At 66.1% G+C, this 85,572-nt stretch carries 40 protein-coding genes, 2 pseudogenes and 1 riboswitch; of the genes and pseudogenes, 17 read left to right on the forward strand and 25 right to left on the reverse strand.

Annotation, left to right across the window (positions count from 1 at the left end; translation table 11 throughout):
* Positions 1-268: 268 nt before the first annotated feature.
* Positions 269-982 (forward strand): DUF899 family protein, encoded by a 714-nt coding sequence (locus AB0M22_RS22265; protein ID WP_364729926.1) that lies wholly within the window; start codon positions 269-271, stop codon positions 980-982.
* Between the two features lie 4 nt (positions 983-986).
* On the opposite strand, the gene AB0M22_RS22270 is transcribed toward AB0M22_RS22265, so the two are convergent.
* Positions 987-1,874 carry a helix-turn-helix transcriptional regulator gene (locus AB0M22_RS22270; protein ID WP_364729928.1) on the reverse strand — a complete coding sequence of 296 codons (888 nt, stop codon included), beginning with the start codon at positions 1,872-1,874 and terminating at the stop codon, positions 987-989.
* A gap of 228 nt (positions 1,875-2,102) precedes the next feature.
* A riboswitch (cobalamin riboswitch) is annotated at positions 2,103-2,338 on the forward strand.
* Between the two features lie 134 nt (positions 2,339-2,472).
* On the opposite strand from AB0M22_RS22270, the gene AB0M22_RS22275 reads away from it, so the two are divergent.
* Positions 2,473-3,474, forward strand: coding sequence for a methylenetetrahydrofolate reductase (locus AB0M22_RS22275; protein ID WP_364729931.1), 1,002 nt, complete (start codon positions 2,473-2,475; stop codon positions 3,472-3,474).
* Positions 3,475-3,607: 133 nt separating this feature from the next.
* Here AB0M22_RS22275 and AB0M22_RS22280 read toward each other — a convergent pair whose 3' ends face one another.
* Together AB0M22_RS22280 and AB0M22_RS22285 are read right to left on the reverse strand one after the other, a co-directional pair.
* On the reverse strand, positions 3,608-4,609 hold the full coding sequence (locus AB0M22_RS22280; protein WP_364729934.1) for an NADP-dependent oxidoreductase: 1,002 nt from the start codon (positions 4,607-4,609) through the stop codon (positions 3,608-3,610).
* 91 nt (positions 4,610-4,700) lie between these two features.
* Positions 4,701-6,128 (reverse strand): MFS transporter, encoded by a 1,428-nt coding sequence (locus AB0M22_RS22285; protein WP_364729936.1) that lies wholly within the window; start codon positions 6,126-6,128, stop codon positions 4,701-4,703.
* Positions 6,129-6,254: 126 nt separating this feature from the next.
* Here AB0M22_RS22285 and AB0M22_RS22290 point away from each other — a divergent pair, with 126 nt between their 5' ends.
* Complete coding sequence (locus AB0M22_RS22290) at positions 6,255-6,677, forward strand: MarR family transcriptional regulator (protein ID WP_364729939.1); 423 nt, start codon at positions 6,255-6,257, stop codon at positions 6,675-6,677.
* Between the two features lie 6 nt (positions 6,678-6,683).
* On the opposite strand, the gene AB0M22_RS22295 is transcribed toward AB0M22_RS22290, so the two are convergent.
* Genes AB0M22_RS22295 through AB0M22_RS22320 form a run of 6 tightly spaced genes read right to left on the reverse strand, consistent with a single transcriptional unit; the run spans position 6,684 to position 16,369 of the window.
* Positions 6,684-6,992, reverse strand: a complete 309-nt coding sequence (locus AB0M22_RS22295; protein ID WP_364729942.1) for a hypothetical protein — start codon at positions 6,990-6,992, stop codon at positions 6,684-6,686.
* 29 nt (positions 6,993-7,021) lie between these two features.
* Positions 7,022-7,834, reverse strand: coding sequence for an ESX secretion-associated protein EspG (locus AB0M22_RS22300; RefSeq protein ID WP_364729944.1), 813 nt, complete (start codon positions 7,832-7,834; stop codon positions 7,022-7,024).
* A complete protein-coding gene (locus tag AB0M22_RS22305; protein WP_364729946.1) occupies positions 7,831-10,380 on the reverse strand; it encodes a hypothetical protein in 2,550 nt (849 codons plus the stop codon). The genes AB0M22_RS22300 and AB0M22_RS22305 overlap by 4 nt, the downstream gene beginning before the upstream one ends.
* Positions 10,373-15,532, reverse strand: a complete 5,160-nt coding sequence (locus AB0M22_RS22310; RefSeq protein ID WP_364729949.1) for a hypothetical protein — start codon at positions 15,530-15,532, stop codon at positions 10,373-10,375. Before AB0M22_RS22310 ends, AB0M22_RS22305 begins: the two co-directional genes overlap by 8 nt.
* 12 nt (positions 15,533-15,544) lie before the next feature.
* Positions 15,545-16,033 (reverse strand): YbaB/EbfC family nucleoid-associated protein, encoded by a 489-nt coding sequence (locus AB0M22_RS22315; RefSeq protein ID WP_364729952.1) that lies wholly within the window; start codon positions 16,031-16,033, stop codon positions 15,545-15,547.
* Positions 16,034-16,063: 30 nt separating this feature from the next.
* Entirely contained in the window at positions 16,064-16,369 is a 306-nt protein-coding gene (locus tag AB0M22_RS22320) for a type VII secretion target (protein ID WP_364729954.1), read from the reverse strand.
* 336 nt (positions 16,370-16,705) lie between these two features.
* Between AB0M22_RS22320 and AB0M22_RS22325 the strand changes: the two genes are divergently transcribed.
* Positions 16,706-17,353 carry a helix-turn-helix domain-containing protein gene (locus tag AB0M22_RS22325; RefSeq protein ID WP_364729956.1) on the forward strand — a complete coding sequence of 216 codons (648 nt, stop codon included), beginning with the start codon at positions 16,706-16,708 and terminating at the stop codon, positions 17,351-17,353.
* 10 nt (positions 17,354-17,363) lie between these two features.
* Here AB0M22_RS22325 and AB0M22_RS22330 read toward each other — a convergent pair whose 3' ends face one another.
* From AB0M22_RS22330 to AB0M22_RS22340, 3 genes are all read right to left on the reverse strand, one after another.
* A complete protein-coding gene (locus AB0M22_RS22330; RefSeq protein ID WP_364729958.1) occupies positions 17,364-18,131 on the reverse strand; it encodes an SDR family NAD(P)-dependent oxidoreductase in 768 nt (255 codons plus the stop codon).
* Positions 18,132-18,482: 351 nt separating this feature from the next.
* Positions 18,483-51,368 carry a C2 family cysteine protease gene (locus AB0M22_RS22335; RefSeq protein WP_364729961.1) on the reverse strand — a complete coding sequence of 10,962 codons (32,886 nt, stop codon included), beginning with the start codon at positions 51,366-51,368 and terminating at the stop codon, positions 18,483-18,485.
* A gap of 18 nt (positions 51,369-51,386) precedes the next feature.
* Positions 51,387-51,872: a YbaB/EbfC family nucleoid-associated protein gene (locus AB0M22_RS22340; RefSeq protein WP_364729964.1), complete on the reverse strand. Its 486-nt coding sequence runs from the start codon at positions 51,870-51,872 to the stop codon at positions 51,387-51,389.
* A 264-nt stretch (positions 51,873-52,136) separates the two neighbouring features.
* Between AB0M22_RS22340 and AB0M22_RS22345 the strand changes: the two genes are divergently transcribed.
* On the forward strand, positions 52,137-53,771 hold the full coding sequence (locus AB0M22_RS22345; protein ID WP_364729967.1) for a hypothetical protein: 1,635 nt from the start codon (positions 52,137-52,139) through the stop codon (positions 53,769-53,771).
* Positions 53,772-53,883: 112 nt separating this feature from the next.
* On the opposite strand, the gene AB0M22_RS22350 is transcribed toward AB0M22_RS22345, so the two are convergent.
* From AB0M22_RS22350 to AB0M22_RS22360, 3 genes are all read right to left on the reverse strand, one after another.
* Positions 53,884-55,314 carry an MFS transporter gene (locus AB0M22_RS22350; RefSeq protein WP_364729970.1) on the reverse strand — a complete coding sequence of 477 codons (1,431 nt, stop codon included), beginning with the start codon at positions 55,312-55,314 and terminating at the stop codon, positions 53,884-53,886.
* Positions 55,315-55,454: 140 nt separating this feature from the next.
* Positions 55,455-56,270, reverse strand: a complete 816-nt coding sequence (locus AB0M22_RS22355) for an AraC family transcriptional regulator (RefSeq protein WP_364729973.1) — start codon at positions 56,268-56,270, stop codon at positions 55,455-55,457.
* Entirely contained in the window at positions 56,237-56,845 is a 609-nt protein-coding gene (locus AB0M22_RS22360; protein WP_364729975.1) for a nuclear transport factor 2 family protein, read from the reverse strand. Before AB0M22_RS22360 ends, AB0M22_RS22355 begins: the two co-directional genes overlap by 34 nt.
* 82 nt (positions 56,846-56,927) lie before the next feature.
* Here AB0M22_RS22360 and AB0M22_RS22365 point away from each other — a divergent pair, with 82 nt between their 5' ends.
* Positions 56,928-57,686: a helix-turn-helix transcriptional regulator gene (locus AB0M22_RS22365; RefSeq protein WP_364729978.1), complete on the forward strand. Its 759-nt coding sequence runs from the start codon at positions 56,928-56,930 to the stop codon at positions 57,684-57,686.
* Between the two features lie 43 nt (positions 57,687-57,729).
* Here AB0M22_RS22365 and AB0M22_RS22370 read toward each other — a convergent pair whose 3' ends face one another.
* Both AB0M22_RS22370 and AB0M22_RS22375 read right to left on the reverse strand, forming a co-directional pair.
* A complete protein-coding gene (locus AB0M22_RS22370) occupies positions 57,730-59,592 on the reverse strand; it encodes a BTAD domain-containing putative transcriptional regulator (RefSeq protein WP_364729981.1) in 1,863 nt (620 codons plus the stop codon).
* Between the two features lie 207 nt (positions 59,593-59,799).
* Entirely contained in the window at positions 59,800-60,573 is a 774-nt protein-coding gene (locus AB0M22_RS22375; RefSeq protein WP_364729984.1) for an SDR family oxidoreductase, read from the reverse strand.
* A gap of 272 nt (positions 60,574-60,845) precedes the next feature.
* Here AB0M22_RS22375 and AB0M22_RS22380 point away from each other — a divergent pair, with 272 nt between their 5' ends.
* From AB0M22_RS22380 to AB0M22_RS22400, 5 genes are all read left to right on the forward strand, one after another.
* The gene (locus tag AB0M22_RS22380) at positions 60,846-61,532 is read left to right on the forward strand and encodes a GntR family transcriptional regulator (protein WP_364729986.1); all 687 of its coding nucleotides are present in this window, start codon (positions 60,846-60,848) and stop codon (positions 61,530-61,532) included.
* Positions 61,533-61,888: 356 nt separating this feature from the next.
* Positions 61,889-63,106, forward strand: a complete 1,218-nt coding sequence (locus tag AB0M22_RS22385; protein ID WP_364729989.1) for an FAD-dependent monooxygenase — start codon at positions 61,889-61,891, stop codon at positions 63,104-63,106.
* Complete coding sequence (locus tag AB0M22_RS22390; RefSeq protein ID WP_364729991.1) at positions 63,106-64,902, forward strand: sulfatase; 1,797 nt, start codon at positions 63,106-63,108, stop codon at positions 64,900-64,902. Before AB0M22_RS22385 ends, AB0M22_RS22390 begins: the two co-directional genes overlap by 1 nt.
* A 9-nt stretch (positions 64,903-64,911) precedes the next feature.
* Entirely contained in the window at positions 64,912-66,243 is a 1,332-nt protein-coding gene (locus AB0M22_RS22395) for an MFS transporter (protein ID WP_364729993.1), read from the forward strand.
* Positions 66,240-67,187 carry a formylglycine-generating enzyme family protein gene (locus tag AB0M22_RS22400; protein ID WP_364729996.1) on the forward strand — a complete coding sequence of 316 codons (948 nt, stop codon included), beginning with the start codon at positions 66,240-66,242 and terminating at the stop codon, positions 67,185-67,187. Before AB0M22_RS22395 ends, AB0M22_RS22400 begins: the two co-directional genes overlap by 4 nt.
* Positions 67,188-67,250: 63 nt before the next feature.
* Here the strand turns inward: AB0M22_RS22400 and AB0M22_RS22405 are convergent, their stop codons facing one another.
* Positions 67,251-67,688, reverse strand: a complete 438-nt coding sequence (locus AB0M22_RS22405) for a MarR family transcriptional regulator (protein ID WP_364729999.1) — start codon at positions 67,686-67,688, stop codon at positions 67,251-67,253.
* 204 nt (positions 67,689-67,892) lie between these two features.
* Between AB0M22_RS22405 and AB0M22_RS22410 the strand changes: the two genes are divergently transcribed.
* Positions 67,893-69,002, forward strand: a complete 1,110-nt coding sequence (locus AB0M22_RS22410; RefSeq protein ID WP_364730002.1) for an NADH:flavin oxidoreductase — start codon at positions 67,893-67,895, stop codon at positions 69,000-69,002.
* Between the two features lie 18 nt (positions 69,003-69,020).
* On the opposite strand, the gene AB0M22_RS22415 is transcribed toward AB0M22_RS22410, so the two are convergent.
* The 4 genes from AB0M22_RS22415 to AB0M22_RS22430 form a co-directional block, all read right to left on the reverse strand.
* Positions 69,021-70,043: a WGR domain-containing protein gene (locus tag AB0M22_RS22415; protein WP_364730004.1), complete on the reverse strand. Its 1,023-nt coding sequence runs from the start codon at positions 70,041-70,043 to the stop codon at positions 69,021-69,023.
* A gap of 61 nt (positions 70,044-70,104) precedes the next feature.
* Positions 70,105-71,781, reverse strand: coding sequence for a hypothetical protein (locus AB0M22_RS22420; protein ID WP_364730007.1), 1,677 nt, complete (start codon positions 71,779-71,781; stop codon positions 70,105-70,107).
* Positions 71,782-71,984: 203 nt separating this feature from the next.
* Positions 71,985-73,109 carry a tetratricopeptide repeat protein gene (locus AB0M22_RS22425; protein ID WP_364730010.1) on the reverse strand — a complete coding sequence of 375 codons (1,125 nt, stop codon included), beginning with the start codon at positions 73,107-73,109 and terminating at the stop codon, positions 71,985-71,987.
* 142 nt (positions 73,110-73,251) lie between these two features.
* Entirely contained in the window at positions 73,252-73,374 is a 123-nt protein-coding gene (locus AB0M22_RS22430; RefSeq protein WP_364730013.1) for a hypothetical protein, read from the reverse strand.
* Between the two features lie 620 nt (positions 73,375-73,994).
* On the opposite strand from AB0M22_RS22430, the gene AB0M22_RS22435 reads away from it, so the two are divergent.
* The gene (locus AB0M22_RS22435) at positions 73,995-74,588 is read left to right on the forward strand and encodes an RICIN domain-containing protein (RefSeq protein ID WP_364730015.1); all 594 of its coding nucleotides are present in this window, start codon (positions 73,995-73,997) and stop codon (positions 74,586-74,588) included.
* 1,620 nt (positions 74,589-76,208) lie between these two features.
* Positions 76,209-77,096: a hypothetical protein gene (locus tag AB0M22_RS22440; protein ID WP_364730018.1), complete on the forward strand. Its 888-nt coding sequence runs from the start codon at positions 76,209-76,211 to the stop codon at positions 77,094-77,096.
* A 28-nt stretch (positions 77,097-77,124) separates the two neighbouring features.
* On the opposite strand, the gene AB0M22_RS22445 is transcribed toward AB0M22_RS22440, so the two are convergent.
* On the reverse strand, positions 77,125-77,874 hold the full coding sequence (locus AB0M22_RS22445) for a hypothetical protein (protein WP_364730021.1): 750 nt from the start codon (positions 77,872-77,874) through the stop codon (positions 77,125-77,127).
* 561 nt (positions 77,875-78,435) lie between these two features.
* Here AB0M22_RS22445 and AB0M22_RS22450 point away from each other — a divergent pair.
* From AB0M22_RS22450 to AB0M22_RS22460, 3 genes and pseudogenes are all read left to right on the forward strand, one after another.
* A pseudogene (locus AB0M22_RS22450) lies at positions 78,436-80,165 on the forward strand (peroxidase family protein).
* Positions 80,162-81,286 carry a catalase family protein gene (locus tag AB0M22_RS22455; protein WP_364730024.1) on the forward strand — a complete coding sequence of 375 codons (1,125 nt, stop codon included), beginning with the start codon at positions 80,162-80,164 and terminating at the stop codon, positions 81,284-81,286. Before AB0M22_RS22450 ends, AB0M22_RS22455 begins: the two are co-directional and overlap by 4 nt.
* Positions 81,287-81,327: 41 nt before the next feature.
* Positions 81,328-83,927, forward strand: a pseudogene (locus AB0M22_RS22460) (LuxR C-terminal-related transcriptional regulator).
* A gap of 25 nt (positions 83,928-83,952) precedes the next feature.
* On the opposite strand, the gene AB0M22_RS22465 reads toward AB0M22_RS22460, so the two are convergent.
* Positions 83,953-84,312 (reverse strand): hypothetical protein, encoded by a 360-nt coding sequence (locus AB0M22_RS22465; protein WP_364730026.1) that lies wholly within the window; start codon positions 84,310-84,312, stop codon positions 83,953-83,955.
* Positions 84,313-84,322: 10 nt separating this feature from the next.
* Entirely contained in the window at positions 84,323-85,126 is an 804-nt protein-coding gene (locus AB0M22_RS22470; RefSeq protein WP_364730028.1) for an FHA domain-containing protein, read from the reverse strand.
* Positions 85,127-85,572 lie beyond the last annotated feature (446 nt).

Here is an 85,572-nt window from a genome sequence, read left to right on the forward strand (position 1 = left end):
TCGGTACCGATGTAGTTGTGGTTGAGCATCCGGGCCTCTTCTTGGGCCAGGACAACGACACGCCTCGCGCGGTCGGTGAACCTCTCGAACATCGCGCGCTCCTTCACCACCCGGTGCAGATAGATATATAAATATACAGTAACCCTGCGCACCGCAGAAGCAACCCCGACGGCGCAGTTGCTCCGTGTCTCTCTTGAGCTCTCGGCGCCCGTTGCTCTACCTTGAGCAGGGGCACGTTCGCTATCCGAAACCAAGGAGACAACCCGTAATGGGCGAAGTGGATGCTGCGGCGATGGAACCGATGTGGCCCAAGGGCGCCAGCGACGAGTACGTCGCGGCCCGGATCGAACTGGCGAAAGCCGAACGCACGTTGCGCGACCAGATCGAGGAGGTCGCCGCCGCACGCCGGCAGGTGCCCCCCGGACTGATCCTCGACGACTACTCCTTCACCGAGGGCCCGATCGACCTCGGCCGGCCGGAACCGATCCGGACCACGCGACTGCGAGAGTTGTTCGGGCAGCACGACACTCTGGTCGTCTACCACCTGATGTTCCATCCGGACGACGACGAAGCCTGCCCGATGTGCTCGCTGTGGGTCGACGGTTTCCAGGGCGTCGCCCACCACCTGGCCCAGCGCACCGGCTTCGCCGTCATCGCCAAGGCTCCGCTGCCGAAGCTGCGCGGATGGGCACTGCGCCGCGGCTGGGACGGCCTGCGCATCCTCTCCAGCCACGACACCACCTTCAACGCCGACCTGAACGCCGAACGCCCCAACGGCGACCAGCGCCCGATGATCAGCGTTTTCACCCCCGAAGGCGACCAGGTCCGCCACCACTACACCCTGCCCGCGAACTTCCTCGACGACGCCCAACGCGGCATCGATCAACTCTCCCCCGTCTGGAACATCCTCGACCTACTCCCCGCAGGCCGAGGCGACTGGTACGCCGAAAACCACTACGCCGGCCGCGACCGCCGAGGCTGACCGCTCAGAGCTGCTCGGCGGCCGCGATCAGCAGGGCGCGTGACTGGTCCGGTCGTTCGGCTTGCACGGCGACCTGGTCCATCACCTCGCGGTAGACCTCCAGGTCGTCGCTGCGGTCCAGATAGAACGCGCTGGTCAGTTGTTCCAGGTAGACGATGTCGGGGAGTTCGCGCTCGGCGAAGCGGAGCAGGGTGAACGAGCTGCCCGCCGCGGCATGGACGCCGGCCGAGAAGGGCAGGACCTGGATCGTCACACTTGGCTTGTACGACACCTCCACCAGATGCTCGAGCTGCTTGCGCAGCACGTGTTTGCCGCCGATCGGCCGGTGCAGCACGGCCTCGTCCAGCACCGCCCACAACGTCGGTCCGCCGGGCAGCTCGAGGATCTCCTGACGCTTCGCGCGCAGCTCCACCCGTCGCGCCGCCTCCGCGCTCTGATGGCTGACGTCGATGACCGCGTGGGTGTAGTCCTCGGTCTGCAACAACCCCGGAACCAGTTGTCCCTCAAAGGTTCTGATCGACTGCGCGGCGCCCTCCAGGCCGAGGTAGGTCTCGAACCAAGGGGGCAGCAGGTCGTTGTAGTGATGCCACCAACCGGGCTCGTTGGCCTTGCGCGCCAAGTCCAGGAACATTTCGCGCTGATCCGGCTCGGTGACGCCGTACAGGGTCAGCAGGTCCAGGATGTCGCGATCCTTGTACCCGGTCCGCCCGAGTTCGAGCCGACTGATCTTGGCGTGCGAACCACGGATGTGATCCCCGGCCGCCGCCGGCGTGATGCCCTTCGCTTCGCGCAGCTTGCGCAGTTGCCCGCCGACCGCGATGCGCAACGCGGTCGGGCCGCGCTCCGCGACCCGCGAGTCGATCCCGTCGATCCGAACCGGTTCTGCGACCATGACCTCTACCCCGCTTCCCGAAAATCATCAGCGGTATCGCGCCCGTCTCGGTCCCGGACCACACCGCGCCCACCAGATGATATCGTGCCCGCCGCAACGCGTCCCGTGGCGCAATCAGGACACGTCACCGCGCCACGGCCGTCGCCGCTGCTTGGTGATCCCCCAGGACTTCGCTATATTCGCGGGTACAACTGGTTCGCCGGAGGCGGAGTCGAGGAGCCCCTGACCGCACGATGGCGTCGAACTGGTCGCGCGCGTCAGCGTGTGACCGGTGAGAGGGAACCCGGTGCAACTCCGGGACTGTCCCGCAGCGGTGAATGGGAACGACCGTCGTCCTGAGCACTGGGCGTACCGCCTGGGAAGCGACGACCGGTAGGACCAGCCTCGGCCGAAACGCCGGAGCCGACCCGAAACCGGGTCGATGCCCATGAGTCCGAAGACCTGCCGATTGTGCCGGGTACACCGTATCCGGCGGTCGTCGCCTCGTGGATCGGGCGTACGCCGAGTAGACCCGGGCACGGGATTGATGCTTCGTGGGCTCCTCAGCGTCCGGCTCGTTATTGGCGGCGGCCACTGGCCGCTGACCTGGAGTACATCCATGCATTCCATCCCTGGGCGTGACCGTCCGAATCACGGGCTCCCTGCTCGAATCACACCGGCAGTCCCCGGCGTCCCTTCGGTCGTCGAGAGCCTGCGCATCCACTCGGGGCCGCGGGTGCCGTTCTCGGTGGAGTTCAATCCGCCGCGCGACACCGCAGGCGAGGCGCGGCTGTGGCGCACGGTGCGGCAGTTCGAGCGCATGCATCCGGCGTTCGTCTCGATGACCTACGGCGCGGGTGGTTCGACCAAGGACCGCACCGCCCGGATCACCGGACAGCTGGCGCAGCAGACCACGTTGCTGCCGGTCGCGCATCTGACGGCGGTCGGGCACAGCATCGCCGAGTTGCGCGCGTTGGTCGGTTCCTACGCCGACTGCGGCATCCGCAATATTCTCGTGCTGCGGGGTGATCCGCCCGGCGATCCGCTCGGCGAGTGGCACAAACATCCCGACGGTGTCGAGTACGCCGAGGAACTGGTGCGGATCGTGCGGGATCTCGGCGACTTCAACGTCGGGGTCGCGTCCTTCCCGCAGGGGCACCACCACTCCCCCGACCTGGACACCGACGCCGCGTTCCTGGCCGCGAAACTCCGTGCCGGAGCGGACTATTCGATCACCCAGATGTTCTTCGAGGTGGATCACTATCTGCGCCTGCGCGATCGCCTCGCGGCCACCGACGCCGAGCAGGGCGCGAAACCGATCATCCCGGAGCTGATGCCCATCACCTCGATGCGCACCATCGCGCGCGCCGAGGAACTCAGCGGCCGCGCGCTGCCCGCGTCGATCATGCGGCGACTGCGCACCGCGGCAGGCACCGGCCCCGAGGAAAACCGCGCCGCCGTCCGCGCGGCCGGCATCGAGATCGCCACCGAGATGGCCCAGCACCTCATCGACGAAGGCGCCCCCTGCCTGCACTTCATCACCCTCAACTTCGCCAAGGCGACCAACGAGGTCCTCACCAACCTCGGCTACGCGGTCACCGCCGCGCCGCTCAGCGCCTGACGCCGCACCCCGTCGACGGGCCTGCCCGGTCGAGTCGCTGATGCTCGATCACCCGCGCGTTACTGCGTTCGCGCGGGTGATCGAGGGTGGCGGTGTTGTCCAGCCGCTCAATCGAATTCGCGGGCAGGTGTGCTCAGATGGCTAACAACAGCTTGCCGGTGTTCGCACCGGTGAACAGCATCTCGAGCGTTGTGCCGAACTGGGCGACGCCGCCTTCGACGATATGTTCGCGGGGCTTGATCTTGCCCTCGGCCAGCCAGTTCGAGATCTGGGCGATGGCCTCGCCGTAGCGGTCGGCGTAGTCGAATACGACGAACCCGGTCATGGACGCCCGGAAGACCAGCAGCGACATATAGCGGGACGGGCCGGGCGGCGGCTTGGCCGCGTTGTAGGACGCGATCGCCCCGCTGATCACGACCCGCGCGCCCTTGCGCAGGTTGGCCAGCGCGGCATCGAGTATCTCCCCGCCGACATTGTCGAAGAACACGTCGACGCCACCGGGCGCGAGTTCGCGCAGCCGCCGCAGCACGTTCTCGCTGCGGTAATCGATCGCCAGGTCGAAGCCGAACTCCTCGGTGAGCATCCGGCACTTCTCCGGACCGCCCGCGATCCCGATCACCGTGGCGCCCACCGCCTTTGCGATCTGCCCGGCGACACTGCCCACCGCGCCGGCCGCCGCGGAAATCAGCACGGTCTCCCCCGCCTGCACCTTTCCGACATCGATCAACCCGAAATAGGCTGTCATACCGGTGATTCCGAGCGCGCCAAGCCAGGTCGCCGCCGACGCGACCGAAAGATCGACCCGCTGCACGCCGCTGCCATCACTGATCGCGTACTCGGTGACACCGAATGTGCCGCTGACCGTCTCGCCCACCGAATAATCAGGATGGCTGGACTCGACGACGGTCCCGATATCCAACGCCCGCATCACCTCACCGATCCCGACCGGCGGAAGATACGACCGCACATCGTTGAGCCAGCCACGCATCGCCGGATCGATCGAGATCAGCTCCACCTTCACCAGAATCTCGCCCGCCCCCACCCCCGGCAGCTCCTCGCTGACCACGCTCCACGTCTCCGCATCGGGCAGCCCCTGCGGACGCTTCGCGAGCCGCACCTGCTGAGTCGTCGTCACACACGCTCCTTCGCTGAAAGTGAAATGCTGCTCACTCTAGTGGCGAACGACACCGGCGATTCAGCTTCGCGAGAGCAAGGATTCAGACCGCCTACGACGGCTTCTGCGCACCGACGAACTCCACTGCCTCCTCCTCGGACTGCGCGGCGGGCGCCGAACCCCACATGTGCCTGCCGTTGGGTTCCTGTAGGAAGTAGACCGATACCGCGCCCACTACGCCGGCGATGATCAAATAGTAAGCGGGCCAGTTCAAGTCGCCGGTTACGCCGACGAGTGCGCCGACCACTACCGAGGTGGTGCCCGCGAAGAGCGAGACCGCGACGTTGAACGCCACCGACAGACCCGCGCCGCGCACCTTCGTCGGGAACAGCGACGGCAGGGTGGACGGCATCGTCGCGCTGAAGCAGATCAGCGTCAGTCCCATCATCAGCAGGCCCACGAAGACGGCGAACGCATTGTCCGTACGGACCAGCAGCACCATCGGGAACGCGAGCACGATCAGTCCCGCGATGCCGGTCCAGATGATCGGCTTGCGGCCGATCCGATCGGAGATCAGCCCGATCACCGGAATGGTCAGCAGCGCAACGACCATCACCCCGATCTGCAACCACTGCGAGGTCGACGAGGACACCCCGCCGCCGGTCGCGTCGGGCACCGTCGAGGTGATATAGGTCGGCATGTAGGAGGTCAGCATGTAGTTGGGCACGTTCCAGACCACGACCAGACCCATGCAGACCAGGACGTAGGGCCACAGCTTCGCCAGGATCTTGGCCTCGTCGCCGGTCTTGTTCGACTTCTCCCGCTCCTCGGATTCCTTCTCCAGCGCGGCGAAGGCCGGGGTGTCGGCCAGGCGCATGCGCAGGTAGACGCCGACGAGACCGAGCGGCAGCGCGACGAAGAACGGCAACCGCCAGCCCCACGCCAGCAACTGGTCGTGGCTCAGGGTGGCGTCGGCGAGCGTGACGATCAGCGCGCCCAGCAGATAACCGGTGAACGTGCCGAATTCCAGCCAGCTGCCGAGGAATCCGCGCCGCCGGTCCGGCGCGTACTCGGCGATGAAGGTCATGGCGTTGCCGTATTCGCCGCCGGTGGAGAAGCCCTGCAACAACCGCGCGCACAGCAGCAGCATCGGCGCCCAGATGCCGATCGCGTTCTGGTCCGGGATGCAGCCGATGGCGAAGGTGCCGAGCGCCATCAGGATCATCGTGGTCGCCAGCACCCGGTTGCGGCCGATCCGGTCGGCCAGCGGGCCGAAGAACATCCCGCCGAACGGGCGGACCAGGAACGCCACCGCGAACAGCCCGAAGGTGGCGATCGTGCCCGCGGTGTCGCCCAGATGGGAGAAGAACACTTCCTTGATCGTGGGCTCGAAATAGGCGTAGACGCCGAAGTCGTACCACTCGGTGATGTTACCGATGCTCGCCGCGCCGATCGCCCGGCGGATGATCGGCGGATCGGTGACGACGATGTCGTCGAGCGACCAACGCCTCGGACGTTCGCGCGGAGTCAGCACGGCCATCGCCTCAGGCTAGGGCGATGGCGGACCGATCCACGGGCGACGCTCCGCAGACCAGCACAAGCCCAACGATCAGCGCAGATCGTTGCGTGGTTAATATTAACCAGACAAGACTGGTACGATCGCACCATGGATGACGGGCTCGGCGACTTGTTGCATCGCGTGGTGTTCCTGCTCGGCGAGGCCACACGGCGGCGGGTGACCAGCTCGGGCGGGTTGAGTTACCGCCAGATGCGGCTGCTCGGCACGGTGGAAGAGAGCGGGCCGATGACCCAGCACCAGCTGGCACAGGCGCTGTCGGTGTCCGATCCGGCGATCAGCCGGGCCCTGCGCCCATTGGAAGCAGCCGGACTCATCCAGGTCGACCCCGACCCCGAGCACGGGCGACGGCGACTGGTCAGCACCACCGAAGCCGGCCGCGACGCCTTCCACACCAGTGGTAAGCCGCTCCAAGACGAACTACGTGATGCCTTGCTCGCGGCCGGCTTTCCTTACGAGCGCTACCTGCGCGACACCGACACGCTGGCCGAACTCCTAGAGCCGAAACGCTAGGTGGGACTACCGTGCGCGGTCGTCCATTTTGTCCATCGTGTCCGCGGCGTCGCGCATCCCCGTGGCGAACTTGCCCGCCGAATCCGCCATGTTGTCGCCGCCGGCCAGCAGGTTCGTCTCGGAAGTGCTATAGCCCTTTCCGCCTTTGGCGAACTTGTCGCCGTAGTCGTCTCGACCCCACGGAAACCCCTGCGCCTGAATGGTATTCCGCAAGTTCGTGATGATTTCCTTTGTCTCCGTACCGACCTCGTCCATCTGCTCCGCCGCCTGCCGCAACCGCGCGGTGTCCACTTGGATACGACGTTCTGCCGCCATGACAATCTCCTGACTCTCCCGATCCGAACTCAGAACCGATCCTCGGGACGCCCGTCCTCCCAGTGCGATTCGATGCGCTGCAGCAGGTGCTCGATATCCCGGTGGATCCGATAGACCAACTGCTGCCTGCTGGTGGCGACGGCGACGGGCGAATCGTCCAGCGTCATCACGTATCGCCCGTCGTCGGCCACGTCCCGCCACAGCAACGTCGTCTCGTGCATTCCGCGCGGGCCGAACTTCGATCGGCCCTGCGCGACCGTGATCACTCCGGTCAGATCGGCACGCTGCTCGAAGAACCGCTGAGTCCGATACACCGGCCGGGACTCGACGTCGTCCCACACCGAGTTGGTACCCCAGCTCGGCGCGATGTGCTCGGCCGGGTCGGTCACGATCGGAATATCCGGCAGCCGACCGGCTTCCACCTCCGGCATCGCCTGCACCACCGCGACGGCCAGTGCCCGCGGATCGCATTCGGTCACGACGACCATCGGTGAATCGAAGGTGAGTTCCCCTGGTACCTGTTCGAAGACGAACGCCAGCGCACCTGCCCGGGCGACATGCACACGGAGCACCTTGTCCCGGTTGGTTCTTCTTTCCCGCTCGTCCCAACTCTGCAGCAGCACATACAGTTCGGGGGCGCGCAAGACATGGACCATGCCCGCGAACGAGCTGTCCAGCCTGGGCTGCAGCTCCTCCCATACCAAGCGCTTTCGTCGCTCCAAGTCGTCGGACATCACCTCCTCGTCGCTCTGGAACAGCAACGGCCGCGGCAACGAGCCGGCGCGATAGTGCTCGCACAGCACGAGAAATTCGAGCGAGGTGAACTTCCACTGCAGCGTCACGGCTCGATCACCGGCCGCACCCGCTTGATGTCCGGCCCGAGGCCCTCATCCAGGTGTGTCTCCGAGTCGAGATACTTGGGCCGCTTGTATTCTGCGCCCGCGCCCTGCGCGCCGCCGGGCCCCGGACCGGGCCCCATCGGCATGCCGGACTGCGAGCCTGGCTGAACCATCTGATGCTGGGACTGCTGGGCCGCGACTTCGTTCTGCATCGCCGCCCGCGGGAACAACTTCGATGCCTCGAACGGTGCGGTCTGGGCGGTGAGCTGCGAGTGCGGCGCACCACCGCCCGGGCCCGGAATGCCCGCACCGCCACCGGCGCTGCGCACGGCAGCCGCGAGATCCTTCGCGAACGGGCTGTCGATCGGCAATGCCGTGTGCTGCAATTCGCCGAGGCCCGGAATGCCGAGCGCCCCGGTATTCGCCAGACCGGCCAGCATTTCGGTGCCGCTCTTGACGACGTCGCCGATCGTCTTGGTGAACCCGTTTATTCCGTCGGTCAACAGCTTGATCAGATCGGCGCCGCCCGGCGTCTGCGCCATGGTCTGGCCCAATGCGCGCATTGTTTCCGGGCTCAGGTTCCGCAGGATTTCCGGGTCGACATTCTTCAGCACGTCCGGGCCGAGGTTCTTCAGCCCTTCCGGGGTGAGGCCGCCGAGGATGTCCGAGCCGAGCTTCTTCAGCTGGTCCGGGCTCAGCCCCTGCAACAGGTCGGAGGTGAGCTTCTGCAAACCCTCCGGGGTCATGTTCTTCAGCAGTTCCGGACTCAGTCCGCCGAGCAGGTCTCCGCCGATCTTGCGCAGGGCCTCCGGGCTCAGGTTCTTCAGCGGATTCTCGCCGCGCAGCAGCTTGTTGAGCAGTTCCTGCGGTGATCCCAGCGGGCCCTGCTGACCCGGCGGGTTCGGATTGCCGCCGCCCGGCGAACCGCCGCCACCCTCTTTTCCGCCACCACTCTGCGAACCGCCGCCACCCTGCGAACCACCACCACTCTGCGAACCACTGCCACCCTTGCCTTCCGAACCTGACCCGTTGCCCGACCCATTGCCGGGCCCGGAGCCACCGCCGTATTCGGGTTCGGGAACTCGGGCCTTGGAGCCGGTGTAACCCGACCCGTTGCCGTCACCTCCACCATTCGAGCCGGAGCCGCCGCTCGAACCGTTGCCGCTGTTACCGGCCTTGTTTTGACCGAGGCCCTGGTTGTTGGGGTCTTGATAGCCGGCTTTGTAGTTCGGGCCGTTCTTTTCTATGCCACCGCCGTTGCCACTGCCACCGCTGTTGCCGCCACCACCGCTGTTGCCACTACCACCACTGTTACCACTACCTTGATTGTTTCCACCGCCATTGCTCGAGTTATTCGCGTTGCCGTTGGCCTCATTCCGGCGCTCGTCGGAACCATGCTGGTGCTCCGACTTATAATCAGGATTGTTCTGATCGGTCAACACGCGCATGTTCGCAGGACGGTAGAAATCGTGATCCACCGCCTTCGCGTCACCATCGCCTTTCCCGTCGCCATTACCGTTCTTGTTTTCCGCGGGGGGCGGCTGAGGAACGGTGCCGGTCATGACAATCTGCGGCATCACGTTCACCGCGCCGGCGATACCCGGTTCATAAACGGCCTTGTATGTCTCGCGATAGCCTTTGAGCCAGTCCGACTCTTTGCAGTCATTCGAATAGGCCGCCGTCTGCCCAGGCGTGTCATTATACATGGCGTAAATCCATTTAGAGCAGTAAATCAAGTCCGCGCTCAGATAGTCCAGAGCCTTGGCGAAATTGAGCGACCCTTCGGTAAATCGATTGATCGCCTCCATCGCACGATCTGCGCCTTGACCGCTCCACATCTCCTTTTTTACCTTGCCGAGTTTGCTGTTCAGATCCAGGAGATCGGTTCTGAGTTTTTCAGCCAGCCAACCGTATTTTTCTCCGGCATTATTCGCCACATGATCGCTGCCTTCCAGAGCCAGCCGGAATTGGTGGAATCGGTCGAAACTCCATCCGTCGGCGCTCGTTACCTTGATCGGGCTCCCATTGTCCGGGCCGGGCGGCGCCTCCGGGACGGGCGGGTGCTCGCCATGGCCGGGCGGGTCGCCGTTCACCGGTTTGGGCACGTTCGGACCTATGGGTGCGACAGTCTGCAGGTCGCCGATCTTGTCGAACCCGGCCTTGCTGACCTCGTCGGCTGACAAGTATTGTTTGCATGCCCTGATGAACGTGTCCCCCATGTCCTCCATGGTCCAGCGCAAGAGGTCCAATCGTTCCCTGACATCAGTGGCCTTCTCATTGAACCGACGAGTCAGCTCCTGACCACCTATTTCATCGGAAAACTGCTTCAAATTGTCCATGGATTCGGATTGGATGAATTCCCGATACCATTGAGCCTTCCCGACCATATCGTGGCAGGCCTGCGCACACAGCGCGAATACCAGCGGATCGGTTTTGAGCGTGTTGGCCTTCAATTGTTCATTGTCGGCATTGCCGCGCAAATCGTGCCAATCGTCGCGACTGGCCTGGGACGTGTCGTCGATCTTCGAGCCCTTGCCGTCGTCAGCCATCCGTCGTGCTCCTCGTGGTCTCTGTGATAGTTCGCTTCTCGATGACCGGCTCGACCGTGGCGATCGAGGCCCCTAACGTGAACGGGACATCGGTCGAATCGCCGGTTCCGGCGCGCGGCTCGCGCGCCTCGTCCGGCGGTGGCAGCAACACCGATGTCGGCAGTTTCCGAGGCGCGTCGTCCTTCTTGCGCTCTCGCCGTGACTGTTTTTTCTTCTTGGCACCGGCAACAGCGCCGGACGATGTTCCGGTTCGCGAGGCCGCGGGCGCGGGGGGCGCCATGGCGGGTGCTGTTGGTGCGGCGGAGTTGTGCCCGTCCGGTGGCGCGGAGACAGGCATTCGCCCTGGCATGGACGACGGCGTGCCCGACGGTTGCCCGTCCTCGGCATGGTTTCCGGTCAACGGCGCCGAGTGCCCATCGCCGGAACCAGACGCGCCCGAATCGCCGCTGGCGCCGTTGACACCCGAACGATCTGCGGTCGAGGTGCCATCCGTCGCGTTCGACCCGGCGCCCGGATCAGCAACACGGTCGTCTGCGCTCACCTGGTCGCCAGGTTCGGTTGATCCCGAGTTACCTTCTCCATCAGCGTATTTCGTTCCGCCAGGATGGTCAGGCTGCTGAGTATCCGCATGCTGCGAAGCACCCGGACGGCCCGGGGCATCAGGCTGTCCGGATGTTCTCGGATCGACTTGCGTCCCCGGACCGGTCTGCGCGTCGGGATGCTTCGTGCGTTCGAGTCGGTTCTCGAAACCGCTTCCGCCGCCAGGGGATTGCCGAGATCGCGCGGAAGCGCCGGTCGATTCCTCCGAGCGTGAGTCACCGGCCGACCCACCCCGTGACGTCGGCAGTCCATTACCCGGACCCAGACGCCAGAAGTCCGGTGACGTCCCGCCCGGACCTTGCGCACCTGTGCTCGGGTCGCCTTCCCCCGATGCAGGGAACGATTCCCCGGATCCCGGCGGCGGCACCATCCCGGCCGTCTGCTGCAGGTTCTCGAGCATCTTCGCCAGCAGGTTCGGGTCCGGTTGCGGCGGTGCGGGCGGCTCGGGTCGAGGCGACGGCCGCCGGTCGTCATCCGACGCACCGTGCTCGCCGGAGCCGCTTCGGTCGCCGAAGCTCCTCCGATCACCGGAGCTGCCGCGGTCGCCGGCCCCAGCACGGTCACCCGACCCCGCACGGTCGTCGGACCCCCCACGGTCGCCGGACCCACGGTCACCGGAGCCACTGCGATCACCGGTCCTACCACGGTCACCTGAGTCGCCGTCCTCGGAATCGCCTGGCCCACCGGTATCGCCGTCACCACCGACGTGGCCCGAACCACCTGTGCGGTTGCTTCGGTCGGCATCCTCCGGCCAAGGAATGTCCTGGTCGCCGTCGTCCGGACCAGGACCGGAGGAACCCCCGTCGCCCTGCTCCGCATCGGACGGCGGCCAGTCGCCCGGTGGCCCCCAAAGGTACGTCGGACCCCAATACCCTTCTGACGCATCGTAATACGGCGAATCTTCATAGATGATGGTGATGGTCGGCGGCGGTCGGTCGTCGATGTACTCCTGCGGAATCCAGTCTTCGGGACCGGGTGCCATCGGCGCACGGTACGGGTCCATCGGCGTGTCGTCGCCGTTCAGGAGATGCGGCTTGAGTTTGGCGGTCAGGTGGGCGCCGCTGAGCGAGCGCGGGTCGAGGTCCTGCAACGGGGCCGGGGTCCCATCGGGAGCGAAGGCATGCAGCCTGTTCTTGTCGTCGACCTTCCAGATGGTGCCGTCACCCCTACTGCCCCAGGAGGTCTGCTCCGGTGTGGTGACCCGAATTGCCGCGTCACCGCGGATCTCCCGCACAGTGTTGTCCGGATGTTTGACGAAAGCCGTCCCGTTCGAACGTGTTCCGCGCACCACGCCGTCGCCGTCGGTGAAACTAGCGCCGCGCGGCCCGATCTCGGAGACCGAACCGTCTCCGTGTTCCACCCGGAAGCCCTCGGGTGTCCGCTCCAGCCGCGCGCCGTTGGACAACTCGATCGGCTCGTTCATCGGCCGCGACTCGGTCTGCCCGTTCGGCGCGGTCACGCGCACCGAATTGCGCGATCCCCGCGCATATTCGGTGCCATCGGCGTCGAATACCTTGATGCCCTTGGGCGAAGACTCGAAGCCGGTGCCGTCGGGCCGATCCATCTGGAAGGTGCCGAGCTTGCGCGGCCGATCCGGACCAGGGTCGTCTGGTCGATCGTGCGCCGCGTTGTTCGCGGGGCCGCTCAGGTCGTAGTGGATCACCGTTTGATCGGGGTGCTCGCTGCGCCCACCACCCTGCACAACCGTCACATCGAACACCGCATGCGCGGTGCCGTCGGGGAGCTCGACGGTGGCAGCATTGGTGGATTCGATGGTCTGTTTGGTCCCGTCCGGGCTGGTGATCACGGTCGGCCGGTCCGTCCCGGACTCCACTACGGTGCCATCCGCGTGGATCAGCGTCCGGTCGTCCCACGGCGAACGGATATCGGCGCTCCCGTCGCGCTTGACCACCGTCGTCGACCCGTCCGGTGACGTCGTGCGCACCGAGCCGTCGCCCAGCACCGTGTGCCGCGTACCGTCGGCACGGCCGAAGCTGAATTCCCCGTTCCGAGCCGTACCCTGCGCCGACTCGGACCGTGCACCAGGTTGCGCCACCGTGTGGTTGCCGGCGAACGGCAGGAAATCGACCGAGCGATCCGGCCCGATCCTGAGCACTGTGTCCTCGCCCGGACGACTGATGAAGATGTTGCGGTCCTCGTCCACCCGGTGCTCGGTCCCATCAGGTGAGGTGATCACCACCTCGTCCTGGTCGTTGCGTGCCCGATAGGGATGGTCTCCGTCGCCGTCGAAGGTCCGGCCGGCACCCGATTCGACGCCCTCCGGCCCACGTTGGCCGCCGGTGCCCGCATGCTTTTCCGGCGGAACCGATCCCCGCACCGGCGACTGATCCCCTTCGGATCGCGGCCGCGGCGCAACCGCACCGGACCCCGGGTCGACCGATCGCCGTGGCTGTTGTCCGGCGCCGTCCGCGTTCGCCGACGAACGTGCTTCGCCCGAGTTGACCGAGGACACCGACGCAGGCCCGCGCTGCTCACCCGAACCGACCGAGGACACCGACGCGGGTCCGCGCTGCGATTGGCCCGCAACAATATTCGAGTCCGGCGTGAACCCGCGCGACGGTCCTTGGATGCCGCCTTTCGGCGGTTGCGCTGCCGACGGGCGCTGCATCGGCGCCGAACCATCCCCGTCGGGAACGGCACGCGCGGGGCCGCCGCCCCGACCGTCGGCGAGGCCGCCGGGCGACCGATCACCCGGTCCGCCGGTCGCAGCCGAAACGCGGCCGTCGGCAGGCGGATTCGCCGACGACGACCCTCGGGACGGTTGCGCTACGTTCGAGTCCGCCGAATCTCCGCTCTTCGCCGTGGAATTCGAGGACGCCGACGTCTCGGACCGCCCTCCCCCACCGGCAGGCGCGGATCGGGACTCATGACCCGATGGCTTTGCGTCTTGTCCGGCGTAGGAGCCGTTACCCGACGACCGGTCGTTCGAACCGGACTCCGGACCACCACCGGCCACCTTCCCCGGGGAGCCGGATTCCGAGCCGCTACTCGACGGCCTGTCGTGCGATCCGGACTCCGAACCGTTACTCGACCACCTCTCGTGCGATCCGGACTCCGAACCGTTACTCGACCACCTCTCGTGCGATCCGGACCCCGGACCGTTACTCAACAGCCTCTCGCGCGACCCGGACTCCGAACCATTGCTCGACAGCCTCTCGTACGGTCCGGAAACGGAGGAACCGCTCGAGTGGCTGCCGCCGTAGTTGCTCCGCGTCACTGCGGGGTCCTGTTCGCTCCGACCTGAATGGTTCGAAGCCGATCCGCTGTCGCTGCCCAGCCCTGAGTGTGAAAGACCGCGCAGAGACGGCGTGAGCGGTCCGTCCGAATGGGTGCTTCCGGCGAAGGAAGCCGGACGCGTCGGCCGTGACGGATCATGCGCGGACTCCTCGGAGCGCAGATACTCGTAACCACCCCGCGAACCGCTCGACCCGGTCGACGTGCGCTGGTTCACGCTGATCTCGTCGCCGAAACCGTTGCCGCCGAGCCGATTCCGAGACCCCTCCGGAACGGATCCGCTCGCGTCGAGAAGGCGGGTCTTGACATTAGCCGACCCATCTCCCGGCAGCTTCCAGCTGACCTCGAAGTTGCTGTGCAGCCCTTTGCCGCCGAAGCGGCCGTGCAGACCGCCCACCATCCCGCTCTGGGTGGCGCCGCCGACCCAGCCGTGTGGATTACCCAATGTCCCGGCCCAGTCACCGGTGATCACCGCGGCGCCGAGACCGCCGAAGAAGCCGAATACGGGGCTGGAGGCTACCCCGACGATCATTCCGTTTCCGCCCCGCACCCAGGGGTTCTGGAGCTTGTTTCCGAGGAAGCTCGTCGTGCGTTTGTTGACCCAGTTGGCCGCTGATCGGCCGAACGGCGCTCCTAGTCCGGCGGCCACCGAGGTACCGAACTGTTCCCAGTTGAAATTCTTGCGGTGCCCGGCGGCGATCTGGCCGACCTGAACGGACGCGTCCAGTGCACCGGTGATGGCGCCCCACTCCAGGATCTTCAACACCCAGTTCTTGCTGAGGTTGGCGAACTTCTCGCCGAACACCGAGAGCACCTTCGCCAGAATCCGTTCCTGGAACTGTCTTTCCAGGCGGCGCAACGAGATTTGGGTGGCCACTTCCGCGGCCGCCTGCTCTATGGGCGCGGTCGGTGGAAACCGCCAAGCCCACAAGATCTCGATACCCAGCGCGACCAGCGACACGATGGTCATCAGTTTCGCGGCCTCGATCTGCGTGCCGAAATCGAAAGCGGCGTCGTGGACCTGGTCCATGAACTTCGCCAGCGCTTCCTGCGACTGATCACCGACGAGCAGCTGGTCGAACATCGCGGCGATCTTCTCGCCACCCGCCCCCTCGGGATAAGCGGCGACCGCGGTGCGTTTGGCGTTCTCGATCTCCTGGATCCCCGCGCGCAGTGCGGCGGCGGCGTCCTTATAAGCGGCCGCGACCGCCCAGATCTTGTCCTCGTCACCGTCCGGCCACGCACTGCCGGCGATCCACCCCAACCAACGCAACTCCGGCGGCAGATACAAACTCATCCCGCAACGGCCTTACTCGTCGAGGTCACTGACCAACGACCGCCGTCCACGCCGCTGCGCGGCACCGAACCCCGTGTCCGCGTCGTCGCGGCGCTCAGGGGAATTCGGCGGCGCGGTCGACACCACCGGCGGTACCGGCATCATCGACGTGATGTCCGGCATCCCCTCGATCAGCTCGGACAGGTGCGGCAACCGGGCTTTATGCTCCCGCAACGGCTCCATCAGCAGACGCCCCTGCTCGCTCACCTTCTTGGCGGCTCCCTGCACGGCCTCGGTTATCGCCTCGGCGATCTCGCTGTAGGACAGATCGCCGATGTCGTCGGCGAATCTGGTTTCGATCACAATGCCATCGGCGTTGACCGTCACCGCGATCCGCTTGTCGCACGCGGTGACCGTCGCCATGAGCCGGGCCCGGTCGCGTTGAATCCGCGCCACACCCTGCATCTGTTCCGTCATCGCTTCCAGCATCATCGCGGCGTCGGCGCGCAGCCGTTCATTCACCACCAGCAGCCTCCGGCTCGTCGATCGAAATCACTGCGATTGGGACTTTTCGTTCTCCTCGAAAACCTTCGCACCATCGCGCAGATTCTTCGCATTTTGCTCGACCACATCGGCGAGCTGAGTCAGCGACTTGAAATTATTGTCCCGGCCGACTTTGTATCCCTTGGGCCCGTCTGCGAATTTCTTGCCGAATTTGTCGTTTCCCCAGGCTTCGCCCTCGGCTTCGGTCGACTGGACGAGGGTCTCGTGGATTTTCCCGAGCTGTTCGGCGACCTCATCGAAACCGGCCGCCGCCCGGCGGAGTCCGTCGGGATTTATTTTGATGGGCTGATTCATTGCGCTTCTCTATCTTCCGAACGGCATTGTCACCAGCGTCCGACAAGTGCGCACAGTCGACTGATACGCTTCTTGTCGTAGAAAACATGTCGGCGGATACCCGCCGCGGGGCGACAGGAGAAGACATCGGATGAGGCCGACATCAGCTACGCCCCGTCGAGGGTGTCGCGCGCGGACGCTCGGCCCGCTCCGCGCTCCGGGCCGCCACTCCCGGACATCCGCCGGAGGCCGAACCGGCACAGTTCATTGATCCCTGCGGTCCTGGCGCATCCACGTCAGCCACCTCTTTGGGCTGACCGTGAATAAAATGACATGACTGAGAGTAAATCAGACCTTATGGCAGACGTCAATCGCTCGCAGCGCACCTACTCCTCCCCGGTGCGCGAGGAGGCTGCGCGCCGCACCCGGGACATCGTCGTGCGGGCCGCGATGCAGGTGTTCACCGAACGCGGATACGCCGGTGCCACCATCGATCAGATCGCCAACTACGCCGGGGTCTCCCGCCCCACCGTGTTCGCCGCCGGCAACAAAGCCCAACTGTTCGCGCTCGCCCGGCAATACCAAGGCAACGACGGTGACGGCGCCGAAGCCGGTTCGACGATGGCCGAGATCCTCACGATCGACGACCCTCGGCGATTGCTCGAACAGTTCGCCACCCACACGGCCGCGACCATGCAGCGCGTGGGGCCGCTGCAGGTAGTACTCGAGCAAGCCGCAGGCACCGATCCCGATTTGGCGGAACTGTTGAAGTCGACGCAGCAGCAACTACTGGAGACGGCCGGTAGCGTCGTGGCCGCCGTCGCGGCGACCGGATCGCTGCGCCGAGGCATCTCACCCGACGCCGCGACCGACGTGCTCTGGTTACAACTCCAGTACACGAACTACCACCGCTTGGTAGCCGAACGCGGTTGGAACCATCCGGATTTCGAGCGATGGCATGCCACCGCGATGATCGCCAACCTGCTCGAGCCGAGCCACGAGTAACCCTGCGCCCCTAGGCAGGTGTCCACGGACGTCGGGTAGCGGCCGGCGCGGCCTCCGCTCCGTTCATGGTCAATACCGCGCCCTGGACGTAGGCCGCCCGCGGCGAGACCAGGAACCGGATCACCTCCGCTACCTCACCTGGGTCGCCGGCACCTATCGGGACACCACCCGAATGCCGCTCCCGGTGGCGTTCCCGCCGCGGCCGGAGCAGGTCGCCGGGGTCCACGAAATTGACCCGCACACCCCGCGGCCCGTACTCGACCGACCACAACCTGGTCAACCGCACCAACGCCGCCTGCGCCGCCTGCACCTGACCTTTGTCCGGAGTCCCCACCCGCGCACCGACATTCACGATCGCCCCCGCCCCACGCGTCGCCATCAGCGGCGCGAAAGCACCGGTCAGCAACAAAGGCACCCGCACGTTCAGATTGAACACCACATCGAACGCATCCTCGGCCGACCCATAGTCGACTTCTCCGGCATTGTTGACCAGCACTCCCACCGGAGCACGCCCGAGCAATCCGGCCACCTCGCCGATCACCCCACGCACAACCACCGGGTCACCGAGATCGGCCGCCAAGCCCATCGCCCGTCCACCGGACCACTCGATCAGGCTGCGGGTCTCCTCCACACCAGCACCATCCCCACCGCACACCACCACGGAATATCCGTCCTCGGCCAGTCGCAACGCGACCGCACGCCCCACCCCACCCGACGCACCGGCAACCACCGCCCACCCACCCGGCCCACGACCATCCCCCACGGGGGCTTCACTCATTCGCCGCACTCCTTCTCGCTACAGCCCACCGGGTGGTCGGATCGCAGGGCCTACTGCGGGGCAAACCGCGAATGGCTGTATCGGCACGCCGAATTCGTCTCCGGAGCAAGCTGGTTCCCCAATGGGTTCACTAGGAATACGCTGATTTGACCAGCAGTCAAACAGACTACTCGGTCGCCGTCAAACGAGCCGACCCAGGCCGCCTGTGCTCGCCTGGAGCAGCACCTGCGGTCGACCCGATCGCATTGCCCGCCAGACGGTTTCGCTGGATCGAACACCTGATCAGGACCCAGCCGGGCTGGTCCGGCTGCGCGCTGCCACCAGGTCGCATTCGCCTCGGGTACCGCGCGCTCAGCTCGACGAGTCCGACGTCGCACCGCCGTCGAGTGGATCTTCCGTGACATGGAGCCCCGCGACGCCGGCGCTGAGGTCGCCCTCGGAATCGGTGCTGACCGGCCGTGTTTCGGCGGTGAACCGGACATGATCGCCGTCCGGATAAATACCGGTGATGCGGATCTCGTGTGCCAGCAATATTCGCGGTAGGCCATCATCGGTGAACAGCTGCCCCTGGGTTCCGGGATGCACGGTGAGATCGACCCGGTACAGATCTTGCTGTGGTGGCTCGAAACCCGCGAGCACGCCGAGGATGAAGGTGTCGCGCCGCACCGTGCGACCGGTCATCCGCAGCGGGTCGCCGGCCGAGGGCGGAGCAGACAGGTCATAGATGACGTGCAGTGGCTCGGTGATCAACAGCGGGTTGCCGGCCAGCGCGCGTAGGGCCCGTTCCTGGTCCTCGAACGTATCGGCCTCGAACGGCCGGCGCGCATGCTTGCGGTAGTGCGCGTCCAGCGCGTTGTGAATTCCGTGATTGGTCAGCATTTTCGGCCACAGCCCCGCTGGATCGTCGGCCCGGAAGATCTGCTCCAGGACGGCGGAAATCTGTGCGGGTTGATCGGGATCGCGGTGCATCCGTGCCAGCTCGTCGAGGGTGGGTGCGGAGCCGCCCGAGCTCACCAGCTCCACCATGAGGTGGTCGTAGCCGACTGCTTCGGTGTAGGAGCTCACGTTCTCGCGATCGGTAAGGAACTGGTCCAACAAGTCTGGTCGCGCGATGTGCGCGCGCAGCGCGCCTCGGGCCTCGGACGGCAGTTCGTTCAAGTCCTGGGCGGACTCTGGTATAGCAGCGCTCGGGTGTTGCGGTACCTCGATTCTGACCTCCGTCACGCCGCGGGCGTTGATGTGGCCGCGCATAGCCTCGAAGCCGACGTCGTAACTTCGCTCGCCCCCGCCCTGGTCGCGTTCCACCGCGTGCAGCATGTGGTCCGCCCCGACGGTCGCGACAGTGAAGGCGTGCGCGTCGCGGAAACTGATGACCGTGCCGGGTGGAAAATCGTCCCGCGTGAGCGTTTCGTACGCTTCCCACTCCAGACGCCCGTCTACCGTGACCGCTCGATGGATTCGGAAAGGTCGCGTGGGGGTGGGGCCGTTGGCGGTGATGCGCTGCAATCGGGCCAAGGCGTCGGCTTGAATTTCCCTTTCCACTTCCGCGTTTCGTGGCCGAATCTCCAAATCGGCATCGACGATCCCCCGCTGGAATCTCGGGTGCAGCCGCAGACCCTGCCCGCGCAGCACGGCGATGGCGTAGTCGTTCATCTGCGTGTGCGGCGCGTAATGCCCGCTGTGGTCATCGATGTTGGTGAGAACCCCGTTGCGCACATTCAAAAAGCCGACGCCGCAGACGGTTCGGCCGCCCAGGAAGGACGAGTGCTGGATCAGGCCGAACTTTTTCTCGGCGGCGTACAGGTTCCCGAACTCGTCCATGACGAAGATCCAGTCCGGGCTGTCGCCGGTGTCGAAAAGGTGACCGTCGTATGCGTTGTACAGCTTGCCGTCCGGACCGACGAAACGCCGATGCGCTTCGCGCTCCGCGTCGTCCATGTAATGAGTCGGGGTGTGATATTGAGTCAGTGCCTCCTCCTCGAAAGCTTTTCGGCGTGCTGGGCCAGGGAGGTGTGCGAGGCGCGTGGCGTCGTGATGGTTCGGCGGAGCGACCGGGCGTCGTTCGTTGATGTACTTCTTCCGCAGTGCGGCGCCCACGAGCTGCGGCTCCGGCCCACCGGCCAGCATCTCGGTGAGCGGTGGCGGAATCTGTTCTCGTGGTATCGGTCTCGCCCTGCTGGTGCCCGTCACCGGCGGGCTGGGTTTCACGGTCGAGAACATCGAGCCGGTGTCGGTAAGTCCCAGTTCGTAGCCGCCGTCTTCGGATCGCCGCAGGAAGATGAACGGGTGGTCGGTGTTGTCGCCGATCTCCATCATCGGCCGGTCCGGTTCCAGCGCGATGATGTTGAGCTCGTGCTTGAGTGTGATCGCGGCCAGCCGCAGGTCCAGGTCTTCCGAGCCGAGTCGGTTGCCGGTGGTCCGGATCGGTTCGGATTTCTGACGCAACGCCGAAAGCTCCTGTGCCAGTAGCTCGGCAGACGTAGCGCCAGGTTGGTCCGCGTTGCTGATATGTGGTTCGAAGACGGCTCTGTGCTGCTCGATGTAGTCGGCGAGTTCGGTCGCCAATTTCGACGGATCCTCGCTGTGCACGATGCGCGCCAACGTCGGGAAGAGTCGTCCGCCCTCCGGGTCGATGCGCTGCCACGAATGCGGCATGGGCGGGAATACCTTGGCGGACCGAATTCTTTGTTCGACGACGAGGCGTTTGAAATGCTCTGTGCCGATCACGCGCGATTCGACCGGCAGATCGGATCCCGGTTCCCGAAGATCCAATGTGCCGTCCCCGCGCACCACCGCGACGATATCGCGGCTGCCGTCTCGAAGATGGATGGACGTTCCGGTGTGGAATCCGTTGTCCGACAGTTCGTCCAGAACATCGACAATCTCGTAGACCCGTTGCGGAGCGGGGCCGCGCAGCGGTGGTTGCACCACTTCGACCTCGTCGAACAGCAGGGCGATGTGTTCTGGCTCCAGGCGGCGCCAGAACTCCGCCGTCGTCCGCGTGGTGGAACGGGTGGGTGCGTCGCCTCCCTCCCGCGTGATCACCTGGCTCTGTCCGGTATTGCCGTCGTGGACGAACTGGGCGACCAATTCCCGATTCCTCGACCGGAAACGCAGCGTCGTGCCGGGCGGGTATTCGGTGCCGTCGAACGCCGCGCGGAACTCGCGGAACTCGAACAGATCGGTCTGCGTGCCTGCCGAGGCGTCATCGAGGCCGATGCGGTGTCGGGGGTGTGCGGTCGGGGTGTGGTCGTGGTCGGGTGGTGCGACGACGTTGCCGTCCTCGTCGAGGTAGATGACGTCGGTGGTGGTGATGTGCTGTTGTGGGCGCGGCGTGTGCGGGTCGGTTCGGATGCGCTGTGGATCATGCGGATCGACGTCGTGGGTGTAGAGGTCTTGGGTGCCCGATCGGCCGGCCTTACGGATGTTCGTGATGACGTGGAAGTGTGCGCCGACGTTGTTTTCATCTGCGCTGGTGTGGTTTTCGACGATGAGGGCGTGGGTTGCCCGGCCCGGAGCCCGGAGCAGGTCGGTGATGGTGTCGGGTCCGGGGACAGTGTGCAGGCGGGCGCCGGGAACGGCTTGTTCGAGTTGCCGGTGGCTGTTGCCGGCGAGTCCGTCGTACAGCTGATCGAGCCGGAACCCGGTGTTGCCGATGAACTCGCCGAGGTGGGTGAGGGTCAGCGGAACACAGTTGTCGTGGCCGGGGATGGCGCCGATCCGCGCGGGCACGGGTGCGCTGCCGTCCGACGGCCCGCCACGCGACGCCCGGTACGCCTCGACGGCATCGGGCCACTGTGCGGCGATCTTCACGAACCTGCCGGCCGGCGACTCGGCGGCGCCGAGCACCCTGGCTCTGCGCGGAACATCCAGCTTCCTCAGAATACGAACAATCCAATCGTGTACTACCGACCGGGAGAGGCCACCGGAGATCTTGTTCGCGAGATGGGCATTGATATTTTCGTATCCGACAGCCGATGGATTGTTGCGATTCGCGTAGAGAAACTCGAAAATCTCCGCCTCGGGATCCACCTTGGCCGGCCTCGTCACCGGAGTCGACCATTGCGCGGGGCCGCCGGATCTCATGAACTCGACCACGGCCCCCCTGTCGATTCGACCCTGCGTACCGTACGCCAGCGCGGCGAGTGTGGCCCGCGGGTCCGGGTTCTCGCGAACAGGATCGGTGATCCAGCTGTCCCTGGGGATTCCGGTTCTCGCCAGTATCTCGGCTACCGCTTCTTTCACCAGGGGCGCGGATATGCGCCCGAGCGCTTCGCCGTCCACTTCCGCGCCGGTCAGCGCGTTGGCAACCTCTCTATAGTATTCTTGATTCGGTATCTCATTATTCGGATGGAAACAAAAATATTCGTATACCGCCCGCTCCAGGCGCCTCAAACGCAAAGGTAGGGCATCGAGTCTGCCCTGGTAGATTTGCCCGGAGTATTTCCTGGCGAATTCCTCTATCTGCTTCCCCTTACTCGAACCTTTTACCGGCCGATACTCGACCTGCGCGAACGCGTACAAAGATTGCACACACGCGTCCACCTGCGTTTTGATCAGATCGGGAAAACCGTTTCCGCTGAGGTGATCCAGTATGTCCCGATTCGTATAGCCCCGTATGATGCAGTGCGCGACCCAGCTTTCCATATCGGCGCGGGATCCGGCCGCGCCGGATTCCTCGGCGGACGCCCCCGGTACGGCGGTGGCCGGCGGCGTCGGGTGATGGATTTCGATTCGAGTAGGCGCAACCGCCGACAGATGACCGATCAAATGTGTCACCGCGTTTTGAACGTCACCCGCGAATGTCTCGACCCATGGTCCCGTATTGCCGCCGTCCGCGTAATTTGCGGTGACCCAGCCATTACCGGAGACAGTGAGCACCAGAGTTCCGGCATCTTCGATGATATAAACCAGAGTACCGGGCGGATATACGCCGAAATCAGCATCGAATCGGAACTGCTCCGGGAACAACTCGGGGCGGCCCTGGAATACTTCGACGCCCGGCAGGCCTTGCCCGCCCGCCTCCGGATAGCCGCCCGTCTCGAAACCCGCCGAGTAATCCATAATGTCATCGAAAGGCGACGCACCGATCAGCGCATCGCCGAGGACGCGCAGACCATCGACGGGGTAGCCCGCAAGAGTTCGCACACTCCCCTCATCGGCGTACACGATCGCAAGCACCGAACGACTCCGCGCGATGGGATGTGCCGCCAAAGCGTGGTCGCCGGTCACTGGATCATGCACCCGTAGCTCTTCGTCCTGCTGGTAGAGCACTACGGCATGCGCGCCGAACCCGTGTGCATCCGGACCGGCATAGACATCGACGACAAGACTCGAAGCGCCCGGTCCGAGAACACGAAGTTCGGCGACCACGGGCGCGAGGGTGCCGACGGGTTGCAACGGTGCGGCAGCGGCGTATTCGAAATCCTCACCACGCATACCGGACAATCCAACCGTTTCCGCAGACCGCCGAATCGGGGTGCGGGGATTCCGGTCCGCGGCGTACTGGAGAGCCAATGGCCCACAGTTTCCGCGGACATCCGGCGAGCCGGATTGCGAGACATGCGCTGCGGACCCATCCTCGACCGGCACATCGGCGCTGGGTCCGCTGGGATCACCGACCTCTACGCCGCGCTCCCGTTCCACCGGCAGCGGGGCCGCGGATTCGGTTGGCGCAGTGTCGAATACGTGGTCGATGTAGTCGACTTCATCCGGCAGTGCGGCGCGCAGGTCCGCGGCCAGATCCGTGCCCGGATACGCGGCACGCACCGCCGCCACCGCACGCGGATCCAAGCGTGCGATCAGAGCCAGCGCGACCGTTGGGGACGGGGCGGCCCACACTGCCGCGGCGTAGGCACTTACTTCCGACAGTTCCTCGGTGCGCGGCGGCGCCGGTGTGTCGACGGGCAATTCGACGTCCGCACGGGCAGGCAGTTCGGTGGAGCCGGCGGTACCTGGTGCCATTATGGCTTTCGGTGCCGCACCGCCCGGCGGGGCGACAGACCCTGTGCCGGTGGGGTTTTCGGGCCCGAAGAGGCCGTGCGCCGCGGGACCGCCGATCGCGAGATCGCCGAATTTCGGTAGGTGTTCCAGAGCGACGGCGACGATGCCGTAGTCGGGAATCGTGCCGTCGGGCGGATCCTTGCGGTTCCAGTCGTACTCCCATTTGGTGCTGCCCGGGGCTTTGCGCATTCTGATACCGGCCGTCGAAGTCCAGCGCTCCGCGCCATCCGGGTCGCGCCAGAATCTGCCGGAGTCCTTGGAGAACCGTTCCAGCCCACCATCCTGATCCTCGCGGACGCGGACGCCGTCCACGCGGGTGGTGTAGCGGGATCCGGTTGGGGGCAAACGGTATTCGACGCCCTGCACGGGGGTGGGGTAGTCACCGTTGTGACCCCAAGGGTTTCTGAGCAGGAGCCCGATCGGTTTGCTCTGCTCGTCACGGAGGACGTCTAGCACCGCGTACGCATGCTCGCCCACCAGGCCCGGTACTGCCGTCGTGCTCTCGCGACCTTGCCCGAACGGGTAGGTGGCGATCGTGACCACGCCGCGCCGCAACGCCCAGGCGATCCGGGCGGCGATGGCTTCGGCAACGAATGTGTAGCGGCCGGGAAGCAGCCTGCGATCGTCGGGCCCGCCGTGCATCGCGGTGAAATAGCTTGTCAGGGAATCTTTCTCGGCCTCCCACTGCCCTGGAAACCGATTATCGAGATAGCGGCGGAAGCCGGCCGGCGACCGCAGATCCTCGGTTCGCTCGAATTGATCCCATGCCGACAAACGGGCGGCGGCACTGGTGGCGCGGTCGTCCGCGTTTTTGGTCGGGTCGTCGGGGTGGTCCGCGACGATCGCCTTCCATGCCTTCTCACGCAGCGCCTGCCGCGCGGACTCGAGGCTGTCCAGGACGTCGGCGACAAGGATGTGGAAGGCAGGATCGCCACCGATGAGCTTTCCCAAGGTCTCTAGGTCGAAATGGAACTGGTAGAACAAATCCCCCACTACCCGCGAAGGCTGTGCCAACGCGCCGTCGCCGGCACGGTAGAAGCCTTTGTCGAGGTGGGTGTAGACGTCCAGCGCGCTGATTACCGAGTCGTCACTCGCGTAGTAACCGCGGAACCCGCCGAAGTATTGAGCAAACGCTTTTCCGATCATGGCCGGCCACAACGGGTCTCCCGGTTCGTGGTGGACGTAGTATCCGGAGCGGGTTCCGGGTGTCACGTGAATATCCTTGGTGACCAACTCCCAGTGGATGCGGTATTGCTTACCGTCCGTGACGCGGAGCCCGACATAGACGGTGCCGTCACCGTTGTCGTGCAGCATCTCCTCGAGCGACTTCGGGTCACGACGGGCAATCCGCTCCAGCGGCGCGATCAATGCGCAATTGCCGGTCATTCCCTGCCGGACATCTTGTGGTTGGGGCCCGTACGGACCGAACAACTTCGCCTCGTGGCGTTTCTCGAGTTCCGGTGTCTCGGGCAGTACGTCGTGCGGCACTCGGACCCGTAACCATTGCAGTTGCTCCGGATGCGCGATTGTCCGCGCCTCCCCCGACGTGGGCCAGACGATGAGTTGGTCTCCGTGCGCCACAGTTATGACACCGTCACCGCCCTGGCGGTCATGACCGAGGATGCGGATCTCGCCGGTGGTATCCCAATCCACCGTGCCGTGGACTCCAGCGGAGCCAGGTCGGTAGTCGAAATCACCGGTCAGCGCCTGGGGAACCGTGACGTGCTCGCCGTCCGACAGGATCAAGTCGTAATACGGGCGAGTTCCGTCCGCCGGGACGATCAGATCCCCGTCCGCATGACCCGAGGCCGCCAACGTGACGACCTCGCCGTCATCGTTCACCAAGGTGAGGGCGGCCTTGCCGTCGGAATGGACAGTGTGCGCGGTGGAGACCGGAAGCGTCATCGCCGGAAACCGATGTGTTTTCATTCTTTCCCGGTGCGCGGCCGAGGTCGGCGGTCGCAGGTCGACGATGTCGAGTTCCGTGCGCGGCGTCGGGCCGTAGCGTTCGTACGGGTACGACTGCAGAGCGGCCAGCACATCGTCGCCGAAGTAGGTGTCGTCCCCCGCCGGCTCGAACGACGGCGAGGTGCGGGTGGTGCCATCGACCGGGCCGGTTCCGGCGTGTGGTTCGGGCTCGTCCGCGGGACTGGTCTGCGGATGCTGAGCGGGCGGCAGTCCAGTGTGTGCTACCTGCTCGGTGGGTTCATCGAACAGAATGCCCAGCACATTCTCTTCCTCGCCATCGAGCGGCGGGTCCGCTGGCCGGGGGCGATACAGTCCGTATGCTCCGGGACCGCTCATGCCGAGCGCGCTGAACCTCGGCAGATGGTGGAAGTCGACCGCGACAATGCCGCCTCGGCGCGGAATCGTCAGGTCCGGTGGATCGTGGCGGTCGGGGTCGGCGGTCCAGCTGGTGTCTCCCGGCCGCTTGATCTCTTTGACGAGCCCGTCCGCACTCGTCCAGAACTCGGTGCCGTCGACCGTGCTGCGGAATCTGTTGCCGCGCGCATCGGTGGACTGGGCGGATTTGTCGCTGGCGACATATCGTCGGCCGCCATCACTGGTGAAGTGGTAGATGGTGCCGTCGGGATCGATGCGCAATTGCCTGCGCTTGGCGCGGGAACCTTTGGTGACATAGGTCGTACCGTCATCCGTGACCCGGCGAACTTCCCCTTCTCCGATGTAGTCGATACCGCGAGGGTCCAAACGGTATTCGATTCCCGCAGCCGGAACGGGGAACCGCGCGTTGTTGTCGTGCGGATTCTCCAGCAGCAGGCGTACGGGTATACCGGCCGCGTCGTGCTCGATGCCCAGGACTGTGTATGCGTGGCTCGGATACATGCCCAGCGCCGGATTCGAGTCATCTTCGCGCCAGGTGTCTGTCCCGATCGCCACTGTGGTGCCGCGTCGGAGCGCCCATTCGATCAGCTGACCGATCGACCGGGCTGCGATCGCGGATCGGGCGGACAGTTGCCGATCCTCCACCTGGCTGCCGTATGCCTCCTGGAAATACTGTGTCAGCGCGTCTTTTTCGAGTTCCCACCGATCCGGGTGCCGCTGATCGAGGTACTGGCGGAAGCCCTGCGGAGCTCTGGGATCGCCCGTACGCAAATATTCCAGCCAGGCGGTGTCCCATGCGGCTGGATCATCCGGATACAGACTGTCGAGGCGATCCATTTCCGCGTTCCGCTGCGCAATCCGGTGCGCCTCCCAGTGCTCGAAGGTTTCGGCGAAGGCGCGAGAGAATTCGAGATCCGGCCGGGGCGTGTGATCGATCGGGATGTCAGAGCGCACCCGGTCGAGTAGGAAGTGAGCGCTGACCAACTCGTGCAGCGTATCGATGTCGAACCGCAGTGGATTCAGTATGTCGGCATTGCGGACGTGATGAACGGGTTGTGCCAGAGATCCGCCCGGTGCCAGATGGAATCCTTTGCCGAAGCTTGCCGCTGCTTTGGTCATCGGTAGCCCCACCAGGGGCAGGTAGCCGTTGCGGCCGCCGAAATATTGTGCGTAGGCCTTCTCGATCAGGGCGGCCCACAACGGTTCTCCGGGCTTGTGTTGACAGAATATCGTGGTCTCGGAGTTCGGGGCGACGTAGAACATCTTCTCGACCCGCACCCACAACGGCCGCGTGACACCGTCGGTGTCAGGCAGCAGACGGACGAAGACGGTGCCGTCGTTGTTTTCGTGCAGCATCTCGACGATCGCCTGCGGCCGGTGCTCAGCGAACCACTTGAGGTCGGCCAGCAAACCACAATCGCCGAGCATGCCCTGCCGGACTTCGTGCGGTTTAGGCAGCCCGTCGGGGCCGAACAACGGATCGTCCCGCCGCGCCAACCGCGGCAGCTCCGGAAGGACGTAGTACGGTGCGACGACGCGGACCCACAGCTGTTGCTGGGGGTACTTCATCCATCGCCACGGTCCGTGCCCTTGTTTCACCACGAGGGGAACCCCATACGGAACCTGCCGCAGCCTCGGATTGTTCCACTCGTCGAATCCGAGGAATCTCACCTCACCGCCCGGCACTTTCCAGCTCACCGTGCCGACCGGTCCGCCGTTCGGATCGGGTTCGAAGTCGAACCCCGACGCCAGAATATTCAGTACGTACCGGATCGGTTGCCCGGGCAGCATGATCTTGTAGAAGTCGGGCCCATTGCCATGTTGCACTACGAATTCCGCGGATACCCGCACACCCTTGGCCGGCAGCCACTCCACCTGGCCTCGATCATCGACGAATGTGATGAGATCTTCGCTGGCTGCGGGGCGGGGCAGCCAGATCGGCACGCCGGGGGTCGGCAGTGCGTGCTCCCGCTGCGCGAGGGTCAGATTCTCCAGCCGCTGACTGTGCGGCAAGCGTGGTGGGCGTGAATTGGCGCGAGTGAAACGCTTCCGGGAGATGCGGATCGGGCCGTCGAATTCGACTTCCTGCTGTTGCTGCAGACCGGGTTCGAGGTATCGGCCTCGGTCGCCGGATTCCGCTCGCCGAATGTGCAGATAATGGGTGTTGCGAGATTCCCGAATCGAGGCAGGGAGAGCCTCACTGTTGCGCAATGCAGGGAACTTCTCGAACAGTCTGAGCTTTTCTCGGTTGAACCAGTTGGGGAACAACAGATTGTCCCACCACGTTCGCCCGCTACCCGGGTAGGTGTAAGGCGAATCCAGCTCGTGCAACTGCCGCACCACCTCCGGCGCGAGCTCACCGCTGTCGTCGGCGAGTCCTTCGAGCCGGGCCACCTCGAGATCGAGCAGTTTCCCGTGGAGTTCATCCTCGAGGTCCATCGGAACACTGGTGCGCAGCGCCGGGAACTCGGTCAGCAAACGCAACCGCTCGGCAGGCGCGAGATCATCGAAACCCAGGTTGTTCCACCAGCTTTCACCGACATCCTGCCACCAGGTATCCAACGTGCTCAAGCCGGCAGGCGGCACGATGCCCTCGGTTCCCGAAGCAGCACTGAGAGATCGATCGCTGTCCACAAGTTGGTACGGTGCGCCGATGCCGACGCCGCCGAGGACTGCGGCGCCATCGGCGTTGCGATCGGCGGTGTACTCGGATCCGTCCGCCCGGTAGATGATGGCGGTGATCGCACGCACGTTGGCGGTGGGATGGCGGTCGATCGGGTAGCGGCTTTTGGTGACGGGGTCGTACCCAAGGACATCCAAGTGGTCGTTCTCGAAAACCACGACGTGCGCGCCGATTCCGTGTTCGTCGACCGGGCCGTGATAGGCGTCGACCACAAAGGCGAAGGCTCCGTCGCCGAGTTGCCGGAGGTGGTCATCGAGCTCGGCGTGGCTGGTGAAGGTGCGCAGCTCGCCGCCGGCATGGCGGTTGAACTGTTCGGCACTCATCCCGGCGAGCCCGACCGAGTTCTGTTCTGGTGCCGTGATCGGTGCACGAGGGTTCTTATCGGCGGCATACCGCAAAGCGAGGGGCGCGCAGTCCGGGTTACGGGTGGCCGTCTCGTCCGGTTCGATGCGACCGCGCAGGGTGGTGACGCCGTGGACGGTCGGGCCGATCCCGGTGATCCGGTAGCCGGTGTTGCGGGCGAACAGGAGTTCGTTCTGCCGCAGGCCGCCGTCACTGCCGACGTAGACCCCGCGGGCTCCGGGCGCTACCTCGAGTTCGAGGACGAACTTGGTGTTGAACCGAGACACCTGGACCGGGTTGGCGGTGAGCGACGTCGACAGGTAGCCGGGATCGCGTTGCTGGACACCGACCAGCAAGGCGAGGTTACGCCCGTTCAGCGGTGCGCCGTCCTGGGCGAGCAGGAAGTCGACGCTCTCGAGCGTGCGCAGGACACGGAGCGGTTCGGTCGACGGCAGCGGGCGGCCGGTCGCCTGGTCGAGCGATTCCCGGTGCTGTCGAACGACATCGGGGCCGAACTCGACGCCGTCGGTGCGGCGATACAGGGCAGACGCGTCATGGTGGATGTAAGCGTCGGCAGTGATGTTTTCCCAACGGCGGAACGGGTTTTCGCTGCCCAGGATCTCGGCGAGAGCATTCAGCAGCTCGGTTTCATGTTCGTCGCGGTGGGCGCGGCCTTCCAGTTCGTCGCGCTGGGTGCGCAGCGCTGCGAAGGCGAATTCGGTGCCATGTTCCGCAACGATCGTGTGATAGATGGCGAGGTTGCGCTCGATCCGCGCGCAGAGCTCGTCGAGTTCGATACCCGACAGACTCCGCACAATGTTGTTGAGCACCGAATTCTGGCCGTGGGCGATGAGCGCCCGGCGCGATGACTCGGCCAATTCGTCCCACGGGTGGGTCCGCAGTCGATTCGATCCGAAGCGGTCACCCGCTTGGTCGGTATCGAAAACCCGCACCCCGTTGCCGTCGATGCGGCCTTCGTTCTCGGTATCGCTGCCGAAAGTTGTTTCGACAGTACGCGTTTCGCGGATCGGAGCGGGCCACGCCACCGAGGTGTCGGAATCTGTCGAACCGAGGCTCTCGGTGTCGAAATCACGGGAGCCGTCCTCGAGGTGGTCCTCGTCGTCGGTGTCCTCGACTGGCGACCGGCGACCTGCGGGCGCGAAACCGGTTGCGCTGGAGCCTACTTCGGCCTCGATCCGGTATCCGTCACTATGCGGCCGCACGCCGGTGATGCGCAGCGGCGTGCCGGGCGGCAACAGCAGCCGTGGCTGCTCGGCGTCGCCGAACGCCAAGCCGTCGGACCCGGGGTGCACGGTCAATATCAACCGGTGCTCGGTCTCTTGCGGTGGCGCCGAACCTTTCGGTGCCGTGACGAGAAATACGTCCGGCGTGACCGTAGTGCCGATCACATCGCGATGGGCCTCCTTGCCCCGGGGAATGGACAGGAAATCGATGTCGTCGAGATCGTGGACGACACGCATCGGCTCGGTGATGGACAGCGGTTGGTCGGTCAGCTCGGTCAGTAGCTCGACCTGCTCCTGTAGCGCGACTTCGTCGAACGGCCGGTCGAGATGCGGGAAAAAGGCGCTCATCTCGTTGATCGCCTTGTGGCCCTCCACCGTCACCGCCCATAGCTCGGACGGCGACACATAGGAGTGGGAGAAAATCTTGTTCAAGATCTCGAACTGCTGGGCCTGCCGCTCCGGCAGCGCGCCCTTGGACTCCTCGATCCGCAGCTCTTCGAGCAGCCGTGTGAGCGTCCTGATATCAGGCACATCCCCACTGGCGGTGCGCAATTGGCGCACGGCGGCATGGTTGCGAAGCATCTCCGCCATGGTCTCGGCCATCCCCTCGGGATCGCTGAGGAACTCGTTGACGGGGGCCGGATCGGCGACGAGGGCCAGCACCGCGCCCCGCGACCCGGCCGGCAATTCGTTCCATTTCTCCAGCAGGTCCACGCGGGGAGTGCGCGCGGGTTCGCGCCTGGGGTGCACCGTGGTCGCGCCGCTCGGCGTGGGCACGGGCGGCCGGAAGAGGGTGCGGATACGGCGGAACGCAGTGCCCGTCGGCGGTTGAGCCGCGGTCTGTTGTGCCGGAATGGATGCCGTCGCACCGGCCGGTGTATCCCGACCGCGTAGGCGGGAGACGAAGCGCCGCAGACGACCTGCCGATCGTGTTGTGCGCGCGGATTGCGCGCCCGATGCGTCGCCGGTGTGGGCTGGTGTGCTTCCGTCAATGTTCGGAGTGACGCGCTGGTGCCCGGCCGGGTGCGATGTCGTAACAGCGGCGCGGCTGGGACCGGCCGTCGATCTGGTGGGAAGCCGGGTGCCGGTCGCATCGTAAGGTGCGCCGATGCGGATATCGGCAGGGAATTTCGGGATCGCGGCACCGCGCGGACGCCGGGGGCGGGCCAGGCGGCCGTCGGGGGCGTAGAACACGGCGTAATAGCGAAGCGCGCTGCCTTCCCCGGCGAGTCTGCGGATCGGATTACCCTCGGCGTCATAGTCCCGGACGCCGATGACGCCGCCTTCGTTGACCATCCGGTAGCCGTGTGCGCCTAAGCCGTTCGCGCCCATGCCGTCCGCGCCGACTGCCGGGGGGTGCACGCCGATGACCTCGGCCTGCGCCCCCGGGCCGAGCCGGGCCAACTCCTGTTCGATGCCGTGCTCGTCGGCGAATCCGTGGAGTTTGCCGCCCGCGGCCTGCTCGGCTTCGCGCCGTGAGCGACCCGGCAGATGCCGCCGTGAGCTGCCGGGCAACGCCCAAGACCGATAGTTCGGCCGGATCGCGGGGCTGTTGTTCTCGCGCTGGATGTCGGTCAACGACCGAACCAGACAATCGGCACTGCCCAACTCGCCCGCGGCGACACGCGATCGGCCGGCGACGGCCGTATGGGCGGTGCTGCCGTCACCGTAGGTGGACGTCGCGGTCGAACGCGTTGCGCCGCCGAATGGTTGGCGAATGAACTGTCGGACGGCGGCGCGCATGCCACGGCTTCGAGCGGGCGAGCTCGTCACATCGCCGGTGCCGAGGTGGGCTCCGATACGAGAGACGAAGCCGCGCAAGCGGGCCAGCGCACGTGACCTGCGGACAGGTTGCTCGGGTGCCGGGTCACCGCCGTGCGCCCGGGTGCTGCCATCCGTCCCCTCGGTGGAAACGTCGAACTCCGGCGCTTCCAGGATAGTCGGCAGCCGGGTCGATTGCCTTGTCTCCCAGGCTGATTCCAACAGTTCGAAAGAATCGGGCCGCCCGGTCGCCCAGTCGTAGGTGATCCGCAGCGGAATCCGGGTCATCCGGTAGGGCTCGGCACGCTGCTCGGGCGCTACCGACGACTGCCGACCCGGAATGTCGAGGGTGAACTTCGAAGGGAGCGAGCTTGTTCGGCGGGGAATCACGGGCGGGACGAGGCCGCCACCACCCCGGTTCCGCTGGTCTGCTCCGGAGGTCCGCCGATCCGGCTCGTCCTCGGCCTGTTCGGCTCGGATGCCGGCCGAGCTGATCGGCATCACCGGGTGGGCCTCCTCGTCCGTGATCGGCTCGCGGACAAGGGATTCCTGGGACCCGGCGGAGAGGTTGGTGTCAGTGCTGTGGACCGAGGCGCTGTCGGTCGGCGACTGCGGCCGGGAGGGCGGGGCGCGGTCCGGCTGTCCGGCGTCGAAGGTGTCGTCCGGTTCGCGCTCGAGCAGCGCGGATCCTTCGCCTGGCACGGGTGCTGCGACAAAGTGTCCGCGCAGGACGACGAGGTCCGGGCGGTGAAACGAATCGAAGGGGTCTGCGCCGATTCCGGTGATGACATACGGAGTGTTGCTCGCGAACAACAGCTCGTTCTCGTGTGCGTTCTTCTCGAGGCCGTCGCGTCCGAGATAGATTCCGCGCAGTACCGTCGTGCCCGCTGGAACGACGAGTTCGAGGCGGATGTTCGGGTCGGTGCTGAGTTCGAAGAATTCGGGGTTCAGGGAGGTGGACAACAGGCCGCCGTCCCGCTGGATGCGACCTCGAAGCAGACCGAGATCTTTGCGTCCGTCGAGCGTATTACCGTGTTCATCGATAGCCATGAAGTCGACGTTGCCGAGTGCTCGGACGACGAGGAACGGTTTCGTCACATGCAGTAGCTGATTGGTTCCCTGGCCGAGCAGTTCGAGATATCGGCGGATATTTTCCAGCGTGGGCGCAGTAGCGAAATGTGTTCGATATGCTTTGACGAACCGGTCGTAGCTCCTTCCATCGACCCGGATCTGCTCCCAGCGAGCCGACGGGCGAGGATGCTGCATAAGCTCGTTCAGCGCACGCAGCCTCCGGGTTTCCGAAGCACCGAGGTGCGCGTCCTCCAGTCTTCGCACCGTGTCCCGGTCGGAGTCCGTGAGATCGTCGGCGTTCTTGTCCAGTAATAGCCGCAGCTCCTGCGCTTCGGCTGCCGAGCACCTGCTGATCAAGCTCTCCTGGAGGCCATTTCTCGCCTTGATCAGCATGGTGAAATTCGGAACCCAGGGGTGTCCTTCGACAAGCACTTCCGAGGTGGCGGCACAGCGCTGGAACCCACCGAAAGTTTCCTCGAGACTCGTGCCCGCGCTGCGCAACAGCGCGTTGGTGACCGCGGCGGTTTGCTGGTAGGTCAGCAGCGCCGCGCGGACGTCCGGGGGCTGCTGGTGCATGGTGCGGAGCGTCCTGTGCCCGAAGTCGGAACCGTCTCGGTCGCTGGTGAATACGCGCACATCGCCGAGGGGCTGCGACGCGGCCGGGGTGTCGAGGAACGAGGTATGCACCGTCACCGTCGACGAGCCGGTGCGCGACAGGGATGCGGTGAGCGCCGTGGATCCGAATACGTGGACATCGGTCGTGCCGCGATGGTGGGTGATGAATTGCGCTATCGCTGTCCCCAGGCGGTCAGCGCGGTCACCGGCTTTGTCGGTGTCGTAGTCGATCCAGACGACGGTCGCGGCGCCGGGATGGTCGCGGACGGTTTCGGCGTGCAGGCCTGCGGCGCGGCCGGTCAGCTCGTACATCGAATCGGCGGAGGCGGCGGAGTGTGCGTGCCAGTGCACTGTCGGTGCGTTGTCGACCGGCCCGAAAGCGATGACCATGAGGCCGTGACGACCCGATTCGTCCTGGACGAACGTCAGCACGTGCACATCCGATGGCGTGCCACCGCGCCGATCGGCAGCCACCGCGGCATTCCTTACGGCAGTCCGCAGGAACATGCGCGGGACGGCCAAGTTGTGCCGCCGTTCCCGCAGATGCGGTGGCAGTTCGTCGTCGGGTTTGTCGGCGTTCTCCATGAACCAGTACTTCCGCAGGAGCAGATACTGGATGTTGCGGGAGTTCCGAATCGAGGCGGGGAGGGCTTCACTGTTGCGCAGTGCGGGGAACTTCTCGAACAGCCCGAGCCTTTCTCGGTTGAACCAGTTGGTGAACAACAGATTGTCCCACCACGTTCGCCCGCTACCCGCGAAGGTGTAAGGCGAATCCAGCTCGTGCAACTGCCGCACCACCTCCGGCGCGAGCTCGCCGCTGTCGTCGGCGAGTCCTTCGAGCCGGGCCACCTCGAGGGCCAAGAGCTTCCCGTGGAGTTCATCCTCGAGGTCCATCGGAACACTGGTGCGCAGCGCCGGGAATTCGGTCAGCAAACGCAACCGCTCGGCAGGCGCGAGATCATCGAAACCCAGGTTGTTCCACCATGTTTCACCGACATCCTGCCACCAGGTATCCAACGTGCCCAAGCCGGCAGGCGGCACGATGCCCTCGGTTCCGGAAGCAAGGCTGGACGATCGATCGCTGTCCACACCGTCGGACGGTGCGCCGATGTGGGTCTGTTCGTCCGTGATCGGCTGGCGGACAAGGGATTCCTGGGACCCGGCAGGGAGGTTGGTGTCGGTGCTGCGGACCGAGGAGCTGTCGGTCGGCGACTCAGGCCGGGAGGGCGTGGCGAGGTCCGGCTGTCCGGCGTCGAAGGTGTCGTCCTGATCGCGGTCGAGCAGCGACACGAGCTCGACAGAGCCGGTGGGTGAAGAGGGTCGGGCGAGCTCCGACGGCGGACCCCGTGGCGCGTCGCTCGGGTCACCTTGGTAACCGGTGTCATCCTGGGATATCTCGCCGAGCTGACTGCGTGCCAGCGTGTCGAGCATCTCTTGCTGCCATGCCGTCGTCTGGTCGGTGGACTGCTCTTCGCGCGGCTGGAGTTCGGGCTCGTCCTGAATCCGATTTTCCGTGCCCGGCACCTTGGCTGCCTGCTCCTCGCCGGTCCAGGGTCTTGGGGCAGCGTGCGGCAACAGCGACTCCGACCCGCGCGCCACCGACGGCCGGGCGTTTGTGGACAGCGTTTGCGTGGGCACCGGCACTGATTCAGTTGCGGTACCGGACCTTTCGGGTAGCGACACGTCGTCGACCGGGTCGGCGGACCGCACGGTGCCGTCGGGCGCGGAGATCGTAATGGTGGGCAGCGCGTGAGGGCGGTCGGTGGACACCTGCGGATCGTCCTCCGGCGCCGTTATGACGATGATCGGCACTGCCGCAGGGATTTCGGTGCTCGACCGGCCCGCTTCGGTGCTGCGCACCGACTCGCTGTCGGTCGGTGTCTGCGGCCGTGGCGAAACAGGCGACATGCCCGTGCGTGCGGGTGCCCGAGAATCGGGCGTGCGAGTTTCAGCCGGCACCGCGAGATAGAAGTGATTGCCGTGGTTCAAGGCTGTGGCGGAGGGCGCCTCGGTAGTTTCCGCGCCGAGTATCACACCGCGCGTCCGGTAATACTCGTTATGTAGCGCCAGGAAGAACCCGCGCCGCCGCAGTACGGCACCGGCCGCCTGAGGTGTCAAGTGGCTGGCCGCGTTTCGCCAGACCCGCGGAGCCCTGATCGCCTGTACCTGCCGGTCGAATTCGGCGCGGAGTCGGTTGTTGTCTCGTGCGGTCTGCAGGACGGCCAATTCCTCGGAAGTGAGCAGTTCTGCCTCGGCTGGGGCTAGGGCAGCCGCGTCGACAAGGGACGCGAACTGCTCGAAGTAGTCTTCGGCGTTCGTCTCGATCTCGGTCACGATCTCCGCGCGCAATGCGGCGATTCGCTGATCCAGTATCTCCTGTGTCAGCGGCGGGTCATCCGCATAGACGACGCGTTCGAGCAGCAGGGGCAGGCAGTCACCGTCGTCGCGCATGGATTCCCAGACCTGCCCGGCCGGTGCGGCGATACCGCCCACCGCTGCCGAGCGAGGACCTTGCCACCGGACACCGCGCGCGGACGCGATGTTGTGGGCGGGTGCGCTCTCGGGTGCCGCATCGAGATCGGTGATCGGCTCCAGTGGCGCCGGGCCTGGGCTCTCGGATAGCGCACCGGGTTCTTTCCCCGTGGCGTGCTGCTCGACGATGGGCGTATCCGGCACAACGGGTCCGCTCGTTGCCTCGATCGAGTTGCCCAGTGCCACAGCGGGTTCGGTTGTCTCGAGGCTTTGTGCGGGTTGCTTCGCGGGTTCCGGGGCGGGGGTGGTGTCGGTGGACTGTGCGGGCTGCTCCGCGGGGGCAGGTGTGGGTTCGGTGGGTGCGCGCAACGAATCGGTGGTGCGGATGAGTGCGTTGCCGATGACCCAGAGCGTGCCCTTGGGGCCGATGAGCTTCAGCAGCACAATGGTCCAAGCGCGATGGTTGTCCGAGCCGAGCCCTTCGGCGTTCAGCGCCGCGGTGCCGATGCGCAGCAGCGAGCGGCGTTGGTTGCCTACCTTTCTGGACATGCCGTGGGCCTTGGCGCCGCCGCCGAGCGGCAAGCCCGCGGGGGCGCCGCGGTTGCTGGCATCCGCGGTGGTCGGAACGCTCGCACCGACCGTGGGCGTGAAGGTGTTGGCCTGGCTTGCCTCGGACTGGAAACTCTCCGACGTGACCTGCATGCCGTCCAGAGTGATCGCCCCGCTCGTTCGGTCGATCTCAGGCGAGTAGAGCGTCACCTCGGCGGTGATGCCGGTGACCCGCCGGCTGTCGGGGTGTGCGGTCGGGATCGGCAGAATTCGGTCCGATGCGTCGACATTGTCGAGGAATGCGGCGATGGACCCGGGGCCGAGCACGGTCGGCAGGCCGGTCGAGGCGAGCGTGTTCAAGACCTGGAGCATGCTCTCGACGGACCGGGTCCGGTGATTGGCCTCGACCGAGGGGGCAACGGCGCGCAGCGATCGATCGAGCTGATCGATCGCGTCGAACCAGTAGATCTGGATCGGTCTGCTCGGCAACCACGGCTGCGCGAGCAACGGGGCGAGCCCGGCCGGTCTTTCCAGCTCGATCGCCACGCTTCCCGCGGGCGGGGCCTGGCGAGGGACCGACGGATCGGACTGGTAGGTGTCGGGCCGGACGCGGCGGAGGACGGTGTCGGTGGCGGTGTCGGTTCTGGTGTCATCGACATGGAATTGGATGTGGTTGACGGCATGGAAGGACTTCGAGACGGAGCCGCCAGGTCGGCCCCACTGCGAGGTATCCAGTCCCAGCAGGATTCCCGCCGTCGCTGCGGCGAGGCGGGCCAGGTAGGTCGCGTGCGCGTGATCGAGGAGCCACCATCGGACCGTGACCGTCAACACGTAGGGCACAGCGAATCGCGCGGTCTCGTCGCCGCGCATCGAGGTGCCCCGCACTCGGCTGGAATCCCTGGTGCCACCCATGTTTCCGGTGCCTTTGACAGCGAAGCTGAAGGTGGGCCGTGCGCCGCCTTCCACTTGGAAGCTGGGGTTCAAGCTCCACTGATCGTCACTGCTACGTCCGGTGCCCACCGCCGTATTACTGCCGCCGAGCGCGTTGCCGTCGGCGGTCGTGTGCAGGAAATGGGTCTCCACCGCGACGCCGTTGGGCTGCCGCCGTCCACGAATCCGGTCGAGGTCGGCGTTGGGATGTGGCCGCGTTTCGAAGACCACCTCGAAAGGGCGCGGAAGGAACGGGTAGGTGCGGTCGACGAAGACGAACGACTTGGTACCCGGCCCATTGGCGAGGGTGCGGGTGCCGAAAATGGAGGTGTGCTTGTTGACTTGCATCAGGACGCCGAGGAAGTGGTTGGCAGAGCTGGGAGAAAGTACCCGCGGCGTCGCCGACTCCACCATTTCCTTGACCGCCGCTTTGAAGCCGTCGTGTCCCCCTTCGATGTCCACTTCGACGACGTTGCCGTAAGTGAGGGCGCCGTTGCTCAGGACGTAGCCGATCGGCAGGAACAGATCGGCCCGCTTCTGCTTGACGATCTTGTGCACACCGCTCTCCTTGACCAGGCGGGCAAGGTGGGGATGCAGATGTAGATCCTTGTCGTACAACAGGAATTCTGTCCCGTTGGGATCGTCGACGACGAGGGTGTTGTCGCCATAGGCTGTCGGCTGCGCCGCTCCGACGAGAGCCCGCCCCACGTCGGTCAGATATCTCACCGCTCTGGAGCGCCGGTGCACCATGGCGCCGAAGTCTTTCGCCGTACCGGTGAGGAGGTTGCGGGTACCGGTCTCGACGGTGACCGCGTGCACTACCCGTGCGGTGAACCGATAGGCCTCGCCGCGCGGTCCCGCCGGGTTCGTTCCGGCCGCGTTGACGGCGGTCGTCGTTACCCGGTTGGTGCCGATGGTTTCGGCTGCCGTGGCATGCCGCGAGCGGGAGATCGAGTGCTGGTACGTACCGCCGGGAATGGCGCTGTGGTCGGCGTCTTCGCCGAAGCGTTGTGCGACACTCAGGCCGAGCTGGTCGCTGTCCAGAGTTTCCGATTTCTCCTCCGCATGGTCCTGGGCAGGAGACCAGTTCTCGGCGTTGATCTTCGCCGATTTCGGCAGCACCACAACGTCGGTGAGGTAGGACTCGAGTCGAATGATGTAGTCGGTGCCCGCGATGACGCCCGCGGTGCCGACCCCCTCGATCTCGTCGGAGCTATGCGAAGTCTGCACCAGCGACGCCAGCTGAGCTTGCGGGGAGAGGGCGTGGTGAATGACTTGGTAGGGTGCCGACTCCGGCTCGGCGACGCGCCCGCCGAAAGACTGTTCCCAGAGCCAGTTACCGCCGACGGCGATCTTGTTGATCCCCCATTCGACCCAGCCTTGGCGCACATCGGGTTCCGATTCGGGGTCGGAGAGTGCCCGCGACGCATCGTGCAGCGCGCCCGAGGGATCGGTGATGACGATCGTCGGCACGTCCGGCGTCAGCGTGTCGGACGGGCGAGGCGTGGTCTGCTCGGGCGACTCGACCGGGAATCCACCGGGTATGCGTTCGGGAGCAGGCGCGGTGTCGGGTGCCGGGGAAACAGTATGCAGCGCGCCGGACGGATCGGTGACGACGATAGTGGGAGTTTCCGAGGTCGGCAGGTCGGCGGTAGGCGGGCTCGTCTGCTCGGGCTCCGCTGCCGGTTGCGGAGTCCAACGCGGCAGGACCGCATCCTGTTCGGGATCGACCGGGAATGCCCCCGATATCGTCGGCTCGACCTCCTCGACCTCCTCGACCTGCTCGGTATCGGGCCTCGTTCCGTTGATGAGAGCGAAAACGGCCTGGCGGATTTTCGTGCTGGAGCCGGCGTCGAGGACGATCGCCTGCCCGGGAAGGCCTCGGGTCGGTAGAGCGAGTCGGTCGATGTCCTCGTCCGTGATCTCCCGAATGGTCGCGACCGGAGGCGGGGACGGGTCGGCAGGCGCTGTGTTCTCCGTGCGATAGGTGGGCACATTGAGGCGGACCACGCCCGCACTGCGCATCAAGTCCGGGTCCTCGCCGGCACTGTAGGAAATCTCCATCCAATGCATCACGGGTACTCTGAAGTTTTGTGTGCCGTCGTCAGCGGGGCTGATGATCATATTCGTGGCGCCGGTATCGAAGCCGTATGCCGCTCCACCCGAGTCGTGATGCGAATGAACGGCGTTCGGCGTCACGCCGGCGATGATTTGATTGCTCGGCACATTGAACGGGTTGATGATCGCCGCATTGCCTCCGCCGTTCCAATTCGACAGCGGCGAGGCGGTGTCGGACTGCGTGCTACCGGACAGGTTGATGCCTGCCCGGTTCTGTGTCTGGAATTTGGGCAGCGCACGCTCATGAATGACGTCGTCGTGTGGGCGGTCCGGCGCAGCGTAGTAGCGTTTCGTGACAATCCTGATCGAAATACTCTCGGTACCGAACCGGCGGGGCTTCTTGAACCACTGGATGGTACCGCCCGCGAGCGTCAGATTCGTCTCGTCTACCTCGCCATCGATCATTTCGGGAAAAGCGGCAACTAAATCGGACTGCGCCTTCATTCGCTCGAAAGCGGCGATATTGTTTTCGCGCGCTATCGCGAGCCCCTTCTGCTCGACCAAGTCCAGCACACCCGGCCCATCATGTTCGCTCGAGAAAAAGCCGGCGCCGGACAGGAACTTTTCAGCTGATGCGAACAAGGGGTCGGTGCCGGTGACCCCGAACGGGGTGGTGTCGAGGCTCAGTTGACGCAAATGCAGCAGCTTCGGCGGCAGGTACCGAATCGGGGTCGGTTTTTTGGCCGGGGTTTCCTTCGGTGCCGGGGAGCGAGTCTCGATCGGTTGCTCCGCCGAATTCGGGCCGGGAGTCTTCTTCGACAACGGGGGCGGCGTCGCGGTCGGTTTGCCGCCCAGGGTTCCCTTCGGCGGCACCAACGTGTTGATCGGGTACGTTTTCCCGTCGGCCAGTGGTGTTCCCGCTGCGGGTCCGAAACGCTTACCGTCCCGGACCAGGACGAGATGGACGCGCATGCGGGGCGTCGTGTGCAGCAGATCGTCGTGAAGCCGCAGCCCACGGGAGGTGTGCGCTTTCCTGCCGTAACCGAGGGAAAGACTGGAGTGGTCGGCTACGCCGCCGCGGAAAGTGATCTGGCCGCCGAGGCGGGGGTATCTGGTCTCGGGGAAGGGATCCCCCGCGCCGAGGGTTATGGTCAATGCCGGGTGCGTACCGGATTCGTTGGCGATCGTCGACTTGCCCGTCACACCCACCTCGCGGAGGGTGTATATTTCCAGGCCGAATTTCTCGTGGGTAGGGCCGGTGATTTCGGTGCCGCCCTCGAAATCGACTCGCATCAAGAAGAAGCCGAGAGATTCATTGTTCGTGTCCAACCAGGAAGGGGAGGGCAGCCACCCGCCGCGCATCAACGGAATATTGCCCAGAATGTTCTCTTCTTTGAAGAAGTCCATCAGGTCGCCTACGGATTCGTAGGAGATGCCCGCGAGTCGTTCGCGGAATCCCTGGTATACGTCGGCCAGCAGTTCGTCGTGGTTCGGAATGCTGAGTGCCGAATAGAACGGGAATCGTGACAACGACGGCGCGGTTTCGCCGGTCTGCTCGGGATGAAAGACCGCCGGGACCGTCGCCGAATTGTTCGGATCGACGCGTGGCAATTCGATATTGTGGACCAGGAATTTCGGAATCCAGATCATCAATAGGTCGGGCGCCACCCCGGCGATATCATGCCACACCTTCGCACTGCTATCGGCTGGCAGGACATCGTCGATACCCTGGTTCAGGCTGAACTGCCATTCCTGTTCGTAGGTGTGTGGAATGGAAGGCCCCTTGGTCAACTTCTTGACTGTCGACTCGACCGTCGCACCGGCCTCGACGCGCGTGCCGTACTGGTTCACGATGACCGAACCATTCGGCGTGAAATCGAGACTGCGCAAGCCTCGTTCGTGCATCGGCACTTTCGCGCCGTAGGAACCCGAGAGCGATCGTAGGTCGTGTTCACTGGCGCTATGGCTGGTCGAGGTCGATCCGCGCGCGTAGAGCCACATTGTGACCGGCGGACCGTTGCCTTCGGCGTCGCGGTCGCCCACCGGCGGGAGTTGCTCCTCGGCCGGCCGCGCGTTGCGCAGACGCAGGCGGATCGAAACGGGGAAGCGGCGGCCACGGTAGGTCACGCGCAGCGGCAGGCCCCGCTTGGTGAGCAGCCGCGACCACTCGCTGCTGATCAGGCGGGGGGTGACCACCTGGCTGAGTTCGGCCCGGAACCGCTCGTCTTCCCCAGTTGCCCCGACCACGTGACGGTAGAGCTGTTCGCGCAGCCACGTTGCTGTCGTTTGCGGCACCGGGACGATATCGACGACCTCCTTCAGCCCGTCCCGCTGCGAACCCAAATTCCGGACGATGTGATTCACCTGCCCGGCGCTCGCCGTGGTGGGCGGCTGGGTCAGCGCCGTGGGCATCGAACTCTGTGCCGGCGGACTGGTGTCGGCCGACGACGTGGCCTGGTGGTCGGCCGGAGTGTCCGCCGGCGGAGCGGCGGACCCGTCGTGCGTGGTAGGCGTGGCGAGTGGGCTGGTCTCGACGCCGGGTCCACTGAACGACGGCAGTGCGGGGGCGTTCCCGAACGCGAAGCGTGTGCCGGTGCCGCGGATGGACAGGTAAAGGAATTTGGTCAGGTGGGTGGCGTCGAGGGTCAGGGTGCGGTCCGGGCCGTAGGTCAGTCCCTTGATCGTTTGCGGCACAACTGGGTTGTCTGTCCACGGATTGCGCAGGACGATGTCGACCCCGCCGGTGGCGCCGGGACGTACGTCGACCACCGCATAGGCATGAGTACCCACCAATCCTGGATATTTGGTGGTGTTCTCCACATAGGACCCGAAGCTACGAGTGTTCAGCACGACCTGGTCACCACGGCTGCGCACGAAATGGAACAGGTCGGAGAAGTGTTGCTGGACAACGGAACTGGTCATGGCGCGCTGTGGATCGTCGGTTTGGCCGAGGTAGCCGAGTACGGCGGCGATCTCGGTCTGCCACAGTGTGCGCTCGGCGGACCCCAGGTGGAGGTTCAAGAAGTCCTGGAAGGCTGGGACCGAGGCGGGTTTGTTGCTCCGACTCCAGATCGGTTCGAGCTGGCCGAGTCGTTGCGCGAAGGCGAATGCGGTATCCGCGTCGGCATTCTGACCGAGTCGCTCGATGATCAGGTCGTAGATCGTGTCGACACCGAAGCGCATCGGGTGCAGGAAGGTGATCAGGTCGATGCCGCGCACGGGTTGCGGGGCGGTTCCTTTCGCATTCAGCTCGTACGGCGGTAGCAACTGCCCCATCACGTGCGCGGCGAGCCCGCCCTTGATCAAGGCGTAGTCACCACCGCGCCAGACCGCGTAGGCCTTTTCGATCAGAGCGGGCCACAACGCTCGCCGCGCGTCGTTGGCCGCATAGATCATCTGCCCGCTCGCGTCGGCGTAGAAGTCCTTGGTGATTCGCACCCATTGCGGAACACCATCTGTGGTGAAGAACCGCACGGCGACAGTGCCGTCGGGGTATTCGACGATCATGTCCCTGATCGCCTGCGGGTGGTATTCGGCGATGTCCATCAGCGGCGCGATCAGGTAGCAGTCCCCGGCCTTGCCTTGGGCCGCGTCGGCGGGCACAGGCCCCGCCGCACCGAATACCGGACCGGTCGCCGTCGCTATCGAGCGACCGAGCTGTCCTAGCGCGTGCGGGGATACCCGAGTCTTCCCGTCCAGCAGAGGTTCACCCCCACTACCGGCGCGCAGCGGTACCTGCCCGCCAACCGGCGTATGGCGCGCGGCACCACTCGGTGACAGCCAGCGCAGTCCGGTGACTTCGACCGCCGGCTTCGTCGGCGTCGTCCAGTGGTAGGCACCGTCGCTCCCCGGCGGAAAAACCGTCAGCTCACCGAGCAGATTTCGGTGCACCGAGTGTCGCGCGGCCGTCGGCTCGTCACCGATCCACACCGTGAGCAGATCCGGGTTCGCTGGATCGACCGCGCCGTGCAGCTCGTCACCAGGCCGGACACTGAGCAGCTCACCGTCCTGATCGACGATGGCCAACCGGCCGGTCGGCGCGGTGATCGACGAGCCCGGCATCGGCGCGATCGGCGGCGGATGAGCGGGTGCGCCGAATGGACGGATCGATACCGTAGCCTTGGCGGTGATATCAGGCCGCAGCAACGCGAATGCCTTCTGCGCCAAGGCCGCCCACATCGGCTCACCATCGATATGCCCGGCATACATCGGCTCTCCGGACGACGGCGACACCTCGTGCGGCAGAGTCCGATCGACCCGCACCCACACCGGCTGACCGTCGACGAAGAACCGCACCCCCACTGTCTGGTCGGGATACTCATGGAACATTTCCGCCAAGGCCTGCGGATCTCGCATGGCCTCCCTGCTCAGGTTGTTCATCAGCACCGCGAAGTCCGCGCGGGCCCCCGCCCGAGCATCCGAAGGCCGCGGCATCGGCTGCGAATTCTGCGTCGCGAAGACCGGGCCGGTATGCGCGACCATCGACGTGGCCGGGCCGCCGAAGCCCAACGCGTGCACAGCTTTCGACGCCAGGGTGACCCGCCAACTCAGGTTCTCGACGTATACCTCGTCGTCGTCCTCCGGCTCGATCGCCAGTAGCTCGCCCGCACCCACCTGGACGGCCTTGTTCCCGTGGTAGAACAACAGCTGAGTCAGCGGCTGACCATCCACGTCACGCTCTGGCCTACCCACCCGCGCGCCATCGGGACCCACAGACCATTCGAAGTATCCGAGCAGTGCGGCATGTACCCGGTATATCCGCTGCGGATCCGAACTCACCCTGATCTGCGCGTTTTGCCGGACCACCTGCCCGTCCCACTCGATACTGTCGCTGGGCCCGATTACCACGACATCCATGCCATTTCGGGCGATCAGTACCGTGTTCTCGGTATTACCGATCACTCCCACAGCCTGCACACCCAGATCCGGCGGCGGCACCGAGAACAACTTGGGCCTTTCGTCAGGATCGACCTTGCCTATGTCGTCGGGGGGCGCCGGACCGGAGAGGCTGCCGGAAAGTGACTCCGCCGCTGTGGTTTCGGTCGCGGACACGGCTGCGGTGTCGGCGGCGCCGAGGTGCGGGGTCGGGGCGCCAACGTAGCCATCGGGTGCCGGCGATTCCGACAGTGCCAGCCGTGAGTCGTCGACAAACCCCGCCGAGTACGCATCACCCGCATCGAAGATCTCGTCCGACCCCGGACCGGAGATTGTTTGGCCGACCGGCGGAGCGAACTTCGCCGTGGTACGTCCCGGCGCATCGGATCGGTTGGGCGACAAGGTATCTGCCGAGCCGTCCGATCGCGGCGGCAGTGACGGCGCGTCCGGAGTGTTCTTCGGCGGGCTGTCGTCCTGCTGAGCCGGATCATCGGACCGGGTGTTTTCCTGCGGCGGTGTGGTGGAGTGCGACGGGGGTGGTGTCGCGGGCGGCGAAGTAGCCGGCCCCATACCGGGCGGAGCCTCGCCGCTGCCGTCGAGCGCGGTGGTCACGGGACGGATGGCAGGCGGCGGCGACGCGACCGTGCCGGGCGCCGAAGGGGTCTGGGTTGTCGGAATACCGGCCCGGTAGGCGCCGGAATGGCCGCCGGTCAAGTTATGGTCCACTGCCCCACTGTGTGGGCCTACTGCGTGCTCGGGCTCGCGGTGGGGGGCGAGTAGTTGTTCCTCGGCCCGGCGTTGCAGCCTTGGCGTGGTTTCTTCCTGAAGCACCCGTACTGCTTCGTCGACGCGTTCGTTGGCTTCGCTGAGGGTGTTCTGTTTATCTGGCGAGGGCTGTGCTTCGTATTCGCGGGCCGCTTGGTCGCGTTCGCGCACGGCGTTCTGGTAGTAGGTGATCTCGCGGGCGGCTTGCGCATCGGGGATCTCGGTGAGCAGATCTCCGTCGGCGGTGTAGATCTTCCAGGATCCGGGCGTGCCGCCGTTTTCCCGATCGGGGCCGAACCCGCCGCGGGCGGTCCGCCAGATTGCCTGCAACACCACGCGCGGTGAGAAGGCCGGTCCGCCACTGATTCTGACGATGACGCCGCCGAGTTCGATCGCATCCGCGGTAGGTGTGGGATCGCTGCCGCGCGCACCGGACTTGTTGATGAACATGATGTCGCCCACGTCACCGAAGTCGTCGACCAGAACTTTGGCGGCCTTTTCGGCGGTATCGCCGCCGCCGTTCTGCACATACCAATGGGCGTCGAGCACCTTGTACTCGACCTTGACGTCCGCCGCCACCTCGAGCCCGTGCTCGCTGGCGTACTTCCTGATCCGTTGATCGGCGAGCGCGTCGACCCAGTCGATCAGGCCGCGCTCGTGCGGTTGCTTGTCCTGCCAGCCGTGCAGTGGAGTCCTGGTCTCCTCGACCATCCGCCCGCCGCCCGGTTTGTCGACCACCCGCTCGACCACGCGTTCTACGGTGCCTCGGATCTCGGAGTTGTCGAGCGAGATATCCCACTGGGGCCGTCCCCGCTGCCGCAGGCCGGTGATCGTGCCGTCGCGCACCTCGAAGGAGATCTTCGCGGCGTCGAGGATATCGGTGGCCTTGGCCTGCAGTTTCGCCTCGAGAGTCCCGAAGTGCTGGGCCTCTTCCTCGATCGCTTTCGAGGGGTACCAGCGCTCGACTTCCGTCACCCCGAAATAGTGGCCCCGTTCGTCATGCGCACCGCCCCAGCTGGCGTACACGGCGTCTTGGACTTCTTTGATCGTGCCCGACAAGCCCCTCGGATTCTGCAGGAACCGGCTGCCGATCCACTGCTTCAACGACGTGGTCAGCGAATCCTCCGCATGGTTGCCCCGCACGGTCACTCGCTCGACGACGTCGAGGTACTGTCCCAGCTCCTGCAACCGCGTTTCACTGGACTTGTTGCTGTCCCACTGCACCTGGTCGTTGGTTTTGGCGTTGATCAACATCACCTTGTCTTCCGCACGGGAGACGACGTAATCCTTACCAGCGGTGAGTCCCCACTTCGCCAGCGCGAACCGCTCGTAATGTTTCGCTGCGGCGAGCACCGCATGTCGATCCCCGGCCACCGCGACCAGCTTCTCGACGGCACCCTTCCCCAGCCGCGCGTGCCAGAGCCCCGTGGTGCCCTGCGGCCTGCCGAAATCCCCTGGGGTCAAGGCATTCTCGGGGTCTTCGAGGATCGCGAGGCGGAACTTCTCGTACACATCCTCCAATTCGGCGACCCACACTGGTGACGCGTCCTCGCGCTCCCCCGTCGACAGGATCGCCCGCACCTGTCCGTCGAAGGCGGTGTCGATCTCGTCGAGATTGCCCGTCGCCTCCGGCAGCGGCCGGAACCGCCGCGCCGAGCCGTGTTCCTCGGCCACCGCGTCCAGACGATCCGCCAACGCGTCGACGTGCGGTTCGGTGCGCAGCCAGTTCCGCAGCTCGGTCACCACCTGCGCCGGCGCCCCTGCGCGCGCGATGTCGTCCACCATCGTGTGCGCTTCCTGCAACCCGGCGAACAGCACCGCTTCCTTGGTTCCCACTACCAGCAGGTTCCGACCCGAATCCTTGGCCTCCCAGGCCCACTGCGGGAACGGCTCGCTCTCCCGCAACTGCACCAGATCCACCCCCATGTCCTTGACCCCCCGCAGATGCTCCTCCCGCGTCCCCCAGTATTTGTGCATATCCTCGAGCATCTCGAGTACCAGCGGCTCACTGCTGGTCAGCAGGGTGGCCGCGCCATTTTCCCTGGCATCGCGATACCCGGACATGACCATCACCAGTGTTTTGCCCTCCCCGCCCTTCATATCGGCGGGCCCGAACTCGCTCAGCACGTACGCCTTCATCTGCGTCTCCCGCGGCGTGCGGCGCTTGGCCGGATCCGGATTCGGATCATGGCGCGTCATCCACTCCGGCAACGCCGCCACCTGCTCCGCGCGCGAACCACGCCGCACCATCTGATCCAGTTCCGCGTCGCTCGCGCCCCGCCCGATCACCGGATTGGTTTCCTCGGTCTGACGCAGCACCTCGTCCCGGAACGCGAACGCCGCCTTCACCACCGCCGACGCCATCTCCTCGGCCTTGCGCGCCGCCGCCCCCATCGCCTCGCTCCGATCCGCCAACCCCGCCTCGTAGGCGTCTCGATCCAGCGTCTTGGCGTTCTCCAAGGCCGCCAGGCGTTGTTCGATCACCTCGCGCATCACGACCTTGAATCCGGCGACAGCCTGCGGGTAAGCCGCTTCCTTCGCCGCCAGCTCATCGCCGAGCTCCGCCACCCGAGACCGCGCCGCCGCCTCCGACTCGCGCCGGCCCAACACCTCCGTCCAGACAGCGGCTCGCTCCTTCACCTGCCAACCGAGCTGCCACCGGCCGCGCCAACCCGGCACCAGCTCGGTCCGTCTCCTGCGCGCCGCGGCCAGCTCGTCGGGACGGTCCTTCGTGGCGGTCAGCAACGCCTCGTGCTCGATCAGGGCCTGCCGCAGCTCATTTCGACGCTGGTCGACCTCCCCGCGCAACCGCTGCAAGTATTCCGGCCGCGGCTCGCTGCCTGCCCTGGCCTCCGCATGCGCTTTCCTACTGTGCTCCAACGCTTCCTGCGCCGTCGTGACCCCACGCTTCGACGCCTCGATATTCTCGTCCAGCCTGCCCCGCAGACCCGCCTCGAGCTCCGCCTGTGCCGTCTCGAACCGGGCCTTGGCCTCCTTCACCCCCTCCGTCTCCTGACGGAGACGTTCCACCGCGACGTCCTTCTGCGCGTCGGTGGACTCACGCAGCCACGCCCTGTCCTGTTCATCGGCAGCGATCCGAGCCTCGCTCTCGGCCCGCAAAGCCTCGTAACGCTCCTGCACCGCATGCGCTACCGCTGCCTCGTGCGCCTGCCGCGCCTGCTCCACTTCGTTCGCGGCATCCCTGGACAGCTCCAGCAACGCCTTGGCAGCCCTCGATTCGGGCTCGACATGCTTCGGCAGTCCGGGCGAGATGTCCTTGGCGTCGTTTTCCGCGGTCCGCAGCCGCTTCTGCGCCTCGGCCACGACGGGATGGTTCAGGACCTCCGGCGACTCTCGCAATCGGCTCCGCAGCTGCAGCTCACGCGGGTCCATCGGCCCGTCGGCAACTGGCGTCCGGCGCGGCGGATCGGTGCGGTGCGGACCGGCGGGGGTGTCGGGATGAGGCGTGGTGTGTTCGGAAAGAGCTGGGGCATCACCATTTTCGGACAATCTCGCCTTGGTGTGCGATGACTCGCCCGAGCTCTGGCTGGAGGGCTGATCTTTCAGGCGGTCGAATACCGATGGCTCCGAATGCGAGGTGCGAGCGGCCGAATCGCTGCCGTCGCTCGGTCGTCCGGTCACCGGGCCGGCCGTACGTTCCGGCCCTGCGGGCAAAGCCCGCGACTGCGTCGACGACTGCTCCTCCCGAACTGACCGCGGCCCGGTCGTGCGCGCTGCGGCGGAGTCGCCGGGTGCGGCCGTGACGCGATGCTGCGACCCCGGGTCCGACGCCGCCGAGGAGAGGGCGCTCCCGGATCGAGCGGTTACCGATCCGGCCTCCGGAGTAGCTGGGCGAGAAGGGATTACAGATCCACTGCGGCTCTCGCTCGCCGATCCGCCGGACGCGGACCGGCCGTCCGCCGAGCCGGCCACGCTACCGGGGCCGGACACCGAGGCCCTGGATGACGCGTCCGAGACCGACTGCGCCCTCCCCTCACTGGGCGTCGGCGTGTAATCGTTCGAGCCGCGCAACCCAGAGTCGCCCGAATGCTGAACCAGCGCAGCGGATCCGCCGTCGGAACTCTTGGCAGTCGCCGGATTCGCCGCGAGATGCTCGGACCCCACTGAACTCGGCGCAGCCGACGCACGCGACGCAGGCCGTGATCCCGAAGCATCGTCGAACCCGCGGGTGGCCGGTGGTGGCGCACTGCTCGACCGCTGCCTGCCGTCCGGCGTCGACGACGCGGAATTACGCGGCGCCGAACCGTCATCCGCGCCGGCGTGCCACGAGCCAGCGCGTCCACGCAGCACGCTCTTCACCGAAATACTGCCGGTCGCTGCGGGTTTCGTTCGCGTAGACGCTTCGCCGGCGCCTGGGGCAGGTGCCGATCTCGGCGGTACCGCGCTCCGGTTGTTCCCGGCCGTCGAGCCTGCTGCCCGCGAGGACGGTGGACCAGTTCGTCGCGGCGACTCGGCGGTCTGCGCCCCACGGTTCACCGCGGCACCGCCGCCGCCCGCACCGCCGCCATTCCCCGATACCAAACTGGTGGAGCTGCCGTCGGAAATGGATATCGCTTTGAGGTTCGCCGCCGACTTCGCCAGGGCCGCGGTTCGCACGTGACCCACCGCGCCGTGCATCGCGCCGAGCATGCCGCCCGCCGCGCCGCCGGCGAGCATGGCCGGATCGAAATCCCATTCCCTGGTCAGTGCGCCGCCGACGACGAAACCCGCGCCGGCACCCGCCAACCCGCCCGCGACGCCGGCGACGAAGGCGACGCCGGTGGCCTTCGGCACCGTCATCGTAAATCTCTGGGCGACCCAGTTTCCCAGACCCTTACCGACAATGCTGCCGACCGGTGCGCCTACCGCGCCACCCGCGAAACCAGTTGCGCCCGCGATGAATACCTGACCCAGATTGATCCCGCCGATATGCCCCTGGCCCTTCTGCCAGCCTTGTACAGCGGCCTCGGCGGCCACGCCGAGGACTCCCTGTATGCCACCGCTGATCGCGGCCAGCTGCCACATCGGCCGTGCGGCCATCCACGCGGCGTGCGCCTGCAGCTTGGTCAGCAGCGACCGCCCGATACTTGCGAGAACGCTCTCGGCCGCGACTTTCAGCGGCGGAACCATCGCCGCCCCGAACCAGGTCGTCAGCAGATACGCGATCTCCGCGGCCAGCATCACCAGCGTGGCAATGACCTGCAGTTTCGTATGCTCGATCGAGACGCCCATCTCATGTGCCGAGGATCCGAGCTGCCGCATCGAACTCGCCATGCTCGCTACCGACGAATCGCCGGAGAAGAACAGCTCGAACTGTTGCTTCATCTTGTCCGCGTTCGGACCCGAGTAATTAGCCGTCGCGGTATCGCAGGCCGCCCGCAACTGATCGATCAAGCCTTCCAGTTGCGTCGCCGCTGTCTGGAAAGCGTCGTCGATCGAGAACATCTTGTCCTCGTCGCCCTTGGGCCACGCACTGCCCGCCAGATAGCTCAGCCATTGCACGCCGGGGGGCAGATCGATACTCATGGGTGCGGCGGCGCCGAATCACTCACTGTCGATGACAGACCGCGGCCGGGGTACAGCGTCGTCGCCGGCCGCGAAGCGAGTGCGCGCGGCCTGCGATTCGAACGAAGCCCGTTGCAGCTCAGGCACCTTTATGCGCACGTCGGGCATCCCCTCGACCAGCGACGACAAACTGGGCAGCTCGGCGCGCGCCGCACGAACCGGAGCCAGCAGGTCTTCGGCCATGGCGACGACCTTGACCGCGGCCTCCTGCGCGGCCTCGAGCACCGCCGCCGCGATGTCTTCGTAATCGAGGTCGTCGATGTCGTCGGCGAAGACGACATCGATCGGCACGCCGTCCGCATTGCAGGTGACCGTGACCCGCCTGCCTCCGGCACTGGCGACGGCGACGAGTTCGCTGCGCTTGCGTTGCATGTCCGCGATGGATCGGATGTGCGTGCCGACCGTTTCCATGAGGTCCGCGATATCACCCTCGACGCGATGATTGTCGGGTCTGCGACTGTCCACCACGGCGAAACCTCCTGTCAGGCAACGATGAACGTCGCTACGCGGCGCATGGGCAGCCCGATTCGACGAGTCGGCCGGCGACGCCCGGCGCTGCCACCGGGTGTCGCTCCGACAAGATCACGGCGCATCGGGCACAGCGATTGACGTCGACCCTAGCGTTCTGATTGACTTTCAGTCAAATGATTTTGCTCCTGGTCAACATCTGAACCGGGGCCACCCGCACCTGAAACCGATCGGGACAGCAGTACCGAGGAGCTGAACACCATGGGACCCCAAGACTCCACCGGCGGTGCGACTTTCGATGTCGGCTTCACCCTGGGCAAGTCGGAAACCTCCTCGACAGAGCAGCCGGACAGCGCGCTGACCCCTCCGGCTCCGCCGGACGCTGACGCCGCGCCGACCCCCGATGCGCCGTTGCCGCAAGCGCCGGCCAACGAAGTGCGCACAGCCGATCCGGCCCCTACTGACGAGCCCACGTCCGAGGCGCCGACGCCCGAACCACCGACCACCGATGAGGCGGCCACCGAGCTTGCCCACCAGATCGCCCGCGAACTCGGCGCCACCGGCCCCGACGGCTGGCATTCGCTGGAGGCGGTCTTCGCGCTCACGGTCACCGGCGGCGTGGCTTACGTGCTGTACTACGACGAAACCGATCAGGTGTCCCGGGCCGAGCCCTCGCCGGCGGTCACCGAACTCGTTCTGCTGCACCGGGATATCTCCGCGCAACTCGGCGACGGACCCTGGTGGCGCATGCTGATCCAGCTCGACGCCACCGGCGACGTCGAGGTCGACTACGACTATGGCGACGAGCCGTTCCCCGACGATCAACTGCTGCCGCCCGACGCCTACCGGGCCGATCTGGAAGCGTTTCCGCGCGACCGGATTCCGGTGTGGTTGGGCGCGTACATCTTTCACGACGAGCGGCAATGGCGTTCGCCACAGGACGCGGCGGCACGGGCGCGCGCCGATCGCGACGCGGGCATCGCCTCGGTGCTCTCCCCCGACGACTTCCCGCCGCTTCCCGTGCTGTGGGCACGCTGGGCAACGATCGCGGCGGCCTTCGTCGCCATCGGCGCCGAACTCGGACCACGAATCCGTCCCGCGCTCGGCATCTTCGAAGGCTCGGCGCGCAGCGGCTCCACCCTGTTCGTGCTGCCCGGCGGCCGCGCCGTGCTCTCCGGCGGCATCTGGAACGCCCCCGAACTCGACGCCGCCTACAACGACGACGTCGAGCTGCCGGACCTGTATGCCGGCGCCCCCGACTGGGTGGCCAATCAGGTACTCAATCCCCGTGCCGCGCAGGGCATGCTGTCGTTCTGCTACTGGTGGGTCAACGACAACTGGTACCGCGGCGAATCACCGGGCGCCGAGACGATCAGCGCCGCCGTCCCTGGTGTCTGGTCGGCCGAAACAGTCACAGATATCGTGTGCAACCTGCTCGGCGGTGAAACCACCGAGCGGCAACGGCAAGCCGCGGCCACACTGGTCGCCGCAGCCGAAGCCGGTGTGGTCACCCGGAACACGTTGACCGCGGTGTTCGAGGAGTCCAGCGACAACATCGACGGCGCTATGTATCAACTGTCGCTGGCCGGCCGCACGGCGACAGTTGTCGAGCCACTGTCCCAGGGCCAGGCGGTCACGCTGGTACGCCGGCACATTCTCGGCCTCGGCGTCGACACCACCGACTACCCGCTCGACCAACTCGTCGCCGAACGCCTCGAGGTCGGCTGGATGGTGTTCGTCCCGACCGAACCCGGCGAAATCGCCATCGGCCGCGCCATCTTCTACATCGCCGACGACGGAGTCATCGAACAATCCTCCTCGTCCACCGCCCCCTCGGCGTACCGCGAAGGATTCGAACAACGCTTCCGGCAACGCGGATCGGTGCCCGCCCCGTAGCGCAGGAACCACGGCTGAACGAAGGCGCCGCCGCCCGGGCTACGGCGTCCCCTCGTTGCACAGCCGAGGTGTCGATACCGCACTTCGGCCTACTGTTGCCGCCCAAGGTTTCTCACTTGTCGGCAGAACTGTCGGCGCTCGCGCGATGCGCGGGCAGGGCGAGCATGGCTGCCGCGGCGGCCACGATCAGGAACACCACTTCCGCCAGGTAGGACTGGGTGAAGCCGGTGAGTGCGGGCAGTCCGTTGTGCTGGTGGCTCGCTATGAGGGTCGAGACCACCTGCGTTCCGATCGCGCCGCCGATCATCCGGATCACCTGGTTCATCCCGGTCGTCTCGCCCACCTGCCCGGCGGGCGCGGCGTGGACCACCACTGAGGACAGCGCCGAGGTGGCGGTGCCGAGACCGAATCCGAAGATGGCCAGGCTGATCATCAGGTCGAGGGGGTGGTGATACCGGATAGCGATGTAGCCGCTGCCGACGGCGCACATCAGGCAGCCTGCGACGAGCGCGGACAGGAAGCCGACTCTGCGGGCGATGCGCCCGGCGAGCGATCCGGCCACCGCGATCGCGACCGAATACGGAAGCATGTAGAGGCCACAGACGAGTGGGGTTGCGCCGTAACCGAATCCGGTGCTTCTGGGCAGTTGCGCGAAGATCGGATATACGGCGGTCGACGAGAACATCGCCGCCCCCAGCAGGAATGCGGTGATGTTGGTCGTCCACAGTGCGCGATTGCGCATCAGGTGCACGTTGATCAACGGCCGGCTGCTGATGCTCTCGGCAGTTGCCCACAGCGCGCAGACCGCGGCTCCGCCGAGCAGGAGACCGAGCGTCGGGCCGGAGGTCCAGCCCCAGGACGAGCCCTCGCTGACGGCGATCAGCACCGCGGTGATGCCGATCGTGAGCAGGGCCGCGTTCACCCAGTTCACTCGCCCGCCGGGGCGCACCGGCGATTCGGAGATGAACACCCAGGCGCCGAGAATCGCGAGCACAGTGAGGGCGAAGGGAATCCAGAAGAGCCACTGCCAGCCCAAACTGGTCGCGACGAGGCCGGGCAGGATCACGCCCACGCCCGCCCCGACCCCGATCATCGCGGACACGGCTCCGATCGCGTGGCCGATACGTTCGCCGGGCAGCTCGTCGCGGATGATCCCGAACGCGAGCGGCAGTAGCCCACCGGCCATGCCCTGCAGCACGCGCCCGAGAACAACGACGGCGAACACGCCGGACACGGCCGAGACCAGCGCCCCCGCTGCCATCAACGTCAGGGCAACGAGCAGCATCCGCCGCTTGCCGAACATGTCGCCCAGCCGGCCCAGTACCGCGGTGCTCACGGCCGCCGCCAGGAGGTAGGCGGTCAACAGCCACGTCACGCCGCCCACCGAGGTGTGTAAGTCGTTCTGTAGCAACGTGAGTGCCGGGGTCACCACCGTTCCGAGGACACCGTAGACCAGGACGCCGAGCATCAGCGCCGCGACCATCCAACCGGTACCCGCCTTGCGCTCCGACAAGGGGGGCACGGCGACTTGCAGAGACGACATCCGTTCTCCTTCAATGATATTCGTGGCACCGCTGCGGTAGCAGGTCGAAGCCGATGCCCTCACCGTAAGTTGGCCGACATGCCGTTCAGGGGCCGACAAGTACCTCGAATCGGCCACGCAGCCGATGCCATGACCGGCGGTTACCGTCCGAGGTCGGTTGTCGCTTCGACGCGAAGATAGGTGCCGGGCGTTTGACCGGTCGATCGGCGGAACGCGGCAATGAAGGCGCTGGGCTTGCGGTAGCCGACTGCTCGCGCGGTGGCGTTGACGGATCGGCCGTCGGCCAGATGCTGTGCGGCGGCCCGCATGCGGACGTGCGTTCGCCATTGCCCAAAGGTCAGGCCGGTTTCGCCGACAAACAGGCGAGACAGGGTGCGCACCCCGGTATGCGTCTGGTGCGCCCACAATGCGAGGTCGCGGGTGTCGCTCGGGTCGGCGATGAGCTGCTCGGCGATGGCCCGCACGCGTGGATCCGTCGGCATGGACACGTCGATGGCGTTGACGGGGAGCGGCGCGAGGAGGTCGAAGACCAGCGGCTCGGCGTGGGCCCGGCTGGGGTCGTCCGGCTCGGCTTCGTGCAGATGCGAAATGAGCTCGCGCAGTAGGCGTCCCACCGAGATACCGACGGGTTCGGGCCAGGTGACCGGGCACAGGTCCGGCGCGAATCGCACGATGCAGAGCTCGCCGCCCCGCAATGCCTGCTCCGAGTGCACGATCCGAGGCGGAACCCAGAGGCCGTAGCCGGGCGGCACGAGCCAGTCGCGCACGGGGGTGCTCATCGCCAAGGTCGCGGTTGCGGACCACAGCAGCATCGCCTCGTCGTGTGCATGCCAATCCAGGGTCCGGCGAGCTTGCGCGCCGCTCCGATCGATGCGCAGAATCGGCGACCGAGTGCCTGCGGTCTCGCCGTCCGGACCGCGTCTCAGCTGTGCGCGAGGTGTGTCTCGGTCAGCCATGCGCTGCCTGCCGCGAGGATGGCCGCCTCCTGCTCGCCGAAGCGAGTCGGGTAGGTGCCGGTTACCGGGTGCCCGGCGGTTTCGAGCAGATAGGCCAGCGCCGCGTACTCCCGCGGGTGCCGGCTGGACAACGCCTGTGCGTCGATGTCCGGCGCGCCCGCAATACCGAACGGGAAGGTGAATCCGCCCATGTCGTAGACGGAGTCACGCTGCTCGATGCGCCAGATCCCCTCGCGCAGGCTCACGCGGTCGAGGAATCGGTTGTGGATGGTCGCGCCGATCCCCGCATCGGTGAGTTCCGCGAGGAGGATCGCGTTGGTCTCGACGAACGCGCGCTCGCCCGCGAAACGGATGGCCGGAGCGCCGATGAAGTGCTTGCTGCGCAGCGGCCCGTGCCCCATCCGGCGGGAGCCGTCGATGAAGTCGTGGGCCGAGCCGGCGAACCAGAGGATCCGGAGCGTGGCGTCCTCGTGGAACAGTCCGGCCAGCTCGTCCCACTGCTCCCGGTCCCGATGAATCCAGCCTGTCATCAGTTCGCTGATCGCCTGGCGATCGTCGATTCGGTTGTCGCTCATGCGGAATTCCTCCTGTTCGATGTGCTGTCGACTCAACTGTTGTCGATCGCCTCGACGACAACCACCGATAGAATGACTTTCTGTGCCAGAAACTCGCCAATTCGTCCCTCTCTCGGAGTCGGCCCGGCTCTGGCCGCACGGCGAGCGCATGGCCATGCACCGGCACCCGGAGGGGCAACTGATCTATCCGTCGAGCGGGATCCTCTCGATCGCGACGGAGAGCGGCGTCTGGATCACCCCGGCCAATCGGGTCAGTTGGACCCCGGCCGGCTTCGATCACGAACACCGCGCATACGGCGAAACCGACGTACGGACCCTGCTGCTGCCTCGGGCTATGTCCTTGGCTCTGCCGGACCGGCCGACCGTGTTCGAAGCGTCCCTGCTGCTGCGTGCGGTCGTGCTGCGACTGACCGATCCACGCCCGCCCGCCGCGGCCGCCGCGCTCCGGCTACGTCAGGTCATCGTCGACGAACTGCTCGAGACACCCGAGCAACCGCTCCATCTGCCGAGACCACGCGACGACCGGCTCCGCGCCGTCACCGACCGGCTACACGCCGATCCCGCCGACGGATCCTCACTGCGCGAGCTGGGCCGGGCGGTCGGCGCGGGCGAGCGGACGCTCAGCCGGCTCTTCCACACCGAACTCGGCATGAGCTTCCATCAGTGGCGCGCGCAGCTCCGGGTCCAGCACGCGCTCGTACACCTGATGGACGGGCACACGGTCACCCAGACGGCCAGTCTGTGCGGATGGGCCAACACGGCCAGCCTCATCAACGCATTCACCGCCATCCTCGGCCAAACTCCCGGTCGCTACCAGGCCGGTCTCCAACACGCAGACTGAGCACGATCGAGATGGCGTCGGCTTTCGGCGAGATATTTCGTCCTCACAGGGCACGCCTTTCGGTCAGGAGAAGCGTGGCGCCCAGCGCCTCGGTGCCGTCGCGTTCGCCGGTGCATCGCGCGCCGGCCGAGGCGTAGAAATCGCGCAGTCGGTGCAGCGCCCGCGACGACTCGCGGCGCTGGACGGCATCGGCCACCTTGCGGGCGAACAGCCGCAGCAGGACGTGCTGCCGGTAGGCGCCGAGCGTCGGCGTCTGCAACATGCCGAGGTCGACGAGGGCCTCGCAGAGCTGCTCGGCTTCGGCCTGATCCCGGTCGAGCAACGCGGCGACGGCCGCGATCGACAGCTCAGGTGCATCGGCGAACGCGAGCAGGACGAAGGCCCGCGCGAGGTCGGGCACGAGTTGGCGATAGCTCCCCCAGAACACCGATTCCACGCTGGTGTTGCCGAGGGTGAGTTCGGCCAGTCGCTGGTGCTCGTCGGCCAGGCGCTCGGCAACCGAAGCGAGTTGCCAGCCGGGCCGGGTCGCCAGCCGAGCCCCGACGATGCGCAAGGCGACGGGCAGGTTTCCACACGCGTGCAGGATCTCGCGGGCCGCGCCGGGTTCATCCGACAACCGCCCGGCGGTCACCAGCCGCTGCAGCAGCGTCCATGCCTCGTCGGTGGTGAGGACGCCGAGCGGGACCAGTCGCGCACCGAACAGTTCCGCCAGGCTCGACCGGCTGGTGACCAGCACCGCCGCCGCGCCTGGGCCCGGTAGCAACGGCGTGAGCTGGTCGATGTCGCGCGCGTTGTCCAGGATCAGCAGGATGCGTTTATCCGATACGGTGTTGCGCCACAACGCTGTTCGCCCGGACGTATCCGACGGCAGTTCGCCGGGCTCGACCCCGAGCTTCCGCAACGCGATCGTCAGCAACGTATCGGCCGACGGTGGTTGCTCGTCCAGCCCACCGAGATCGAGATACACCGAACCGTCCGGATAGTGGGTGCGCAGGTGATGGGCGAGATGCATGGCGAACGCGGATTTTCCGATGCCGCCCATGCCGGTGATCGCGACCACCGGCCGATGCTCCGCCTCGGCGCCGAGCACCTCGGTGAGCTCGTGCACCAGATGCCCGCGTCCGACGAAATCGGCGAGGTCGGGCGGCAGTTTCGTGGCGGCGAATCGCGGCGGCTCGGCCGACAGCAGCTGTTGATGCAGCCGGGCTATCTCCGGGCCCGGCCGGAGGCCGAGTTCGTCGCCGAGCATGCGGTGCGCGGTGCGATAAGCGTCGAGCGCTTCGACCCGCCGCCCGCCGCGGGAGAGCGCGACCATGAGTAGTTCGTGCCAGCGCTCGCTGTGTGGGTCGGCGGCGATGAGCGCCTGCGATTCCATGATTGCCGCCGAATACCGGCCGAGTTCCAGCGCGCCCAAGATCGTCGCCTCACCCAGCTCCGAACGGAGCCTGGCCATGCGCTTGCGCTGCTGTTCTGCCCACGGTCCGGGCAGACCGACAAAGGGGTCTCCCCGCCACAGACTCCATGCCGTCGCGAGTTTGGTTTCCGCCCGATCCGCCGCGCCCGAGCGACGGTCGGCTCCGGCGGCGGCAATGAGTGCCTCGACCTCCATGACATCGAACTTCACCGGCAGGCACAGTCGATACCCGCCGCGAGTCGATTCGAGCCAGATAAACCCGGCACCCTCGCCGCCGTACGCATCGAACTCCCTGCGCAAAGCGGAGATGTGGTTACGCAGCACATTGACTGCCGACATCGGCGCTTCGCCGAACCATATTCGCTCGACCAGCTGTGCCGTCGTCAGTGCGCGCCCGTCTTCGGTCGCGAGGATCGCCAGTACGGCCAGCATCTGCGGCGCGGCGATATCCAGAAGGTGGTCTCCCAGCGACGCCTCTACCGGTCCCAGCACCGATAACCGAAGTTCGGTCTGCCTCGTCCGGTAAGTACCCGGGTTCCGCGATGCTGACAACTGGTCCCTCACATTCGAACATCGAGGCTGCCCAGTGGCCTCTGCGGTGCCGACGCGTGCACTGTTCATGTTTACTAAGAGAAATTTAATTTGACTGCAAGTCAAGCATAATGCCGCCGACGACGTCAATCGCCGCGAAACCAGGCCTTACGCCGGCGCCGCCAGGTAGCCGTAACCGTCCCCCGCACCCGCAGTTCCCGCCATAGTCAGCAGGGCGCCACGAATGGCGACGGCCCGAGGTGAGGCGAGGAATCGGATGGCCTCCGCGACCTCGGCCGGCCCATCACCATCGGCCGCCATGTCGTGCGAACATCCCGGATCCAGTTCCGGTCGGCGCGGCCGAGCCTGGGTGAACATGCAGCCGGGATCCACGAAATTGACCCGCACGCCCTTCGGCCCGTACTCGGCCGCCCACAACCTGGTCAACGCCATCAACGCCGCCTTCGCCGCTTGCACCTGGCCGCCATCTCCGGCCAAGGCGCCGAACGCACCCACATTGACGATCGCACCCCGGCCACGCTCGGCCATGAGCGGCGCGAACGCGCCGGTCAAGACCAAGGGCGCCTTCACATTCCGGTTGAACACCGCGTCGAAGCGATCCTCGGCCGACCCGTGATCCGCCACGCTGGCATTGTTGACCAGTACCTCGACCGGAGCATCGGCCACCAACTCGACCGTTTCGGCGATCAGCCGGCGCACCGCCAGGGAATCGCCGAGATCGACTACCAGATCCACCGCCCGGCCGCCGGCCCACTCGATCAATTTGCGGGTCTCCTCCACGCCGGGCCCGTCGCAGCCACACGCCACGATCGAATACCCGTCCGCTGCGAGCCGCAACGCCGTCTCCCGCCCGACACCACCCGCCGAACCAGCGACCACTGCCCACGCCCCCCGGCCGTCCCGCACGAGGCCTTCACTCATTTGATGCCATCTCCCTCTTGCTGCAACTCCATGATGGTTCCGTCCGCCGGCTCCGGCAGTTCGGGCGCCGATGGCCGGCGACCGCGATCAGCCGCCAGATCAAGAGAACCGAGATTCGGGGCGGTGAGCCGTTCATACTTTGAGTCTTGCATAGTTAATATTAACCGCGCAAGACTATTCTGCCGTCGCTGCACACCTTCAGCAGACCCGCGCCGGGTTAGCTCTCAAGATTGTCTTCAATAATGTTTTCAATTATGTTTTCAATCATGAAGGTGAGCAAAGACGCTGTCAACAGCGGTGCCGAGCCCGCGAGCCGAACCACAGCGAAGGTCTTGGATGCCATTCGGGGCGCCATCCTCAACGGCGAACTCTCCCCGGGAGAACAGCTCCGGCAACAGATCTGGGCAGACCGGTGCGGCGTCAGCCGCCCGCCGGTCCGCGAAGCCCTCGAGATACTGAGCAACGAGGGCCTGCTCACGCACGAGCTGAACCAGGGCTACTTCGTCGCGAAGTTCAGCAACGACGAGGTGGAGCAGCTCTACACGATGCGCGACCTGCTGGAGTCCGAGGCGCTCCGCACGCTCGAGTGGCCGGCCGCAGAGACGCTGGCCGAGCTGTCCGCGCACGTAGACCGGATCGAAGCCGAGGCACTGGCAGGGCGGCCCGACCTCGCGCGGGGTGCGATGGCGGACCTCTACCTGTCCATCTACCGCCTGTGTCACCGCACGCTCATCATTGCCGAAATCGAACGACTCTGGGCACGCACGGCCGCTTATCGCGCGCACAACTACGACATACTGGCCGCACCGCAGGAGTCGACAGTCCAGTTCCGCCTGATAGTCGACGCCCTGGCCGCACAGGATCGCCCGCGACTCACCGAACTGCTGCAACGCCCGGTCGTGACCATCCTGGCCCGCGCACGGGCGGCGAATGCGCGCACCGCAGCCGCCGACGGCTAGGTCGTTGCACGAGAGTCGATTTCACCGATAGCCCGATGCGACGTGAGCGCTTCCCGCCCAGCCGGCGCAGGTCGCATCGGATCTTCGCTCACCAAATTGACATTACTGAAAGTATGCTTATTTTATCAGGAGGCAAGCGTCGCGCGACGGCTGCCACCTAGCCCCGAAGAGAGCGGATACCGATGGCGGAGAACATCTTTCAGGCGAGGCCCTTACCTCGCCCAGACCTCATTCCCCTTGGTCATGATCGTCCTCGCCGACCGCGCCCGACGACTGTCCGCACAGCGGCCTCGGACGTCAACGCTGTTGTCCAGCAACATGAGTGACTCATCGCACGCGGCCGGGAGCAGGCAGGCATGAACACGGCAATCGTGGTCGGCGGCGGTATCGGCGGATTGAGCGCGGCACTCGGCCTCGAACGCGCAGGCTGGCGAGTGACGGTGCTGGAACGAGCGGAGCAGTTCCGCCCGGTCGGCGCCGGATTGATGCTGGCACCCAACGCGGTGCGAGCGCTGAACTGGCTGGGACTGGCCGAGGAACTCCGGTCGCTGGATATCGCGCAGGGCGCCACGGGGATTCGGACCGCATCGGGGAGGTGGCTGTTGCGCGGCGATGTCACCGAGGTCATCCGCCGGTTCGGCGTCCCCGGGTACATGCTGCACCGGGCCGACGCACACGCCATATTGATCGGAGCGCTCAGGCACACCAACCTGTGCACCGGCCACCAGGTGACCGAGGTGGATCCCGACGCGGGCACCGTGACGTTCCGGCGTCCCACCGGCGAAACCGCAACGCTCGGTGCGGAACTCATCGTCGCCGCGGACGGCATCGCCAGTCCGACACGGACCCGGCTGTTTCCCGACCATCCGGGACCGGCCTACGCCGGGTACCTCACCTGGCGCGGCGTCGTACCCGCCGAGGCCGCCGCCGACCTCGAAGTGGGCCGCTCGTTGATCGAAAGCTGGGGGCGGGGGCGGCGATTCGGCGTCATGCCGCTCACCGATGGACGGGTATATTGGTACGCCACGCTGTCGACCGCGCCGAACTCCCACGCCCACGCGAACATCGAGACGGTCGCGCGACTCTTCCGCGACTGGCACGACCCGATCCCCCGGCTGATCGCCGCCACTCCCCTGAAATCGCTACTGCGACACGACATCTACTCCCTGGAAACACCGCTGCCCAGCTACGCGACCGGCCGGGTAATCCTGCTCGGTGACGCCGCGCACGCGATCACCCCCGACCTCGGGCAGGGCGCGGCACAGGCGCTGGAGGACGCCGCAACGCTGAACGCGCTCGCCACCACCGAGTCCACCGTGGAATCCGTGATAGCCGGCTACGACCTGGCGCGGCGCGGCCGCACCCAGCAACTGGCACGGGCCTCGGCCGCGGCCGGACGGGTCGCGCAATGGCGCAATCCGCTGAAGGTCGTGTTCCGGAACACCCTCGTGTGGCTGACGCCGCGCTCGTCGTACCTCAATTCAGTGAGCGACACCTTCTCCTGGACGCCCGACACCGCCTTAACGCCGAGCGAAACAGTTTCGGCCACAACACGATCCGAGGCGGGCCACTGATGCGCACGGTCCTGGTGCTGTTCGACAGTCTCAACCGCCGGTTCCTGCCGCCCTACGGCGCCGATTGGGTACACGCCCCGAACTTCACCCGGCTCGCCGCGCACACCGTGCGATTCGACAACTGCTACGGCGGCTCGATGCCGTGCATGCCTGCCCGCCGCGAGATGCACACCGGCCGCCACAACTTCCTGCACCGTTCCTGGGGTCCCTTGGAGCCCTTCGACGACTCCGTGCCGGAGCTGCTGTCCGCGGCGGGGGTCTACTCGCACCTGGTCACCGACCATCCGCACTACTGGGAGGACGGCGGAGCGACGTACCACAGCCGATTCCGCACCTTCGAGTTCTTCCGCGGGCAGGAGGGCGACGCGTGGAAGGGGCAGGTCGCCGATCCGCCGCAACCGCCGAGCCCGCGCCGGGTCCGAAACCAGCTGTGGCGGCAGGATCTCGTGAACCGGCAGTACCTGACCGAACCGGCCGATCACCCGCAGATCCGGACAGTGCACGCCGGCCTCGAGTTCATCCGCACCAATCACGCCGAGGACGCGTGGTTCCTGCAGATCGAGTGCTTCGACCCGCACGAACCCTACTTCTCCGACCGTGAATTCCAGCGCCACTATCCCGCATTGGACGCGGCGGGGCAGTCCCCGGCGTGGCCCGACTACAAGCGAGTGGCCGAAGGTCCGGAAACCGTGGACCGTGCGCGGGCCGAGTACGCCGCGCTGCTGACGATGTGCGACGCGTCGCTGGGTCGCGTCCTCGACGTCTTCGACGAGCTCGGCCTGTGGGACGACACGCTGCTGATCGTGTGCACCGACCACGGGTTCCTGCTCGGCGAGCACGGCTGGTGGGGCAAGAACGTACAGCCCTGGTACGACGAGAACATCCACACGCCACTGTTCGTCTGGGATCCGGTGGCGCGGACGAAAGCAGGCACCTGCCGGGAACTGGTGCAGACCATCGACTTCGGCCCCACCCTGCTGGACTTCTTCGGTCTCCAGCCGACCGCGGATATGCAAGGCCGGTCCCTGCTTTCGCTGCTGCGCGACCCGGCGCCGGGCAAGCACCGAGCGGGGGCGTTGTTCGGGATCTTCGGCGGGCACGTCAATGTCACCGACGGGCGTTACGTGTACCTGCGGGCTCCGGCCGCGCCGGGCAACGCGCCGCTGTTCGAGCACACGCTGATGCCCACGCACATGGCATCCCGTTTCACCCCGGCCGAACTGGAGCACGCGCAGTTGGTCGGCCCGCTCCCGTTCACCAAGAACGTCCCGGTGCTGCGCGTCCCCGGGTTCGCTGTCGGTGACCCGTTCGATTTCGGCACAGCCCTGTTCGATCTGGAAAGCGATCCCCGCCAAGCGGATCCGATGATCGACGACGACCTCGAACTGCGGATGATCGACCTCCTGCTGGAACTCATGCGGGCGAGCTCCGCGCCGGACTCGCAGTTCACCCGCCTCGGCCTTCCGCTCGAGGGGCCCGCCGATTCCCGGCACCTACTAGCCCGGACTCAACTGCGCGCTTACCAGGAAGCCGTTGCGCCACTACCGGTTCCGGCGGACTTTCCGACCGGGCGACCGGGAGTGAACACGCCGATCACCGAACTCCTCGCCATCGCGGGCACCCGCGCGATCGTCGAGGCCGCGCTCGGACCCGCGATCGCCCGCATCGCCGAGCAGACCGGCTCGGTCACTCTCCTCGACCTGGCCGACTTCACCCCGGTGCTGACCGGGCGAACCCTGCACCAGCTCGATCGGGCACTGGCCGAAAGCGGACCGGTCCCCCACCACCCTCAGTGAGGTATTCCGATGACAGACACCGTCATACCGGCGTCCAAGGCAACCACCGGCACCCCGGTGATCGTTCCCGGCCGCTGGCGCAAACTCGCCCTCGTCGTCGCTCCGCTCTGGGCCGACAACAACGAATCAAGTGTGCTCAGCACCCTCGCCCCGGTCATCGTCCAGGCGGTCGCCGCGCCCGCGGCCGCGGTCGGCTACCTGACCTCCATCGGGAAGTTCATCAGCATCGTCTGCGGGCCGCTGTGGGCGTGGATCGCGCGTAGGACCAACCGTAAGATCGCGTTCGCCGTGGCCTCCGGCCTCGCCGGAATCGCCACCGCCGCAACCGGTCTCGCGCAGAGCTACACCCAGCTCATCATCCTGTACGGGGTGTCGGCCGTGTTCATCGCCGCGGCCCTGCCGATCGCCAGCGAAATCACCGCCGATCTGTTCGACGATGCCGCGCGCGGTCGCGCCAATGGTTACACCTGGGGCGCGATCTCGCTCCTCGGCTCGGTACTCGGACCGATCATCGGGCAGTTGTCCCGCGTGCCCGACGGCTGGCGTTACGGATTCTTCGCCTGGGGTGCGGTCACCGTGCTCACCGCCGTGCTGCTGGCCGTGTTCTTCGATGACCCCGCCGTCGGCGCCAGCGAAGTCGCCGCGCCGACCCGGCAGGGCGAGGACAGCCGGATCACCTGGACCAAGGTCCGGCAGATGCTGCGGATCCCCACCTTCGTCCTGATGCTGATCCAGCGGCTCATCTCGGGTCACCTGCTGATCATGAGCTTCGGCATCGTCTTCCTGGTCCACACCTACGGCTTCAGCACCGCGGTCGCGTCCATCGTCACCCTGCCCTTCGGCATCGGCTATCTGCTCGGCACCTTCGGCGGCAGCCTGGCCACCGACTTCCTGCAAAGCCGGTTGCCCAGGATCGGCCGGATCATCGTCCTGCAGTTCGCCCAGCTCGGCTTCGGGGTCGTCGCCTTGGTGGGTACTCAGCACGATTGGGGTGGCATCGAGGTCTTCGCCGGCTTCTGGGCGGTCCTCGGCTTCATGCAGGGCCTCAACCCCGGGGTGAACCGGCCCATCGTGGCCGCCGTTGTACCGCCGGAAATGCGCGGCGCCGCCTTCGCGCTCCTGCTGTCGGTGTTCGAAGCCCTCGCCTACGCGCTGTTCAACCTCGCCGCCGGACTGCTCACCGATGTGATCGGCCTCCGTGGCGTAATGCTGTGGATCCCAGGCATTCTCATGCTCGTCAACGCCGCCTTCTGCACCATTCTCTATCGCACCTATCCCCGCGACGTCGAGCGGCAACGCGCCCTCTTGATCGAGCAAGCCCGGCCCGCGGCGGCCGGATGACCCCCGCCCGGCACTCGATCGAACAGGCAGACCTGCCCGGCGGGACCTTCGCGATGGGCGACCCGCACCGCGACGGATTCCACGCCGACGGGGAGACACCCGTGCACACCGTGGAACTCTCGCCCTTCACGATCGACACGACCACCGTCACCAATGCCGCCTTCGCGACGTTCGTCGAACAGACCGGGTACGCGACCGACGCGGAGAAGTTCGGGTACTCCGCCGTGTTCCACCTCGTGCTGGCCGCCGACGCCGAAGACCTCCTCGACCCTTCCACCCACACGCCGTGGTGGATAAGGGTGCGGGGAGCGAACTGGCGACACCCGCAGGGACGGCATTCCGGCATCGACGACCGCGGCGATCATCCGGTGGTGCAGGTCTCCTGGCACGACGCCATCGCCTACTGCGACTGGGCGGGCCGTCGACTCCCGACCGAAGCGGAGTGGGAATTCGCCGCGCGCGGTGGCCTGCCCGGCGCCCGCTATCCGTGGGGTGACGAACCGCCGGATGCGGGCGGCCGGTGGCGGGCGAACATCTGGACGGGAACCTTCCCAACCACCATGCAGGAGAACGAATTCCGCACCACCGCACCGGTGCGCACCTACCGCCCCAACGGGTACGGACTCTGGCAGACAGCCGGAAACGTCTGGGAGTGGTGCGCCGACCACTTCTCCCCCAACACCTACACCCACGACGCCCGAGCGGGTCACGTTCGCGATCCGCAAGGCCCCGCAACCGGACATTCGCGAGTCCTGCGCGGCGGCTCATACCTCTGCCACGACAGCCACTGCACCAGATACCGCACCGCCGCCCGATCCTCGAACACCCCGGATTCCACCATGGGCAACGCCGGCTTCCGCACCGCCGCGTCCGCATCACTCCGGGTCGAGGGCGGACGCCAGCACCACACCGACATCATCGCCGCGCTCACCGAAATGCGGTGAACAACAGGGACTTTGCCTTCGTCTGCGCGATGAGATTTCCGGCCGTCGGCGAGCTCGGCAGGCTCACTCGATCATGTGGGCATGCATCTGCTCGAGGATGCCCTGCAGGCTGCGCCGACGCGCCGGGCTCAAGGCTTCCAGCGCCGCGCGGACGCCGTGCATCTGCGCGCGCACCTGCTGGGCGATCGCGGTGCCCTCGGCCGTGGCGACCACCTTCTTCACCCGGCGATCGGACGGGTCGATGTGCCGCTCGACCAGTCCACGTTGCTCCAGCCGATCGATCAGCAAGGTGATGTTCGATGCGTCACAGGACAGGGCTTCGGCCAGTTCCCGCATTGCTCGCGGTTCGGCCAGCAGGCAGACGAGCTTGGCCTGGCTGTAGGTCAGATCCAGGCCCTGGGCCGCGGCGAGGAAGTCCTGCTGATAGACGCGGCAGAACTCGGTGAGGGTCGCCATGACATCGAGCGCGGTCGGCGAAGCGGGTGGCGAGGAGTGCGGCACCTTGTCAAGGTAGGCCGAATACTTGATGAACTCAAGCTTCCCGAGCCTGCACCGCTCGTCGGAATGCTTGACAGAATCAAGCACTTGCGGTTGTACTGTCGGTGAGTCGCTTGAGTTGCTCAACTATTTCCCGCTCGAGAACCTGCTCTTCCCCGCAGCCGACCATGGTGCTGTCATCAGCTCGGCGCCGACTTTGGAGACGATATGACTTCGGCAGTAGACACCACGCGGATCCGCCGATTGCTGGATCGGCCGTTCACAATCGGCGATCTGACCGTTTCGAACCGGATCGCGATGGCGCCGATGACGCGGAATATGTCGCCGGACGGCGTGCCGGGGGCCGACGTCGCCGAGTACTACGCCCGCCGGGCGGCCAACAATGTCGGTCTCATCATCACCGAGGGCACCTACATCAACCGGGCCGCGGCCGGCGCCTACCCCAATGTGCCGCACTTCTACGGTGAGCAGTCCCTCGCCGGCTGGGCGCACGTGGCCGAGCAGGTGCACCTCGCCGGCGGCCGGATCATTCCGCAGCTGTGGCACACCGGGGTGGCCCGCACCGCGACCGAGCCGCCCGCCGAAAGTCCGTCCGGCGTGGGGCTCGACGGCGGCCCGACCGGAAATGCCATGTCCCAGAACGACATCGACGACACGGTCGCCGCGTTCGCCGAGGCCGCGGCAGCAGCGGAACGGCTCGGCTTCGACGGCGTCGAATTGCATGGCGCACACGGCTATCTGATCGACAGCTTCCTGTGGAGCGGCACCAACCAGCGCACCGACGGCTACGGCGGCGACCCCGCGTCGCGGGCTCGGTTCGCCGCGGAAATCGTCGAGGCCGTGCGCGCCGCGGTCTCCCCCGGCTTTCCGGTCTTCTTCCGGCTCTCCCAGTGGAAGTCCGGGAACTACCAGGCGAAGATCGCGGACAGCGCGGGCGAGCTCGAGCAGATCCTGACCCCGCTGGTCGACGCGGGAGTCGACGCCTTCCACGCCTCCACCCGCCGCTACTGGCTGCCCGAATTCGACGGCAGCGACCTCAATCTCGCCGGCTGGGTCAAGAAACTCAGCGGCAAGGCCACCGTGACCGTCGGCTCGGTCGGGCTGGACCAGGAGTTCGTCGGCGCCGCGGGCTGGCAGAAGCAGGCCGACGTGGCGGGTATCGATCAGCTGCTCGATCGCCTCGAACGCGACGAGTTCGACCTCGTCGCCGTCGGCCGCGCGCTGCTGGCCAATCCCGACTGGGCGAACAAGGCGCTGCAAGGCCGCCTCGACGAGGCGATCGCCTTCGACCGCGGTGTGCTGAAATCCCTTAACTGAGAACGGATCTCGATCCGGTTACCCGGCGGCGTCGCCCAGCAGAAACCGGTGGATCTCGGCCGGAGTCTGCGGGGCGACGTCCGCCGGAGTGAGGGTCAGGATTTCCCGTCGATAGTTCCGGATCTCGAACCAGCTGCCGGGTCCCGCTGCCGACAGCAGCCCGATCCCCCGCTCCAGCATCGATCGCCGGTGCACCTTGAACGTCTTCTCGCGGAGCGAGGTTCGACCGCCGAGTTCGGCGAAGCCGTTCGCACTGCGCAGATCGAACTTCAGGTCGATGACCGGGTAGGGCTCACGATCCCAGGTGGTCGAGGGCATCGGGTCCCGCCCCCGCAGCCGCGCCTCGACCAGAGTTTCGGTGTCCTCGTCACAGATCTCGCAATCGAGAATCGGGATGGCCGCACCGATCCGGCCGCCGTAGCGGTTGCCGCACAACGACGGGCCACTGATCAGCACGTGATCGAATCGGCCGATCGGCGCGGGCAACGGCAGCTTGTGATGGGACCGGCCGTCGAAGGCCAGCCCTATCCGCGGGCGGACGAAGTCGAGGAAGGCCGATACGGTCCGGGGATCGTGGCCGGGCTGCTTGACGATGAAGTGCAGCGCACGACGCTCGTCCTCGCTCAGCACGAGATAGTCGTAGAAGGTGCCCGGCCCGCCCTGGAAGTCGTGGAATTTCGCGAACACCCCCGCTCGCCCGTCGACCGGCGCGTAGCCCGACCAGTAAAAACTCCACGCGCCCGCATACCGCTTCTCTTCCTGCGCCCGCATCACGTCGAGCAGTGGGGCGTCGGCCAGCTCATCGACGGCCGCGACGACGACCGGCATTGCCACCTCGACGTATCCCTGTCGCTGCTTCTCGCCGATCTTCCTGGCCAGATGCCGCTCGGCATGCGCTACGTCGTCGAGCGTCATGCTCGACCCCTGAATCCTGCCGCCCACCTGACCCCAGGACATGTGACAGCGGATCCCCTCGCGGCGGATCCGCCAGAATCGCATCACCTCGCCATCGTCCTTCTCGAAATATCGCACCTCGGGCACGCTCTTCATCCCCCGGCAGCCCGATGTTTCGCCGGCCGAGAGGCGTACTGCCGCAATCCCTTCACTCCGGCACCGCCGATCTCGGCTGGGCCAGAACGCTTTCCACCGGAACAGCGACAAAACCGCCGCCTACCACCACGATTCGATCGGCTTCCCGGCTCCAATACAGGGCCGAGTAGCTGGATCTGTCGTCGAACATCTCCGGCGGCAACGAGATGTACGTGCCGCTCGCCGGGAAGTAGAGGACCCCGACGTCACCCTCGTCGTTTCCGCCGAACTTCAGCAGCAGGCCGCCGTCCGGTCCGGGACGCACGGCCATCACATTCGTCCAGGCTTCGACATGCCGGACCGGCGTACCGCCGCGATGGATTTCGTGCAGGCCGCGACCGGACAGATAGAAGAATCCGTCGTCGCCCGCCTGCACCGCGGTGAACTCGACGAACGAGCGCTGCGCGCCCATCTCGTAGGCCCGGACGCAGCCGGTGCCCGCCGCGTCGAGTTCGTAACCGTCTCCGTCCCAGACCAATACGGTGCTGCCGTCCGCGAGCCGGGCCGCACCGGTCAGCGGACGCGCGGCGTCGCCGAGCGCGCTCTGCACCACGGCCGCATCCGGGATGCCCGGAATCCGCTCCCACGCACCGGATTCCGCGAGCCACAGCGGGCCGGGCAGCGGATCGCCGACATTCAGGCCGCCGAATCTCAGTAGGTGAGTCTTCACCTCGTGCAACACCACGGGCCTGGTGCCGAGGAAGTAGCACTCGTGCGTGTAGAGGTCGGCCTCGCCCGGCCCCTTGGCCGGCAGGGTGCGTGGCGCATCCGCCGCACCGTCCACCAGGATCGGCGCGAACACCCGCGGGCGCGCCTTCGTGTCGGCAGTGGAGTGCGCGAGCCATCCGCCGGTGGGCGACCGTGCCGCCGTCATCCAGAATTCGTTGCGCTGCAACGCCAAACGCGGCGGCCATGGCTCGAGATCCCACAATTCGACCCGCGGATTCCGGCCGGCGCTGTGCGACAGCAGGAATCCCTCGACGATGTTATCGAGCACGCTCGCGATCGGCGAGGCCGGCGCGGTCTCCACCGCGGCGGCCGGCGTTCCGTCATTGCCCAGGTACTGCGCCCACATGAGTTCCGGATCGCCCGGGAACTCACCCGCCGCGGGCACCGCGAGATCGGTTGCCTCCCAATACCCCAGCTTGCGGTCGACCGCCGCCCGCAGGGTCGCCACGATCCCCCGGAAGGTCCGCCGCTCCCCTTTCGGCATCGGCGCGAGCTGCTCTTCCAGCCACGCCAGCACCTCCGCGACCTGATCGGCGGGCACATACACGCCCGTCGAATAGTTCCCGCTGAACCATCCCGACGAGAACCGCCCGCGCAATTGCGGATGCGCCGCAACGACTTCGGTGAACAGGCCGTCCGGCGCGTAGGTGGCCTTCGGCTCGAACACCGCGTCCGGGAACACCCGCCCCGCCTCGAACGCCAGGCTCAACGCCAGCCCACGCTCATACCGGTACGGCAGCATCGAAGCGCTGAACATGACCGCCGCAACGGACACCGCCTCCGCCGCGGCCCGCCCGTCCGCTCCGAGCAGCAACTCCCGCACCTGCCGCCACACATCCTCAGCGCCAGGATGCACTCGATCCAATGCGGTCGGCCCGGCGAAACTGCCGAGCAACCGAGGCACGAACTGCTCCCGAATCGCGTCCTCGTCCACCAAATGCAACGTGCAGTCGTATCCCATTATCCTCCGCCTCGTCCTGCGCCCCCACATGCAACCACGAGCACAACAGCCGCGCGAGGCCCTAATCTCCTGGTCAAGCTCGAAGCCGCCGCGGTACGCGCATCGGCCCGCCCACAGGGTGATCAGCACGGTCGCGGAGCTGTTACTCAACAGTTTCGGCGCTGTGGGCGCTGTCGAGCGGAACGGCGGCGTTGATGTTTCGCTCAGGTCGGCGGTGGTGGGGCCGGGATGAGGGTTTGCGGGACCAGGTGGTCGGCGTCGGTGCGGGCGATGTTGTGGCGGATGGCGACGACGATGGGATGCTCGGGTGGGAACGTGCGGGTGGCGATGGCCAGGGCGCGGCGGTGGAGTGCGGCGGCTTCGCCGTGACGGCCTTGCTCCCGTAGCAGGGTGGCGAGATTGTTGGTGAGCACGGCGATTTCGGGGTGGTCGCTCCCGAGGATGCGGTCCTTGATGGTCAGCGCCTGCTGGTAGTGGCGCTCGGCAGTTTCGGCGTCGCCGAGCGTCTGCTCGATGGCCGCGAGGTTGTGGAGCTGAACGGCGATCTCGTAGTGGCGCGGTGGGTGTGCGGTCCTGCAGATGGCCAGAGCCTCGTTCAGGAGGGTGCGGGCCTGTTCGTGGCGGTCCTGGCCGGCCAGAGCGGCGGCGAGGACAGCGAGGTCTTGGGCGAGGTCGACCGGGTTGGTGTGCGGTGCACTCCGGCGGGTGTCGACTGCGCGGCGGGCATAGGTTTCGGCGTCCGGGTAGTCGCCACGGGCGTGGGCGAGTCCAGCCAGATTGTGGCTCAGGGCAGCGAATTCCGCCGGGGTGGCGCCGGTTTCGTCGTAGCGCCGCCGGAGCCGGGCGTAATGCTGTGCCGCTCGGTCGAAGTCGCCCAGTTCCTTGGCGGTAATGCCGAGCTGAGTGAGCACGGCGCCCAGCGACGCACCGCCGGCGGCTTCGGCCAACGGCAGGGCGCGGCCGAGGGCGTGTTCGGCCGCCCGGTAGTCGCCGGTGCGGCGATGGCAATCGGCCAGCGCCACCAGGATCCGGGCGCACAGCCGGTCCCGCTCGGTGGTCTCCGGCATTTGTTCGAGCCACCGTACGGCGTCGACCAGATGTGCTGTCGCGGCAGGGTATTCGGCGCGATCCAGCTCGATCCCGGCGACCGTCAGCGCGGCCTCGGCGGCCGGCAGCGCGGGCCCCGACGAGGCGGCGCAGGCCAGCCGCAGCGCGCCGCGGCCGTGCCCGACCGCCTCGTCGAGATCACCATTCACCTGCCAGTAGCGGGCCAGCCGCATCCGCAGCCGGGCACACCTCACCCGCCACCGATCCCGAATCGACACCACTACCGGATCTGTACCGGCTCATAGTGATCGGCACCGATTCGGTCGACGACGGCGAGACCGATCAGCGTGGTCGACAACCCGCCGCAGGCATCAGCAGGCGATTGGTACTTCATGCCATGTTCCTCTCAGATTGTTTGTGCCACTACAGGGTTCGCAGCGGCTCACAATGATTGAGCGAGATCATGGCGGCGGCCGGACCGATCAACGCGGCCAGCAGCCCGCCGACTCCCGCTGCCAGCACCAGCAGCCGATTGAAAATCCTCATGACATGTTCCTCTCGGATTGATTTGTGCCACTACAGAGTTCGTAGCGGCCCGCAACGATTGACTGCGATTCGTTCGAGGATGAAGCTCCCACTGCCGGTATCAGCAGCCGATTGGTGTTCCCAATGGCGTGTCTCCTCCCAGAAGACCATCCGACTCGGCCTGCCGGTCGAGAACCAGGCGACAAGATGTCGAACCGGTTGTCAGAACTCAACGATCCCGGCAATTGATTGCGTGACTTCGGAACGTCTGTCCAGTGCCCAGTCTCTGCGCCTCGCGCCACCGGCCATAGGGCCTTACGGCATGCCCGACCCGAGCCGTTCGGCCCCACCCGGGGACTCGCTGAACAACCATCCCGGCGTGACACATCTGATCAGACGCATATTCGAGGTGAGTCCGACCGGCCGAGTATCGAATTCGGCACGAATCACTTTGCGCGCCGCTCGTCGTCGGAATTCCCATGCGGCGCGCCTACGCTTGCGCCCGTCCCGCGGGTGCGACCTGATCGGCACGGTCGGGTTCGGGCGCCGGCGTCACTGAATTGGGGTAGGGCACTACTCCGGTGGACTGTGGCGTATCGACCTAGCGTTTTCGTGCATTCCGCATGAAAAGGGAGAACACCATGAGAAGACACATCTACCGGCCAGCTTTGCTGACCGCCCTGTTGACGGGGTTCGGTCTGCTGTCACCCAGCACCGCCGATGCCGCCGGAGAGCCGTATTCCATCGTCAATCATTACACCGGGATGGTGGTCGACGTGTGGGAAGCCTCCCTGGCGAACACCCATACTGTGCTCTGGACCGACTGGGGTGGGGCCAATCAGCGATATGACCTCGTGCTCACCGATCCGAACAATCCTCGCTCGGATTTCCTGATCAAAGTGCGACACGCGGGCAAGTGTCTCGACGTCAACGGAGCCAGCGGAAGCGACGGTGCCATCGTCCAAACGTATGACTGTTATGGCGGCCCCAGCCAGCGCTGGTACATCGAGTCGGTCACCGATCCGTATGTGCGTTGTCAGCCGATGACGTTCTGCGACAACGCGAGAACGACAATACGAGCACGACACACCGGAAAATGCCTCGATGCCGCCAATGCTGCGCCATCCCTGGCGAATCGACCGAAACAAGGTGCGCGCCTGCAACAGTGGACCTGCTTGAACAACCTGAATCAGTTCTGGGACCTCCGAGGTGGTCCAGGTCCAGTGATTAGATGAGATCGCGAAGCAGTGACCCAGATGGGCGAAAAGCACAGGGGCAGAACGCAGGTCCAGATCGGCGACGACTTCGGCTCCAGGCACCGTGTCGTATGAACAGCGGATACAGCACCTACGAGCATGAGATTAGTGTCAGTAGGTAGTCAGGTTGCGGTCGGCACGTCTGTTGGGGAGCTGGCGTCGCAACTCGGCCTGGGCAGTCAGGTGTTATGCGGGGCGCACGCAACGAGAATCAAATCTGTCTATCACCCCGAAACCACTGTGCAGCACCACTTCTGAAACCAGCCGCGCGGTAGACCAATCGGTGAGTGCAAGCGCGACCGGCGATGACGAAGAGTCGGGTTGATCGGCTCGTGACGCTCGAGGGAGGGGCGTCGTCGCCGGCCAGGACCAATTCCCGTGTCACCGATGACGCGTTGTTGGGCTCCGAGTAGTCGGCGCGTGTTCGCTTCGGCCTTCGCGGAGCTAGGTTTCCGGAAGTCATGACCAGCGGTTCGATAACCGATTGACGAAGACATGAGCGGCCGCGATGCGGTCGATATAGAGGCGATGATCATGGCAAGAACTCAGATCGATTCCCGCCCAATCATATTCGGCATTGCGATTCTCTCGATGCTGGTTCTGCTCGGGTGCGCGCCGGGTGGTCGTGAATCTCCGGGTAGCCGTGAACCTCTTGACGGCAACACGCCGTACCCGACGGCCACAGCAGCACCATCCCCGGACTGGAACGACACGACAGGCCCGGGAGCGCAGAAACCACCGCAGAAGACCGCCGTCCGCCCGCTCATCCCTCCCACCGCGGAACTCGGGCCATCGGGTGCGGTAGATCCCACTTCCTGGGTGAGACCACCGAATGCGAGCCTCACGGTGGAGCCATCGACCACGTCTCCGACGGTCCCGTTGCCCGGGCAGCCGATGGCACCCACGCCCCCGGTGCCGTCGCAACCGAGTACCGACCACCTGCCCACTCCGCCGACGAGGTCGCGGTGAGCGGACCGGCCTCATCCCAAGCGGCAGTGACGACCCCTGTCGGTGGCGCTGTCGATGACAGCCGCGCTCACCCGCGCAAGCGGTGCCGCCGGTTCGACAACCGATCGACGAAGACATCAGCGACCGGGATGCGGTCGATACAAAGGCGATGATGACCATGGCAAGAACTCAGATCAGTTCCCGCTCAATCGTATTCACCGGCGCGATGCTTACCGCGCTGGCGCTGATCGGGTGCGCGCCGGGCGACGGCGGCGGCGGCCGCGAACCCCTCGACGGCAATACGCCCTACCCGGCCACCACAGCAGCAACATTGACGACAGTGGCGCCACCTGAGTGGAACGACCCGGCACGCCCGGGACCCCCGAAGACCGCCATTCCCCCGCTCATCCCGCCCACCCCGAAACCCGTGCCCACTGCAGACCCGCCGACGCGCCCCCATCCACCTACGACTCCGTGGCCCCGGCCGCCGACAACGCCCGTGACAACGCCCGTGACAACGCGCCCGACAACGCCGATCCCAACGCCATCCACCACCCTGCCGCGGATACCAACCATCGACATCCCGTTCCCGTCACATTGAGCAGCTCAGCCTCCACCCGGCCGGCCGTGACGCCCCCCCTGTCAGCGGCCATGTCGATAACCGCCGCGTTCACCTCGCAAGCGGTACTGCTCGGCGCGGTCCTGTACTACTTCGGCTCGGTCTACACCCGCACGTGGTACAGCTACTTCGGCATCGACGCCGGAATGCTCGGCCTGTCTCCCGTCGAACTCACGATGCGTTCGCTGACGCCCACCTTCTGGCCGGTAGTAGTCGCGTTGCTGGTCCTGCTGGTCCTGGTCGCGGTGCGCGGGCTGCCGTTCCTGATCGCGCGCAAAACCCGCAAACCCCGACGCACGCTACGCATTTGGTACGCGCTAACCCTCGGCGTCGGCGCGGCCGCACTTGCGATACCCGCGCTCATCGGGTTAGGAGTCCGATACGCGTGGTCACTGTTGAGCACCCTGCAACCCAGCGCCCTGATACTCGGCGCCCTGCTGCTCGGCTACGCCACCACACTGCGCGCGACCTATCCGGCGCTACTACGCCGCCCGAGCCTGCCCGGGCGTCCACGACCGCGTCACCGCAGCGCGACACGCCCGCCCACGACAGCGGTCATGATCGCCCTGCTCGGTCTCGGTTTCGCCGGCACCCTCTGGAGCATCGGCGCCTACGCAGCCCAGCAAGGCATCACCGACGCCCGCGCCCTCGCCCACGCCGGATTCCCTGACCAGCCCTCGATCCTCGTGTTCAGCGTCGACCGCCTCGGCATCGAGGGCACCGGCACCCAGGTCGACGAAATCACCGTCCCCGGCGAGAAATACCGCTACCTCTACAGCGGAGTACGCCTGCTCGCGCGCACCCCCGACACCTACTTCGTCATCCCACAGCAATGGAGACCCCACCGTGACCGCGTCTTCGTCATCGCCCGAAACGACACACTCCGCATCGACATCAGCACCACCCGCAACGACAACTGATCCGCGGGAAAGGCCCTTTGCGGCCTCATCATTGCCGGCGCGATCGCGCCACCAGCGCGGCGAGCACCTGCTCGGTCTTGGTCTCGCCGTTCGCGATCGAGAAGCCGTGTCGGCGCACCACGGACTCGAACCCGAGTTGCGTTGCTACAGCGCGACTTTCCATCTCGGTGCGGGACTCCGGGTGCCTGGCGGTGACACGGTGCGACAACTCGAGCAACTCGAGCTCGGCGGTACACCAACGTTCGACATCGACCTCCAGATCCCCCAATCGCACGTTGGTCCATTTCGTCGACGCAATCGGACCCATCGCCGAGAGGTGATCAACCGCAACGCCCGGAGGTGTGCAGCTCACCAGGAACTGACGCTGGCCGGAGTCCAAAGCGGCTGTCACATCGGCCCCGACCATCGCGGCATCGCGCAATGATCCGGGCCGCCGCTCACCCACGGCCGAGGCCGACAGCACCCGCCGCTCGCCACACCAGTCGCCTTCGATGCGGTACTCCAAGGCATCATCGGTGAACGGCGTGGTCCACCTACCGGCCAATTGCGAACGCCGGCATGGCCGTAGCTTCACGGTGAGGTCGTCGCGCTCACCGCTGCGTAACCGGATGACGATCCGGCTCGACAGCAACGCCGATGCTGCGCCGGAGCCGTCACTGCGGGACTCGGCGAACCAGATGCGGCGCTCGACAGCAGGATTCCGCGAACACCGTAGCCGGGTCAGCGCGTCCGCGACGTCGCCAGCGAGGTTGACCTTGATCTCGATCGGAGTGATCACGTCGGTGCCCTTTCGTGGTGCCCGCCCCGAGTGCCTCCCAGCGGTCGGCAACACCATCGAAGACAGCGTTGGCGAACCCGTTGCCGACTCGCGTGCGTACCTCGCTACTCGATTACCTGCCAACGACATCCGGCGTCACCCGGTGCGGGCAGCCTCGCTGCGATCTGCGGGCACAACCGTCGTGAACGGGCACACCGGCGCCATGCGGGAGGGCGTCGTCGCGGAAGGCGTGCCGCCACGTCCTACCCGACCGCCGGTTCCATCGCGAAGTTCGGGTAGTTGCGTCAGCGACCCGAAGGCGATGCTCGAGGTTGAAGTAGCCGACTACGCAGGACGATCGCCCCGTCCCGCACGAAGACTGTGCATCCGATCTCGGACGAGCCGCAAGCTCGTGCCCGCCACTAGGAGGTCCTTTTGACAGTCAGGGCACAGCCGATGACACCATCGCCGGAGACCACGCCGCACCCTCCACCGCCGGCCCGCCGGATACCCCGTGCGGCCCGCCTGCTGATTCGAGTCGCCGAGACGATCGACCGCACCATCGGCTGGTCCAGGTTGCCCATGCCGCTGGGGGTGGCTGTCCTGGTCGGGCTGCGTAGTCGGCTGCGCTCGGCGAATCTCTTCGACACCGGACCGCATCCGGCCGGACCACTACCCGCCGATCCGGCTGTAGACAGCGAACATCTCCGCGCGCGAACGATCGACGGGACATACAACTCCCTCGACGATCCGCGAGCGGGCTCGGTCGGCTGCCGGTTCGGACGCAATGTCCCCTTGCGATACACCTACCCGGAGGATCCGGCCCGCATACTGGAGCCCAACCCGAGGCTGATCAGTCAGCAGCTGCTGACCCGCGACCGTTTCCAACCGGCCACCACGTTGAATCTGCTCGCCGCGGCCTGGATCCAGTTCGAGGTACACGATTGGCTCAGCCACGACGACGCCGAAACCGAGCCGTGGACGATTCCACTGAACGATCACGATCCATGGCCCGCCCGGCCCATGACGATTCCCCGCACCGCCGCGGTCCCAGCCCCGTCCCCGGCGGACCCCCGACCTACACCACTGACGACACTCATTGGTGGGATGCGTCTCAAATCTATGGCAGCACAGCCAAATTCGCCGCCGCATTGCGGACCGGCAGCAACGGGCGACTCGAGGTCGACGATCTGGGACTACCGCCGCTCGGCGTGGAGGGCCTGCTGGAACTGTCCAGCGCGGCGGCCAACGCCTGGGTCGGACTCGCCATGCTGCATTCGCTGTTCATGGCCGAGCACAATGCGATCTGCGCTGATCTGGCCCGCCGCTACCCGCACATGACCGACGAAAACCTCTACAACACGGCGCGTTTGGTGAATTCGGCGTTGATCGCCAAGATCCACACCATCGACTGGACACCGGCGATCATCGCGCACCCCACCACCGTTGCCGCCATGCGCGCCAACTGGTTCGGGGTTCTCGGTGAGCGGGTACAACGACGGTTCGGCCGGCTCAGCGGCAGCGAAGTGTTGTGCGGCATACCGGGATCCGCCATCGATGACAGCGGGATCCCGTTTTCGCTCACCGAGGAATTCGTCGCCGTGTATCGGATGCATCCGCTCATACCCGACAATCTCGTGGTCCGCAGCCTCGCCGACGACAGTGTCCGCGCCGAGCATCCGTTCCCGGATCTCGGGGTCGCCCACATCCGCGAGCGTCTCGCCGAGACACCGATGGACGAGTTGTTCTACTCGTTCGGTCGCGCCCATCCCGGAGCTCTGACGCTGCACAACTATCCGCATCATCTGCAGAATCTGACACGCCCCGGACACCCGCTCCTGGACCTCGCGACCGTGGACATTCTGCGGGTCCGTGAACGTGGAGTGCCGCGCTACAACGAGTTTCGCCGGCAACTGCGGCTACGACCTGCCACCTCATTCGAGGAATTGACCGACAACCCGCTGTGGGCGAAGGAGCTCGAGCAGGTCTACGGCGATGTCGAACAAGTCGACCTCATGGTCGGACTTTACGCCGAACCCAAACCGGCCGGATTCGGCTTCAGCGACACCGCATTCCGGCTGTTCGTGCTGATGGCATCCCGGCGGCTGTCCGGTGACCGATTCTTCACCACCGACTTCCGGCCCGAGGTCTACACCGAGGCGGGCATGGCGTGGGTACGGGACAACACCATGCGCAGCGTTCTGCTGCGGCACTTCCCCACTCTGGCGCCCGCTCTCGACGGTGTCGCCAACCCGTTCGCTCCGTGGCGGAGCGTCGACCCGCAGAGCAGGCAAAGGAAACGATCGCGATGACCGACGTGACAGCACCGCGCACAACCGCGCAGAATTACCTTCGGTACCGGGACGACCTCGAGCAACCGCGCCCCGACGAAGAACAGATCATCGACAAGATCATCACGGTGCTCCGCGGCAACAACGAACGCGCCTATCGCAAATACAAGCACGGATTGCGCGACGCACACGCCAAGGGCCACGGCATCTTGCGCGGCGAACTGACCGTTCACCCCGGCCTGCCCGTCGAACTGGCACAGGGTCTTTTCGCCACACCCGCCTCGTATCCCGTCATCGCCCGCCTGTCGAGCACCTCGGGGGTGATCCGCAGTGACCAGATGCGCGGCGTACGCGGCCTGGGAATCAAGGTGCTCGGTGTCCACGGGGCACGTGCCTTGCCCGGCGACGAGGCCACCACTCAGGACTTCATCATGGTCACCCACCGTGAATTCCTGTTCGCGGACGCCCACGCCTATCTGCGCCGGGGCATGCCGGCCGCGTGGGTGCTGGCCCGGTTGCCCGACCCCGTACTCCAGACGGGCAGCACCATCCTGTCCGCGCTCGACAAGCACGTGTTGCGGCGCATCGGACGTCCCCTACCCCCGAATCTGGGCGTGTTCATTCGGCCCAACACCCACATTCTGGGGGAAACGTTCTACTCGTCGGCGCCGCTGCGCTTCGGCGACTACATCGCCAAGCTCCTCTACATTCCGGTCTCGCCGGAGGTCACGGCCCTGCGCGGCCGGCCGGTGGGCCGCGACGCGGGCGTCAACGCCCACCAGGACCTCATCGTCGACTTCTTCGCCACGCACAGCGCCGAATACGAGCTGCGGGTGCAGCTGTGCACCGATCCGAGCACCATGCCCATCGAGGACGCGACCGTCGCCTGGTCCGAAGAAGCATCGCCGCACCGGACTGTCGCCACCATCCGGTTCGATATCCAGGATCCGGATACCCCAGAGCGGCGCGCGTTCGGCGACGACGTCCTGTCCTTCAACTCCTGGCGTGGCCTACGGGCCCACCGGCCGATGGGATCGATCAACCGGCTCAAACAGCGCGTGTACGAAGCGTCCAGCAACTACCGCCACGGCGTCAACAACACCCCCAGACTCGAACCGACCGAGCACCAACTTCCGCGATGACCTCCGCGCCGCACACCCACCGGCGTCTACACTTATCGCCCATGGGGGATCGTTGGCAGTTGCTCGATCGTCCCGACAAATTCGAGGCGGTCCGTGCGGCATTGACGGGCACCGACACCGGTGGTGTCGTGCTCGTCGGTGCCGCAGGCATCGGCAAAACGACACTCGCCAGGATCGTCACGTCGGCACTGCACACCCCGGTGCGGTGGGCGGCCTGCCCGAATCGTCCCAAGCCATTCCGCTGGGCGTGTTCGCGCCCTGGATCGCGCCGTCGGCCTCTCGCGACCCGATCGCACTACTGTGCTCGGCCCGGGAAAACCTTCTCGCCCAACAAGACACAGTGATCGGCGTCGATGACGCGTACCTACTCGACAACCTGTCCGCGACTCTGCTGCACCAAATCGCGGTCGACCACAGCGCGCACATCGTGGCCACCGTTCGAACCGGGGAACACGTGCCCGACGCGGTCACTTCGTTGTGGAAGGACGGTTACCTGGAACGGATCGAGTTGGCCGCACTGACCAAAGAGCAGTGCGTCGGCCTGGTCGAGACGGTCCTCAGCGGAGCCCTGGAAGGCCTCAGCGCCGACGTCATGTGGGAATCCTCGGGCGGAAACCCGCTGTTCCTGCGCAACATGGTCGAAGGCGCGGTCGAAGCGGGCACCCTGACCGAGGTCAACGGTGTCTGGCAACTACGCGGTCCGACCGCCGTCCCGTCCGGGCTCGTCGCACTGCTCGACGAGCGGCTCGCCCGAGTGGGCGAGCCGGTCCTGGACACATTGAAAGCGCTGGCCATCTACGAACCGCTCGACCTCGACATCCTCACCGACCTCGTCGGCGAGGATGCCGTGGACGCCGCCGAGATCGCCGGCCTGATCCGCATCAGCCACGACGGCTCGCCGATCAGCGCCCGGTTCAGCCATCCGCTCCTCGGTGATGTCGTTCGCCGCCAGATCGGCACCGCCGCGGCGCGCAAGCTGCGGGGCCGCATCGTGGAGATGTTGCGGGACCGAGATCTCGGCACCGCTGCCCACCGGATCCGGTTGGCGCAGCTATGTGTCGACAGCAACCAACCCATCGACCCCGGTCTGCTGATCACGGCTGCGAAAGATGCTGTCGCGCTGTCCAATCTGCCGTTGGGCGAACGACTCGCGCGCGCCGCCAACGACCGCGGCGGCGGACTGGCCGCAGCCGAATTGCTCTCCCGCGCCCTGCTGTGGCAGGGACGTCCGCTCGAAGCCGACGAGATCCTGGCCGGCTTCGACCCCGACCAACTCGATCAACTTCAACTCGTCCAGTGGGGCATTCCCCGCGCCAGCCTGTTGTTCTGGTCCCTGCACGATGCCGACCGCGCCCGCAAACTGATGGACCTGCTCGGCGCTCGCGTCGAGCATCCCGCACTGCGCCTGGTCATTGATGCCGTGAACGCCGCCATGGCGGTGCACGAGGGCCATATCGCCGACGGTATCGACGCCGCCGAACGTGTTCTCGCCGAACCGAACTCCCCTGGGCACGCCGTCGACTTCGCCGCGTTCGCCGCCGGACTGGCGATGCCGGTGGCCGGGCGCGGCGCCGACTTCGCCCCGATCGCGGCCCGGAGCCGGGCCCAGCGCAAAGCCAGCGACGGCATGATCCGCGCCATGGTCCGTTACTGCGATGTGCTCGCGCTGACGATGATCGGCCAATTCGACCTTGCCGAGCAGCGCGCCACCGAAAGCACCGAATTCTCTTCCGCGGGACAGTTCGCCGGCTGGGCGATCGCCAAAATAGCGGTCGGTGTCGTCACCACATACCGCGGCCGCTACCGCGAGGCGATCACCGCGTTCGAGCAAGCACTGGCGGCGCTCGACGCCGAGACCTCACTACCCTGGCAGTTACCGGCACGGCTGCTACTCGTCCGCGCCTACGCGTCGCTGGGCGACGCGGAACAAGCCGAACGGGTCCTCCTCGAAGCCGAAGAACACACCGGCCCCCACATGGCACTGCACGAACCGCAGCGCATGATCGCCCGCGCCTGGCTGGCGGCCGCAACCCACAACCAGCACTCCGCAGTCGAACTGGCCCGCAAGGCCGCCGAAATCGCCCACAGCACAGGGCAATACGCGCTGGAAGCCGAAGCCCTGCACTATGCCACCCGATTCGGCGACCGCACCCTCGCAGCACGGCTGCACGCTCTCGCCGGCCGCGTACAAGGGCCCGTGGTCGGGATCTACGCCCGCCACGCCGCCGCCTTCGGTCACTCCGACGCCAAAGCGCTGGCCGCGGTCAGTGTCGAGTTCGAAACCGCCGGACTTTTGCTGGCGGCAGCGGATGCCGCCGCACAGGTGGTCCCGATTCACGACCGCGCGGCACAACGCCTGCTGAGTGCGCAGGCCTCGGCGCGCGCCCTCGAACTAGCCGCCCAGTGCGACGGAGCGACCACCCCGGCCATCGTGTCCGCTGCCCAGCCCTTGCCGATCACCGGACGCGAACGCGAAATCACCGCGCTCATCGCCCGCGGACTGTCCAACCGTGAGATCGCCGAGCGGCTCTGCGTCTCGGTGCGAACCGTCGAGGGCCACATCTACCGGGCCTGCTTCAAACTCGGCGCCGCCGACCGCGACCAGCTCGCCACCATGATCTGGCGGGATGACAAACAATAGGTTCACCGAAGGTTGCCCGCACCGGTCACGCTCCGAGCATGCCGAGTATCGGTGAGCCGAGCGCACCCAACCACTGTGCGAGCGCCACAAGAGGTGCGTGCACGGCCGACTCGGCGCCCGCGACCGCAGTGACAGCCGAGGCGATTCGGGTCAGCCGCGCGACGATACCGTCTCGGTTCGGGCGCGGCTGCTCCAACTCGTGCCGGACCGCGTCCGCATCGGCGGCGGCTCGATCCATTCCCATGCGGCGCAACGTGGTTGCGAGCTCGGCGGCGAACTCGACCACCTGGCCGGATACGAAGTTGCCGTGTTGACCGCCATATATCGTCTGGTCTCCCCCGACGTTGTTGATGTTGCCTTGCTGTGAGCCGATATTGAAGACCACTACTTTTTCCTTACCTGACGTACGGCGAATTCCACGCATATCGCGGATCTGTATCAATATTTCGAGTACGGGCTGCCGTGACGATCCACAGAATCAGGCCGATGAACAACAGGATGCTGCCGATGAACGCGATCATGAAGCAGATCAACCCAGCCGGTATGCCGAGGCTTGTATCTGGACCGAAAAACGAAAAAGCAGGAGGCTCCGGAATGACACCTGGCTCCGCCGCGGTCTTGAACACGGTGTTGAACTCGCCGGCCGCCCGTACGAAATAGTAGGCGTATCCGAGCATCCCGCCGGTCGTCAGGAAGAGACCGATCCAGAACACAAATCGCGCTTTCGTCCGAGATGCCGCGGCCTCGCGCAGGAAACTCTCGCGCTGCTGAACGTAGCTGTTGTTGTGCTGGTCGCGTCCGACATTGTTGATCTGGCGCGCGGTCTGGCGATCGACGTCGAAGCCGACGCGGCTCGGCGGCGGCCGGCGGCTGTCCTCCGGTGACAGCATCGTCGTCGGTGGTCCCGAGGTCTGTTCGAAGCGTGCTTCGATATTGCCGAAGGTGACGATATCCCCGTCACGCAGGAGCGTTGCGCCCGTGAACGGCTCACCACCGATCCGCGTCCCGTTCACGGAACCGAGATCCTCGACGGTGACCTGACCACCCAGGTTGTTGATTGCCGCGTGCACGGCGCTGACGTGCTGATCATCAAGACGCAGATCGGTGCGCGAGCTGCGTCCGAGTAGCTGCCGCCCCGGACCGAGCCGCAGGGCCGTGCCCGCCAGCTTGGCCGGGTAGAGAACAATTAATTGCTCCATCGCCGAATAGTCCCACGGCCGGACGAATTTCGAACGGGTACTCGACTACCTGACGGAACAATATGCTTAGTGAGCCGAAGCACCGGTGATATTTCCGGTCAAGGGCCAGTCGGTTCGTAATGGTGGTCGGCCAATTTCACGACGAGTTCGTCGAGGTAGCGCCCGGTCGTGTGAGCCCGATATCGAAGTTGAGGTAGCCAGCTACTCGTTCGCATCGCGGTGTGCATACCAAAACTGGCTTTGCACACTAAATGTGTGGCTGGGCAGCATCGAGATCGACCCGACACACCCCATGAGGAAGAGATCAATATGACCACACACGTTCTGTTCTATCGCGATAACGACGGCCTGATCGCAATCACCCACATCGACAGCGCCGGCCACCTCACCCAAACACAATCCAGCACAGGAACACCCAACTGGTCCCACCTCGTCGCCGTCGGCAA

Origin of the sequence: Nocardia sp. NPDC051756 (assembly GCF_040681495.1) — a bacterium.
In the GTDB taxonomy this organism is placed as follows: Bacteria; Actinomycetota; Actinomycetes; order Mycobacteriales; family Mycobacteriaceae; genus Nocardia.

Excerpts from the sequence above, each read along its gene's own strand:
- AB0M22_RS22265 (WP_364729926.1), top strand. The coding sequence starts at position 269 with ATGGGCGAAGTGGATGCTGCGGCGATGGAACCGATGTGGCCCAAGGGC.
- AB0M22_RS22270 (WP_364729928.1), bottom strand. The coding sequence starts at position 1,874 with ATGGTCGCAGAACCGGTTCGGATCGACGGGATCGACTCGCGGGTCGCG.
- AB0M22_RS22275 (WP_364729931.1), top strand. The coding sequence starts at position 2,473 with ATGCATTCCATCCCTGGGCGTGACCGTCCGAATCACGGGCTCCCTGCT.
- AB0M22_RS22285 (WP_364729936.1), bottom strand. The coding sequence starts at position 6,128 with ATGGCCGTGCTGACTCCGCGCGAACGTCCGAGGCGTTGGTCGCTCGAC.
- AB0M22_RS22290 (WP_364729939.1), top strand. The coding sequence starts at position 6,255 with ATGGATGACGGGCTCGGCGACTTGTTGCATCGCGTGGTGTTCCTGCTC.
- AB0M22_RS22295 (WP_364729942.1), bottom strand. The coding sequence starts at position 6,992 with ATGGCGGCAGAACGTCGTATCCAAGTGGACACCGCGCGGTTGCGGCAG.
- AB0M22_RS22305 (WP_364729946.1), bottom strand. The coding sequence starts at position 10,380 with ATGGCTGACGACGGCAAGGGCTCGAAGATCGACGACACGTCCCAGGCC.
- AB0M22_RS22310 (WP_364729949.1), bottom strand. The coding sequence starts at position 15,532 with ATGAGTTTGTATCTGCCGCCGGAGTTGCGTTGGTTGGGGTGGATCGCC.
- AB0M22_RS22320 (WP_364729954.1), bottom strand. The coding sequence starts at position 16,369 with ATGAATCAGCCCATCAAAATAAATCCCGACGGACTCCGCCGGGCGGCG.
- AB0M22_RS22325 (WP_364729956.1), top strand. The coding sequence starts at position 16,706 with ATGGCAGACGTCAATCGCTCGCAGCGCACCTACTCCTCCCCGGTGCGC.
- AB0M22_RS22330 (WP_364729958.1), bottom strand. The coding sequence starts at position 18,131 with ATGAGTGAAGCCCCCGTGGGGGATGGTCGTGGGCCGGGTGGGTGGGCG.
- AB0M22_RS22335 (WP_364729961.1), bottom strand. The coding sequence starts at position 51,368 with ATGAGTATCGATCTGCCCCCCGGCGTGCAATGGCTGAGCTATCTGGCG.
- AB0M22_RS22345 (WP_364729967.1), top strand. The coding sequence starts at position 52,137 with ATGGGACCCCAAGACTCCACCGGCGGTGCGACTTTCGATGTCGGCTTC.
- AB0M22_RS22350 (WP_364729970.1), bottom strand. The coding sequence starts at position 55,314 with ATGTCGTCTCTGCAAGTCGCCGTGCCCCCCTTGTCGGAGCGCAAGGCG.
- AB0M22_RS22355 (WP_364729973.1), bottom strand. The coding sequence starts at position 56,270 with ATGGCTGACCGAGACACACCTCGCGCACAGCTGAGACGCGGTCCGGAC.
- AB0M22_RS22360 (WP_364729975.1), bottom strand. The coding sequence starts at position 56,845 with ATGAGCGACAACCGAATCGACGATCGCCAGGCGATCAGCGAACTGATG.
- AB0M22_RS22375 (WP_364729984.1), bottom strand. The coding sequence starts at position 60,573 with ATGAGTGAAGGCCTCGTGCGGGACGGCCGGGGGGCGTGGGCAGTGGTC.
- AB0M22_RS22385 (WP_364729989.1), top strand. The coding sequence starts at position 61,889 with ATGAACACGGCAATCGTGGTCGGCGGCGGTATCGGCGGATTGAGCGCG.
- AB0M22_RS22390 (WP_364729991.1), top strand. The coding sequence starts at position 63,106 with ATGCGCACGGTCCTGGTGCTGTTCGACAGTCTCAACCGCCGGTTCCTG.
- AB0M22_RS22395 (WP_364729993.1), top strand. The coding sequence starts at position 64,912 with ATGACAGACACCGTCATACCGGCGTCCAAGGCAACCACCGGCACCCCG.
- AB0M22_RS22400 (WP_364729996.1), top strand. The coding sequence starts at position 66,240 with ATGACCCCCGCCCGGCACTCGATCGAACAGGCAGACCTGCCCGGCGGG.
- AB0M22_RS22410 (WP_364730002.1), top strand. The coding sequence starts at position 67,893 with ATGACTTCGGCAGTAGACACCACGCGGATCCGCCGATTGCTGGATCGG.
- AB0M22_RS22420 (WP_364730007.1), bottom strand. The coding sequence starts at position 71,781 with ATGGGATACGACTGCACGTTGCATTTGGTGGACGAGGACGCGATTCGG.
- AB0M22_RS22430 (WP_364730013.1), bottom strand. The coding sequence starts at position 73,374 with ATGAGGATTTTCAATCGGCTGCTGGTGCTGGCAGCGGGAGTCGGCGGG.
- AB0M22_RS22435 (WP_364730015.1), top strand. The coding sequence starts at position 73,995 with ATGAGAAGACACATCTACCGGCCAGCTTTGCTGACCGCCCTGTTGACG.
- AB0M22_RS22440 (WP_364730018.1), top strand. The coding sequence starts at position 76,209 with ATGTCGATAACCGCCGCGTTCACCTCGCAAGCGGTACTGCTCGGCGCG.
- AB0M22_RS22455 (WP_364730024.1), top strand. The coding sequence starts at position 80,162 with ATGACCGACGTGACAGCACCGCGCACAACCGCGCAGAATTACCTTCGG.
- AB0M22_RS22470 (WP_364730028.1), bottom strand. The coding sequence starts at position 85,126 with ATGGAGCAATTAATTGTTCTCTACCCGGCCAAGCTGGCGGGCACGGCC.